This is a genomic window from Actinomyces johnsonii (assembly GCF_006546835.1).
GTDB classification, from domain to species: Bacteria; Actinomycetota; Actinomycetes; order Actinomycetales; family Actinomycetaceae; genus Actinomyces; species Actinomyces johnsonii.
Genome location: NZ_VICB01000003.1, coordinates 403,700 through 515,002, shown reverse-complemented (window position 1 = coordinate 515,002; position 111,303 = coordinate 403,700). Strand labels below are relative to the sequence as shown.

95 protein-coding genes and 3 tRNA genes (1 of these 98 running past the window's edge) are annotated in these 111,303 nt (G+C 67.2%); 33 read left to right on the top strand and 65 right to left on the bottom strand.

Annotated features, from left to right (window positions below; genetic code table 11):
• Positions 1-1,000: C40 family peptidase (locus FK256_RS02835; protein WP_211343509.1), on the top strand; the 1,000-nt coding region annotated here is incomplete at its 5' end.
• 52 nt (positions 1,001-1,052) lie between these two features.
• Here FK256_RS02835 and FK256_RS02830 read toward each other — a convergent pair.
• From FK256_RS02830 to FK256_RS02805, 6 genes are all read right to left on the bottom strand, one after another.
• Entirely contained in the window at positions 1,053-1,628 is a 576-nt protein-coding gene (locus tag FK256_RS02830) for a hypothetical protein (RefSeq protein ID WP_141423607.1), read from the bottom strand.
• Positions 1,629-1,729: 101 nt separating this feature from the next.
• Positions 1,730-3,835 carry a DUF6541 family protein gene (locus tag FK256_RS02825; protein WP_244936108.1) on the bottom strand — a complete coding sequence of 702 codons (2,106 nt, stop codon included), beginning with the start codon at positions 3,833-3,835 and terminating at the stop codon, positions 1,730-1,732.
• 22 nt (positions 3,836-3,857) lie between these two features.
• Positions 3,858-5,162: a nucleotide sugar dehydrogenase gene (locus tag FK256_RS02820; RefSeq protein WP_009233985.1), complete on the bottom strand. Its 1,305-nt coding sequence runs from the start codon at positions 5,160-5,162 to the stop codon at positions 3,858-3,860.
• 104 nt (positions 5,163-5,266) lie between these two features.
• Positions 5,267-7,468, bottom strand: a complete 2,202-nt coding sequence (locus FK256_RS02815; RefSeq protein ID WP_021605766.1) for a DUF6541 family protein — start codon at positions 7,466-7,468, stop codon at positions 5,267-5,269.
• The gene (locus tag FK256_RS02810) at positions 7,465-8,700 is read right to left on the bottom strand and encodes a glycosyltransferase (RefSeq protein ID WP_021605765.1); all 1,236 of its coding nucleotides are present in this window, start codon (positions 8,698-8,700) and stop codon (positions 7,465-7,467) included. The genes FK256_RS02815 and FK256_RS02810 overlap by 4 nt, the downstream gene beginning before the upstream one ends.
• A complete protein-coding gene (locus tag FK256_RS02805) occupies positions 8,697-9,833 on the bottom strand; it encodes a glycosyltransferase family protein (protein WP_141423606.1) in 1,137 nt (378 codons plus the stop codon). Before FK256_RS02805 ends, FK256_RS02810 begins: the two co-directional genes overlap by 4 nt.
• 282 nt (positions 9,834-10,115) lie before the next feature.
• Between FK256_RS02805 and FK256_RS02800 the strand changes: the two genes are divergently transcribed.
• Positions 10,116-11,834, top strand: coding sequence for an asparagine synthase-related protein (locus tag FK256_RS02800; protein WP_141423605.1), 1,719 nt, complete (start codon positions 10,116-10,118; stop codon positions 11,832-11,834).
• A gap of 53 nt (positions 11,835-11,887) precedes the next feature.
• Here the strand turns inward: FK256_RS02800 and FK256_RS02795 are convergent, their stop codons facing one another.
• The gene (locus tag FK256_RS02795; protein ID WP_141423604.1) at positions 11,888-13,021 is read right to left on the bottom strand and encodes a glycosyltransferase family 4 protein; all 1,134 of its coding nucleotides are present in this window, start codon (positions 13,019-13,021) and stop codon (positions 11,888-11,890) included.
• A gap of 119 nt (positions 13,022-13,140) precedes the next feature.
• On the opposite strand from FK256_RS02795, the gene wecB reads away from it, so the two are divergent.
• Positions 13,141-14,223 carry a non-hydrolyzing UDP-N-acetylglucosamine 2-epimerase gene (gene wecB / locus FK256_RS02790; protein ID WP_141423603.1) on the top strand — a complete coding sequence of 361 codons (1,083 nt, stop codon included), beginning with the start codon at positions 13,141-13,143 and terminating at the stop codon, positions 14,221-14,223.
• Positions 14,224-14,502: 279 nt separating this feature from the next.
• Here wecB and FK256_RS02785 read toward each other — a convergent pair whose 3' ends face one another.
• From FK256_RS02785 to FK256_RS02760, 6 genes are all read right to left on the bottom strand, one after another.
• Positions 14,503-15,966 (bottom strand): hypothetical protein, encoded by a 1,464-nt coding sequence (locus FK256_RS02785; protein ID WP_141423602.1) that lies wholly within the window; start codon positions 15,964-15,966, stop codon positions 14,503-14,505.
• Positions 15,967-16,324: 358 nt separating this feature from the next.
• Complete coding sequence (locus FK256_RS02780) at positions 16,325-17,653, bottom strand: glycosyltransferase (protein WP_141423601.1); 1,329 nt, start codon at positions 17,651-17,653, stop codon at positions 16,325-16,327.
• Positions 17,654-17,732: 79 nt separating this feature from the next.
• On the bottom strand, positions 17,733-19,085 hold the full coding sequence (locus FK256_RS02775; RefSeq protein WP_049939756.1) for a lipopolysaccharide biosynthesis protein: 1,353 nt from the start codon (positions 19,083-19,085) through the stop codon (positions 17,733-17,735).
• A 59-nt stretch (positions 19,086-19,144) separates the two neighbouring features.
• Positions 19,145-20,215 (bottom strand): Gfo/Idh/MocA family protein, encoded by a 1,071-nt coding sequence (locus tag FK256_RS02770; protein WP_141423600.1) that lies wholly within the window; start codon positions 20,213-20,215, stop codon positions 19,145-19,147.
• Position 20,216: 1 nt separating this feature from the next.
• On the bottom strand, positions 20,217-21,350 hold the full coding sequence (locus FK256_RS02765) for a DegT/DnrJ/EryC1/StrS family aminotransferase (protein WP_141423599.1): 1,134 nt from the start codon (positions 21,348-21,350) through the stop codon (positions 20,217-20,219).
• A complete protein-coding gene (locus FK256_RS02760) occupies positions 21,350-21,973 on the bottom strand; it encodes an acyltransferase (protein ID WP_141423598.1) in 624 nt (207 codons plus the stop codon). Before FK256_RS02760 ends, FK256_RS02765 begins: the two co-directional genes overlap by 1 nt.
• Before the next feature lie 253 nt (positions 21,974-22,226).
• On the opposite strand from FK256_RS02760, the gene FK256_RS02755 reads away from it, so the two are divergent.
• Complete coding sequence (locus FK256_RS02755; RefSeq protein ID WP_141423597.1) at positions 22,227-22,943, top strand: glycosyltransferase family 2 protein; 717 nt, start codon at positions 22,227-22,229, stop codon at positions 22,941-22,943.
• A 37-nt stretch (positions 22,944-22,980) separates the two neighbouring features.
• Complete coding sequence (locus FK256_RS02750; protein ID WP_141423596.1) at positions 22,981-23,406, top strand: DUF2304 domain-containing protein; 426 nt, start codon at positions 22,981-22,983, stop codon at positions 23,404-23,406.
• A 12-nt stretch (positions 23,407-23,418) separates the two neighbouring features.
• On the opposite strand, the gene FK256_RS02745 is transcribed toward FK256_RS02750, so the two are convergent.
• Positions 23,419-24,324 (bottom strand): glycosyltransferase family 2 protein, encoded by a 906-nt coding sequence (locus FK256_RS02745; RefSeq protein ID WP_244936113.1) that lies wholly within the window; start codon positions 24,322-24,324, stop codon positions 23,419-23,421.
• A 256-nt stretch (positions 24,325-24,580) separates the two neighbouring features.
• On the opposite strand from FK256_RS02745, the gene FK256_RS02740 reads away from it, so the two are divergent.
• On the top strand, positions 24,581-25,846 hold the full coding sequence (locus FK256_RS02740; RefSeq protein ID WP_141423595.1) for an LCP family protein: 1,266 nt from the start codon (positions 24,581-24,583) through the stop codon (positions 25,844-25,846).
• A gap of 408 nt (positions 25,847-26,254) precedes the next feature.
• A complete protein-coding gene (locus FK256_RS02735) occupies positions 26,255-27,388 on the top strand; it encodes an LCP family protein (RefSeq protein WP_244936107.1) in 1,134 nt (377 codons plus the stop codon).
• A gap of 81 nt (positions 27,389-27,469) precedes the next feature.
• Here the strand turns inward: FK256_RS02735 and galE are convergent, their stop codons facing one another.
• The gene (galE, locus tag FK256_RS02730; protein WP_141423594.1) at positions 27,470-28,459 is read right to left on the bottom strand and encodes a UDP-glucose 4-epimerase GalE; all 990 of its coding nucleotides are present in this window, start codon (positions 28,457-28,459) and stop codon (positions 27,470-27,472) included.
• A gap of 197 nt (positions 28,460-28,656) precedes the next feature.
• On the opposite strand from galE, the gene FK256_RS02725 reads away from it, so the two are divergent.
• Positions 28,657-29,661, top strand: coding sequence for an Abi family protein (locus FK256_RS02725; RefSeq protein ID WP_141423593.1), 1,005 nt, complete (start codon positions 28,657-28,659; stop codon positions 29,659-29,661).
• Between the two features lie 43 nt (positions 29,662-29,704).
• On the opposite strand, the gene purE is transcribed toward FK256_RS02725, so the two are convergent.
• Together purE and FK256_RS02715 are read right to left on the bottom strand one after the other, a co-directional pair.
• Positions 29,705-30,247 carry a 5-(carboxyamino)imidazole ribonucleotide mutase gene (gene purE / locus FK256_RS02720; RefSeq protein WP_141423592.1) on the bottom strand — a complete coding sequence of 181 codons (543 nt, stop codon included), beginning with the start codon at positions 30,245-30,247 and terminating at the stop codon, positions 29,705-29,707.
• Positions 30,248-30,320: 73 nt separating this feature from the next.
• Positions 30,321-31,616, bottom strand: a complete 1,296-nt coding sequence (locus FK256_RS02715; RefSeq protein ID WP_141423591.1) for a 5-(carboxyamino)imidazole ribonucleotide synthase — start codon at positions 31,614-31,616, stop codon at positions 30,321-30,323.
• Positions 31,617-31,683: 67 nt separating this feature from the next.
• On the opposite strand from FK256_RS02715, the gene FK256_RS02710 reads away from it, so the two are divergent.
• From FK256_RS02710 to FK256_RS02700, 3 genes are all read left to right on the top strand, one after another.
• The gene (locus FK256_RS02710; RefSeq protein WP_141423590.1) at positions 31,684-32,940 is read left to right on the top strand and encodes a hypothetical protein; all 1,257 of its coding nucleotides are present in this window, start codon (positions 31,684-31,686) and stop codon (positions 32,938-32,940) included.
• A 49-nt stretch (positions 32,941-32,989) separates the two neighbouring features.
• Complete coding sequence (locus tag FK256_RS02705) at positions 32,990-33,559, top strand: GtrA family protein (RefSeq protein ID WP_141423589.1); 570 nt, start codon at positions 32,990-32,992, stop codon at positions 33,557-33,559.
• Between the two features lie 114 nt (positions 33,560-33,673).
• Positions 33,674-34,375, top strand: a complete 702-nt coding sequence (locus FK256_RS02700; RefSeq protein WP_141423588.1) for a VTT domain-containing protein — start codon at positions 33,674-33,676, stop codon at positions 34,373-34,375.
• Positions 34,376-34,485: 110 nt separating this feature from the next.
• Here the strand turns inward: FK256_RS02700 and FK256_RS02695 are convergent, their stop codons facing one another.
• The 4 genes from FK256_RS02695 to FK256_RS02680 form a co-directional block, all read right to left on the bottom strand.
• Complete coding sequence (locus tag FK256_RS02695) at positions 34,486-35,562, bottom strand: sensor histidine kinase (RefSeq protein ID WP_009233958.1); 1,077 nt, start codon at positions 35,560-35,562, stop codon at positions 34,486-34,488.
• Positions 35,563-35,656: 94 nt separating this feature from the next.
• Positions 35,657-36,328 carry a response regulator transcription factor gene (locus tag FK256_RS02690; RefSeq protein WP_021605343.1) on the bottom strand — a complete coding sequence of 224 codons (672 nt, stop codon included), beginning with the start codon at positions 36,326-36,328 and terminating at the stop codon, positions 35,657-35,659.
• A gap of 226 nt (positions 36,329-36,554) precedes the next feature.
• Positions 36,555-37,613 carry an adenylate/guanylate cyclase domain-containing protein gene (locus FK256_RS02685; RefSeq protein ID WP_141423642.1) on the bottom strand — a complete coding sequence of 353 codons (1,059 nt, stop codon included), beginning with the start codon at positions 37,611-37,613 and terminating at the stop codon, positions 36,555-36,557.
• 180 nt (positions 37,614-37,793) lie between these two features.
• Entirely contained in the window at positions 37,794-38,693 is a 900-nt protein-coding gene (locus FK256_RS02680) for a biotin--[acetyl-CoA-carboxylase] ligase (protein ID WP_141423587.1), read from the bottom strand.
• A 39-nt stretch (positions 38,694-38,732) separates the two neighbouring features.
• Between FK256_RS02680 and FK256_RS02675 the strand changes: the two genes are divergently transcribed.
• Entirely contained in the window at positions 38,733-39,386 is a 654-nt protein-coding gene (locus FK256_RS02675) for a Maf family protein (RefSeq protein ID WP_141423586.1), read from the top strand.
• Positions 39,387-39,424: 38 nt separating this feature from the next.
• On the opposite strand, the gene FK256_RS02670 is transcribed toward FK256_RS02675, so the two are convergent.
• From FK256_RS02670 to FK256_RS02645, 6 genes are all read right to left on the bottom strand, one after another.
• Positions 39,425-40,084, bottom strand: coding sequence for a MarR family winged helix-turn-helix transcriptional regulator (locus FK256_RS02670; protein WP_244936105.1), 660 nt, complete (start codon positions 40,082-40,084; stop codon positions 39,425-39,427).
• Between the two features lie 524 nt (positions 40,085-40,608).
• Positions 40,609-41,406, bottom strand: a complete 798-nt coding sequence (locus tag FK256_RS02665; RefSeq protein WP_309314030.1) for a hypothetical protein — start codon at positions 41,404-41,406, stop codon at positions 40,609-40,611.
• A gap of 115 nt (positions 41,407-41,521) precedes the next feature.
• Positions 41,522-41,692, bottom strand: a complete 171-nt coding sequence (rpmG, locus tag FK256_RS02660; RefSeq protein ID WP_009233951.1) for a 50S ribosomal protein L33 — start codon at positions 41,690-41,692, stop codon at positions 41,522-41,524.
• A 61-nt stretch (positions 41,693-41,753) separates the two neighbouring features.
• Positions 41,754-41,827, bottom strand: a tRNA-Met gene (locus FK256_RS02655).
• A gap of 38 nt (positions 41,828-41,865) precedes the next feature.
• Positions 41,866-41,938, bottom strand: a tRNA-Thr gene (locus FK256_RS02650).
• A gap of 112 nt (positions 41,939-42,050) precedes the next feature.
• A tRNA-Tyr gene (locus FK256_RS02645) sits at positions 42,051-42,132 on the bottom strand.
• 159 nt (positions 42,133-42,291) lie between these two features.
• Here FK256_RS02645 and FK256_RS02640 point away from each other — a divergent pair.
• Positions 42,292-42,789, top strand: a complete 498-nt coding sequence (locus tag FK256_RS02640) for a YajQ family cyclic di-GMP-binding protein (RefSeq protein WP_141423583.1) — start codon at positions 42,292-42,294, stop codon at positions 42,787-42,789.
• 30 nt (positions 42,790-42,819) lie between these two features.
• Here FK256_RS02640 and FK256_RS02635 read toward each other — a convergent pair whose 3' ends face one another.
• The 8 genes from FK256_RS02635 to FK256_RS02600 all read right to left on the bottom strand — a co-directional run bounded on the left by FK256_RS02635 (position 42,820) and on the right by FK256_RS02600 (position 50,576).
• Positions 42,820-43,464, bottom strand: coding sequence for a response regulator (locus tag FK256_RS02635; RefSeq protein ID WP_009233950.1), 645 nt, complete (start codon positions 43,462-43,464; stop codon positions 42,820-42,822).
• The gene (locus tag FK256_RS02630) at positions 43,452-44,711 is read right to left on the bottom strand and encodes a sensor histidine kinase (protein WP_141423582.1); all 1,260 of its coding nucleotides are present in this window, start codon (positions 44,709-44,711) and stop codon (positions 43,452-43,454) included. Before FK256_RS02630 ends, FK256_RS02635 begins: the two co-directional genes overlap by 13 nt.
• A gap of 78 nt (positions 44,712-44,789) precedes the next feature.
• Positions 44,790-45,830 (bottom strand): phosphotransferase family protein, encoded by a 1,041-nt coding sequence (locus FK256_RS02625; protein WP_244936104.1) that lies wholly within the window; start codon positions 45,828-45,830, stop codon positions 44,790-44,792.
• Positions 45,831-45,844: 14 nt separating this feature from the next.
• A complete protein-coding gene (locus FK256_RS02620) occupies positions 45,845-46,387 on the bottom strand; it encodes a P-loop nucleotide/nucleoside kinase family protein (RefSeq protein ID WP_141423581.1) in 543 nt (180 codons plus the stop codon).
• Positions 46,388-46,389: 2 nt separating this feature from the next.
• Positions 46,390-47,259: a zinc metalloprotease HtpX gene (gene htpX / locus FK256_RS02615; RefSeq protein ID WP_141423580.1), complete on the bottom strand. Its 870-nt coding sequence runs from the start codon at positions 47,257-47,259 to the stop codon at positions 46,390-46,392.
• A gap of 33 nt (positions 47,260-47,292) precedes the next feature.
• On the bottom strand, positions 47,293-47,877 hold the full coding sequence (locus FK256_RS02610; RefSeq protein WP_141423579.1) for a GNAT family N-acetyltransferase: 585 nt from the start codon (positions 47,875-47,877) through the stop codon (positions 47,293-47,295).
• A 3-nt stretch (positions 47,878-47,880) separates the two neighbouring features.
• Positions 47,881-48,996 carry an alanine dehydrogenase gene (gene ald / locus FK256_RS02605; RefSeq protein WP_141423578.1) on the bottom strand — a complete coding sequence of 372 codons (1,116 nt, stop codon included), beginning with the start codon at positions 48,994-48,996 and terminating at the stop codon, positions 47,881-47,883.
• A gap of 92 nt (positions 48,997-49,088) precedes the next feature.
• The gene (locus tag FK256_RS02600) at positions 49,089-50,576 is read right to left on the bottom strand and encodes an FAD-dependent oxidoreductase (RefSeq protein WP_009234106.1); all 1,488 of its coding nucleotides are present in this window, start codon (positions 50,574-50,576) and stop codon (positions 49,089-49,091) included.
• A gap of 302 nt (positions 50,577-50,878) precedes the next feature.
• Here FK256_RS02600 and FK256_RS02595 point away from each other — a divergent pair, with 302 nt between their 5' ends.
• The 4 genes from FK256_RS02595 (at position 50,879) to FK256_RS02580 (ending at position 56,871) form a co-directional block, all read left to right on the top strand.
• Entirely contained in the window at positions 50,879-52,282 is a 1,404-nt protein-coding gene (locus FK256_RS02595; RefSeq protein ID WP_141423577.1) for a hypothetical protein, read from the top strand.
• Positions 52,283-52,584: 302 nt separating this feature from the next.
• Positions 52,585-53,763, top strand: a complete 1,179-nt coding sequence (locus tag FK256_RS02590; RefSeq protein WP_141423576.1) for a hypothetical protein — start codon at positions 52,585-52,587, stop codon at positions 53,761-53,763.
• Between the two features lie 121 nt (positions 53,764-53,884).
• Positions 53,885-55,330, top strand: coding sequence for a hypothetical protein (locus FK256_RS02585; protein ID WP_141423575.1), 1,446 nt, complete (start codon positions 53,885-53,887; stop codon positions 55,328-55,330).
• Positions 55,331-55,737: 407 nt separating this feature from the next.
• Positions 55,738-56,871, top strand: coding sequence for a hypothetical protein (locus FK256_RS02580; RefSeq protein WP_141423574.1), 1,134 nt, complete (start codon positions 55,738-55,740; stop codon positions 56,869-56,871).
• A 426-nt stretch (positions 56,872-57,297) separates the two neighbouring features.
• On the opposite strand, the gene FK256_RS02570 is transcribed toward FK256_RS02580, so the two are convergent.
• The 16 genes from FK256_RS02570 to FK256_RS02495 form a co-directional block, all read right to left on the bottom strand.
• Entirely contained in the window at positions 57,298-58,404 is a 1,107-nt protein-coding gene (locus tag FK256_RS02570; RefSeq protein WP_141423572.1) for a polyprenyl synthetase family protein, read from the bottom strand.
• Entirely contained in the window at positions 58,401-60,014 is a 1,614-nt protein-coding gene (nuoN, locus tag FK256_RS02565; protein WP_141423571.1) for an NADH-quinone oxidoreductase subunit NuoN, read from the bottom strand. The genes FK256_RS02570 and nuoN overlap by 4 nt, the downstream gene beginning before the upstream one ends.
• On the bottom strand, positions 60,011-61,615 hold the full coding sequence (locus FK256_RS02560; RefSeq protein WP_141423570.1) for an NADH-quinone oxidoreductase subunit M: 1,605 nt from the start codon (positions 61,613-61,615) through the stop codon (positions 60,011-60,013). The genes nuoN and FK256_RS02560 overlap by 4 nt, the downstream gene beginning before the upstream one ends.
• 15 nt (positions 61,616-61,630) lie before the next feature.
• The gene (nuoL, locus tag FK256_RS02555; RefSeq protein ID WP_141423569.1) at positions 61,631-63,625 is read right to left on the bottom strand and encodes an NADH-quinone oxidoreductase subunit L; all 1,995 of its coding nucleotides are present in this window, start codon (positions 63,623-63,625) and stop codon (positions 61,631-61,633) included.
• A 17-nt stretch (positions 63,626-63,642) separates the two neighbouring features.
• Positions 63,643-63,951, bottom strand: a complete 309-nt coding sequence (gene nuoK, locus FK256_RS02550; protein WP_009234115.1) for an NADH-quinone oxidoreductase subunit NuoK — start codon at positions 63,949-63,951, stop codon at positions 63,643-63,645.
• On the bottom strand, positions 63,948-64,976 hold the full coding sequence (locus FK256_RS02545; protein WP_141423568.1) for an NADH-quinone oxidoreductase subunit J: 1,029 nt from the start codon (positions 64,974-64,976) through the stop codon (positions 63,948-63,950). Before FK256_RS02545 ends, nuoK begins: the two co-directional genes overlap by 4 nt.
• Positions 64,973-65,683, bottom strand: a complete 711-nt coding sequence (gene nuoI / locus FK256_RS02540) for an NADH-quinone oxidoreductase subunit NuoI (RefSeq protein ID WP_021606218.1) — start codon at positions 65,681-65,683, stop codon at positions 64,973-64,975. Before nuoI ends, FK256_RS02545 begins: the two co-directional genes overlap by 4 nt.
• A complete protein-coding gene (gene nuoH, locus FK256_RS02535; RefSeq protein ID WP_141423567.1) occupies positions 65,676-67,331 on the bottom strand; it encodes an NADH-quinone oxidoreductase subunit NuoH in 1,656 nt (551 codons plus the stop codon). Before nuoH ends, nuoI begins: the two co-directional genes overlap by 8 nt.
• On the bottom strand, positions 67,328-70,084 hold the full coding sequence (locus FK256_RS02530) for an NADH-quinone oxidoreductase subunit G (RefSeq protein WP_141423566.1): 2,757 nt from the start codon (positions 70,082-70,084) through the stop codon (positions 67,328-67,330). Before FK256_RS02530 ends, nuoH begins: the two co-directional genes overlap by 4 nt.
• Before the next feature lie 3 nt (positions 70,085-70,087).
• Positions 70,088-71,419 (bottom strand): NADH-quinone oxidoreductase subunit NuoF, encoded by a 1,332-nt coding sequence (gene nuoF, locus FK256_RS02525; RefSeq protein WP_021606222.1) that lies wholly within the window; start codon positions 71,417-71,419, stop codon positions 70,088-70,090.
• Complete coding sequence (gene nuoE, locus FK256_RS02520; RefSeq protein WP_141423565.1) at positions 71,416-72,216, bottom strand: NADH-quinone oxidoreductase subunit NuoE; 801 nt, start codon at positions 72,214-72,216, stop codon at positions 71,416-71,418. Before nuoE ends, nuoF begins: the two co-directional genes overlap by 4 nt.
• Positions 72,216-73,604, bottom strand: a complete 1,389-nt coding sequence (locus FK256_RS02515; RefSeq protein ID WP_021606224.1) for an NADH-quinone oxidoreductase subunit D — start codon at positions 73,602-73,604, stop codon at positions 72,216-72,218. Before FK256_RS02515 ends, nuoE begins: the two co-directional genes overlap by 1 nt.
• Complete coding sequence (locus FK256_RS02510) at positions 73,604-74,383, bottom strand: NADH-quinone oxidoreductase subunit C (RefSeq protein ID WP_141423564.1); 780 nt, start codon at positions 74,381-74,383, stop codon at positions 73,604-73,606. The genes FK256_RS02515 and FK256_RS02510 overlap by 1 nt, the downstream gene beginning before the upstream one ends.
• Positions 74,380-74,994, bottom strand: a complete 615-nt coding sequence (locus tag FK256_RS02505; RefSeq protein WP_021606226.1) for an NADH-quinone oxidoreductase subunit B — start codon at positions 74,992-74,994, stop codon at positions 74,380-74,382. Before FK256_RS02505 ends, FK256_RS02510 begins: the two co-directional genes overlap by 4 nt.
• 91 nt (positions 74,995-75,085) lie before the next feature.
• The gene (ndhC, locus tag FK256_RS02500; RefSeq protein ID WP_009234126.1) at positions 75,086-75,445 is read right to left on the bottom strand and encodes an NADH-quinone oxidoreductase subunit A; all 360 of its coding nucleotides are present in this window, start codon (positions 75,443-75,445) and stop codon (positions 75,086-75,088) included.
• Entirely contained in the window at positions 75,442-76,743 is a 1,302-nt protein-coding gene (locus FK256_RS02495) for a geranylgeranyl reductase family protein (RefSeq protein WP_021606227.1), read from the bottom strand. Before FK256_RS02495 ends, ndhC begins: the two co-directional genes overlap by 4 nt.
• Positions 76,744-77,109: 366 nt before the next feature.
• On the opposite strand from FK256_RS02495, the gene FK256_RS02490 reads away from it, so the two are divergent.
• The gene (locus tag FK256_RS02490) at positions 77,110-77,835 is read left to right on the top strand and encodes a demethylmenaquinone methyltransferase (RefSeq protein ID WP_141423563.1); all 726 of its coding nucleotides are present in this window, start codon (positions 77,110-77,112) and stop codon (positions 77,833-77,835) included.
• A 15-nt stretch (positions 77,836-77,850) separates the two neighbouring features.
• A complete protein-coding gene (locus FK256_RS02485; protein ID WP_141423562.1) occupies positions 77,851-79,203 on the top strand; it encodes an isochorismate synthase in 1,353 nt (450 codons plus the stop codon).
• 13 nt (positions 79,204-79,216) lie between these two features.
• On the opposite strand, the gene FK256_RS02480 is transcribed toward FK256_RS02485, so the two are convergent.
• The 3 genes from FK256_RS02480 to FK256_RS02470 all read right to left on the bottom strand — a co-directional run bounded on the left by FK256_RS02480 (position 79,217) and on the right by FK256_RS02470 (position 84,383).
• Positions 79,217-81,145, bottom strand: coding sequence for a S1C family serine protease (locus tag FK256_RS02480; RefSeq protein ID WP_141423561.1), 1,929 nt, complete (start codon positions 81,143-81,145; stop codon positions 79,217-79,219).
• Between the two features lie 208 nt (positions 81,146-81,353).
• Positions 81,354-83,156, bottom strand: coding sequence for a 2-succinyl-5-enolpyruvyl-6-hydroxy-3-cyclohexene-1-carboxylic-acid synthase (gene menD / locus FK256_RS02475; protein WP_141423640.1), 1,803 nt, complete (start codon positions 83,154-83,156; stop codon positions 81,354-81,356).
• 99 nt (positions 83,157-83,255) lie between these two features.
• Positions 83,256-84,383, bottom strand: coding sequence for an o-succinylbenzoate synthase (locus FK256_RS02470; RefSeq protein ID WP_141423560.1), 1,128 nt, complete (start codon positions 84,381-84,383; stop codon positions 83,256-83,258).
• A gap of 251 nt (positions 84,384-84,634) precedes the next feature.
• Here FK256_RS02470 and FK256_RS02465 point away from each other — a divergent pair, with 251 nt between their 5' ends.
• The 3 genes from FK256_RS02465 (at position 84,635) to FK256_RS02450 (ending at position 87,260) form a co-directional block, all read left to right on the top strand.
• Positions 84,635-85,207, top strand: a complete 573-nt coding sequence (locus FK256_RS02465; RefSeq protein WP_141423559.1) for a hypothetical protein — start codon at positions 84,635-84,637, stop codon at positions 85,205-85,207.
• A gap of 666 nt (positions 85,208-85,873) precedes the next feature.
• Positions 85,874-86,479 (top strand): hypothetical protein, encoded by a 606-nt coding sequence (locus tag FK256_RS02455; protein ID WP_141423557.1) that lies wholly within the window; start codon positions 85,874-85,876, stop codon positions 86,477-86,479.
• Positions 86,480-86,744: 265 nt separating this feature from the next.
• Positions 86,745-87,260, top strand: coding sequence for a hypothetical protein (locus FK256_RS02450; protein ID WP_244936103.1), 516 nt, complete (start codon positions 86,745-86,747; stop codon positions 87,258-87,260).
• Here the strand turns inward: FK256_RS02450 and FK256_RS02445 are convergent.
• The 4 genes from FK256_RS02445 to FK256_RS02430 form a co-directional block, all read right to left on the bottom strand.
• Positions 87,224-88,399 (bottom strand): hypothetical protein, encoded by a 1,176-nt coding sequence (locus FK256_RS02445; protein WP_141423556.1) that lies wholly within the window; start codon positions 88,397-88,399, stop codon positions 87,224-87,226. The genes FK256_RS02450 and FK256_RS02445 overlap by 37 nt on opposite strands.
• A gap of 183 nt (positions 88,400-88,582) precedes the next feature.
• Entirely contained in the window at positions 88,583-89,458 is an 876-nt protein-coding gene (locus tag FK256_RS02440; RefSeq protein ID WP_009234139.1) for a glycine betaine ABC transporter substrate-binding protein, read from the bottom strand.
• A 66-nt stretch (positions 89,459-89,524) separates the two neighbouring features.
• Positions 89,525-90,403 (bottom strand): ABC transporter permease, encoded by an 879-nt coding sequence (locus FK256_RS02435; RefSeq protein WP_009234140.1) that lies wholly within the window; start codon positions 90,401-90,403, stop codon positions 89,525-89,527.
• Positions 90,403-91,728: a quaternary amine ABC transporter ATP-binding protein gene (locus FK256_RS02430; RefSeq protein ID WP_141423555.1), complete on the bottom strand. Its 1,326-nt coding sequence runs from the start codon at positions 91,726-91,728 to the stop codon at positions 90,403-90,405. The genes FK256_RS02435 and FK256_RS02430 overlap by 1 nt, the downstream gene beginning before the upstream one ends.
• A 763-nt stretch (positions 91,729-92,491) precedes the next feature.
• Between FK256_RS02430 and FK256_RS02425 the strand changes: the two genes are divergently transcribed.
• From FK256_RS02425 to FK256_RS02410, 4 genes are all read left to right on the top strand, one after another.
• Entirely contained in the window at positions 92,492-92,683 is a 192-nt protein-coding gene (locus FK256_RS02425) for a hypothetical protein (RefSeq protein WP_009234142.1), read from the top strand.
• 607 nt (positions 92,684-93,290) lie between these two features.
• On the top strand, positions 93,291-94,019 hold the full coding sequence (locus FK256_RS14530; protein WP_021607955.1) for a sensor histidine kinase: 729 nt from the start codon (positions 93,291-93,293) through the stop codon (positions 94,017-94,019).
• Positions 94,012-94,683, top strand: coding sequence for a response regulator (locus FK256_RS02415; RefSeq protein WP_009234144.1), 672 nt, complete (start codon positions 94,012-94,014; stop codon positions 94,681-94,683). The genes FK256_RS14530 and FK256_RS02415 overlap by 8 nt, the downstream gene beginning before the upstream one ends.
• A 29-nt stretch (positions 94,684-94,712) precedes the next feature.
• Positions 94,713-95,801, top strand: a complete 1,089-nt coding sequence (locus tag FK256_RS02410) for a 1,4-dihydroxy-2-naphthoyl-CoA synthase (protein WP_141423554.1) — start codon at positions 94,713-94,715, stop codon at positions 95,799-95,801.
• 363 nt (positions 95,802-96,164) lie between these two features.
• On the opposite strand, the gene FK256_RS02405 is transcribed toward FK256_RS02410, so the two are convergent.
• Genes FK256_RS02405 through FK256_RS02395 form a run of 3 tightly spaced genes read right to left on the bottom strand, consistent with a single transcriptional unit; the run spans position 96,165 to position 99,496 of the window.
• Positions 96,165-97,130 (bottom strand): anti-sigma factor, encoded by a 966-nt coding sequence (locus FK256_RS02405; protein ID WP_141423553.1) that lies wholly within the window; start codon positions 97,128-97,130, stop codon positions 96,165-96,167.
• Positions 97,127-97,759, bottom strand: coding sequence for a sigma-70 family RNA polymerase sigma factor (locus tag FK256_RS02400; protein ID WP_141423552.1), 633 nt, complete (start codon positions 97,757-97,759; stop codon positions 97,127-97,129). Before FK256_RS02400 ends, FK256_RS02405 begins: the two co-directional genes overlap by 4 nt.
• A gap of 39 nt (positions 97,760-97,798) precedes the next feature.
• Positions 97,799-99,496 carry a cytochrome c biogenesis protein CcdA gene (locus FK256_RS02395; RefSeq protein WP_211343508.1) on the bottom strand — a complete coding sequence of 566 codons (1,698 nt, stop codon included), beginning with the start codon at positions 99,494-99,496 and terminating at the stop codon, positions 97,799-97,801.
• A gap of 267 nt (positions 99,497-99,763) precedes the next feature.
• Here FK256_RS02395 and FK256_RS02390 point away from each other — a divergent pair, with 267 nt between their 5' ends.
• Positions 99,764-100,210, top strand: a complete 447-nt coding sequence (locus FK256_RS02390) for a hypothetical protein (protein ID WP_141423551.1) — start codon at positions 99,764-99,766, stop codon at positions 100,208-100,210.
• 238 nt (positions 100,211-100,448) lie between these two features.
• On the top strand, positions 100,449-101,030 hold the full coding sequence (locus FK256_RS02385) for a YagU family protein (RefSeq protein ID WP_141423550.1): 582 nt from the start codon (positions 100,449-100,451) through the stop codon (positions 101,028-101,030).
• 886 nt (positions 101,031-101,916) lie between these two features.
• Here the strand turns inward: FK256_RS02385 and FK256_RS02380 are convergent.
• Positions 101,917-102,888 (bottom strand): 1,4-dihydroxy-2-naphthoate polyprenyltransferase, encoded by a 972-nt coding sequence (locus FK256_RS02380; protein ID WP_141423549.1) that lies wholly within the window; start codon positions 102,886-102,888, stop codon positions 101,917-101,919.
• Positions 102,889-102,986: 98 nt separating this feature from the next.
• Here FK256_RS02380 and FK256_RS02375 point away from each other — a divergent pair, with 98 nt between their 5' ends.
• Both FK256_RS02375 and FK256_RS02370 read left to right on the top strand, forming a co-directional pair.
• A complete protein-coding gene (locus FK256_RS02375; RefSeq protein ID WP_425321571.1) occupies positions 102,987-104,096 on the top strand; it encodes an ADP-ribosylglycohydrolase family protein in 1,110 nt (369 codons plus the stop codon).
• The gene (locus tag FK256_RS02370) at positions 104,093-105,025 is read left to right on the top strand and encodes a PfkB family carbohydrate kinase (protein WP_141423548.1); all 933 of its coding nucleotides are present in this window, start codon (positions 104,093-104,095) and stop codon (positions 105,023-105,025) included. The genes FK256_RS02375 and FK256_RS02370 overlap by 4 nt, the downstream gene beginning before the upstream one ends.
• Here FK256_RS02370 and FK256_RS02365 read toward each other — a convergent pair.
• A complete protein-coding gene (locus FK256_RS02365) occupies positions 105,009-106,415 on the bottom strand; it encodes an AMP-binding protein (RefSeq protein WP_141423547.1) in 1,407 nt (468 codons plus the stop codon). The genes FK256_RS02370 and FK256_RS02365 overlap by 17 nt on opposite strands.
• Before the next feature lie 86 nt (positions 106,416-106,501).
• Here FK256_RS02365 and FK256_RS02360 point away from each other — a divergent pair, with 86 nt between their 5' ends.
• Entirely contained in the window at positions 106,502-106,966 is a 465-nt protein-coding gene (locus FK256_RS02360) for a PLD nuclease N-terminal domain-containing protein (protein ID WP_141423546.1), read from the top strand.
• Between the two features lie 46 nt (positions 106,967-107,012).
• Here FK256_RS02360 and FK256_RS02355 read toward each other — a convergent pair whose 3' ends face one another.
• Together FK256_RS02355 and FK256_RS02350 are read right to left on the bottom strand one after the other, a co-directional pair.
• Entirely contained in the window at positions 107,013-107,795 is a 783-nt protein-coding gene (locus FK256_RS02355) for a hypothetical protein (protein ID WP_244936102.1), read from the bottom strand.
• Positions 107,792-108,526, bottom strand: a complete 735-nt coding sequence (locus FK256_RS02350; protein ID WP_141423545.1) for a histidine phosphatase family protein — start codon at positions 108,524-108,526, stop codon at positions 107,792-107,794. The genes FK256_RS02355 and FK256_RS02350 overlap by 4 nt, the downstream gene beginning before the upstream one ends.
• A gap of 61 nt (positions 108,527-108,587) precedes the next feature.
• Here FK256_RS02350 and dapD point away from each other — a divergent pair, with 61 nt between their 5' ends.
• Positions 108,588-109,571, top strand: coding sequence for a 2,3,4,5-tetrahydropyridine-2,6-dicarboxylate N-succinyltransferase (dapD, locus tag FK256_RS02345; RefSeq protein WP_021607396.1), 984 nt, complete (start codon positions 108,588-108,590; stop codon positions 109,569-109,571).
• Between the two features lie 215 nt (positions 109,572-109,786).
• A protein-coding gene (locus FK256_RS02340) for an OmpA family protein (protein WP_141423544.1) crosses the window boundary here: on the top strand, positions 109,787-111,303 show its 5' portion. The gene runs 73 nt beyond the window's last position; the window shows 1,517 of its 1,590 coding nt (coding positions 1-1,517); its start codon is at positions 109,787-109,789; its stop codon lies beyond the right edge, outside the window.

Sequence of the window (111,303 nt, the reverse complement as noted above, 5' to 3'; positions counted from 1 at the left end):
CACCGGCATCATGACCACCGGCTGGCTGTCCACGGGCGGTCACTGGTTCTACCTGCAGAGCTCGGGCGCCATGGCCACCGGCTGGCTCCGGGTGGGCAGCAGCTGGTTCTATCTCGACCCGACCAGCGGGGCGATGGCCACGGACTGGCTCAAGGACGGGGCCACCTGGTACTACCTGGACCCGAGCACCGGGGCTATGGTGACCGGGACGCGCACCATCAACGGCAACTCGCAGTCCTTCACCTCGTCAGGGGCCTGGATCGGTTACCAGGCGCCGTCGGGCTACCTGCAGCCGGTCTCCTCGATCACGCCCCTGGGATGGTCAACCAACACGCTGACCTGGGGAATGAACGGCATCAAAGTGCGCATCGTCCAGCAGCGCCTGGGTCTGTGGCACTCCACGAAGCTGGCCAGCGTCGACTCCTCCTTCGTCTCGGCGGTGCGCAACTTCCAGCGCCGGACGGGTCTGCCCCAGACCGGGGTGGTGGACGAGTCGACCTGGAACGCGCTCAACACGGGCTTCTCCTGGTGGGTGGACCAGCACCAGGAGGTCCCCACGTCCCTGAGCGCCACCCGCGGTGAACGCATCGAGACGATGATCGGCTACGCCTGGAACCAGATCGGCTCCAGCTACACCTGGGGCGGGGCCGGCCCTTACGGCCTGGGCTTCGACTGCTCGGGACTGGTGCTCCAGTCCCTGTACAAGGCGGGGCTCGACCCGCAGCCGATCAACGTGATCAAGCACGGCTGGCCCGACTACCGCACCTCCCAGGAGCTCTACCGCCACCCGCAGATGATGCACGTGCCGTTCAACCAACGACAGCGCGGTGACCTCATCTTCTACACCTCCGGCGGCGTGGTCACGCACGTGGCCATCTATCTGGGAGGCGACCAGGTGATCCACACCGACTGGATGGGGCGGCCGGCGCGAGTCGACCACATCACCGTCTCCTACGGCTGGAACAACATCACCTCCGACGTGGTGCGCCCCTTCCCGTGATCGGCCGGGGTCCCACTCAGGCCGGCGCCCTGGGGCGCCGGCAACGGGGCCGTCAGAAGGTGACGGGCCAGTGGGGCATGCAGGTGCTCAGCTCCACGTGTGCGTTGGTGCGCGCCTCCATGCTCTTCTGGTACTCGGGGTTGGGCTCGGGGGTACGCCCCTCCTTGATGTCCTTCTCTGCCTGGGCCTCGTCTTTGAACTCCGGGATCTGCCCGTCGGCGAATCGGCTGGTCGTGGCGGTGTAGGTGGTCAAAGCGGTCACGGCGCTGGTCGCGGTGGCGTCCCCACCGGCGGCTGTCTGCAACCGGGCGTGGTAGTTGGTCTCCAGGACCTGGGTGAACGCGTTCCACGCGGACTGGGTGTCCTCGCTGCTCGATCCCTCGGGCAGGCCGGTGTAGGCCTGCCCCTCGGGAGTCTGATCCAGGGCTTCGACGAGGATCGCGTCCATGGCTCCGCACTGGGTGTTGGGTGCCGTCGTGGCCGGCGGGCCAACGGGCGCGGTCTGCACGGGGGTGGAGGCCGTGGTCGAAGCCTTCGAGGTCGACGATGCGCAGGCCGCCAGTGAGACGGCCGCGGTTAGGGCGAGGGATGTGACAAGGCAGGCGCGGAAGGCGCGGTGGGGATCCATGTCACAAGATTAGCCGACCGAGCCGACTTCCCCGGCCGAGCCGTCGTCGGCGGTCCAGCACGTCGAGACCTGAGTGCGGGGGCCGGGTTCCGTCAGTCGAATCAGTCGCAGGCGGTGATGCGCCACAGGGTGACAGCGCCGTCAGGGGTCCGGTCGACCGCCTCGAGGTACTGGCGGGGCAGCCGGTCGAGGGCCTGACCCCATAGGGGTTCGCGTCCCCCGCCGGTGGCGCCGTCGGCGACCGTGTCGTCGGTGTAGTAGTAGCGCGCGCCGCGCTGGGCGAGAATGCCGCACACCCGTGGGTTCGTGCCGATCTCGTCGAGGTGGCGTCCCAGCCAGAGGAGGTCTCCCCCGGGTGGTTCGGGCCTCGAGGGGTAGACGACCCGCACCCCGGCGACGCTCCACAGGTAGGCGCTCCCGTTGGAGGGATTGCCCAGGACGACGGCGCCCTCGGGCAGGGTGGAGGGGGCCCGGCGGATGAGCGCGAGCTCGTCGTCGCTGAGCATGGTCCCGTAGGCGATTCTCTCCGGGTCGTGGATCGCCTGGAGAATCTCCGTCTTGAGGCTCCAGCGCCACGCCGGGGCCAGGACGAGGGAGGCGATGAGCAAGCAGGCGGGCACGTTCCGGCTCAGGGCCGCGACCGCGAACCGACGCCGAGGCGATGGGGCGGCAGCCTGGGAACCGGTGGGTTCTTCGGTGCCGCTCCCCCAGCGACGCTGCGCCTCGGCAATGCCCAGGGTCGCCAGGACGAGTAGCCCGATCGTCACCAGCGGCATGATGCGGGCCCGTTGGGTGTACCAAGGGCCGGCCAGGATCCGCGGCGGCCAGTGCGGGCCGGCCGCCAGCAGGATGAGGACGACGGACAGACCGGTCGCCGTGCACCAGCGGCGCAGCCCCGGTGTGCGCCAGGCCGAGACCGCCCCCAGCAGGGCGAGTACGGTCATCATGGCGTTGCCCAGGTACCAGGGTGTGAAGGTGGCCAGCAGAGGATGGTCGGTGAGAACCGCCCAGATCGTCTCGGGCAGGTTGCCGCCGGGACGCGGATAGGACAGGACCGAGGCCAGGGATGAGCGCATCGCCCAGGCTCCCGCGGCGACGAGGAGCAGTCCGACGGCTGTGGCCCCCAGCAGGGCGCCGCGTCGGGCTCCACCGCGGCGCCACAGTCGTTCGAGCCCCGGCGCCATGGTGGCCATCACCACCGGGCCGCCGAGGACCGCGAGGTTGAACAGTCCGGCGCCGTGAGCCGTCACGACGCCGACGCAGGCCAGCGCCGCCGCACCTAGCGCACTCGCCCGTGCCACGGGCCCCGCGCTGCCGGGAGCGCACCCTCTGACTATCAGGGCCAGCGCCGCGGGCAGGACGGCCAGGCTCAGGGCGTAGGGCCAGGTGCTCGTCAGCAACAGGAGCAGACTCACCACGGATCCCGACAGCGCCGTACCCGCGGCGAGGACCGCGCCGTCGGTGGCGGTCGCAGCCGGGCGGATCCGGCCGAGCACCTCCCGCAGCAGTCCAGCCATCCCCAGGGGCCAGATGAGGCCGACCGAGACCAGGACGAGGACATTGGCCCCGACGACGACATCCCCTGGCAGGAGTGCTGCCAGGGCGTGCCAGCCGGTCGGGTAGTAGGTGACGGCTCCGTCGTACATGGAGGCCAATCCACCCATCGGCGAGACGTTGCCCTCCCGACGCACGAAGGCGACGGCGGAGAGGTGGAAGACGGCGTCGGAGGCCTGGGGCGGTGACTGCGGGCCCCGGGTGCCGATGAGGGCGGGCCAGGCCGTCATGACACCGGAGAGCACAACCGCCCCGGCGAGCAGGAGCGCGTTGCGGGTCCCCAAGGCGGGCGGCGCCAGAACGGGGCCAGCGGCGTCCGCCCTGATTCCGTCGGTCGAGCGCCGACGCCACGGGTGGGTGAGGACGAGTCCGAGGGCCGCCGCGGCGGCCCACAGCCACATCCCGGGGCCGACGAGCAGATGCGTCACGTCCCAGCGGATGCCCAGTGCCCCGCCAATCACCGTCGCCGGGCCGACGACGCCCAGGAGGAGCGCAGGGGCCGCCGCCGGGGCGGCGACCCCGCGGACGCCCCATGCGCGCGCCAGCAGCCATCCGGGAAGGAGCACCAGGACGACGGCGACGATCACGGTGGGCCATGCGGTCCACCAGGAGCCGTCGTCGGCCGGGCTCATGGCCGAGATCGAGCCGACCACCGCACTCAGGGTGCCGCCCAGGTCACTTGCCTCCGCCGATGGTCAGACGGGGCACACCGGTCCACTTGCCGGCGTCGGTGGCGCGGCGCCCGTCCAGGAGGAGTCGCAGCCCGGGCAGATCGGCGGGGGCGAGCTCGTGGTACTCGGGGTGGTCGGCCTGGACGATGGCGACGTCGACCCGCTCCCCCAGGTGGTAGGGGGTCCAGCCGAAGCCGGACAGCTCCTCATCGGTGTACATGGGGTCGTGGACGAGGACCTCGGCGCCGGCCTCGCGCAGCGCCTCGACGGTGGGGAAGACGCCGGAGAAGGCGGTCTCCTTGACCTTGCCGCGGTAGGAGGCGCCCAGCACGACGACGCGCAGGCCCTCTAGGGAGCCGAGGAGCTCGGTGGCCCGGCCGACCACGTAGGCGGGCATGGTGGCGTTGAAGGTGCGGGCGGTGCGCACCACCGAGGCGTCGGGGTCGGTGGACAGGTACAGGCGCGGATAGACCGGGATGCAGTGCCCGCCCACCGCGATGCCGGGGCGGTGGATGTGGGAGTAGGGCTGGGAGTTGCAGGCCTCGATGACGCGTTCGATGTCGAAACCGGCCTTGTCGGCGTATACGGCGAACTGGTTGGCCAGGCCGATGTTGACGTCGCGGTAGGTGGTCTCAGCGAGCTTGGCCATCTCGGCGGCCTCGGCGGTGCCCATGTCCCACACGCCGTTGGGGCGGGGTAGGTCGTCGCGCTCGTCGAAGTCGAGGACGGCCTCGTAGAAGGCGATGCCGGCTCGGGTTCCGGCCTCATCCAGGCCGCCCACGAGCTTGGGGTAACGGCGCAGGTCGGCGAAGACGCGGCCGGTGAGGACCCGCTCGGGACTGAAGACGAGGTGGAAGTCAGTTCCCTCCCTCAAGCCACTGATCTCCTCGATCATGGGCTTGAAGCGGCCACGCAGGGTGCCCACGGGCAGGGTGGTCTCGTAGGAGATGAGGGTGCTCGGGGTCAGGTGGGAGGCCAGGGAGCGGGTGGCGTCGTCCATCCAAGCGAAATCCGGCGCCCACGTGGCGTCATCGACGAACAGCGGCACGACGAGCACGATCGCGTCGGCGTCGGGGATGGCCTCGGCGTAGTCGGTGGTGGCGCGCAGGGCGCCGTTGCCGGTGGCGGGGCTGAGCGCCGCGAGCTTGTCGGCCAGGTGGGCCTCCCCGGGGAAGGGCTCGCTACCGGCGTTGACGGCTTCGACGACGGCGGGGTTGACGTCGACTCCGATGACCTCGTGGCCCTTGTCTGCGTACTGGACAGCCAGGGGCAGTCCGATCTTGCCCAGGGCGACGACGGCGATGCGCATGCGGGTTGGTCCTTCCGTGGCTGGTGGCGTAGCGGGTCCACCATACTCGTTCGTTCTTGTTGTCCGTCCGGCCTGAGGCCGGGCACTCGGCCTTATTCGCCCCGCTACTGCCCGCTGGAGAGCCAGCACAGGTCGATGCGGTAGACGGCCGCGGATCCGCCTTGGTCGACGAGGGTGAATCCGCTGGAGACGTCGACGTCGTAGAGGCCCGGACGCAGCTTCTCGTTGGCTACGCCGTTGAAGCGCTGCGGCTGGTCGCTATAGAAGTGGGTGATGCGATGGCGGCGCACGATCTCGCACACCTTCGGGTCGAAGTGGATGTCGCGGAAGTGGGTGCGCAGGTAGAGGCCGTCGGCGTCGCTGTCCGCCTGCCCCGCGAACATCCACACCGGGCTGCCCCCGGCCAGGAAGGGGAGCATGGCGGTACCCGCCACGGGGTCGCCCAGGACGTAGGCGTCCGGGGGGAGCTCTGTGCTCAGGCGCTTGATCATGGCCAGCTCGTCGGGTGAGGCCACCAGGCGGGACTGGCCGTGCTTCGGGGAGAAGGCTCCCCTCACGTCCGCTCTGACGGCGGTCATGCTGCTGGCGACCCCCAGGATGAGGACGAGCGCTCCGACCACGACGGGGCTGCTCATGATGATCCGGGCGACCGACGCCCGTCCCTCCGGATTCTCGGGCCTGCGCAGCGCAGCATCTGCGGCATTCGCACCTTCGCCCTGCTCGGTGCCGGCCCGCCGGCGCCGCCATGCCAGGAACCAGCCGGTCAGCGCATCCAGCCCGAGCGCGACGAGGAGAAGCGCGGGAACCACCGTCATGGCCTTGATCCGGTGCGGGTTGTTGTAGAACACGCCGGTCATGGCCGACAGGACGGGGACCGGGGCCAGCGCCGCCAGGATGAGCAGCATGCAGGCGACCCAGGCCACGACGATGCCCCGGTGGTGCCTGCGCCAGTAGGCCAGAACCGCGCCGAGCACGCTCAGGCAGGCCATGATGATGTAGGCGGCGCGGATCTCCCAGCCGCCCCCGCCGTAGTAGAGCAGGAACGGGATGACCAGCTTGGCAAACAGCGGCTCCCAGCTGCGGTCGGGTCGTCTGCCGAAGTGCGCCTGCTGCGGTCCGGGAGCCATGACGAAGACGGCGACGGCGAGAACGACGGCGACGGCGACGCCCAGCAGGATGATGCCGCGTCGCCGGGCGGCGCGATCGTGCTGGCGCACCCCCCGGATCCCCGCCAGGACGATCCCCATCCAGGCCACTGCCGCCAGAGGCCAGCCGATGATGATCGCGGTTGCCGGATGCGTGACGACCGACCCCATGACCGCGGCAACCGGTGCCGCCACCACGATGAGGGTACGGCGTCGGCGTCCCACGGTGATGAGCCAGGCGGCACGGCGCCAGGCGGCGACCGCCCAGGCGACGGCGGCAGGGCACGCCGCCAAAGCCAGCGCATAGGGCCACACGGCCGTGTCGGTCAACAGCCGGATGGGGAAGATCGGGGTGAGTGCGCCGGCCCCCAGGACGAGGTACACCGAGCCTCGGATCTCCGGGAGGATAACCCGGGCCAGGTAGGCCATGCCGATGAGCCACACGAGGGGCACCACGAGCAGCAGGGTGTTGGTGGCCGGGACCACCTGGTACCAACCGACCGAGGCGAGGGTGACGATCTCGTGCCACACCATCGGGTAGAAGGAGTGATGACCGTCCATCCCGAACATGCCCGCGTTGCCGTCGAGCATCGATGCGTTGCCCGTGTGCTCGATGAGCCAGGCCTGGTTGTAGTGGTAGAGGGAGTCGGCGGACTGAATCGGGATACTGGGTCCCGATCCGGGCAGGATCGGCAGGATCATCACGATCCAGGTGACCGCAATGGCGGACCACATCAGTCGCTGGGAGCCGAGGATGGAGCGGGTGTCGGGCATCTCCGGCTCACCTGGGGCCCCCATCGCGCTGGAGTACGGGGTGGGAGCCGGCAGCCCGTGCGGGGCAAGTTCGGGGGCGAACCAGGTGCGCAGCGTCAGCACCTGCCCCTTGCGCCTGACCCATAGCCAGCGCCCCACCGCGACGGCCGCGGCGCACAGGAGCAGGTAGGTGATGATAGTGGGTAGGTGCCACCACACCCCCAGGAAGCGGAAGAGAACTCCCCCGAGCCCCATGAGCAGAAAGGTCAGCGCCGGGGCGCAGGCGATGCGCGCCAGCCGGAACCGTGCACCGCCCGCGACGAGGAGCAGCCAGCCGGGTGCGAAGGTCGCGACGATCAACGCAACCAGCAACGGCAGGGCCGACATCCAGGCCACGATCCAGGTCATGCGCCGCGCACCACCGTCCGCAGATGTCGCGCCACGGCCTCACCGGTGGCCCGCAGGGAGCGGTGGTTGCGCACCCATGCGTGCAGCCGGTGGGCCCGAAAGGAGTCCTGCGCGGCGGTCTGGTCGGCCTCGTCGAGCGCCCGGGTCATGGCCCGGGCGACGTCGTCCTCGGTGTAGTCGGCCACCCAGCCCAGGTCGTGGGCTGTCAGGTCCTCGACGACGGGTCCCACCCCGGCGTAGACCACCGGGACGCCGCAGGCCAGGGCGGCCAGCACCTTGGTGGGGTAGGCGAAGTCATAGCCCTGCCCCGGGCGGATGGATACGAGGCTGGCGGCGGCGCCCCGCTGCCAGCGGGCGGCGTCGGAGGCGTCCATGAGACCGTGCATGACGACGGCGGGGGCGCCGTCGGGGCCGGGCGGCAGGGCGGAGGCGACCCGGGCGATCTTCTGCCAGTCCGAGCCCTGCCCGATGTAGAGGACCTGAGCGGTGGGGTGGGTGCGCCTCACCTGCTCCAGCGCGGAGGCGAAGATGTCCGCTCCCTGCCACTCCGAGGCTGTGCCGGCGTAGATGAGATAGGGGCCGGTGATGCCCAGCTCGGCGCGCTCCTCGTCGGAGGGGAGCTCACCGGTGGGCTCGAAGACGTCGGTGTCGATGCCGTTGGGAACCACCACCACGTTCCGGGCGCCCAGGGCGCGGGCCCGCTCGGCTACCTCCTCGTTGATGGCGATGACGCACCGCGCCCCGCGCATCGCGTAGGACTCGGCGGCCCGCACCACCCGCACCACCGCATCCGGGGCGCCGGTGGAGGCGGCGGCGTCGGACCACACGTCGGGGGCGTACCAGACGTAGGGCAGGCGGCGCAGGGCGCAGATGGTGCGCGCCACCACGCCGGTGGTGGGCGGTGGCTCGACCAGGACGATATCGGGTCGGGAGGCCAGCCCCAGACGCAGCGCCAGAGGCATGTCGAAGGAGAGATAGGGCAGGTATCCGCGCAGGTATCCGCTGGCATCCCGCAGGGCCGGCCAGCGCGAGACGCGCACGCCCTGCGGGTCGTCGATCTGCGGGGCGGGTTGCCCGTCGCGCCCGGGCACGGTCGTGGTCAATGCCCGCACCGGTACGCCGTGACGGGCCAGGGCGCGTTCGACGCCATCGAGGCGGAAGGAGGCGGCGGCGGCTTCAGGCAGGTGGATGCGGGTGGCCAGTAGCGCCCCGCCTCGTGGGAACCGGGTCATGGCTTCCTCTCTGTTGCGCCCAGCACGTGGGCGACAGTGCGGGCCCGGGCCTGCCAGGTCTGTTCGGGCAGGACCCGACGCATACGGCGGCGCACCGCCTCGATCTCCCCAGGAGCCTGCCGCAGGCGGCGCAGCAGGTCGCTCAGGGCGCCGGCGTCGTAATCCAGGACCCAGCCGATCCCCATCTCCTCGACGAGTCGGCCGGTCTGGGTCCCGCGCACGGCGATGACGGGCAGCTCATGGGCCAGGTACTCGTAGAGCTTGTAGGGGACGGCGAAATCCCAGTAGGGGTTGGGCTCGGTGAACAGGACCCCGAGGTCTGCCCGCCGGTACAGGGGCTCCAGCTCAGCCCCCGAGCGGTGGACGACCTGTGCCCTGCCCGCCGGTAGGAGCGGGCCGTAGTGGTCGCGGCTGGCCTCCCAGGTCTCCTGGCGCACGCACAGGGTGATGCGGGTCCCGGGCGTGGAGGTCACGGCCCGGAGGCAGGCGTCCATCCGGTAGTTGTCCTGCAGGACGCCGACGAAGAGCAGCTCGAGGCCACCGTCATCGTCACCATCATCGTCCTGGCCGCACGCGCCGCGGGGCTCGACATCGGGTGCCCCGGGCGGCAGAGGGCTCATGCGGGCCGGGTCCACGTGGGGGATGTGGCGAGCCATGGCCTGACTGGGCAGGAAGAGGTGGAGGCCCACCCTCTCGAAGGCCATGAGCTCGCTGCGGTAGGCGGCCTGGAGCCCGGCCTCCAGGATCGGATTGATGCCCTCGCGGAAACGGGGGAAGCGCCAGTAGACGTCGCGGTAGAAGACGCCTACGGGCACGCCGGAGCGCTGGCAGTGGTGGAAGAAGGCGGCGTCGAGGAGGGGGTGAACGGGGAGGTGACGTGGCTCGGTCAGCGCGTTGGGAATGGTCGCGTTCTCGCTGTAGACGAACTCGATCCCGGCTCCTGCGGCGATTGCCGCTCGCACCCGGGCCATCGCCCGACGTCGCTGCGCGGCGTAGCCGGTGACATCCATGACCCGGTAGCCGAGGTCCGCGAAGGCCCGCCGCATCGCCAGGGGACGCAGCATGGAGGCGGCCACCCGATCCGGCTGAAGCGGAAAAGGAGCGTGGAAGACCATGAGCTTGTCTGCGCTCATGACGTCACCTCCGTCTTGTGCATGGGTCCCGGCGACCCACAGTGGGTAGGACTTCCGACCCGCAGGATGCTGAGCGATCATCTCACGCCTCACGAGAACCGATGAGGCGCTTCTCTATTGTCGGACAACGCTGAAGCCCAGTGGAATCCGCTGGGCGTCATCCGCGTCACGTGTCACAACTGTGACACACTGAGCGCCGGCAGACGGCGTAGGCACACCGGGCCGCCGAGGCTACTCGGCGCCGCTGACCGATCAGAGGATTTCAAGGGATTGAGGGCAACGGTGAGTGTTATCGACGTCGAGCTTCGGCTGACGAGTCCGCAGTGGCAGCAGACCGCGCCGTCGGGCGACACCACCGAGTCCCTGTGGGTGCGTTGCGACACACCCTGCCCTGATCCGACCGATCCGAAAGTCCTCGTCTCCCACCCCGGGCGTCTGACCGCCATCCGGATCAGCGACGATGAGGTGGTTCTGGCTCAGGACCGGCTGCGCTCCTGGCCCCTGTTCTGGGCCCTTGAGAACAGGGCCGACGGCGGCCGGCGGCTTATCGTCAGCGATGACGCCACCGCGATGCGCGGGGCACTGAGCGCCCCCCGGCTGGATCCGCGAGCTCGCCGGGAGTTTCTGGACGCCGGTTTCGTCTCCGGCACCGACACGCTGCTGGTCGGCGTCCACCAGACCGAGCAGGGCGCGATCGTGCGCATCGACCGCGCCACCGGCCGGGTCCGCGCGGTCGACTACGCCTTAGCGCGGTTCTGCGAGGAGTCCGACATGGTCACCGACCCCGAGGAGTTCTCCGACCTGCTGCTCGCGGCGCTCGACGCCGGCATGGGCCGGGTCCTGGAGGACCTGTCGGACCGGCCGGGCTCGCCGCGACTCGTGCTGCCCCTGTCGGGCGGGCTGGACTCGCGGCTGCTGGTGGCGTGGCTGACGCTTCACGGCGCCCTGGACAGGGCGGTGGCCTTCACCTATGGGCGTCCCGGAACCCGGGAGGTCGAGGTCTCGCGCAAGGTGGCTGAGGCGGTGGGCCTGGAGTGGCACGCCGTCGACTACGTCCCCGCCGAGCTGCGCGAGGCCTGGCAGACACAGGAAGCGGCCGACTTTCTGGAGTACAGCTACACCCTGGGGGCGCTGCCGCACGTGCAGGACTGGTACGCCCTGCGCAACCTCCTGGAGCAAGGCGTGGTACGTCCGGGCGACGTCGTCCTGCCAGGGCACACGATCGTGGGCAACATGCACGACGAGCACCTCCTGGAGGAGCCGCACGTCACCCGCGGTCGGGTGGCCAAGGCGATCCTCATCCACCACCAGGAGCTCCAGGGGGACCAGCGGCGCGCCTACGCCGACCCCTACCGGGCCGCCAAAGTCCGCGCCTTCCTGGCTCTGCGGCCCTTCACCGGCAGCCCGCGAGACGTGCAGAGCATCCTGGAGTCCTACAACGTCCGCGAGCGCCAAACCAAGTACATCAACAACTCCATGCGCGCCTATGAGCACCTGGGGCTGGAGTGGGCACTGCCCATGCTGGATGTGGAGTTCTGGGACGCCTGGCACCGTGGCGCCGTGGAGCTGACGGCCACGCGGGACTTCTACGCGGTCTTCATCGGGCGCCTGTGGGCCCGGGCGACCGCACTAGCCGCCGGGGCCGAGGCGGACGCCGCCGACCGCGCCGACGAGGCGGACCTGCCCTACTTCGCCGCCACCGAGGTCAGCGAGGAGACGCGCTCACGGCTCAAGACCGCACTGTCGCGCTTGCACCTACTGGGCCTGGCCGAGCGGACCTTCTCGGCGTGGGCGACACTGCACTCGACCATGGCCTTCGAGGCGTTTATCACCGACGCCTCCCTGCCGGTGGCCGCCGCCCAGCTCATGGGCGGGCGCAAGCTCCTGGGCTTCTGGACGCGCGCCTTCCTGAACGACACCTGGTGCCGCCGGTGCCGGCTGTTCACCGACCTGCCCCTGGCCACTCCCGCCGAGCTGGAGGCGATGGCCCCGGAGGAGTGAACCGACGTTTTCTTCATAGAGGACGCGGCTACGTGTCCTCCATGAAGAAGACGTCAGTGTGCGCGGAGGTCGCCGGCGACTTCCTCGTGGAGGCGGCGGTAGGCGGCGCCCACCTGAGCCGAGGAGAAGCTGTCCCCAATGGTGGCGGCGATGGAGGCCGCACCGCGGGGGGCGAGACGCTCCACGGTCTCGACGACGGCGTCGGCCCACTGCCGGCTGCCGGCTCCCAGGGGCAGAATCGTGCCGTTGGCGTCGGTGACGTACTCGGTTTGGCCCCCGGCGTCGGAGACGACAACGGGCCGCCCGCTCGTGATGGCCTCGGCCGCTGAGACGAAGAAGTTGTCTCCGCGGGTGGGGCCGATGAAGAGGTCGGCGCGGGCGAGCTCGGTGCGCACGCCCGCGGCGTCGAGGTTGCCGGTCAGGCGGGTGCGCTCGCCCAGGGCGGGGTCGGTGGCCAGGCGCTCCTCGATATCGGCGCGCAGCGGCCCCTCCCCCACGAAGGTCATCGTGGCCGGGACTCCCCGAGCGGTCAGCTCGGCCAGGACGTCGAGGCAGGCCATGGGGTCTTTGCGCTCCACGAGTCCGCCGACGGTGACCATGTTGATGCTGCCGGTGTCCTCGCCGCCGGGTGGCTCGCTCACCGCGTCCTGGGGTTCGACGATGCAGGGGACGACCGCGGTGGGCAGGCCGCGCCTCAGGGTACGGATCGGGGTGGCCAGGTATTCGCAGACGGCGGTCACCAGGTCGGGGCGGGCCAGGCCGTGGCCGACGACGGGGATAGCGGCGCGCAGGGCTGGGCCGAGTGTGTCGGGGTTGGTCAGGCCGGACCAGTGCTCGGTGTGGACCCAGGGCAGGGTCAGGGCCCGGGCGTGGTCCAGGGCGGTCAGCGGCAGGAGGGAGCTCATCGCCATGGAGTGCAGGACGTCGGCGCCCTCGAGCGCGGGACGGAGCCGGTCGGCGGCCCGGGCGACGGACAGCGGGTTGGAGGGTTTCATGGGGATGGACAGGACCCTCATGCCTTCCAGGGTGCGGTGGCGGGCGCCGTCGTCCTGGTGGGGCGGAACCAGGTGGATGATGCGCACGTCCTGTCCGGCGTCGCGGATCGCGGCGCTGTCGCGCAGGACGAAGGAGCCCGAGCTGGGTGCCCGATCGGTGGGGAGCCAGGTGGTGACGACGGTGACGCGCATGTCCCCATGCTAGGGCCTGTCTCGACGCGGGGAGTGCGGCCGTGTGGCATGAGTCCTCCGCTCCTGCACTCTGGTGGCGCGCGGCCGCGCATGGCCGCTCGGGCCCGTAGGATCGGCTCATGCGCGTTGTCTCCGTCGTCGGGGCCCGGCCCCAGTTCGTCAAGCTCGCCCCGGTTGCCCACGCCATGGCTGCGGCCGGGGTGGAGCACGTCATCATCCACACCGGGCAGCACTACGACCCGATGCTCTCCGACGTCTTCTTCACCGACCTGGGTATCCCGGCGCCCGACGTGCACCTGGGCGTGGGCTCGGGCGGGCACGGCGCCCAGACCGGGGCGATGCTCGCTGCACTCGATGAGGCCCTGCCGCCCCTGTCAGCGGACTGGGTCCTGGTCTACGGGGATACGAACTCGACGCTGGCCGCAGCCCTAGCAGCCGTCAAGCTGCACATCCCGGTGGCCCATCTGGAGGCGGGGCTGCGCTCCTTCAACCGGGCCATGCCCGAGGAGATTAACCGGGTCCTGACAGACCATGCGGCCGACCTGCTCCTGACGCCCACCGCGGTGGGGGCAGAGCACCTGGCCGCCGAGGGGCTGGCGGGCAGCACCGTCGTCGTCGGTGATGTCATGACCGATGTGCTCCTCCAGGTGCGCGACCGGGTCTCGGGCTCCCCCAGCCCGGTCATGGAGGAGCTCTCGCTGGCTGAAGGCTCCTACTCCCTGGCCACGATCCACCGGGCTGAGAACACCGACGACGCCGGACGCCTGGAGGCCGTCCTGGACTCCCTGGCCCGGGTGGACCATCCCGTCGTCATCCTGGCCCACCCGCGCCTGGTGGCCAAGTGCGCCGAGCACGGCCTGGCCCTGGAGAGCCGGGGGTCGTTGCTGGTCCACCCGCCGTTGGCCTATCCCGACCTCATCGCCTCGGCGCTTCATGCCCGCGGGGTCATCACCGACTCCGGTGGTTTGCAGAAGGAGGCGTTCCTCCTGCGGGTGCCGTGCACCACAGTGCGTCCTCAGACCGAGTGGGTGGAGACGGTGGAGCTGGGGTGGAACCGGCTGGTCGAGCCCGGTGAGGCGCTGGTGGAGGCGGCCTCGCGGCCGCGGCCGACCGAGCCCCGGGAGGCCGATGCGCACCCCTACGGCGACGGTCACGCCGCCGAGCGCGTCGTTGCAGAACTCACCGCCCACCTGCCCGGCTGACGCCCGGGACCGACGGCGCACAGCGGGAACTCTCTCAGAGCGCACCGGAGCCGAGCGGCCGAGTTTGAGTTTTTGCGTATTCTGCATGCCTCGAGAACTGCGATTTGTTGTGGGGACGTACTTTCATCATTGGTTACTGCTGATCGACATCAGTCACCAACATAAAAAAGTTGCGTTCCCAAGCTTTTCACCAAACATCGTAGAGTCTGAAACACAACACCAGATCATGCAGACAATCACGTTGTCACAAAATTTGCTTCTCGCCTATCCAACCAACCACTAAGGCTGCTTGTTCACAAGACACACTTGCCGTGCGACAATACCGTCCAGAAATTTCTGAAACGAAATCACAGGCAGCATTAATCCGATATTTGAAAATAAATAGAATCTCAGAAAAACATTTCCTCTGATGGATCCCTCCACAACATATCCCTGAGGAATCACTAAATCAGCGACAACTGCGAGCCCATCGGAAACCTGAGCAGCATCATTTCTATATGAGAAAGTCGACTCTTTACTTAGAAGTAACCTCTGGTCAACTTCAGCACTCATCGCATCACGCAAACCAGACACATTCTCAAGACATCCACGAATTTTCGAAATTTTATTTTCGCGCGGTTTTATTGTTAACGATAAATATATTCTTATAATCCACCAGAATAACAACAGAAGACCTATCGTGACCAAAATAGTAGAACGAGAAACCACTACAAAAAAAGCAATCCAAGCCATTATCGAAGCAGCAAACCCTTGCATGCACATAATGACTGCATCAAAATTTATCCTTCCCACAGAAACGAAACTTGCCTTCACGTTAACAGCTACCAGCACTGCAAATTCAACACCCAATGCCACCAACAGCAAACATGCATACACCCCAACAACGACCAGCACGGCTTTATATTTAACTTCGGAAGCTAGGCACCTTTGAATTAATGCTGCAAATAAAACCATCACCGCCACAACAACTCCACCATATCTACCAACAAAACACCTCAATCCCTTAATCTGTTTCGACAGAAATATGCTCGATGCCCCATAGAGGAAATGATATTCTCCACTAAGAACACCCTCACTGCCATTCCTACACCTCCACTCCGCAAGATTAGCCACCCGAATTAGGGTCCGCGCATAGCCACTTATCTTCCCAGCATCACTCTTTAAAAACAATGCAGGCCACACAGAGACAAACAAATACAACACAAGTAGTATAAAAAAATACATCATCGACACCCCCTTCCAATTTTTTGCCGCAACCACGAAACCCCAGCACACCACAATAACCCCGTACATACCGCAAAGCTGTAGCATCAGAAACATCGCAACATCTTCACAAGCAGAATTATCCAATACTTCCTGCAGCCAAGCACGATGCATCTGCACACCACCAGGAAGCTCCCGCATCGGCCAGAACATATTTCGCAGCGAAACAATCAACAAAGCCACTGCCGCTAAGAGAGAAAGCAGGGTCGAGAAGACAAAACCATAGCCACTCTCTCCGATACACTTAAATAAATCTCTATACACCTTGAATATTTTTAACGGATTCGAATTAAAATCAGACTCAAGGCTAGCCCATAACTTCGGCCTCAACATCAGATGCGCGAAAACAGCCACAACGCACCACCACACCGTAGCCAGGAAAGTGGCCAACATACTTCTAAAGACCCCTGGCTTACGGGAAGACTTGAATGAACGAAACGGAGCGCTCTGCTTACCAGACAACACATCTTTTTTCACCATGCGTTATTTGTATCACCAGCACAAAGTCCAATCAACCTTGAAATAGAAATACCCTGAGAGCTCTCAGCAGAACTCTCTCGTCGATTCAACTATTGAAGGAGATTTATTCACAGGATTCGCGGTCGGTTCCACCATCCTCCTGTGACGCACGAGCGACTCGGTGTCCACACAGCGGACATAGCTGAGCCCGCAGCCGACGCGATCGACGAGCATCCTTGAAATTCCGCGATTCTCGCTCGGCTTCCAACGTCCCTGTGACCTTCATGTCCGCAGCATGGACACCGAGCCGCTGACACACCGCAGGAGAACGGGAGATCCGACGACGGACCTCATGAATAGCCCTCGAGGCACTCTGAATTCAGCCCTCGAGGGCGATGAGGCCGTCGACGAATTCGCGGTACTGGCGCTGGGCGTCGGACATCTCGGCCCAGGTGGCGTGCGCGTCCCGGCTCATGGCCTTGTACTCCGCGTCGCCGAGGTCCATGACGGACTCGATGGCGTCAGCGATCTGCTCGGCGGTGGTCTCCACCGGGATGAGTCGGCCATTCTCGCGGTCGTGGACGATTTCGCCGGTCCCCCCGGCGGCCGTGGCCACCACCGGCAGCCCCGCCGCCTGGGCCTCCATGACAGCCACCGGCACGCCCTCGCCGTCGGAGCAGTTGAGGAAGCAGGAGAAGTCCGTCGTCGCATAGAGCTCACGGACCTCGGTGTTGGTCAGGTGCCCGGTAAAGGTGACCGGGGCCGAGTCGATCCTCTCCTCGGCCCGGGCCCGCATGGCGGCCAGGCGCTCGTCGTCGAACTCGCCGATATGGGTCCAGGTGACCTTCCGGCCGCGCTTCTCCAGCTCGGCGACGGCATCCACGATGAGGTGGACCCGTTTGTAGGGCGCCATGTGCGAGCAGGAGACGAGCTGGAAGGGCTCAGTCCGATGCCGCTCGTGGCGCGGTGCGGCCGGCACGCCCAGGCGGCGCACCTCGATGGTGTCGGCCTTGGGGAAGCGGCGACGCAGGAAGCCGGCCGCGTACTGCGAGATCGGGTAGACCCGGTCCACAGCCCGCATGACGAAGCGGCGCGAGGGGACGTAGCCGCGCGGTGCGTCGGCCTCGTCGACGTCGTAGGCGTGCGCCCGGGAGACGACCTTGACCGGCCTCCCCCTCAGCTCACGGCGCCGCAGCATCCCGCCCAGAGCCGCCCCGGTGAAGAACCAGTAGGAGTAGATGGTCAGGTGACTGGCCCGCTCCAGGCCGAGGCCCGGCAGGAGCCGGCGCATCCGGCTGTAGGCGCTCAGGGCGATCGCCGCGAAGCGCACATCCATCCCGAAGCGCCCGAAGCTCTTCCACGGTGGCGTCTCCACCATCCGCTCCCGTCCCAGCAGGATCTGCGGGGCGCGCAGAATCGCGTGGAAGCGCCAGTCGGGCAGCCGGGAGGCCGGCAGCAGGGCACAGCGGGCGTTGGCCGGCAGCGCGCGGGTCTGACGGGCCCCCTCGCTCAGGCGAACCGGGACGACGACGACCTCGTCGTAGGCGGCGCACAGCGTCTCGATCTCCTGCTCGAGGAATTCCTCCCCCACCTCGTAGGGGTAGAAATCGGTGAGTAGCAGCAGACTGCGCGGGCCCTGTCGGCCGCTTCGACCGGTGGACGCACCAGTCGACTCCGTCCCGGATCTGCGGGGCGTGGTGGACGTCATCTCTCGCGTTTCCTTCCGGTTCGGCGGTTCCGGTCACGATCGGGCGCTGCCGCCCGATACCAGTGTGCCCGACGCGTCTTCAGCTCACGTCGCCTTCCGCGCCTCCGGAGGCGGCCGACGACGCGGCATCCTCCTGCCCGTCCTGGCGACTCTTGCGCTCCTCCCGGCTCTTGGACTCCTGGAAGCCGCCCACGCGCTCGCCGGCGTCGAACTGCTTGGCGGCGTGGTCCGCCAGAGCGGTGTTGGCCACCAGCAGTCCAGCCATCATTGCGCCCAGGACGTAGCAGGTGGCCAGCAGGTCCAGCGGGGACCAGTACAGCCAGGCCAGGGGCAGCGCCGTGTAGAAGACGTTGAACCCCAGCATCCAGTCCTGGTGCTCGGTGACGATGAAGAGATTCGAAATCGGCGAGGTGATGAGCATCATGAACAGCCAGGGGGTCAGCGCGCGGGCGAAGCTCCCGGACTCGGCCCACTGCGCTCCGAACAGCAGCGGGAAGAACCACGGCGAAAGTGCGTAGATGAGCGCGAAGGGGAGGATCCCGATGAGCACCGCACGTCTGATGGTGACCCGGACCAGCGGGCGCATCTGCCCGGGCTCGATCGTGGAGAGCTTCTGGAAGAACACCCTGGCCACAGCGCCGTTGATGAGAATGAGCGGGGCATCGAGCACCCCCCACGCCATCTGGAACTGTCCCAGGGAGGCGACCGAGTAGCCCGAGATGAGCAGGGCGATGCCGTTGGTCCGCAGCGCATCGCCCAGGGCGTTAGGTCCGTTGAGCAGCGGCATGCGCCGGTAGCGGCGGGCCGCCCAGCGCAGGGAGGGCGCGTCCTCGGGGAGTCGGCGCCACAGAACTCTGGCCTGGCGTCCCAGGTTGGCGAAGGCAAAGAGCTGGCCCGCCGTGTGCCCGAGCACCAGCCCGGGCATCCCTCCCAGGCCCGCCACGCCGAGGATGAACTGGCCCCCGGTCAGACCGATCTGCTGCTCGGCCTGGTTGACCGCGATCGTGCGGTAGTCGCTGTTGCGGTTGAACCAGTACTTGAACAGCTCCACGCCGGACATGAGGAAGGTGGTCAGCCCCACCAGGGGCATCCACAGGGCCACCTCGTGCCCCCACTGCCGGGCGATGACGCCGTTGAGCGGGAAGGAGGCCGCCGTGGCTAGCAGCGAGACCACGGTCAGGCACACCATGCCCAGGCGGGCCACGCTCAGCGCCTCGGTCTCCCGCTTGGGCAGCATGATCGCCATGTCGTAGCGCAGCGCAGCAACCGCCACCAGGATCGAGGCCACCGAGATATAGGTGCCCAACAGCCCCATGTCATGAGGAGTGTAGACCCGGGCCAGGACGATCTTCATGAGGAAGGTGACGCCCTGGGCCACCGCCGTGCCCGTCACCAGCGTCAGGACGTGGCGCAGGAACGGCGAGGAGTCCATGACCGAGCGGACCCGGGCGAGCAGCCCCGCCACGGGCCCCGCCGGTGCGGCCAAGCGGTTCAGAGCTCGACCGTCCGGTTCTCGCTCGCCGAGGTCAGGACCGCCTCGACGACGTCGAGCGTGGCCACGCCCTCGGCCATGGTGACGTGGCGCTGGGACACGCCGCGCACGGCGTCGCGGAAGCCCTCCTGCTCCAGGGCCAACGGCTCGCGCTTGGGGATCGCGTAGCGGATGACGTCGCCCTCGCTGACCCCCCGGAAGACGGCGACCTGGTCCCAGGTGGAGGCCACGGTGCCGTTGGCGTGGAAGGTGAGATCGCCGGTGAGAGTATCGGCCACGAAGGCGCCCTTCTCCCCGGTGACGATCGTGATGCGCTCCTTGAAGGGGGTGAGCCAGTTGACCTGGTGGCTGACAACGATGCCGCCCTCCAACAGGCCGGTGGCCACCATCATGTCCTCGGTCTGGCGGCCGGAGCGGTGCGTGACCTGCGCGGCCACGGAGGTGTAGCGGGCGCCGGCCACCCAGGCGGTCAGGTCGATGTCGTGGGTGGCCAGGTCCTTGACGACACCGACGTCGCTGATGCGGGCAGGGAAGGGCCCCTGGCGGCGGGTGAGGACCTGGTAGACCTCGCCAAGCTCACCGGCATCGAGGCGCTCGCGAAGCGCCCGCAGGGCGGGGTTGCAGCGCTCCACATAGCCCACGGCGCCCACAAGCCCGCGCTCGGCGAAGGCGGCGGCCACGCGGCGGCCGGCGGCGGCGGCGTGGGCGATGGGCTTCTCCACCATGGTGTGGACACCGGCCTCGGCCAGGGCCAGGGCGACGTCCTCGTGGTAAACGGTGGGCACGGCCACCATGGCGGCATCGAGTCCGGCATCGATGAGGGCGTGGACGTCGGGAAGGACCGGTAGTTCACCCGCCACGCCAAAGCGGTCGCCGCCGGGGTCTGCCACGGCCACGAGCTGCATGCCCTCGGTGGCGCGGATGACCCGGGCGTGGTGGCGCCCCATGGAGCCCAGACCGATGAGCCCCACGCGCAGGGGGTTGTCGGCCGTGCCCTTGTCGGGCAGGTGGTGGGCTTCGGGAAGGCCGGTCGTCGTGGCCAGGCCGTCGAGGGCGACGTTCTCGCACATGTCAGGCACCCGCCTTGACGGTGGCGACCACGGCCTGGCCGATGCGCTCCAGGTCGGCCTCGTCCAGGGAGGGGTGGACCGGCAGGGACAGGCACTCGCGGGCGGCCTGCTCGGTTCCGGGCAGTTCCAGGCCCTCGGCGTAGTGGGCCAGGGAGGCCAGGCGGTGGTTGGGGATCGGGTAGTAGACGCCGCTGCCCACCTGCCACTCCTCTTTCAGGGCGGTCTGGACGGCGTCGCGCTCGGCGGCCGTGGCCCCCTCTAGACGGATCGTGTACTGGTGGTAGACGTGCGTGTAGCCCTCGGGGACATGGGGGGTGACGACGCCGCCCACGCCCGCCAGCTCGGCGTTGAGGCGCGCGGCGTTGGCCTGGCGCGCAGCGGTCCAGCCGGCCAGCTTGGTCAGCTGGACGCGACCGACGGCGGCGGCCACGTCCGTCATGCGGTTGTTGAGGCCCACGAGCTCGTTGGCGTACTGCTGCTCCATGCCCTGGTTGCGGATGAGGCGGCTGCGGCGGGCCAGCTCGGCATCGGCCGTGGTGATCATGCCGCCCTCGAGGCTGGTCATGTTCTTGGTGGGGTAGAAGGAGAAGGAGCCCCACGCGCCGAAGGTGCCCACGGGCTTGCCGTCGATGGCGGCGCCGTGCGCCTGAGCGCAGTCCTCGAAGACGGCCAGGCCGTGTCGCCCGGCGATGGCCAGGATCTCGGGCATGTTGGCGGGCAGACCGTAGAGGTGGACCACCTCGATGGCCGCCGTGCGCTCGGTGATGGATGCCTCGACACTGGCCGGATCCAGGGTGAAGGTGACCGGGTCGATGTCGGCGAAAACCGGCACGGCGCCGCTGATGGCCACCGAGTTGCCGGTGGCGGCGAAGGTGAAGGAGGGGACGATGACCTCCGGGGCGCCCCCGGCGCGCTCTGCCAGCCGGCTGGCCAAGGTGGCCACGTGCTGGGCCGAGGTACCGGAGTTGACGGCCACGCACTCGACGCCGTCGACGACCTGGGCGGAGAACTCCTCCTCGAAGGCCTTGACCTGGGGGCCCTGGACCACCATGCCGGAGGCCAGGACGGCATCGACGGCGTCGCGCTCCTCCTGCCCGATGATCGGCTTGGCTGCTGGGATGAACTCGCGTGACATCAGTGGGTGACCTCTCGGATGGTGGTATCGGACTCAGAGCCTGCTTCTTGGTACAGGGTCCCGGAGACGGGGCAGCGCCAGCGCGGGGCGCCATCGGGGCCGGCCTCGGCCGGGACCATCGGCTCGCCGGCCCGCCCCACCCAGCCGATGCGGCGGGCGGGAACTCCGGCGACCAGGGCGTGGGCGGGCACGTCCTTAGTGACGACGGCGCCGGCAGCCACTGTGGCCCAGGCCCCCACGCGTACCGGGGCCACGCACACGGCGCGGGCCCCGATCGAGGCGCCCTCGTCGATGGTGACCCCCACCGGCTCCCAGTCGGATGCGGACTTGAGGGTCCCGTCGGGATTGACGGCCCGGGGGAAGTGGTCGTTGGTCAGCGTGACGGCCGGGCCGATGAAGACGCCGTCGGCCAGGCGGGCCGGCTCGTAGACGAGGGCGTAGTTCTGCACCTTGCAGTTGTCCCCCATGACCACGCCCTCGCCGATGTAGGCGCCGCGCCCCACGATGCAGTCCCGTCCAAGGACTGCGTGCTCACGGACCTGGGCGAGGTGCCAGATGCTGGTGCCCTCTCCGAGCGCGGCATCCTGGGAGACGTCGGCGGACGGGGCGATTCGGGTAGCCACGGCGACTCCTGTACGGACGGCGTGGGCCGCCCTGACGATCGAGTGAGACCGGTCAACCTGCTGGTTGCCGGGGCCGTGCCACTCCGGTCGCCGAGGCGACGGCGGACACTGCACGACCGGGCCCATCCTAGGGGACGCACCCGCCTCAGACGACGCCCGGAGGTGGCTCAAACGAGACCTGCCCCACCGGCGAGCGGGGCTCCGGTCCCCGCAAGACGGACAGCATCCGGAACTGGCGTGCGAGAATGCAGCGGTGACTACCCCCAACGCGACACGGGCCGACGGCCCCGCCCCGGTGCCCCGGGTCACCGACACCTGGCTCGTCATCCCCCTGTACAACGAGGCGACCGTCGTGCGCGAGGTCATCTCCCAGGCCCGCGAGATCTTCCCCTACGTGGTCGCCGTCGACGACGGCTCCAAGGACGACTCCGCTCGCGAGGCCGCCGCCGCGGGGGCCGTCGTCGTACGTCACCCGGTCAACCTCGGCCAGGGCGCGGCGCTGCAGACGGGCTTCGCCTACGTCCTGGAGAAGACGAACGCCGACTACATCGTCACCTTCGACGCCGATGGGCAGCACTCCGCGACCGACGCCGCCGCCATGGTCGCGGCGGCTCGCGAAGAAGGACTCGCCGTCGTCCTCGGGTCGCGTTTCCTGGAAGGCCCCTCGCCGGTGGGCTGGCTCAAGAGGCTCGTCCTGCGCACCGCGGCAGCGGTCAGCTCGCGCACCTCCGGTATGCGGCTGACCGATGCCCACAACGGCCTGCGAGTCATCCGCCGCGACGTCCTGGCGCGCCTGGATCTCAAACAGAACCGCATGGCGCACGCCAGCGAGATCATCCGCCAGATCGGCGCCTCCGGACTGCCCTGGCGCGAGTTCCCGGTGCACATCGTCTACACGGACTACTCCCGCTCCAAGGGCCAGTCCCTGTGGAACTCGGTCAACATCCTGGTCGACCTGCTCTTCTCCTGAGCGCTCTCGCCTGGCCACAGTACGGAAGGCACAGTCCATGATTCATCAGATCGTCACCCAGATCGCCCCGACCACGAACCGTCAGTTCTTCATTCAGGCCGCCCTCATCCTGGCGGTGACGGCCGTGGGCTGGATGATGCTGCGCACTCCCGGCGGCGCCCGCCACCAGGCCGGCCGCCGGCTGGCGACCCTGGCTTTCGTGGCCTTCGCCATCTTCACGATCGCCTTCCCCTCGGTGATGACCGCGATTGCGCACCGAGTCGGAGTCGGGCGAGGCACGGACCTGCTGCTGTACGCCATGGTCATCGCCTTCCTAGCGCAGATTCTGTCCTCCTTCCGCCGCAACGGGGCACGCGAGCGTCAGATCACGCACCTGGCCCGGCGCATCGCTCTCGACAACGCCCCCGAACCGCCCGACGAGGCCAAGCTCTCCCCCGAGCACGCGGCGCCCCGCCGGAAGTAAGTCCCCGCTCGATCAGTGCCGGGAGGCGAGAACCTCGAGCTCCTCGCGCAGGCGCAGCCCGCCGCAGAGCGCCCAGCGCACAGGCGCCTGCCACGGGGCGTCGTAGACCCCGGACAGGTAGTGGCGGGCAGAGGCGTGGTGGGCGCGGATCATCTTCTCGGGGCGGGCCTTCCAGCTGGCCCCCTGCTCGTGGATGACGACGGAGTCACGGACCTGCACGTTGAGCCATCCGGCCCGTCCGACCCGCTCCCCCAGGTCCACGTCCTCGAAGAACATGAAGTAGCCGTCGTCGAATCCCCCCAGGCGTCTCCAGGCGGCCGCCGGCAGCAGCAGGCAGGCCCCCGAGAGCCAGCCCACCGTCCGGATGCCGCCGGGGCAGCCCTGCTCGGCGGTGTGGTAGGCCGCGGAGAAGGGATTGGTCGGCCAGACCTTGCCCAGGACGGCGTGGCCTGCGCCCTTGACCAGGGAAGGCAGGGCGCGCCCGGAGGGGTAGACGGTGCCGTCGATGTTGAGCAGGAGCGGCCCCAGGCAGCCGGCCGTGGGATTCGCCAGACCCGCGTCGATGAGGACGTCGAGGCTGCCCGGTTCCCAGACGAGGTCGGGGTTGGCCACCACGACCCAGTCCTCCTGAAGATCGGCGGCCGCCAGGTTGGCGCCGGCCCCGTAGCCGAGGTTGGTTCCGTCGCCGACGACGCGGGCCCCGTGGCGCTGGGCGGCGGCGGTGACGACGTCGTGTTCGGTCCCGTTGTCCGCGATGACGACGGTGAGCCTGCGCGCCGTGGCCGCGGCCAGGGAGGCCAGAAAACGATCGAGCTCCTCACCCGGGTTGAAGGCCACTGTGACGACTCGCACGCTCTGCGCGTCGGGAGCCGGGACGCCGGCGGATCCCGGTTCCGCCCGGCCGTCCGATTGGCTGATTTCACCAACCGCGCAGCCAGCCTCCCTCCCCTCGACCCGGGCGTCCGACTGAGGAGCGGAGGGCTCCCCTATCGTATTCGGAGAGCCGAGGGACGCGCTCGAAGCGCTGATGGGCGTGGGTTCCACAACATTGGTCACGGAGAGAGCCTAGCGCCGTGACCCACGTGAGAGGCCTCACTCCTCTCAGGCGAATCTCATGCACCAGGTGTAGGGAGACCCATATGGATCTCCCCAATGATTCCCTATCATCGCTTCCGTGCCTCAGCTCAGTAAGCCGCGCGCGCGGCACTCCTCCAAAGAACTCGGACGCCGCCTGGCCCGCCGGCTAGGGCTCAGCGTCCTGGCGGTGTTGCTCTTCGTCGTCTCCGGCGCGGGCTTCGCATGGCACAACATCCAGTCGCGGATCACCTCTTTCAAGATCGAAGGGCTCCTCACCGAGGAGGAGCGACCCGGCACCAAGCCGCCGGACAGCTATGACGGCCGCGCCGTCAATCTTCTGGTGCTGGGCACCGACTCTCGCTCCGGGGACAACAACGTGGACGGTTCCGAAGGCAGTGACGAGGTCTCCGTGGCACGCTCCGACACGGCGCTGGTCATGCACATATCAGCCGACCGCAAGCGCGTCGACGCCGTCTCCATTCCCCGCGACACGCTGGTGGACATCCCTGAGTGCAAGAACCTTGACGGCGAGACCGCCGGCGCTGAGGAGGACGGCCAGTTCAACTCCGCCTTCGCCAACGGAGCCAGCACCGGTAATGACAAGAAGGCTGTCGCATCCGGAGCCGCCTGCACCCTTAAGACCGTGGAGAAGATGACGGACATCCGCATCGACGACTTCGTCGTCGTCGACTTCAACGGACTGTCCAAGGTGGTCGACTCCTTGGGAGGAGTGCACGTACAGGTTGACGAGGCGATCGATGATCCCGACTACACCGGCATGAAGCTCGACGAGGGCTGCCAGAAGCTCGACGGACAGACCGCCCTGCAGTACGCCCGTGTCCGTCACGGCGTCGGCGACGGCTCGGACATCTCCCGTATCTCCCGTCAGCAGAAGCTCATGAACGCCATGGCGTCCAAGGCTCTGTCCAGCAACCTGCTCACCCAGTCCGGCTTCCTGACCAGCACCCTGGAGACCCTCACTACCTCGGAGCACATCGGCCAGATCGGCAACTTGTCGGGCCTGGCCTACTCCGTCCAGGGCGTGGGCATGGACAAGATCAACTTCATCACCATGCCGAACGAGCAGGCAGCCGACGAGAACCGCGTCGTTCCCAGCGAGAACGCCAAGAAGGTCTGGAAGGCGATCAAGGAGGATAAGCCCATTCCGGCAGAGGCCGCGGCACCGGCGGCGACGGATGCGGGCGCCACCGCGGGCGACCAGGCCGCCTCGGAGGAAGGGCCCACCGAGTCCTCGGAGGCCGACGCGGCTACGACGCAGGCCCCGCAGACACAGGCCCCGCAGACGGGCACCTCCTCTCAGCAGCCCACCGCGAAACCAAGCGCCCAGGCGTGCCCCGCCTGAGGCAGGATCGTAGGCGTGACTCCGACAGACGACTCGCTCCCGCCCTCGATCACCCCCGGATCCGGTCGGGGAAGGCCTCTACGTCGGCAGCGTCCCATCGACGCAGTCAACCAGCGCAGCCGCGAACACAGAGAGGCACCCTCTAGCGAGGCAGGCACCGACCCCGCCGGCGGCTCCCCGCGCCGCCCGTCTCCACCGACGTCCGGGCCGTCATCGGCCCCAGCTCGCCAGCCGCAGCGCCACTCGATTCTGGAGCACCGGGACAGCACCGCGGACGCCTCATCACGGTCTGACCAGAGGTCCGCGTCCCAGTCGGCTCAGGCGGCCTCTCAGCAGCCTCCCTCCGTTCAGCCGCGCCAGGCGGGTGCGCCCCGAAACGGCAGTCACGCTCGGGCCGGGTCGAGCGCGGTGCCCCTGGAACCGGGGGCCGACGGGCGGAGCGCCACGGCCGAGCCCGAGCGCACCCGGGCGATGCCCACTCAACGCGGTGCCTATCCTGTAGGCGTTCAGGACCTTCAGTCCCAGGAGGAGCCGGTTCCGGGCAGGCCAATGTCCGAGCCCGAGCCACCCCGTAAGGCGAAACGCCCCCGGCCGCGCTGGCGCCGGATCCTGCGCTGGACGATCATCGTCATCGTCGTCGTCCTGGCGCTCATCGCCGCCCGGGTCGCCTGGCTGTGGAATGACGTCTCCTCCCAGCTCCACCGCATCGATGCCCTCTCCGGGGCGACGGACACGCCGGGCGAGACCTGGCTCATCGTCGGGTCGGACGCGCGAGGCGGCGTCATCCAGGACGACACCGAAGGAGCCCGCGCCGACTCCGTCATGCTGCTGCACCAGGCAGCCAACGGGCAGACGAGCCTGACCTCCCTGCCGCGCGATACCTTCGTGGACATCCCCGAGTACGGGGAGAACAAGATCAACGCGGCCTACTCCTTCGGCGGCCCCAAGCTGCTGGTCCAGACCGTCGAGAAGCTCTCCGGTCTGACGGTGGACCACTACGTGGAGGTCGGCATGACCGGTGTGTCGCAGATGGTCGACGCCGTCGGCGGGGTCGATGTCTGCCTGGACTACAACGTCGCCGACGAGGACTCGGGACTGGTCTGGGACACCTCCCAGGGCCAGTGTCAGACGGTGGATGGGACGAAGGCGCTGGCCTACTCCCGGATGCGCAAGTCGGACCCGACCGGCGACGTCGGCCGTGGCCTGCGCCAGCGCGCCGTGATTTCCGCGGTGGTGTCCAAGGCGGCCTCGCCGACGACAGCCATCTCCTTCTCCCGCCAGAACGCGCTGGTCGACGCCGGCACGAACGCCCTCACTGTGGATAAGAACGCCGGTACCATGAGCATCGCGAAAATGGTACTGGCCTTCCGCTCGGCCTCCGGTGGCGGTCTAACCGGCGCCCCGCCCATCGAGGACACGGCTTACAGCCCCGACGACGCCGACATCGGCGAGACGGTGCTGCTGCAGGACACGACCGCTCCCGACTTCTTCTCCAAGCTGCGCGACGGAAAGCTGACGGCGGCCGACTTCAACCAGTCCTGACGAATACATCGAATGCAAAGATGTGCGGGCCGGTTCCCTTTCCCGGGGGAACCGGCCCGCACACAGTGGTTTCGGGACCGCTCAGCCGAAGTGGGGCCGGTTGGGGTCCGCCTGCCAGGAGGTGTAGGAGGAGGCGACGATGTCATCCAGGTCGTGCTCGGCCTTCCAGCCCAGAACCTCACCGATGCGGGTGGCGTTGCCGATGAGCTGGGGCGGGTCTCCGGCGCGGCGAGCGAGCTCCTCCGGTTCCAGGTCCAAGCCCGTGGAGGCGATGACCTTAGAGACGACCTCGCGCACCGATGCGCCCTGGCCGGTGCCGACGTTGAAGACGTGCTCGGCCATGTCCTGGCCGCCGGCCAGATAGTCCAAGGCGGCGATGTGGGCCACCGCCAGGTCTTTGACGTGGATGTAGTCGCGCACGCAGGTGCCGTCGGGGGTCGGGTAGTCGGTACCGAAGATCTTGGGGGTCTCGCCCTTGGAGAGGCGGTCGAGGACCATGGGGATGAGGTTGAGGGTGGCCATGTCTCCCAGGTCATCCCAGCCGGCACCGGCAACGTTGAAGTAGCGCAGACCAGCCCAGCGCAGCCCCCAGGCCTTCTCTGCGTCGGCCATCATCCACTCGCCGATGAGCTTGGTCTCGCCGTAGGGGTTGATGGGGCGGCAGTCGATGTCCTCGGGCACGACCTCCACCGGGGGCATGCCATAGACGGCCGCCGAGGAGGAGAAGATCATCTGGTTGACGCCGGCTTTCTCCATGGCCAGCAGCATGTTCGCCAGGCCGCCCACGTTCTGCTGGTAGTACCAGGCGGGGCGCTCGACCGACTCGCCCACCTGCTTGCGCGCCGCGAAGTGGATGATGGCGGTGACGCCGCGCGAGTCCATGACCTCGGCGAGAGTCTCCGGGGCCTGGCCGCTGGCGACGTCGAGCTCGACGAGGGCGGCACCCTTGACTCGCTCCGGCGTCCCGTAAGACAGGTCATCGACGACGACGACCTCCTCCCCGCGCTCAAGGAGAAGTCGGACCACATGCGCGCCGATGTAGCCGGCGCCTCCAGCAACGAGAATGCTCATACCCTCAGTCTACACACACTCGCCCAGAAACGAACAGAAACGAACGTGAGATCAACGTGTCAGTGGGTTCCTCGTCCAGGCTCCCGCATCCCCGTATGCCCATGTACACTGGCACCACAACACCCCCCAGGCCTCTTGCTCACCAGAGTACGCCCAAATCGGGGGGTTTTTACATACCAACACCCTACAATTAAAGGATGATCCCTCCGGCCCAACATTACGATAAACCGGCACTCAACGAGAACGATCTCATTGAGCGCTACATTGAACGTGGCCTCACCATCACGGACCGGAACCGCACCGCCAGATACCTCCGACATATCGGATACTATCGGCTCTCCCCCTACACAATCCCCTTCCAGACCGATCGAACCACCCACTCCTTCAGTCCAGGAACCACCTTCGATGACATTCTCAACGTCTATGTATTTGATCGACAACTGCGCCTCCTGACAATCGACGCCCTTGAGCGCGTCGAGGTCGCTGTGCGCGCCGCACTGTCCAACACAATGTCAACACACGGCGAAGGCGAAGCCTTCTGGTACCGAAACACCTCGAATTACCAGAATTGCAGAGGATACTCCACAACAATTAAACGCATCGAAGACCTCACAGAACGCGAACGGCAGCGCATTCCCTCAGATCGCGGTGAACAGGTGGATCGCCTCCACTATCCCGATGCGCTCGCACACTACCTTGACACCTACTCTTCTCCAGCGACACCACCATCCTGGCTAGTCATCGAACTACTCACCGCTGGCGAGCTTCAACATCTTTACGCCAGCTTGGCCCCCAAGTATCGCAAAACAATTGCGCGAGAGCTCAATCTCCCTGACCAGGTACTGCAATCTTGGCTCAAGACCTACGTGAGGGTGCGCAACATCTGTGCCCATCACGGACGCCTCTGGAACAGATTCCTTGGCGTATATCCAGTAATCCCAAAAAGCAGAACAGTCCGCTGGCTCAACGAACGCAGTGTCTTCGATACCAGCAACCCAAGAGCCTTGGAACGAAAGAGGCTCTACCCTGTTCTCGTCTCTCTTCAGTCGATCTTGTTCACCATCAGCCCGCACTCAACGTGGGCTCTGAGACTGCACAGTCTTTTAGGGAAGTACCAGCGCATCCCACTGAATGCCCTGGGAATGAAAGCCAACTGGGACTCCGACGGGTTCTGGCAAGAAGCTTTCGAGGCCGGCTCGTGACATGGTCAACGACCTTCGCACACTTCGCACGGTCGGTTGATCATCAATCCTGCAGCCGCTCGCGCAGGGCGGCGCCCTTAGCGTGGGCGACCTCGCCCAGGTCCCTCTGGAAGGCCCGCATGGCGGCGCCCAGGCGGTCGGCCTCCTGCCCCTGACCGGACGCAAGGATGCGCACCGCCAGCAGCCCGGCGTTGCGGGCCCCGCCGATGGAGACAGTGGCCACTGGGACCCCGGCCGGCATCTGGACGATGGACAACAGGGAGTCCATGCCGTCGAGGTACTTCAGCGGCACAGGCACCCCGATGACCGGCAGCTCGGTGACGGCCGCCAGCATCCCGGGCAGGTGGGCCGCTCCCCCGGCACCGGCGATGATGACTTTCAGTCCCCGCCCGGCGGCGGCACGGCCGTAGTCGATCATCTCGGTAGGCATGCGGTGGGCGGAGACGACGTCGGCCTCGTAGGCCACACCGAATTCGTCGAGGACCTCGGCGGCCGCCCCCATAACCGGCCAGTCCGAGTCCGAGCCCATGACGATGCCGACCACCGGCCGCCCCCTGCTCGCCTTCGTTCCGCTGACTTCACTCATATGCTGACTCCCTGTCTCTGTGCACTGTTCTCTGTGCGCCGTGTGCTGCGAGCCGTGGCGCGGTGTTCCCAGCTCAGGCGTCCCCGCGCAGAATGGCGACAACGCCGCGCGCCTGCTCGACGACCTCGGCGACATCCTGATCCGGCCCGACTGTCATATTGACGTGCCCGAGCTTGCGCCCCGGGCGCCACTGCTTGCCGTAGAGGTGGATTCGGGCGTCGGGCTGGAGGGCCATGGCCCGGGCCAGGGCGTCGGCCCCCGGCTCGTGCTGGCCGCCGATGAGGTTGACCATGATGGTAGTGGGCGCCGTTGCATCGGTGGCTCCCAGCGGCAGGTCGAGAACCGCGCGAAGATGCTGGGCGAACTGGCTGGTGACGGCCCCGTCCTGGGTCCAGTGACCGGAGTTGTGGGGCCTCATCGCCAGCTCGTTGACGTACAGGCGCGTGGGTTCCCCGAAGGTCTCGACAGCGAAGAGCTCGACGGCGAGCACCCCGGTGACCTCGGCGCTCTCCGCCACCGCCCGACCGATGAGCTCGGCCTCCTCAACGGCGGCCGAGTCGAGACCAGGTGCCGGCGCCAGCACCTCGGCGCACATACCGTTCTCCTGAACCGTCTGGGCCACCGGCCACACGGCCACCTTCCCGCTGGGGCTGCGAGCCAGCAGAACCGCCAGTTCGCGGGTGAAGGGGATCGCCTGCTCCACCACAAGACTGGTCACCGCGACCCCGCCGAGGCTGCCTCCCCCACCAGCCCCCTGGCCGTCGCTCTGACCGGCGCGGGCGAGGGCCACCGAGGCGATCCACTCGGCCGCCTCCCCCTCGCGCAGGGACTCGGCGCTGCGTACCAGCAGGACGCCATGGCCGTCGTAGCCGCCGCGTGGCGTCTTGAGTACCACGGGCCAACCGTGCTCACCGGCGAAGGTCTCCACGGCCTCGGTCATCTGCTCGGCGGTCTCCTGCTGAGGTCCGCCGACCTCGGCCCAAGCGGGCTGCGGAAGCCCGGCCTCGCCCATGGCCCGGCGCATGGCCAGCTTGTCGCGGGCCAACATCAAGGCCTGCGGAGTGGGCTGGACGCTGATGCCCTCGGACTGGAGACGCTCCAGGAGAGCCGAGTCCTGATGCTCGTGCTCGAAGGTGAGGACCGCGGCCGGCTCCCCTCCGAGCCCCTGAGTACCGTCCCCGGCGACAACGGCGCGCACGGCCGCCTCGTCGTCGGCCGCACCGACAGGCGCATCCGGAGTCACCTGGCCGGTGGAACCATCAGCGGCCTCTATCAGTGCCCTCAGGTGAATGCCCAGGGCGCTAGCCTCCTCCTGCATCATGCGGGCCAACTGCCCGCCCCCGATCACGGCAACAATGGGTGCGCTCACACCCCAAGGCTACCCGCCCACGGCGAGACCACACCGCAGGCGGACCGCCAGACCGTAGGGTGGGGCCGTGACGCCACCCGCCGCAGACTCCTCCACCATCCAGCAGGTACCGCAAACCTCGCACGGCCCATTGTCCCGCCTGCCCCGCCCCCTCCAGGTCCTATCCGTTTGGGCGGCGGCGAGCATCCTGACCTTCCTCATCCTGCGCCTGGGCGCCCAAGACACACCGGCCACCCCCTGGGGCGGGGCCGCACCGTCCTGGGAGGAACACATGCGCTTCTGGGACGCCGGCTGGTACAACCGAATCATCGAGGAGGGATACCCCGCCCGGCTGCCCGTCAGTGCCGACGGACGGGTCACGCAAAACACCTGGGCCTTCATGCCACTGCTGAGCGGCCTGGCCTCCCTACTGGCTTGGACCGGATGGTCCTTCTACACGCGCGCCGCGATCGTATCGATCCTGGCCTCGGCGGGCGCGGCGGTCGCGATGGACCACTGGCTCTCACCGGTGACGGGGCGACAGACCTCCTTGTGGGCAGTGGCCCTAGTGTGGTCCTCGCCGTGCGCCGCTGTCCTCCAGGTCCCCTACGCCGAGTCCCTGGGATTGGGGCTGGTGGGGCTGACGCTGTGGCAGGCGAGCCGTGGGCAGGCGCTCGCGGCGATCCCCTTCGCGGTGGCCGCCTGCTTCGCCCGGCCCGTCGGCGTCCCACTGGGGGCGGCACTGGGGCTGTGGTGGGCATGGGAGGTGGCCTGCGCCAGGGGCTGGCTCCCACCGGCCCGGTTCCCCAAACTCCTGCCGGGGCACGCGCCCCAGAACCCGAGCGGGCGCTGGCGCCTCCTGACCCTGGCACTGATCACCTGCGCGGCTGCCCTGGCCTGGCCGGCTATCGCCTGGATGACCACGGGCCGCCAGGACGCCTACACGGCCACCGAGACCTCCTGGCGCGGCAATAACCTGATCCTCTTCACACCATGGCTGACCCGAATGGGCGACTGGGTGGGCCCCCACCTGGGGCCGATCCTGCTCGTCGTCGTCCTGGTGGCCGTGGCTCTGCTGTTGAGCGCCCCCGGCCTCCATGCCCTGGGGCCCGCCGTCTGGTTCTGGTGCCTGGGCTACCTCCTTTACTTGCTGGCCTTCTTCGATCCGACGACGTCGGTGCTGCGCCTGCTACTGCCCCTGGCCCCGGCGGGCTGGGCGCTGGCCGCCGCGGCCGGAACCACCCGACGCCGACTGGCGCTGCTGGCGGTCTGCGTCGTCGGCCAGCTGGTGTGGGTCTCCTGGGTGTGGGACTTCGGCAGCGTCAGCGTTCACTGGGTTCCGTGACCGGTTTCAGCTTGCGTGACGTAACTGAGACCGACATAGGATGCCGATCATGACGCGCTCCCCCAGCATTTCCTTGACGCAGCGGCTCATCGCCCTCATCAAGGAGTTCATGCAGTTCGGCATGGTGGGCGCTGCGGCCTACGTGATCGATGCCAGCCTGTTCAACCTGTTCCAGCACGGACCCACAGGCTTCCTCGCCGGGCATCCGAACTCCGCTCAGCTCCTGGCCTCCTCGACCGCGACCGTCTTCTCCTGGCTGGCAAACCGCTACTGGACCTACCGGGGCCGCACCCGGAAGAACGTCGCCCGTGAGGCCACCCTGTTCGGCCTGGCCAACCTGGGCGGAATCGTCATCTCCCAGTTCTGCCTGCTCTTCACCCACCATGTGCTGGGACTTACCTCACCTTTGGCGGACAATATCGCAGCCTACGTCGTCGGTTTCGGACTGGGGACCGCCTTCCGGTTCGTCTTCTACCACTACATCGTTTTCACCGGTCATAAGGACCGCGACGACGACGCCGACGGCATCGGTCGTCCTGGCGGCAGTACCGGCACCGGCGGTGACGACCCTGCCGGTGACGACATCGAATCCCAACTCCCGGCCGCAGCCCGTCCCTGAAGCACGGGGGCGAGTGGGCGCGCCGAGGCGCATCGGCAGCGGAGTGCCCGATTCCACAGCCCGGAGGGGACCACTCTCACGGCAGGTTGCCGGAACGCCGCTTAGCCTTGCACGGTGACTGCCCTGACCGTCTTGGCCCCGGCACTGAACCTGCCCGCCGCCCACGTCCCGATGCTCGGCCCCGAATGGCTCGACGCCGCGAACCTCATCACAACGATCGTCAAATGGTTCGGCCCCTGGGCCATCGTCGGCGTCATGCTCGTCATCTTCGCCGAAACCGGTCTGCTCATCGGCTTCTTCCTGCCCGGCGACTCCCTGCTCTTCACCCTGGGGATGTTCGTGGGCACCGGAGCCGTCGGCGTCCACATCTGGGTGGCGGCGCCCCTCGTGTTTCTGGCCGCCATCGCCGGCAACCAGACCGGCTACCTCATTGGCCGCAAGGTGGGACCCGCGATCTTCAACAAGCCCGACTCGCGCTTGTTTAAGCAGGAGTATGTGGACCGAACCTCGGCCTTTTTCGAGCGCCACGGCGGCAAGGCCGTCACCCTCGCCCAGTTCGTGCCGATCGTGCGCACCTTCACGCCCGTCATCGCCGGCGTGGGCAAGATGCACTACCGCCACTTCATCACCTTCAACGTCCTGGGCGCCGCCTTCTGGGCCTTCGGCATCACCTGGCTGGGCTACTTCCTGGGTTCCTTCCAGTGGATCCAGGAGAACATCGACGCCATGATCCTGGTGATCGTCTTCATCTCGGTCGCGCCGATGCTCGCTTCCGCCATCTCAAAGTTCATCAGGTCCCGTCGTCAGAAGTCCTGACGCACCCCGCCTCCTCCCATCCCCTCCATCGCGGACGCGCCTTAGGCCGCAGACTGTCCCGCAAGGCCAGTCTTCGAGGACTATGGCGCGTCCGCGCATTGCGCGAGCGGTCAGAACCGACGGCGTCGGCCCACGGAGACCAGCGCCCCTTGCGGCAGGACGTTGTTGGGGTCCAGGGACTTGGGGACGGCGTTGAGCAGGATGGAGAAGACGGCCGGACTGCGCTGGGACAACTCGATGCGGCCGCCGTCGGCCTCGACGAGGTCCTTGGCCAGCGCCAGGCCCACGCCGGTGGAACCGTAGCCGGAGACGTGCCGCTCGAAAACATGCGGGGCGATGTCCTCCGCCACGCCCTCGCCCTCGTCGGCGATATCGATGAAGACGGCGTGACCGCCGTTGGCGCTGCGCACGCTCACCGAGGTCGTCCCGGCCCCGTAACGCAGGGAGTTCTCGACGACGGTGGCCAGCACCTGGGCCAGGGAGCCGGGTGTGGCCAGGACCGGGTGGCTGATCTCGTCGCGGAAGGTGATGGTGCGTCCGGCCTGCTCGAAGGCAGGCTCCCACTCTTCGCGCTGCTGGGCGAAGATGTCCTTAAGGTGAAGGGCCTCGGTCGTTCCGCCACCGGTCCGGCGTGAGACCTTGAGCAGGTCCTCGACGACGCCGGTGAGCCGCTCGACCTGCTCCAGGCAGGCGTGGGCCTCAGCTCTCACCTCATCCTCACTGGCGAGCAGCCCGATCTCCTCCAGACGCAGGGACAGGCTGGTCAATGGCGTGCGCAGCTGGTGCGAGGCATCGGAGGCGAACTGGCGCTCGGCGGCAATCCGCCCGGCCACGCGCTCGGCCGAGCGTACGAGCTCGGCCTGGACCAGGTCGATCTCCTCGATCCCCGAGGAGCGCAGCCGCGGGCGGACCTGACCGCTGCCGAGCTGCTCGGCCTCGGCGGCCAGGTAGATGAGGGGCGCAGAGATACGCCTGGCCGCCCGGGAGGCCACGACGGAGGCCGCCGTGAGCGCGGTTCCGGTGAGCACCAGGACCGTGAGGATGACGGTGCCGATGATGGTGACCCGGTTCTCGCCCCCGGCGGTGCGCAGCGCGCTAGCGATCCAGGCGCCCCCCAGTGGCAGTCCCAGCAGGAGGATGGCCACTGACACCGCTGCCATCGTCATCGTCATGGCGTAGCGGCGCATGGCTGTCCTCCTTCAGACACAATCAGGTATCCGGGGCGGCTCCCTTGTTCGGCGGCATCCGGGATTCCGCCCCGGTCAATGGCTCATCAGCGGCTCAGCCGGCAGCCAGGTGGTAGCCGTCCTCCTGGGCCAGCAGAAGCGCGGGCCGCTCCTCGTCGTCGCCGAGCTTGCGGCGCAGCCAGGTGGCGTGCATCTGAAGGGTCTGGGGGCTCCCGGTGGGATCCTCGCCCCAGACCTCCTTGAGGATGTCCTCCCCGGAGGCGACGTCTCCCCCGGCGCGCACCAGGACGCGCAGCAGCTCGAACTCGCGAGTCGTCAGCTGCAGCTCCCGTGAGCCGACGAAGGCCCTGTGGGCGGCGACGTCGACCCGAATCTCCCCGAAGCTCAACTCGTCCTCCGTGGCCTCACCCGAGGCGCGACGCACCTGCGCCCGCACCCTGGCCAGCAGCTCGGCCAGACGGAACGGCTTGGTGACATAGTCGTCGGCTCCGGCATCCAGACCGACGACGAGGTCGGAGTCCTCGCTGCGTGCGGTGAGCATGAGGATCGGGATAGTCAGGCCCTGAGCGCGCACCTGACGGGCCACGTCCAGACCGTCGATATCTGGCAGGCCGAGGTCCAGGACGATGATGTCGGCGGCCGAAACCTCCTCGAGGGCACCTTTACCAGTGCCGTGAGTGAGAACCTCATAGCCCTCGCGCCCGAAGGCGCGGGCAAGGGGCTCGGAGATGGCAGGGTCGTCTTCGACGAGCAGAACAGTTGTCACATCCGCGATGTTAGGCGACGATGCACCCGCCCGCCATCGTCCCAGGGGCGGAGAAGATACCGGGACGTGACCAGCACCGAGGCGGCGGACCTGCCGCTCCTCGACGAGCAGAACGGGTTTCTCAGGAGATACAGCGGCAAACCGCGATCCGAGCGTGACCCCTCAACAGATGGGCGATCACTGGATAACGAGATGATAACGGAGGCTTCGGGCCACTCGGCTCGTCTCAGGACCGGGTCGGTGAGATCCTTTCCAGGGACCAGGGGATGATCTGCCCGAGCCCTTTGGCCACGACCTCATGGCACTGCCCCACCCGGTACCTGCCGGCCTGCGGCGAATGGAGAATGGCCATAGCGGTCGCCTCATCCAGGCGGATACCGCCGGGCTCGGCCGTGTCCACGAGCCGTGACGCCAGATTGACGGTGGGCCCGAATACGTCCCCGGAGCGGGAGATGACCCGCCCCTCGACGAGGCTGGCCCGGACCCGGATGGCGTCGGGCCCCTTCTGGAGCTCTTCGACCAGGGCGGTAACGACGTCGGCGGCGATCAGCAGGTCGTCGGAGATGTACATGACGGCATCGCCGATCGTCTTGACCACACGCGCACCCCGCGAGGTGATGACGTCGCGGGCCGTGTTCTCGAAGCCCTCGAGCATGTGGGTCAGGGCCGCCTTGCTCATACCCTGGGCCCGCTGGGTGAAGGAGACGATGTCGACGAATCCCAGAGATCGGATGAGCGGATAGAGGTCGGGGCCGGTGTCCTCGCGCCCCCGGGCGGAGACTTCCGCATCGGTACGTCCCAGGATGGAGGCCATATGACGGCGCCATACATAGGTCAGTTGCCGGGACAGGAGGTCCACCAGGCCGTCGATACGATCCAGGGCGACCAGCCGCGCCGAGGTGTCATCCAGGTCGAGACGCTCACCGAGATCGGTGACGAAGGTCTCCAACTCCCACAGGACCAGACGGTCCATCGTGTAGGACTGGGCCCTCAGAAGCTCGAGCACACTGGCCGAGGCCAGTGCGGAGTCGCAGGTCTCACCGAGCAGCGTCGCAGTATCCCGCAGCGCATCAACATCCTGCTGAGTGAAGTGGACCGCATCCGGCTCGACATCGGCGAACCCCATGGCCCGCCAGAACTTCTGCGCCATCTCCAGGCTGGTTCCGGCCCGCTGGGCCACCTCGCTCAGGGTGAGGCTGGGGACCTCCCCCAGCAGCAGGTGCTCATGCCCCGCCAGGGTGTCCCGCCCCTTGGGGTCGGCCCCGACGGCGGCCCTGTCCTTCACACGTCGGGAACCCCCGTGAGCCTCATGCTGGGCGCCTCCCCGAACCTCCTGCGGGTCCGAGATGCGCCCCTTGCTCGCTTGGCTGTCTAATATCACCCAGCCAGAGTAGCGCAGATCACACGAGGATGCTCATCGAGAGATTCATTGCCCGGGACAGCACGTGTCCACGACCCATCGGGGTCATTCCTCGACGCGCACCAGGGTCACGTCACCGGCGCGGACCTCGATATCACCGCCCTGGTCGCGCAGCACCAGGGCTGGGGTGACGTCGACGGCCAGCCCGTCGAGCTCGCCTCCGGGCGCCTGGACGCTGACCCGCTGCCCCAGGGTGGTCAGGGCTGCGCGCAACTCGCCCCCGAGGACTCCCTCCCCGGCGTCGACATCGCCGTCCACCGCCTCCCACTGCTCCAGGCGCCTGACCAGCTGATGGCCGATCACCTCGAGAATGGCCTCTGCGGCATCGGCGTCCGCATCAAACGCACCGAGTGTGCGCAAGGAGCCCGCCCATGCCACCGGCAGGTCATCGGCCTCCTGAGCGATGTTGACGCCGATGCCGAGGACGACTACGGGCGCCTGATCGCGGGAGGCGGGAACCTCCTCGGATGCCGGTCGCCGAGCGGCAGGGGCCTCGGAGGGATCCTGGGTGATGAGCTCACTGAGAACTCCGGCGATCTTGCGGGATCCGGCCCAGCCGGGTATCACGTCAACGGTCGACGGATCCTTGGGCTCGGCAACGACATCGTTGGGCCACTTGGTGCCCAGCCGCCACTCGAGCTCCTCAAGGAAGGGCGCCAGGGCGTCTCGGACCGCCAACCCGGCCAACAGCGGCAGCCAGGCCAGGCGCTCGGCCGGAACGAGGGGACGCAGGACCACGGAGACCAGGAGCGCGCCGTCGTCCGGAGTGATCCAAGAATGGCCGGATCGCCCCCTGCCGGCGGTCTGGCGCAGTGCGCGCAGGGCGGACAGGTGCGGCCAGGAACTCGCTTCGGGCCCCGTCAAGGCATCGCGCAGATCATCCTGGGTGGAACCGGTGACGGGGACGGTGACAAGACGCTCGAAAGGGCTGTTACCTGAACTCATGAAACGAGCCTAATCGCCGAAACCGTATAGGGTGACAACGTGATTCTCCTGGCTTCACGATCCTCCGGCCGCTTGTCCACCCTGAGGGCCGCCGGTGTCGAGCCGCTGGTGCGAGCCTCCTCAGTCGATGAGGAAGCCGTGCTCCACGAGCTGGCTAATCGACGCCGGGCGACGGGTCTGCCCGCTCCGAGCGCCGCCGAGCAGGTGCAGGCCCTGGCCCGGGCGAAGGCACTCGACGTAGCGGCAGACATCGACCCGCAGGAGGCCGAGGTGGTCGTGGGCTGCGACTCCATGCTGGAGATCGACGGCCGGGTCGTCGGCAAGCCCACCGATGCTAAGGACGCCCGCGAGCGCTGGCGAGTGATGAGCGGGAGCACCGGCACCCTATACACGGGGCACTTCCTGGTACGCACCACCGATGAGGCCATCGCCGAGGGGGTCAGCTCGGCCACTGTCCACTTCGGCTCTCCCTCTCGGACCGAGATCGAGGCATACATCGCCAGCGGCGAACCGCTGTGGTGCGCGGGCGCCTTCACCATCGATGGCCTGGGGGGCGCCTTCATCGAGGGGATCGACGGCGATCCGCACGGGGTCGTCGGCATCTCCCTGCCGCTGCTGCGCCGACTCCTGGCCGATCTGGGAGTGCGCTGGACAGACCTGTGGGCGCCGCCGGCCGGTCGAGAAACCGACTGACGACGCCCACCGGATCGCAGGACAGTCAGTGAGGAGCGTCAGGACGCCGAGGAAGTCGACGACGCTGAGGGCGCAGCGGAGTCCGGAGCCTGCGCGATAACCTTCATGAGCTCGGCCATGGCGACTTGCTGTTCGCGGCTGAGACGGTCGATGACGTGGCGGCGCACGCCGTCGAGGTGCACCGGCGCGGCCTCGCGCAGGAAGTCGACCCCGGCCCGGGTCAGCATGCAGTTGACGCCGCGGCGGTCCGAGTCGCAGGACGCGCGCTCGACGTATCCCACGTTCTCCAGGCGTCGAACGGTGTGGGTCAGGCGGGAGCGGGAGTGGGAGACGTGCTCGGCGAGGGTCGACATGCGCAGGGTCTGATCGGGCGCCTCGGACAGGCGCACTAGGATTTCGTACTCGTGCATGGAGATGCCGCAGCCCGCTTCGAGCTCGCGGTTGAGGCGGGCGGTGACGGAGGTGGATGCTGCCAGGAAGGAGCGCCAGGCATCCATCTCGATCTCATCGAGCCGGTGGAAGCCCTCCTTCTGCTCCAAGAACTCTTCCTGACCGCAGGTGCCGGCTGACATCTGGCCGAGCCCGGCCCGGTCTGCCGCCCCGGCAAACTCCTGACTGTAGGTGGCTTCGACAGCCTCCTGGTCGCTCTGAGTCCACTTCATCTCGACGTCCTCGGTGTAGGCCGTCGGCTTCACCATCGTCCGTTCTGCGGTAATCACCTTATCGACTCCTCTCAGCACCGACCCGGACGGGTCGAGAACCCTTTAGCGCTCACTTGCCATCTGCCTTTGGCTTTCACACAAGTGCAACTCCACTTCTTTTTTATCACACCCGGTCAGACCGTCAGCACTTCAGTACAGTCACTCAGATCATCCAACAACCACGAGAACACCATCCACAACACTGATCTTTGCTTGAAACGACGCGGATCGAGCTGAGCTCCGTCCACTTCGGAAAGGAATTCGAACACTGTCTTCATGTCACCCTGACATCCATCAGATTGACATTCGAATTACCTACCTTTGTCACGTCATCATCCCCACTGACCGATGATCGAAGGAGGTTAACAATTCGCCTCCACCTTCTCATCTCGTCGCCACCAAGACAACAGTGAATCGCCGTCAGAATTTCCTCCAGCAGGTAATCATTTTTCCCTCACGGGGCGATAGGGCATCGATCAGCGCCTGCGGCCACTCCGGCATCCAGTGCCGGGAGGGCTCCGTCACCGGCGCTGCAGGACGAGGCGCCCACACCGGGCGATGTCACCGCTACCGGGATCGACAACGAGCGTCGTCCACGCCTCTCCTCCATCCAGACAGTGCGCAGGTACATCGGCAGCACCAATGAATCTCAGGCGAATCTGCTGGTGGGGCGAAGGCCGGGCAACCGCGAGGCTGAGCGCACCAAGCAGGAGGCCGTGCGCCACGACGTCATTGGGACCAGCTTCCAGACCGAGCTCAGCAGCCCTGCCGGGCAGGAGATGGATCGCGTTGCGGTCCCCGGTCGCCTCCGCCCAGGCGACGACGTCGTCATAGGCGAGCCGGTAGATCCCGTCACCGGATGGCGGATCAAATCCGGCCTCAGACTCCGTGAGTTTCCTCGTCGCCGCAGGTTGATCGGCCGGGCCGCGGCGGGCGAGCTCGTGGGTGACCCTCCAGCGCCGTCCGACGCTCTGTACTTCGGCGGTTACCCGGATGAGCTCCCAGCCCGCGCGGACGGTTCGCTGGACCGACATCCCCTCAGGGCACCGGGAGATCCCCGGAGCCCCGTCACCTGCACCGCTCGGACTCATGAGACAGCGACGGTGCAGCAGACCATTCCAGGCGGCGGTCCCGTCCTGGGCCCGCAGACGCCCCTGCAACCGCTGCATGACCAGGACAGGAGGAAGCGACAGTGCGGCGCCCCTCAGCGCAAGACGGCGGAGCTGCGTCTGAGACAGCCCGGATGATCCCGTCTCAAGAACCGCGGCGAGGACCGCTGCGAGCCGCTCGACGTCGTCCCAAGGGCTGAGGCCGTTCACGTCACCGATGCTAGGCGGCATCCGCTTCAGAGACGACGATGCCCCGCCGACAACATGTCAACGGGGCTCGATCCTGAGGCCGCAGGTGACCGCGACCAGGGCCGGAACGCGCTGCTCAGCGTGTCTCGCGGTGCTCGGTGTGCTTACCGCAGCGAGCGCAGAACTTGGAGATGCTGAGACGGTCGGGGGTGTTCCGACGGTTCTTCTTGGTGATGTAGTTGCGCTCCTTGCACTCCGAGCAGGCCAGAGTGATCTTGGGGCGAACGTCGGCGGACTTGCTGGCCACGTTTGTCTCCTCGTGTCGATCCTCGAGCATGCGACGGGTGCGCTGTACTCGAAAACTTGCGTAGCGGGGGAGGGACTCGAACCCTCGACCTCACGATTATGAGTCGTGCGCTCTAACCAGCTGAGCTACCTCGCCATATGACCACAATGGGGGCCAATGGCCCCCGCTGCGAGAGCCCCGAAAGGGAATCGAACCCTTGACCTTCTCCTTACCATGGAGACGCTCTGCCGACTGAGCTATCGGGGCAACGAGCCGAATCCTAGGCAGATCCGAACTGCTCTGGCAATTCGGCCCGCCGTGGCTTCGCTCACTGCGGCCCTCACCGCAAGGGTGAGGTGCGATCAACGAGTGATCGGCGTGGCGGGTGAGGGATTCGAACCCCCGTAGCATTACGCGGCTGATTTACAGTCAGCTCCCATTGGCCGCTCGGGCAACCCGCCTTTGGCTCCGCACTCAGGCCTCCCGGCCATCGCTTGGCGCCGTGGAAGAATAGCAAGGCAGCGGCGCACAGCGCCAATCGCCCCCGTAGGACCCTCCTCACAGAACAACCCGCCTAGACTCGGGTCGACTGAAGTCCCACCCCGGAAAGGACTGCCGCCATGGCCAACGACTCCTCCTTCGACGTCGTCTCCCGCCTCGACCGCCAGGAGGTGGACAACGCCGTCAACCAGTGCGCCAAGGAGATCTCCCAGCGCTACGACTTCCGCGGCGTCGACGCCTCCGTGAGTCTGTCCGGTGACACCATCACCCTGGAGGCCAACACGGCCGAACGGGTCCTGGCGATCCTGGACGTCCTGGAGTCCAAGCTCTTCCGCCGCGGCGTCTCCCTCAAGGCCCTGGACCTGGGGGACAAGGAGCCGCGTCCCTCGGGCAAGATCTATCGTCTGGCCTGTCCCCTGCGCGAGGGACTCGCCCAGGAGGTCGCCAAGAAGATCACCAAGGCGATCCGCGACGAGGGTCCCAAGAGCGTCAAGGCCACGATCCAGGGCGATGAGGTGCGTGTGACCTCCAAGTCCCGTGACGACCTCCAGACGGTCATCGCCCTGCTGAAGAACCTCGACGTCGACGCCGCCCTCCAGTTCGTCAACTACCGATAGAACCGATAGAACTGCGGTCGAAGCACCGCGCTAGGCTGACAGAAGTGCCAGGACGGCCTTGACGCGGCGGTGGACGGCAGCGTCGGGCAGCAGGCCGAGCTTGGCGAAGATCCGCTGGGTGTGCTTCTCCACGGCGCCCTCGGTGACCACCATGATCTCGGCGATGCCGGCGTTGGTGCGGCCCTCGGCCATAAGCGCCAGCACCTCGCGCTCACGGGGCGTGAGCTCGGCGAGCGGGTCGTCGCGCCGTCCGCGCTGGAGAACCTGGGAGACGACGTCGGGATCCAGGACGAGCTCACCGCGCGCCACCCGCTCGACCGCGCTGAGGAAGGCGTCGATGTCGCCGACCCGGTCCTTGAGGAGGTAGCCCAGGGCGCCTCCGCCGTCAGCCAGGAGATCAGGCAGGTAGCCTGCGACGACGTACTGGCTCAGCAGCAGGATGGGGGCGCCCGGCCACTGGTCGCGGATGCGGGTCGTGGCGCGCAGGCCCTCGTCGGTGTGGGACGGAGGCATGCGGATGTCGGCGACGACGACGTCGGGCCGCAGCCGCAGCGCCTCGCTCACGAGAGCCTCGCCGTCCCCCACTCCCCCGACGACCTCGTGCCCGCCGTCGGTCAGGATGAGTGCCAGTCCCTCGCGCAGGAGGACGGAGTCATCAGCGATCAGAACGCGCACGGGATCATCGCCTCCACTGTGGTCGGCCCGCCGGTCGGGGATGTGAGCGTGAGCCTACCGTCGACGCCGCTTAGGCGCTCGACCAGGCCGGCCAGGCCGTGGCCCTTGGCGGTCGATGCCCCACCGATGCCGTTGTCGCTGATCCTCACCTGCAGGGCGCCGTCGACGACGCGGGCCTCGACGCCGGCGGCCGTGGCCCCGGAGTGCTTGTTGAGGTTGGCCAGGGACTCGCTGACAACGAAGTAGGCGGCTTGGGAGACGTGGTCGGGAAGGTCCTGGGACAGCTCGGTGCTCACAGTGACCGGGACGGAGGAGCGGGTGGCGGCCTCGGTGATGGCGGCGGCCAGGCCGCGGTCGACGAGGACGGGCGGGGCGATGCCGCGGGAGAGCTGGCGCAGCTCATCGAGGGTCTGCTGGGTCTGGTCCATGGCGCCCTGGATGATCGCGGAGGCTGCCACCGGGTCCTTCTCGGCCTGACGCTGGGCCCGGGCCAGGTCCATGCGCAGGCGTACGAGGCGCTGTTGGGGGCCGTCGTGGATGTCGCGCTCCAGGCGGCGGCGGGTGTCGGCCTCGGCCCGTTGGACAGCGGCCCGGGAGGTTTGCAGGCGGCTGACCTCGCTGCGCCAGGAGAGCATGCCGCGGATGAATCCCGTCTGCATGGCGGCCAGGCCCCGTAGGATGAAGGGGGCGGTCAGGGAGAAGATGATGCCGCAGGCGAGATCGATGACGACGTCCCAGAGCAGGGGCGGATACAGGCCCAGAAGATCGGATAGCCCCTGGCGTTGGTCTCCAAGGATTGATTCGGTAATGACATCGGCGATAGGGGCGAGGAAGCCACCCACGGCCAGGGCCAGCCACACGACGGTGAGGATCCAGGTGATGAGGGACACCGGGAAGTAGACGATGACCCACAGCAGGTCCACCCAGCGCTGGGGGTCGCGCAGGCGTCGCAAGAGCCGACGGCGCGCGGAGGCCTCCGGAACAGGAGGCAGATAGCCGCCCGGCCTGGGCTCACGCTCGTCCAGGCGCGCCACGCCGAGGCGGGCCAGGTTGGCGAAGCCCCCGGCGATGCTCAGGGCCAGGACCAGGAGGAGGAGACCGACCCCGATGATGACGGTACCGGTGCCGGCAACCGTCAGCGGAAGCACGAGGCAGAAGGCGAGCAGGCTCAGTGGCCAGCTCAGGAGGAGGAAGGCGGCGTCCCTGCCGAGTCGACGGTAGCGCGCGGCCCATGTTGATCGGTTCATGCCCCATATCCTCCTCAGGCCTGGAATCATGCCCAATCCTGTCACCTGGCGAGGCTTTGGTGGGGCTAGCCCGACATGTCAGTCTGCGAGTCGGGTGACCAGGCTGTGGGCGATCTCGTCGGCCCATCTCCCATAGCGAGCCTCGCCGGGGCGGCTCAGGCAGTACAGGAGGTTGCCCAGGCGATCGAGGAGCTCGTAGGCGTCTCGACGGGCCAGCAGCTGCCGCGGGTCGATGGCATCGGTGTCCTGCGAGAGCCGCGAGCGCAACAGGTGGCGCAAGTACCGAGAGTACTCAGTGACGAAGGCGGCGACGTCGTCGGGCGTCATAGGCAGGTACCAGGGCCCGCCGGTCACCCAGCCGCCGATGAGGGCCAGATCCTTGGCAGTATCGCCGGGGCCTGACCACTCGAAGTCGATGAACCGCGGAACACCGTCGGAACCGAGGATGACGTTCGGAGCGACGACGTCGCCGTGGATAAGCGGGTGGGTGGGGACGGTCTCGAAGGCGGGGTCGAGTCGGGCGAGCTCATGGCGCCAGGCGGGCAGAAGCGCGGTGACGCGAGGGTCGGTGAGAGTGACCGGGTGGCGATCACCCCACCAGGCGAGCATCTCCTCCCCCTGCTCGCCAGCGCCCGGCACCCGGGCGGCCAACGGCGCAGGGCTGGCCTCGCCGGCCGCATCGGTCGGGGTAGCCGGGACCGCAAGCGCCTCGTGCAGGCGGGCGATCTGGTGGGCGAGGGCGGTCGCGAGCTGCCGGTTCCAGTCGGTGGCGCGCAGAGCCCGGCCGGGAACGTGGGTGGTCACCATGTAGGGGGTGCCGAGCGGGTTGTCGACTCCGGTCTCCAAAGCGATGGCACTGGTTCCGAGCTCGGACGGGACACGTCTGAGGGTCTCGAACTCGGCCGTCATCGAGCGGGGCATCTCATGGGGCGAGCGCCGGGGAACACGCAGGACCCGTGCCTGGTCACCGGAGCCGATTCGCCAGGCAACGTAGCTCTCTCCGGCTCCTAGCCGCTCAACCGGTCCGGACGTCGCGCCGCGCAGCTCACCGCCGCCGACGGCCCCCTGGATACGTCGGGCGAGATCATCGTCGGTTTCGGTTGGGGGTGGGCTGCCCACTCCCCTATCCATCATCACCTGGCTCTGCCCGCGAGGCCGAGATCGACAATGGCCCGGGCCGCCTCGACGGCAGTGAGCCGGGCGGTATCCAGGCGGAGGTCGGCCTCGGGCCAGGGGGCGTAGTCACGGCGGGTGATCTCCTTCCAGTCCGGCAGCTTGAGGCCCTCGATATCGCCGACCCGCTGCCGGGCACGGCGGCGGTGCTCGGCCGCATCGGAGCAGGTGAGCTCGACGGCGAGGAACCAGCATCCCTGGGCCGAGGCGGTTTCCTCCCACAGACGGCGGGTGATGGGCAGCGGGTTGACGCATTCGACCAGGACCTCACCGCCCGCGGCCAGGACGTCCCGGGCGACGGCGGCAGCCACGTAGTAGCCAGCCCCTCCGGGCATGCCGGGAAGCATCTCGCCACTGTCCCGCAGAGCCTGCTCGATGGAGTCGATGCGCAGCCAGGTCGGCGGTTGGCTCTGCGCCTGTCCCTCGGCACGCAGGCGCAGGACCTCCCGGCACACGGCGGTCTTGCCGACTGCCGGCAGTCCGCCGACGACGGTCAGGGTCACCGTCAGTACCCGGCCATCTGCTCGAGGCGGGCGATGCGCTTGTCCATGGGAGGGTGGGTGGAGAAGAGGTTGCGCAGGCTCCCGAACGGGTTGGCGATCATCATCGAGGAGACCGGCTCGAGGCGCGGGTCCTGTCCCATGGGCACGCGCGAGATGCCCGACTCGAGCTTGCTGAGCGCGCTGGCCAAGGCGAGCGGGTCCTGAGTGAGCTCGGCGCCGTCATGGTCGGCGTCGTACTCGCGGGTCCGGGAGATGGCGAACTGGGTGATGGTGGCGGCCAGTGGCGCCAGGAGGGAGAGCAGCAGAACGGCGATGATGTTGCCGCCGTCCCGGTCACGCCGGTTGCCGCCGCCGAACCACAGGGCCATGGTGGCCACTGAGGAGATGATGCCGGCGATGCCCGCAGCCACCGAGGAGGTGAGGATGTCGCGGTTGTAGACGTGGGAGAGCTCATGGCCCAGGACGCCGCGCAGCTCGCGCTCATTGAGGAGCTGAAGGATGCCCTGGGTGCAGCACACAGCGGCGTGCGAGGGGTTGCGGCCAGTGGCGAAGGCGTTGGGGCTCATCGTGGGGGCCACGTAGAGGCGCGGCATGGGCTGGCCGGCAGCGGCGGAGAGCTCGCGCACAATGGCGTACATCTGGGGATGCTGGTCCTCGGTGACCTCGATGGCGCCCATGGAGCGCACCGCGATCTTGTCGGAGTTCCAGAAGGCGAAGGCGGTCTGGGCGACGCCGATGATCGGCACGATGAACAGCCAAATGGATGAGCCCGTGCCCCGGGTCAGTGCGTAGCCGAGAAGGAGAAGCAGGCTCCACATGCCGCCCAGGAGGACGGCGGTCTTGAGACCGTTGTAGTGGTGAGTCCTTGTCATGGGTGGAGACTATGGGATGAACCTGTGTCCCACCTATGTCTGCTGGCGCGGGACCACTCGCGCGGTGATGAGGCCGCAATCCAGGCAGCGCAGGGCATCGCGGAAGTCGTCGGGGTCGAAGGTGGTTCCCGGCGCCTCGCGCACGAGGGTCCAGTATTTCTCCGTCGAGTCGAGGACCGCGTACCCAGTGTCGCGGAAGCCGGCGCGCTCGTAGAAGGCGAGCCGGCGACGTCGCTGCTCGGCGTTGTCGGCCTCGGCGATGACGGGCTCGATGTCCAGGACGATGCTGCAGCCGGGGTGACGGCGCTCGACCTCGGCCAGGAGGCGGGTGCCCACACCGCGGCCGCGGGCGACGTCGTCGACGGCGAGGTAGAAGAGGTAGAGCAGCCGGGAGCCGGGGCGGCGCACGGTCCAGGTCAGGGCGACGGGATCCGGCGAGGCCGCACGGGTCGGTCCGGCGGGCCGGTCCCACCAGGCGACGAGGTCGATGCCGCGCCGCAGGCTGAGCAGGTGGATGAGTGCCCAGGGCAGGCGCTCATCCTCGGGGAAGGCGCGCAGGTAGAGGTCGTGCGCCCAGCGGTCCGTGCCGCTGGCGACGCGGATGCGACGGGTTCTCACCGCTCAGCTCAGCAGATCGACGACGTCGGCCGTGGGGATGTCCAGAGCCTCGCCGACCCCGGCGGTGTAGAGCGTCCCGGCGTGCGTGCTCAGGCCGCGCGCGAGATCGGGGCGCGCAGCGATGGCGTCGCGCCAGCCCTCATCGGCCAGGGCGAGGGCGTAGGGCAGGGTGGCGTTGGTCAGCGCGTAGGTGGAGGTGTGCGGGACGGCGCCAGGCATGTTGGCCACGCAGTAGAAGATCTTGCCGTCCACCTCGAAGGTGGGCTCCGAGTGCGTGGTGGGGCGAGAGTCCTCAAAGCAGCCGCCCTGATCGATGGCGATATCGACCAGCACGCTGCCGGGTCGCATGGTTTCCACCGTGGCGCGCGTGACGAGGCTGGGGGTGCGGGCCCCGGGCACGAGGACGGCGCCGATGACCAGGTCCGCCCCGGCGCAGGCGCGGGCCACGTCGAGCTCGGTGGAGAAGCGGGTGCGGATGGCACCGCCGTCGATCTCCTCAATGTGGCGCATGCGCAGGGGGTCGACGTCGAAGACGGTGACGTCCGCGCCCATGCCGGCGGCGAGACGCGCGGCGCTCAGGCCGGCGGTGCCGCCGCCCAGGACGACGACGTTCCCGCGCCGCACCCCGGCGGCACCGCCCAGCAGGACGCCCGCCCCGCCGTGGGGGCGCAGCAGGGCGTCCGCGCCGACCTGGGCGGCCAGGCGGCCGGCGATCTCCGACATAGGCGCCAGGAGGGGCAGGGCGCCGGCGTCGGTCTCGACGGTCTCGTAGGCGATGGCGGTGACCTGCTTGGCGAGCAGCTCCTCGGTCAGGGCCCGGTCCGCGGCCAGGTGGAGGTAGGTGAACAGCAGCAGGTCCGGGCGCAGGTACTGGTACTCCCGGGCAACCGGCTCCTTGACCTTGAGGACGAGCTCGGAGTCGGCCCACAGGGCCGGGACGTCGTCGGTCAGGGCGGCGCCGGCGGCGGTGTACTCCGCATCGGGGATCGAGGCCCCCTGGCCGGCGCCCGTCTGAACAGTCACGGTGTGCCCGCGCCGGGTGAGTGCGTGAACACCGGCCGGCGTAATGGCGACGCGGAACTCGTTGTCCTTGATCTCGGTGGGAACGCCGATTCGCATGGTTCTACCTTCGAAATGGTCGTCGTGAGGGAACGGGTTGACGTGTGCCGACCGGGACCGGCGGCGGAACCGCCGGTCCCGGCTCAGTCAGTTCAGTCAGCCAAGCGGTGGGCGACCCGCTCGGGGACGCGGTCCGCCTCGGGCTGGCCGATGAGGTCCTCGGGAACCTCGGTGGAACGGGAGATCGCGGTCATGGCATCGCGCGAGACGACCTTGACGCGCTCGCGCGGCTTAGCGTCGCCTCCGGTGACGACAACCTCACCGTAGTCCTCGCCGAGCTCGCGCTCGTAGGCGTCCAGCAGCTCCCAGCCCTCCCAGTTGGTGAAGGGGATGCCGCGGGACTCCAGCAGGGCGATGAGGGCGTCGTGGCCGACCTGGGTCTCGTCGTCGGTCTCGGCGTGCAGGAGACCGGCATTCGCGTCGGCCACGAGGTTCGTGATGGTCTCCTGCGCGTCGGACTTGGTGGAGCCGATGAGGCCTACGGGGCCGCGGCGGATCCATCCGGTGGCGTACAGGCCGGTCAGCGGCTTGCCGTCCTCGCCGAGGACGCGGCCGCCCTCGTTGGGGACGACGTGCCGCTCGGCGTCGAAGGGCAGGCCCTCGATGGCGCTGGAGGCGTATCCGACGGCTCGGTAGATCGCCTGGACGGGCCAGTCGCGGTACTCGCCGGTACCGGTGACGTTGCCGTCGCCGGTCAAGCGGGTGCGCTCGGTGCGCAGGCCCACGACGTGGCCGTCGTCGTCGGTGAGGACCTCGTGGGGAGCGGAGAAGAGGTGGATGTGGATGCGGTGGGAGGCGGTGAGGTCCTCCGGTTCCTGCATCGCGTAGCCCTCGAGGGCCTTGACCACCTGGCGCTGCTGGTTGGAGGAGGCCAGGGCCGCCTGCGAGCCCTCGTCGTACTCGAAGTCCTCCTCGTCGACGATGACGTCCACGTCGGCTTGCTTGCCGAGCTCGCGCAGCTCCAGCGGGGTGAACTTCACCTGGGCGGGGCCGCGGCGCCCGAAGACGTGCACGTCGGTGACCGGGGACTGCTGGAGGGTGGCGGCGACGTTGGCCGGGATCTCAGTGGTCATGAGGTCGTCGGCGTGCTTGGCCAGGACGCGGGCGATGTCCAGGGCCACGTTGCCGACGCCGATGACGGCGACCTCCTTGGCACTCAGGTCCCAGGTGCGCGGGTGATCGGGGTGGCCGTCGTACCAGGAGACGAAGTCGGCGCCGCCGTGGCACTCGGGGGCGTCGACGCCGGGGATGTCCAGGGGGGCGTCAGTGTCAGCGCCGGTGGAGAAGACGATGGCGTCGTAGTGCTCGTGGAGCTCGGCCACCGAGATGTCACGGCCGACCTCAACGTTGCCGATGAGCCGGATGTCCCCGCGCTGGAGGATCTTGTAGAGGGCCACGATGATCTGTTTAATGCGCGGGTGGTCGGGGGCGACGCCGTAGCGCACCAAGCCGTAGGGCGCAGGAAGCCGCTCGAACAGGTCGATACAGACCTCCATGCCCGACTTCGAGAGGATGTCCGAGGCGTAGATGCCTGCGGGGCCTGCTCCGATGACGGCGACATTGAGAGGACGTGCGTTCACTGTTCTTAGTTCCTGATTCAGGGGACGTGGACGTGGTGCCGCGCGCTCGCAGCCATCACGGCCGGTTGGTCCGGTCTTGGGACGACGACGGGGCACCGCGGCACAGTCTATGGACGACAGGGAGGACTCACCCAGGGCGCGGGCAACATCAGCGCTTTGAGCCGCGTCACGTCCCGGCGCATCAGTAGCGGTGCAGGTGGTGTAGACGCCCCATCCGGAACAACTCCCCATTGTCGGCGCATGGTGCGCAGCCCACCATCGAAAGCAGCCGGTTCCCGTTCCAGCGCAGCACAGGAGCACCTATGCGCCGTCGCACATTCCTCACCACCCTTGGCGCCGCCGCAGGCGCGGGGCTCTACGGCTGTTCAGCCAAACATCCGAAGAGCACCGTCTCCAATAGCACGAGCCCGAGTGCCGCTGCTCCCGCTTCTCCCACTCCACCGACCCCCACAGCCACCCCCATCGTCTTCGGGGCGGAACCGCTGTGGCCCCCACCGGGAGTCATCAGCGACCAGGATCAAACCTTGGGCGAAGGATGTCAGATCCTACATGTCCACGGTCGTTATCTCATCGGTGCGATCGGAGCCCACTATCTACCGGGCCAAACTGACGTGACCGGTATGTGCCCGGTCATCGTCGACCTCACCGGTCCCACAACCTACGCAATACTGCCCGACGGCGTCTCCGGGGGATATCACGCAGCCGAAGTGAAGCCTACGGCACCGGCTAACAACGCCACAGAAACGAGCAAAGTAGGAGCAGTCGCCCACCTGGCCACCGGACCTTCTACTCTTGACGACAATCATGCCTACATCGTCGTCGGCAAAACAGATGGGGTAACCGGTTCGAGCAATATGTCAGACGAAAACATGCCGTTGTCTCTTCTCAAGATCCAACTGTCCGATTACAAGGCGACTGCCAGCGTACAACTGTCAAGCAGCTTCCCCACGAGTGCATTCGCTCTGCAGGACAGCCCAAGTGGACGGCTCCTTTTTACCGCGGACGGGACGGCTCTTATGTTGACGACCGGCAGCGACCCTTATCTGGCTTTGCGGTTGTCCGCAACAGATCTGTCCATTCAGTTCGACGCTCATTCCGTACTCACGTATGCCTATCTCAACGACTTAGGAGGGGAAGCCGTATGCACCAGCAAATACAGCAGCTCAACAGAACCGGGAACGGTTGTCACCCTGACTGACGGAGCCTCACACACGGTCTCTGACTCGCCCAAATACGTATGCAGAAAATGGCTCTATGCAAGAAGATATACGACCGCCGGAAGCACAGTTGTCATGATCAATGTTGACACCGGGGAGGAGTTCACTCTCACCGGATTCCCTTATGAACTCAGTGACATGCAACATACAGCAACCAGCGGAGACTACATCATCACCTGCACGAATAATCAGATCGATGTGCGCACACCGGGGTCGACCTCTCCGACACTCACTTGGAACTCGGCGGAGCGAGCGGTTCCAAACTCGGGCCAGGTGTACGGAGACGTCCTCTATGCATGCTACATGTCCGGGAGGATCACTCTCGTCGACCTACACACCGGGGAAGAGCTCGATAACCGTCAGTTCACCCCCTTCCAACAAGCATGCGTCAGTTTCGTAACACCGTACGGAATCAGCACCGGTCGTTTCTTCTATCCAACGACCGAGTGGATGACAGATTCTAAGTCCGCCGCACCAACGAGCTCGTGAACAGTCGGCACACATTAAGACGAGGCCGCGCCATGCAACGTCGTTCTTTCTTAATCACTACAGCAACCATCGGCATGACGGGCGTAATCAGCGCCTGCTCAGATAAACCAAAACCTGGACCAAGTCCTTCGATTGCACCGATGCCGACTCCAGGATCAATACCAAGACCATCACCCCCAAACGATTCTACTGCACCTTCTTCATTCTCAGAGCTTTCACTATGGCCCGGAGTCAATGGTCTACGTACGAGGATTACCGCACTACGCAAACAGCACTTATGTGGCAGTGTCAGAATGCCAAAAATGCAGGCTACCGTCGTCAGCGGCACATGCCCGGTCATCGTTGATCTACATGGTCCAACAACATGGGCCCTTATCCCTGACGATCAACGACATTGGAATATTGTGGCCGTTGATCTTTCAGCAAGTTCAACACCGGAGCCAAAAGCCAGCAACACCTCAACGGCTACCACCGCACCTCCCAGCTCGGATCTCGATGTTCTTGTTGGTCCTGCGATTCTTGACGAGTCCTACGCCTATTTTGTCGTCGGTGTTTACCACAACAGTCACCCTTCAGCGGACTCTATATCAGGCTCCGCTATTTTCACTGTCGACGTCATCAAGGTCTCACTCTCTGACCATGCCATTGTCACATCAGCGCGCATCACCGACAACTACGTGACCGGCAGCCTGTTCTTCGAAAGCATTTCCTTCTCCTTCAATGACGAGCATAACGCTTTGCTTGTCGCAGGAAGCAAGAATCCTCGAGATTCCAGCGCAAAGGGTTTCGGGCTTCGCCTAAGCTCAGACGATCTCTCTACTCAGTTCGACGCGAACACGATTCTTACCGAAGCCTACCAGAGCGTTGACGCAAAAGGAGAAGCATTGGTCGCAGAAAAGGATGACGGGAGCGTGACCATCGTCTATCTCAGGAACGGTACAGTCGAAACTCGGCAAGATATTGAGGTCGAGCTAGTTGAAGACAATTGGGTGTACTACAACGAAAAGACTCACCCCTACAAGAATCCACAAGCTACCAAGTTAGGAACTTTTCATGTTCTGAATGCGACCACCGGGGACAGCATTCTCCTTAATGAGCACCCTCAAGAGATTCTCCCTGCATACGTTTTTTATCCACTCTACACCGGCCAGCATGAAATAATTTACTACGGCATGTCAGAGCAGCCCGCCTTTACTGTCAGTCAACCGGGATCAGCCACTCCTATTCTGTCTTGGACTTCTAACGAGCACACAATTCCCGGCGCCGCATGCACCTTCAGCAACTTCATCTACATGGCGCCACCGAACACGCCGGATGGTAAAAGTGTCGGCAACCTTCAAGTTTCTTCTCTTTCGTCTGGCCAAGATGTGGCCAACATTCCTATCACTACGTGGGGCAGCGCTATGGGGGTCTCATCCTGGGGAATTGCTATCGACGGTTTCTTCTTCCCGGCGGACGCATGGTTCGGCCACCCCTCGTAGTCAACGCTCAGCCCCAGGCCTGAAGACTCCCTTGAGGAGCATTACCCATTGCCATTCCCATTATCGGGCGACATCCATAGACAGCAGCCGGTTCCCGTTCCAGCGCAGCAGAGGAGCAGCCATGCGCCGCCGCACTTTCATAGCCGCCACAGCAACAGTCACCTTGCTACCCACCGCAGTAGCTTGCCAACACAGCCGCCCCAACACGTCCGCTACCCCCACACCCACGCCGCCCCCAACGCCTGACGCCATTCCAACTGCCTTCACAGATACGCCCACCTGGCCAACAATAAACGCCAGAACAACGATCACGGCCGTTCATGATCACTACCTGTGCGCCGAAGCGGAGATCAAAGAAGCGCTCACCCTCTTCACCAACGGCAGGTGTCCCGTTGTCGTTGACGTCAGCAATCTCACCACCTACGCAGTTCTTCTGGACCAGAAAGGTGTATGGATCACCCGAAAAGTGGAAATGGTTGCCCGCGACGATACGGACGACGACCCGAAGGTTGCGTTGACTACTATATTCGTCGGTCCAGCTCTTCTCGATAGTGAATACGCCTATCTCACGCTCGGAGCCTTAACGCTATCGTCGCCCAGCACACAGGACACTATTAACAACAGTTATTCTGACAGTACCGCTTGTCCAATCGTCATCCTCAAAATTCGCCTGTCGGACGGGTCGATTCAAAATTCTCAAACGGTTAGCGAACACTATCAGGTGAATAGCATGTCGGACCTGAAACTCTCTTTCACCAACAATCAGGCCTCCATCATCCTTACAGGCGACAGCAGCGCAACTTATAATTCTACAAATTCCGCAGCCGATTACATAGCACTTCGTCTGAGCACTGAAGACCTGTCGATCCAGTTCGACGCACATTCGATTCTCGACAAACAGAACATTTCCGTCGTCATTCCCTGCGGCCAGGCCTTGACCTTCCCCTTGCCTTTGGAGACAAACAATGCCATCATATTCTTGACCAACAACAAGTACGAGCGTACGGATGATATCCAGCCAATCATAGTGAGGGACGACTGGTACTATTACAAGAACTCCTCGGAATCTTTAGTCGGAACAGCTAGACATGTCATCTCAGGGCAGGAGATTTCCTTAGAGGGAGATTGGGAGAACGAAGTCAAAGGTTGGCCCAGGATCTTCTCAGGACAACAGACGAATATCACATGGCAAGATCAGCATGACTCACCTGTTATTGCGGTACGCACGCCTGGAACTGCGAGCGCTGCATTGAGATGGGATGGAACTAATCATGAAGTTCCCAAAGGTGCGTGTACCTTTGGAGATGTTCTTTACTCCTTTTACGGAGCAAACGCTTCTAGTAGCACGTCGAGTCGTGGGTTCGATATCACTTCCATCAGTTCCGGGAAAACAATCTTTGATGCTCGGCAAGGTACGGCATATTCTGGCGATAACGGGGCAATCACACCATGGGGGCTCGTTGTCGCTGACTATTTTTATTCCGCTACCAGCTGGCTTGAAGATGCCTCGTCCGCTCCTACTTCGACAGCCCCTTCAAACCCGAGCAGCCCGACACCCACCTCCTAAGCGGTAACTCCTATAGAATGGACTTCAGCATGCATCGTCGCACTTTTCTTGTTAGTTCTGCGGCCGTCACCTTAGGGGGGTTTATCTGTTCCTGCGAGAAGAAGCCGAAACCCGGACCGACACCGTCGATCGCACGGATGCCAACTCCAGGACCGATTCCTAGGCCATTGCCTCCGAACGACACTGCCGCTCCTTCCTCCTTCTCCGATATAGCATTGTGGCCCAACACGGGTAATGCTCGAGTGACAATTACCGCGCTACATAAATGGCATCTGTGTGGGGGTCTCGAAGTCTCCGAGTTGGTGGACACGGTCGCAGATGGATGGTGCCCCGTCGTCGTCGATCTCAACGGTCCGTCGACTTGGGCGCTCACACCCGATAGCAAGGGGAACTGGAATATCAGTTCAGTGGCTTCCTCGCCAGCTCCTTCGACGACTCCTAAAGCGGACAGCAGTTCCTCCACAACCGCGGCAGCGACTGTTCCAGAACTCAGCATTATTGTTGGCCCTGCAGTTCTCGACGAGTCTTACGCGTATTTGACGGCCGGCGTTTACCATGACCGAAAGTCGGGGGAAGAGCGGAGAGATTCGCAGGACTTCTCTCCCAATGTTTGCGCTATCGACGTCATCAAGGTTTCGCTTTCCGATCATACAATTGTCGCCTCGACAAGAGTTAACAATGATTATCTCGCTGGCATTTCATTTCGGGTCACTCTCACATTCAACGCCGACCACAGCTCTCTACTCATTGCCGGCAACAAGAACAGCGATTTCGCAGACGCAAGAGGATTCGGATTCCGTCTGAGCGCCGCAGATCTTTCCATTCAGTTCGATGCGAGCACGGCACTCACCGGCGGATACCAAACTATGACCACAATAGGGGAGGCACTGACCACAGAAGATGCAGATGAGAACAGGGCTATAGTATACCTCGCAACCGGGACAACAGAGTCTCATAATGATCAACTCGCTGCACTAGTTAAGGACAACTGGCTCTATTATCACGACATATCTTACTCCCATAGGAATACTCAGGATTCCGAGCAGAGTGTTTTTCATGCAAAGAATATCGTCACCGGCGAGGATGTCATCATCAGCAGCGGTTCGCAGAGAACTGAAAACTATGGAATGTCGGATCTCATTTATGTTGATCAGCATGATATAATTCTATATGGCGACTACAAAGAGCCTGTATTCTCTGTACGTCCTCCCGGTTCACCTGTTGCATTTTTATCCTGGAGCTCCGACGAACGATCGATCCCGGGCGCATCCTGCACTTTTGGGGACGTCGTTTATATGGCGACATCACTACTGCAAGGAGGTAAAGGCGACAAGATTCCTGATACTCTTCAGTTGTCCTCCCTTTCATCTGGTCAGGATATAGGCAGCTACTCACTTGCAACTATATGCCGTTCTATAGCCGTATCATCCTGGGGAATCGCACTTGATCACCTTTTTTATCCTGCGGATGCATGGATCGGATACCCTTCTCAGTCGGCTTCGCCCTCCGATACACCTACAGCAACCGCTACAGGATCATGAGCTTGGAACCATATGAGCGGAGCTCCTTGGCCCTGTCTTTCTCTTCAGCCGATATTCTCCGGCCAGACGCCCATGCGGGTGGGCACGTTGGAGACTGCGGCGGAATCGGCGAGTACGGCGATCAGAGGAGACGGAGCCACCCTTCTTCAGCACACCACAACTCGCCAGGACCACCCCTGCACCGGTCAGTGCAGGCAGGGCCAGCACACTGCGACGGGTCAGTCGGGCACAGGCATTAGTCGACAGCGGCGTAGAGGACGGCATGTCGGGGACCTTTCGGCGCATCGGGAACACGTGCCTGGCGCGCTATGCACTGCGGTCCACCGCTCACGCAGGGGAGCTATCCGTCTCTCCCCAACGGCTCCTCGTCGTTCCGTGGGGAGCCGTGGGTAGTTGCGAGACCTCTTCAGTCCTCAGACCGGCCCTTCAGGCGGCCCGGTCCACGAGGATGCGGGCGAAGTCCTCCATGGCGGCACGCACCTGCACCACCCGCTCGCCCGCGTCGGCCAGCGCCGCAGCGGCGGCCTCACCCTCGATCCCGGCCTCGGCCAGGCGGTGCCGGGTGCCGTCAAGGACAGCCTCCTCCAGGTCCCCCAGGCCCTCAATCGCTTCAGCGGCCCACGCCATGGCCATCTCGCGGGTGCGGGCCAGGACGGGATGCTCTCGTAGGCGGGTGACGACGTCGGCCAGGAAGGCGTCATCGGACAGGTCGCCGCTGGACAGGCGCGAGAGAATGGCCTGGCCGGCGGCGTCGAGCTCCCCGGCCGCTAGGGCCTTGCGCAGGAGCAGGACCGGCATGGTGTCCACGCCCTCGCGCAGATCGGTTCCTGGGGTTTTACCGGTGGTGGCGGAGTCGCTCATGAGGTCAATGACGTCGTCGGCGAGCTGGAAGGCTACGCCGATCTTCTCTCCGAACTCCTCCACGATCTGTTCTGTTCGTGCCCCGGCATTGGTGAGCATCGCCCCGTAGCGGGCGGACACCGCGATGAGGGAGCCAGTCTTGTCGGCCAGGACCTGGATGTAGTGGTCCACCGGGTCGGTGCCCGCCGGGCGTGGCAGGGTCTCGTGGAGCTGGCCCATGCACAGGCGCTCGAAGGTCTTGGCGTGGGCCATGACGGCCTCGGGTCCCAGGGCCGCTACGAGTTGGGAGGCGCGGGCGACTAGGACGTCTCCGGTGAGAATGGCGGCGGAGTTGCCCCACACGGTCTGGGCACTCGGGGCGCCTCGGCGCAGCGGGGCCTCGTCCATGACGTCGTCGTGGTAGAGCGTGGCGATGTGGGTCAGCTCCACGGCCACGCCCGCGTCGCGGATCTGATCCCCCGTCGCCAGGGACGGTTCTCCGAGCTGGGCGGTCAGCAGGGCCAGGACCGGGCGCAGGCGCTTGCCCCCGGCCTCGGCCAAGTGCGAAGTCGGCGGGTTGATGGTCTCGTCGGCACTGGTAACCACCTCCATGAGGCGGTCCTCGATGGCCTGGAGGGCGGGGACGATGCGCGTCTCCAGCTGGGGGGCGCTCAGCGGCAGTGATCCGATCACGGAAGGAGCATAGCCGTACGGTCGAACAGGTCGAAGGCAGCCTGCGGCAGAATCCCCAGGCCGATTGTGGCCATGACCGCAACGCCGACCGCCAGGGCGATCGGCCCGTTGCTGGCCACGACCACCGAGCGCTCGCCGTCGGGCTCATGGAAGAACATGAGGACGATGAGCCGCATGTAGAAGAAGGCGGTCACGGCCGAGCAGACGACCGCCAGGATCACGAAGGGCACCCCGTTGCCGCTCAGTCCGGTGGCGAAAAGCCGGAACTTGGCCATGAAGCCGGCCGTCAGGGGCACGCCCGCAAAGGACAGCAGGAAGACGGTCATAGCACCGGCGGCCCAGGGGCTGCGTCGCCCCAGGCCCTTGAAGGCATCCAGGTCGCCATCCTCCCCGCCCACGGAGCCGCCCCGGTTAGAACGCACCAGAGCGATGATGCCGAAGGCGCCCACGGTGGCAACCCCGTAGGTCAGGGCGTAGAAGCTAAGCGCGGAGATCGCCTCCTTGGAGTAGGCCAGGATCCCGATGAGCATGAAGCCGGCGTGGGCGATGGCGGAGTAGGCGAGCATGCGCTTGACATCGCGCTGCACCACGCCGACGACGGTGCCCACGAGCATGGTCAGAGCCGCCACCGCCCACAGGGCCGGTGCCAGGTCCCAGCCCAAGGCCCCGGCGATGACGTAGTAGAAGCGCACGAGGGCCAGGAAGGCCGCGGCCTTGACCCCGGCGGCCATGAAGCCGGTGACCGGGGTGGGGGCGCCCTGGTAGACGTCCGGGCTCCAGGCGTGGAAGGGCACGGCCGCGACCTTGAACAGCAGGCCGACGATCACCAGTATGAGGCCGGCAAGAATGAGCCAGTCCTGGCCCTGTACGGTGCGCACGGCAGTGCCGATGCTCCGGTAGTCAACGGCACCGGCCACCCCGTAGAGCAGGGCCGATCCCATGAGGAGGAAAGCGGAGGCGAAGGCGCCCAGTACGAAGTACTTCAGTGCCGCCTCCTGGCTGAGCAGCCGGCGGTGGCGGGCGGTGGCCGCCAGAATGTACAACGGCAGCGAGATCATCTCCAGGACGACGAACAGCGTGATGAGATCACTGCTGGCTCCGAAGAGCATCATGCCCCCCAGGGAGAACATGGTCAGGGGGAAGACCTCGGTGGTGGTCCACCCCGCCAGGAGGGACTCGGTCTCCTCGGCGCTGCCGGGCCGATCGGCGGCCTGGGCCGCGAAGGCGCCATCGTTGACCGCGGTGCGGTCGGCCATGACCAGGACGGCCAGCAGGCCGATGACCAGGAGGATGCCCTGGGCGGCAATGGAGAAGGGGTCCTCGGTCAAGCCCGCCGACATGCGAGCGCCCGGGAGGAAACCCTCGGGCAGCTGGAACTGGGGCTCGGCCGCGGCAGCGGCCCCGGCGGCCTTGACCTCGCCCCAGCGCAGGAAGAGCGAGACCCCTGAGGCCAGGATGGCCAGGAAACTCAGCCCGGTCTGGATGACCAGGCGGGCGGGGCGGGCGATGAAGGCCTCCACGAGGACGCCCAGGACGCCGGCGCCCAGGATGAAGAGCACCGGTGTCAGGGCGTCCCAGTTGACGATCGGGGCAGTGGCTGAGGGGCTCACTTGGTGTTCCCTTCCGTAGCGGTGGAGACGGCGGGCGCTTCGGTTGCGCTATCGGCACCTGAGTCGCCGCTGGAGACGACTCCGGAGGCCGCGGCCTCCGGTTCCTGACTCACCGTGAGCGTGACCTGCCTGGCGACATCGTCGAGCGCGTGGGTGAGGATGGCCGGGGCCAGCCCGAGCGCGAGCATCGCGGCGATGATGGGGGCGACGACGAGCCGCTCGCGCCCGTCGAGATCGGGGCTGCCCACGCGTTCGGGCGCCGGCGCCCCGGTGAAGACCCGCTGGTAGGGCAGCAGCATGTAAACGGCGGCGATAACGACGCCGGCGACGGCGGCGCCGCCCAGGGCCAGCGAGACCGAGAAGGTGCCGGTGAGCACCATCCACTCGGGCACGAATCCGCTCAAGCCCGGCAGGGCGATGGAGGCCAGACCGCATACGAGGAACGTACCGGCCACCAGCGGCATGACCCGGGCGATACCGCCGAGCTCGCTGATGACGACCGTCCCGGTGCGCCGGGCCATGAAACCGGTGACCAGGTAGAGGCCGGCGATGGACAACCCGTGGGCCACCATGTAGACCATGGCGCCGTTGGCGGCGACCTGATTACCGATGAAGATCCCCAGGACCATGAAACCGAAGTGGCTCACGGAGGTGTAGGAGATGAGCCGGTAGAGGTTGTCCTGAGCGATGGCGACCAGGCCCCCATAGATGATGGAGACGACCGCCAGAACCAGGACCACCGGGGCGGCCCAGCGCGAGGCCTCGGGGAAGAGCGGAATGACCAGGGTGATCATCCCGAAAGTGCCGATCTTGTCCAGGATGCCGATGAGCAGCACCGAGGTGCCGGGCGTGGCCTGCTCGGCGGTGTCGGGCAGCCAGGTGTGGACCGGCACCAGGGGCGCCTTGATGGCGAAGGCGGTGAAGAAGGTCAGGAAGATCCAGTGCCCGGCGGAAGTGGACACGTGCAGGTTGGCGGCCACCGAGTCGATGAGGAAGCTGGGGGCGCCGTCCTTGGCGGAGTGCAGGTAGACCGCGATGACGCCGATGAGCATGATGAGCCCGCCGGCCAGCGAGTACAGGAGGAACTTCAGAGCCGCGCGCTGGCGCCCCTGACCTCCGAAGCAGCCGATGAGGAAGTACACCGGAATGAGCATCGCCTCGAAGCAAAGGTAGAACAGCAGCAGGTCGCGGGCCGAAAAGATGACGACGACGAAGAACTCCAGGGCCAGGACGAGCCCGGTGAACAGGCCCTGACGGTCGGCGGGCACCTCGCCCCAGGAGGCGAGCAGAACCAGCGGAGTGATGAAGGCCGCAAGGAGCACCATGGCCAGTCCCAGCCCGTTGACGCCCAGGGCCCAGGAGGCGCCGATGGCGGGGATCCAGGGGTGGGTGTGGACTAGTTGGACGGTACCGGCGCTGCCGGGGTCGAAGGCGCTCAGGGCCGACAGGCCCAGGGCGAGGACTGCCAGGGAGAACACCAGACCCACGGCGCGGGCGTGGAGCCGGCGCAGCGGCGGGACCAGCCACAGCAGGAGCGCCCCGGCCAGTGGCACGATCGCCATGACGGTCAGGACGGGCAGCGATGCGGGAAGAGTCGGCATGTGTCTCGTGTCCTCTCAGAACCTGGCGGCCAGGACGGCGATGAGTACGAGGACCGTTCCGGCCAGCATGTAGCCGGCGTAGGAGCGCACGTACCCGGACTCGGTGCGGCGGGTCAGGCGCCCCACGGCGCCCGTTCCGGCAGCGGCTCCCTCGACGGCGCCATCGACGACGTAGCGCTCGACGGCGTCGGTGGCCAGGACCAGTCCCTGGCCGGTGCGCATGGCCAGGGCCTCGTTGACGGCGTCCTGGTACATGTCCTTGCGGGCGGCCTCCACCAGGGGATTGGCCGGCTGCAGGACAACAGGCACCGGGCGGCTGACGTACATCCACCAGGCCACGGCGACCCCGATGATGACCAGGGAGAGGGTGGCACTCATGATGACGGCGGCGGGCAGGACCGGCTCGCCGTGCTCGACGTGGCCGGTGACCGGCTCCAGCCAGGTGACGAACAGGTTGTTGTAGGTCAGCAGACCGCCCAGGCCCGCGGAGAACACGGACAGGATGATCAGGGGAAGCGTCATGAGCCAGCCGGACTCGTGGGGGTGGACCTCGCCCACCAGGTCCTTATCCGTGGTCCAGCGCCGCTGGCCGTGGAAGATCATGAAGAACAGGCGGGACATGTAGAAGGCGGTCAGGCCCGCGCCCAGCAGGGCGATGGTTCCCAGGATCCAGGGCTTGACGCCCTCGCCGACGAAGGCGGCCTCGATGAGCCGGTCCTTGGACCAGAATCCGGAGAAGGGGGGCACCCCCAGGATGGCGAGCCAGCCGATGCCCATGGTGGCCCAGGTGATCGTCATGGCGCTGCGCAGACCGCCGAAGCGGCGCATATCGACCTGGTCGCCCATGGCGTGCATGACTGAGCCGGCTCCTAGGAAGAGCTGAGCCTTGAAGAAGCCGTGGGTGAGCAGGTGGAAGATGGCGAAGGCGTAGCCGATCGGGCCGAGCCCGGCACCCAGCATCATGTAGCCGATCTGGCTCATGGTGGAGGCGGCCAGGACCTTCTTCATGTCGTCCTTAGCGCTTCCGATGACGGCCCCCAGCAGAAGGGTGATGGCGCCGACGACGGCGACGGCCATCTGGGCATCCGGGGCACCCTCGAAGACGGCGGCGGAGCGGACCATAAGGTAGACGCCAGCAGTCACCATGGTGGCGGCGTGGATGAGGGCGGAAACCGGCGTGGGGCCGGCCATGGCGTCGCCCAGCCAGGCCTGGAGCGGGAACTGGGCGGACTTGCCGCAGGCCGCCAGGAGTAGGAAGAAGCCGGTGGCGGTGAGCCAGCCGGTGGCCACCGAGCCGTCGAGGGCGGCAGCGGAGACGGCGTCGAAGGAGACCGAGCCGACCTGGCCGACCATCGTCATCATGGCCAGCAGCAGACCGACGTCGCCCACACGGTTCATGACGAAGGCCTTTTTGGCCGCAGCGGCGTTCTCGCGGCTGGTGACCTGCTCGCCCTGGGGGGCATCGGCGTCGGCCGTGTTCCAGAAGCCGATGAGCAGGTAGGAGGCCAGGCCCACGCCCTCCCACCCGACGAAGAGCACGATGTAGGAGTCGCCCAGCACCAGGGTGAGCATCGCAGCGATGAAGAGGTTGAGGTAGGCGAAGAATCGGCGCCGGTCGCGGTCATGGGCCATGTAGGCCACCGAGTACAGGTGGATGAGGAAGCCGACGCAGGTCACCAGGGTCACGAAGGTCAGCGACAGCGGGTCCAGGCGCAGTCCGACGTCGATACTCAAATTGCCGGCGCTGAACCAGTGGTAGAGAGGCAGGCCGATGACGCGTTCCTCGACGGGCAGGCCCAGGACCTGGAGCAGGACGCCCACGCCCAGGCAGGCGGCCGCGAAGGATGCGGCCAGGCCCAGCCAGTGGCCCCAGGCGTTGGAACGGCGCCCGGCCAGTAGCAGGAGGGCGGCCGAGGCGGCGGGCACGGCGATGAGCAGCCACGCCCAGGAGGCCGGGCCGGTGGCCTCGGTCAGGGGCGTCACGACGGCAGTGACAGGAGCGGGAAGCATGTCGGTGGTCTCTCCCCTCAGTTCTTGAGCAGGTTCTCGTCGTCGACCGACGTGGACCTGCGGGTGCGGAAGATGGATACGACGATGCTCAGCCCCACCACGACCTCGGCGGCGGCCACCACCATGACGAAGAAGGCGAAGACCTGGCCGGTGAGGTTGCCGTGGATCCGGGAGAAAGTCACCAGAACGAGGTTGACGGCGTTGAGCATGAGCTCAACCCCCATGAGTTCGATGATGGCGTTGCGGCGCAGCAGCACCGTGAGCGCCCCCAGGGTGAACAGGACCCCGGCCAGGATGATGTAGACAGCGATGACGGGGAGGCTCATTTCTCCTCCTTCTGCTCAGGGGCGGCCGCGTCCACCGAGTCCACCGAGTCTGCTGAGCCCGTTGGGTGGGAGTCATCGTCGCCGAGGACGGGCTGCTTGACGGTGGGGGCTGCGGCGCCGGGCATGGCCGGCATCCCGGAACGTCCGGTACCGCCCACGGCGTCGGCTCCGCCCTGCCGGGAGACGATCTTCCCGGAACGCTGGGCCAGGCCCATCTCCGGTGAGACGTCGGACAGCTCCAGGCCCTGGCCGCGAGCCCGCAGGACCCGGGGCACAGAGCCCTCGACCACCTCGCCGTCGGCGCCCAGGGCCGGGGCGGCGGCGGAGTTGGTGGAGGCGTAGACGCCGGGCATCGGCTTCTGTCCGGGGTGGACGCCCTTGGAGGCGTAGGCCTGCATCTTGTTCGCCGCCATGTGGCGCTGGTCGAGCCGGGCCCGGATGCGCTGGCGGTGGGTAAGTGTCAAGGCGCCGACGGCGGCGACGATGAGCAGGATGGCGGTCAGCTCCATGGTGACGACGTGGTCGTTGTAGAGCGTGACGGCCAGGAGATCGGGGGCGGCCTTGGCGCTGTCCTTGAGACCGGCCGGCGTCGGGAAGACAGTGCGCCACACGACGGCGGTCAGGACGCCGGCCAGGCCGAGGCCCAGGAGGATGAGGAGCGGACGTCTCATGACCGAGCCGGCGGCACCCACCGGCTCATCGCCGCCGACGCCCACGAGCATGATGACGAACAGGACGAGGGTCATGACGGCGCCGGTGTAGACCACGACCTGGGTGATCCCCATGAAGGGCGACTCGTTGACGATATAGAGGACGGCCAGCGAGATCATGATGCCGATCATGTTGATGGCGGCGGTCACTGCCCGCTTGGCGATCAGGATGCCGATGCCGCAGGCCACGGTGACCAGGGCGACGACCATGAACACGATCGCCTCGCCCAGCCCCAGATGGCCGTCCTGGGTCAGGTCGGTGGGAAGCGCGGGGGCGAAGGCGGAAACGGCGCCGGGTAGCAGGAGGGGTCTCATCGCACGGCTCCCTTCACGGTCTGCCCGGAGCCCCAGCCAGAAGCGGTGGGGACCGCCTTGGCGCGGGCATCGGCCAGGCTGGGGTCGTCGGGCCGGTGGGCGCGCACCCAGTCGATCTGGGCCTGGGTGGAGCCGGTGACCTGGCCGCGGTAGTAGTCGCCGTCCTCGGTGCCCTCGACCATGGGGTGGGGGGCGGCCACGGCGCCGTCGGGCACAGGGGCCAGAAGGTCCTCCTTCTCGTAGATGAGGCCCTCACGGCCGGGGCCAACGAGCTCGTCGAAGTCGGTGGACATGGTCAGCGCCCGGGTGGGGCAGGCCTCGATGCACATGCCACAGAAGATGCAGCGCAGGTAGTTGATCTGGTAAACGCGCCCGTAGCGCTCACCGGGCGAGTACTGGGCGCCGGGCTCGTTGGAGGCAGCCTCGACGTAGATCGCGTCGGCGGGACAGGCCCAGGCGCACAGCTCGCAGCCGATGCACTTCTCCAGACCGTCATCGTAGCGGTTGAGCCGGTGGCGGCCATGGTAGCGGGGCATTACCCGGGCGGGCTCGAAGGGGTACTGCTCGGTGACCACCGGGCGGAACATCGAGGAGATGGTGACCCCGTAGCCGGCCACGGGCGCGAAGGCCCGGGCCAGGGCGGAGGGAGCGTCGCGCAGCCAGTCGTCGTGCCGGGAGCCCCGAGAGCGGTTGGGGCGATCAGTCATCTTTTCCCTCCTGGGGTGCCTCAGTGGCTTTGTCTACGGCCTTGTCACTGGCCGTGTCGGCCTTGAGGTCAAGGGTGAACGTGGGCAGGGCGGTGGCTGCGTCGGTGCCGGAGCGGAGCGGAACAGACGCCTCGTCAGGGTCGGCCGTGTCCGCCGAGTCTGCAGAGTCGGCCGTGTCTGCCGTGTCGGCCGAGTCGACGAAGCCGGCCGTCTCGTCGTCGTCCTCGAGCTCGACGTCGTCCAGGAGGCCGACGGCGGTCGCAACGCCGCCCTCGGCGTCCTCCAGATCGACGGCTAGGGCGGCTCGGCGGGCGCGCGGCGAGGGCGGCAGGGACTGGCCCGGCAACGGCGGAACGGGGAAGCCTTCGAAGAAGGAGACGTGGTCGTCGTCGTTCATGATCTCGACGTCATCCTCAGTGTCGTCCCCGTCGTACTCGTCGTACTCGGCGTAGAGCTCCTCCTCGTCCCCCTTGTCGGGGATGAGGAAGAGAACGAGCATGATAAGGCAGAAGACGACGGCCATCGGCAGCAGCAGGGCCTGCACAGAGGCGCCGGAGAAGGTACGGAAGGCGCGCACCACCGCGACCAGCACAAGCCAAACCAGGGAGACGGGGATGAGAACCTTCCAGCCCAGCTTCATGAAATGGTCGTAGCGGATGCGCACCAGGGTGCCCCGAGTCCAGATCATGAAGAACATGACGGCCCAGACCTTGCCGATGAACCACAGCATCGGCCACCAGCCGGAGTTGGCCCCCTCCCAGAACAGGCTGAGGATGGTGGAGCGCCAGCCTCCCAGGAACAGGGTGACGCACACGGCCGAGACGTTGAACATGTTGATGTACTCGGCCAGGAAGTACCAAGCGAACTTCATCGAGGAGTACTCGACCATGTGGCCGGCGACGAGCTCGCCCTCGGCCTCGGGCAAGTCGAAGGGGAGGCGGTTGACCTCGCCGACCATGGAGATGACGTAGATGATGAAGCTGGGCAGCATCGCCACCGCCCACCAGATCCGCTGCTGGGCGCCGACGATCCCGGAGGTGGACATGGTCCCCGAGGCCAGGAACACCGTGAGGATGGACAGACTCATGCTCAGCTCGTAGGAGATGACCTGTGCGGCGCTGCGCACGGCACCGAAGAGCGGGTAAGTGGAGTGGGTGGACCAGCCGCCCAGGATGATGCCGTAGACGCCGAAGGCGGTAATGGCCAGGATGTAGAGGACCGCCACCGGGAAGTCGGTCAGCTGCAGGGGCGTGGAGTGGCCGAAGATGCTCACCTGCGGCCCGAAGGGGATGACCGCGTAGACCATGAAGGCACTGAAGGCGGCGATAAGCGGGGCCAGGAGGTAGATGACCTTCTCGGCGCCTTTGAGCCAGAAGTCCTCCTTCATGATGAGCTTGCCGGCGTCGGCGACCGCCTGGAGCAGTCCGAGCGGACCGTTGACGTTGGGGCCCAGGCGGGTCTGCATGCGGGCCAGGCCGCGCCGCTCCACCCACAGGGCCATGATGACGCTGACGATGAGGAAGGCGACGATGAAGACGGCCTTGATGAGGGTCAGCCACCAGGTCTCGGCGGAGAAGTCGGCGACCACACCCCCGTTGGAGACGGCGTCGTCGGTGGCAGCGGCCTGAGCCGCGTAGATCGGATTCACCTCAGTACCTCCGCTGCATGAGTCAGGGTGACCTGAGAGCCGTGACCTGCCCCCAGGGTCTGGTGGACGGTGGATCCGGCCGAGCACTCGGGCAGCCACACGGTCCCGTCGCTGACGCCGCCGATGACGGCCGGCAGGGTGATCGATCCGGTGGCGGTCGACACGGTCACCTCCTCACCGCCGCGCAGTGACAGGCGACGGGCGAGATCGGCACCCACTCGGGCAACGGGACGCAGGGCGGTAGCGGCCAGGAACGGCTCGCCGTCCTGGAGCCGTCCGGCGTCGAGCATGGGCTTATGGGTGGTCAGGCGCGCCTCCACCCCGCCAACGACGATCGCCGTCTCGGCGCCGGCCATCGGGGCGCGGCCGAAGGCCACCGGCATGCGCTGTCCGCGCCACAGGCCCAGGGCGGCGAGCTGCTCGTGCAGCGTCACCAGGTCGTCGACCTGCAGGTCGACGCCCATCTCGTCGGCGAGCATCCCCAGGACCTGGCGGTCGGTGCGGGCGCGAGAGACGTGGGCCTGGCCGAAGGGGCGCACGCGCCCCTCCCAGTTGACGAAGGTGCCGTTCTTCTCCACAGCCGGAGCCACGGGCAGGACGACATCGGCGTGCTCGCTGACCTCGCTGCGGCGCACCTCGAGCTGGACGGTGAAGCTGCTGGCGGTCAGGGCCGCGCGGGCCAGGCCCGGGTCGGGGAAGTCGCGCAGGTCGATGCCGCCGACGACGGCGCCGCCCAGGGTGCCGTCCAGGAGGGCCGAGAGGATCCCGGTGGTGTCGCGCCCCAGGGCGGTGGGTAGGGAGCGCTCGGCACCCATGTTCCAGGCCCGCTCGACTTGGGCACGGGCTTCGGGGTCGGCCACGGGGCGCCCGCCAGGCAGCAGACCGGGCAGCAGGCCTGCCTCGATGCCGCCGCGCTCGCCGCTGCGGCGCGGGACCCAGGCCAGCAGGGCGCCGGTGGCTGTGGCCAGGGCGTCGGCGACGCTGAGCAGGCCGGGAACGCGGGCGGCGCGCTCACCAACGAGGATGGTGGCGCCGTCGGCCCGCAGGGCATCGATGAGGGCGGGGTGGGTCTGGCTGAGGTGGGCGACGACGCGGGCCTCCTCGCCGGGCGGGGTGAGGATGGCCTGGGCGGAGAGCTTGCGGCTGGCGGCAGTCAGGCAGGTGGTCACGGTGGCCACATTGACGCCGCCGGCGCGCACACCCTTGCGCAGGCGCAGGAACAGGGAGCCGCATTCATCCTCGGGCTCCAGGCCCAGGAGCAGGACCTGGCCGGCCTTCTCCAGGTGGCGGTAGGTGACGGCGCCCAGGCCGGTGCCGGCCACCCGGGCGGCCAGGAAGGTGTCCTCCTCCAAGCTGTGGGAGCGCACGCGTTGGTCGATGTCGTTAGTGCCCAGGACAGTGCGGGCGAAGCGGGACCAGGCCCAGGCGTCCTCCAGGGTGAGGCGGCCGCCGGGTAGGAGACCCACTCCCCCGTCGGAGGCGGCGCGGGAAAGCCCCCGTGCGGCCACGTCCAGAGCGTCGGACCAGGAGGTGGTGACGAGCTCGCCGGTCTCCTCGTCGCGCACGAGCGGCACAGTGAGGCGGTCGGGCTGCGCGGACCAGGTGAAGGCGAAGCGGTCCTTGTCGGTGATCCATTCCTCGTTGACCTCGGGGTCGTTGCCGGCCAGATGGCGCAGAACGACGCCGCGGCGCATATCGATGCGGATGGCCGAACCGGAGGCGTCCTGCTCGGTGACGGAGTCGGTGGAGACCAGGTCCATGGGGCGGGCCCGGAAGCGGTACCTCGCGGAGGTCAGGGCGCCCACGGGGCAGATCTGGATGATGTTGCCGGAGAAGTAGGAGGCGAAGGGCCGCCCTGAGGCGTCCAGGTCTTCGCGGCCCGTGCCCAGGTCGGGGCCGTAGTCGGTGCCATCGGAGACGCCGGGCTCGCCGCCGGGGCCGGTCAGGTCGCCCAGGGCGCTTAGGGACGGCACGCCGCGGATCGTCTGGAGGTCGGCGTCTATGGACCGCTCGGCCTGCTCGGCCGAGCCGGTGGAGAAGTCCAGGACACGGGCGTCGAAGCGTCCGATCTGCTCGGAGTAGAGGCCTCCTGTGTGCTCGGGGTTTCCGTCCATGTCGCAGGAGGGGTGGCCGCCGCCGCGTCCCTGGAGGGCGATGAAGGGGTCACCGGGAATCTGGTCGGCGAAGCGCACGCAACGCTGGCACAGGATGCAGCGGTCGCGGTCCAGCAGGATGTTGCTGGTCAGGCGCAGCGGCTTGGGGAAGGTGCGTTTGACGTCGGTGAAGCGGGTGGCGGACTGGGCGCCGGAGGCCATGAGCTCCAGGGCCTGGTTCTGCAGGGGGCACTCGCCACCCTTGTCGCACACGGGGCAGTCCAGCGGGTGGTTGATGAGGAGGAACTCCATGGTGCCGGCCTGGGCCTTGGCGGCGACCTCGCTGGTGGCCTGGGTGGAGATCTCCATGCCCTCCATGGCAGTCATGGCGCAGGAGGGCTGGGGCTTGGGCATGGGCCGCACGACGCCGTCGCGCCCGGGCATGGCCACCTCCACCAGGCACTGGCGGCAGTTGGCCGACGGTGCGAGCAGCGGATGGTCGCAGAAGCGCGGGATGCGTACGCCGACCTGCTCGGCGGCGCGGATGAGGAGGGTGCCCTTGGGCACCTCGACGGGAAACCCGTCGATAGTCATGCGGACCATCTCGGGAGCTGGCGGCGCAGCCGGTGCGGAGCTCTTGGCGGTCGTCTCAGCAGTCATGGCTCACCGTGCGCTTTCGAAGACGGAGGAGGCGGCGTAGGGGAAGAGCTCGCCGGCGGCGGTGGTGTAGCCGGCCTCGAACTCTTCGCGGAACCGCTTAATGCCGGTCAGGACCGGGGTGGCGGAGGCGTCGCCCAGGGCGCAGAAGGAGCGCCCGGCGATGTTGGAGGCGATGGACTCGAGTTTCTCGACGTCGCCGGGCAGTCCGCGCCCGGCCTCCAGACGCAGCATGATCTGGCGCATCCAGTAGGTGCCCTCGCGGCAGGGGGTGCACTTGCCGCAGGACTCGTGCTGGTAGAACTCGGTCCAGCGGGTGACCACGCGTACCACCGAGACGGTCTCATCGAAGACCTGTAGGGCGCGGGTTCCCAGCATGGAGCCGGCCTCGGCCACGGATTCGTAGTCGAGGGGGACGTCGAGCTCGTCGGGGCCGAAGATCGGCGTCGAAGACCCTCCCGGGACCCAGAACTTCAGCTCATGGCCGGGGCGGATGCCGCCGGAGAGCTCGATGAGCTCTCGCATCGTAATGCCGAAGGGGGCCTCGTACTGGCCGGGGCGGGCCACGTGCCCGGACACGGAGAAGATGCCATGGCCCTTGGACTTCTCGGTGCCCATGGAGGAGTACCACTGGGCGCCGCGGGCCAGGATCGCCGGGACCGAGGCGATGGTCTCGACATTGTTGACCACCGTGGGCCGGGCGTAGAGACCGGCGACAGCGGGGAAGGGCGGCTTGAGGCGGGGGTGGCCGCGTCGGCCCTCCAGGGAGTCCAGCAGGGCGGTCTCCTCACCGCAGATGTAGGCGCCGGCCCCCGCGTGGGCGGTGATGCGCAGGCGCTGCCGGCCGTCCAGGCCGAAGCCGGTGTCCAGCAGGCCGGACTCGGTGGCCTCGCGGACGGCACCGAGCAGGCGGCGGTAGGCGTGGGGGACCTCGCCGCGCAGGTAGACGAAGGCATGGTCTCCGCCGATGGCCCGCGAGGTGATGGCGATGCCCTCGATGAGCGCCTGGGGGTTGGACAGGATCGTGGGGATGTCCTTGCAGGTGCCGGGCTCGGACTCGTCGGCATTGACCACGAGGTAGCGCGGGCCGCCGTCGACCGGGGGCAGGAAGGACCACTTCAGGCCGGTGGGGAACCCGGCGCCACCGCGTCCGCGCAGGCCGGAGTCCTTGATGAGGGTGATGAGCTCCTCGCAGCTGAGGGTCTTGGCGCGCTTGAGACCCCGGTAGCCGCCGTGGTCGAGGTAGGTCCGCAGGGTCCAGGAGCGCTCCTGGTCCCACAGGTCGCTCAGGACCGGGGTGAGGGTGCCCGGCGCGGTGTAGGTGGCGGTGGCACTCACTTGGACTCCTCCTTCGGCGCGGTCCAACCCTGCTCGCGGGCGATGCGCAGGCCCCGCAGGGTCGGCTCGCCGGGGCCGCGGCCTTCATCGGAACGGCCGTCCTCGAATCCGGCGAGCAGGCGCTCGTTCTCGCGGAAGGTGGGCACGGTCTCGGGGCCGCGGGTGGGGGCCACGTCCTCGCCGCGCTCGAGGGCCTCGATCATGGCGACGGCGGAGTCAGGGGTCTGGTTGTCGAAGAACTCCCAGTTGACCATGACGACGGGGGCGTAGTCGCAGGCGGCGTTGCACTCGATGCGCTCGAGGCTGATGGTGCCGTCCTCGCTGGTCTCCTCGGCGCCCAGACCCGTGTGCTCGGTGACGGCCGACCAGATCTCGTCGCCGCCCATGACGGCGCACAGGGCGTTGGTGCACACGCCCACGTGATAGGTGCCGATCGGGTGGCGGCGGAACTGGCTGTAGAAGGTGGCCACGGCGCTGACCTCGGCGCGGTCCAGGCCCAGCCGGGCAGCGCACAGGGCGATGCCGGCCGGTGAGACATATCCGTCCACGGACTGGATGAGGTGGAGCATCGGGATGAGGGCGCTGCGCTCCTTGCCCGCCGGGTAGCGGGCGATGATCCGCTCGATGTCGACTTGGAGGCCCTGGGCGACCTCGGGGCTGTAGCCGGCGGCGACGGCGGCGGCCGCGACGGTGCCCGCCGGGCCCACCGCGCTGACGGTGGCGATGGTCTCCACGGCGGGGTTGATGGGCGGGGCGGCCGAGCCGGCCGGATTGACTGCGTTCTCGGTGGTGCTCATCAGCGGTCCACGCCTCCCAGGACGGGGTCGATGGAGGCCAGGGTGGGCACGAGGTCGGCGATCATGCCGCCCTCGCCCATCAGGGCCAGCGACTGCAGATTGGAGAATGAGGGGTCGCGGAAGTGGACCCGGTAGGGACGGGTGCCGCCGTCGGAGACGGCATGGATACCCAGGACCCCCTTGGCGTGCTCGACGGTCTGGTAGACCTGGCCGGCTGGGACCCGGAAGCCCTGAGTCACCAGCTTGAAGTGGTGGATGAGGGACTCCATGGATGAGCCCATGATCTCACGCACGTGCTCCAGGGACTGGCCCTGGCCGTCGGTGGCGATGGCCATGCGGGCGGGCCAGGCGATGGTCGGGTCGGCCACCATCGTGGTATTGGAGGGGTCGTCGCCGCGGGCGCTGATCTCGTCGAGGCGGTCCAGGCACTGGGAGACGATCTTGAGCGACTCATAGCACTCGTCCATCCGGAGCCGCAGCCGGTTGTAGCAATCGGATACCTTGTAGGTAGGCACTCGGAAGTCGTAGGTCTCGTAGCCGCAGTAGGGCTTGGTACGCCGGATGTCCAAGGGGTAGCCGGCCGCGCGCAGGCAGGGTCCAGTTAGTCCCAGGGCAAGAGCGCCGGCCAGGCTGATCTCGCCCACGCCGATGAAACGAGATTTGAGGATCGGGTTCTCCATGAGGAGGAGCTCGAGCTCGTGGACGTCGTGCTTGATGTCGGGCATGACCGAGCGCACGAAGTCAGTGAAGCCCTCGGGGAGGTCCTGGGCCAGGCCGCCGGGGCGGACGTAGGCGTGGTTCATGCGCAGCCCGGAGACCATCTCGAAGGCCTTGAGGATGTTCTCCCGGCAGCGGAAGGCGATGGTCATGAGCGTGGTGCCGCCCATCTCGTTACCGCCACTGCCCACAGCCACGGCGTGAGAGGCGATGCGGTTGAGCTCCATGAGCAGCACCCGGGTGACGGTGGCCTTCTCGGGGACGTCGTCAGTGATGCCCAGGAGCTTCTCGACGGCGAGCGCGTAGCCGACCTCCTGGAAGAAGGGGGCCACGTAGTCCATGCGGGTCACGAAGGTCTCGCCCTGGACCCAGGTGCGGTACTCCATGTTCTTCTCGATACCGGTGTGCAGGTAGCCGGTGCCGACGCGGACCTCGGTGACGACCTCGCCGTCGGCCTCCAGGACCAGGCGCAGCACGCCGTGGGTGGAGGGGTGGACCGGGCCCATGTTGAGGACGATCCGGTCGTTGCGCAGGCGGTCGGCCTCGTCGCGTTCGGCGATCTGGGCGACGACGTCGTCCCAGTCCCCGCCGCTGACGGTGAACTGCTCGGCGCCGGCGGACAGGTCGTCCGTGGCGGGGCCGGAGGCGCGGAAGGTGCTCGTGGTGCTCATCAGCGGTAGGACCTCCGGGTGTCGGCGGGCGGGGTCTGGGCACCCTTGTACTCGACGGGGATGCCGCCCAGCGGGTAGTCCTTGCGCTGGGGGTGGCCCACCCAGTCGTCGGGCATGGCGGTGCGGGTCAGGTGGGGGTGGCCGTCGAAGACGATGCCCATGAGGTCCCAGGTCTCCCGCTCGTGCCAGTCGTTACCGGGGTAGACCGAGATGATGGAGGGCACATGCGGGTCGGAGTCGGGGCAGGCGACCTGGAGCCGCAGCTGGCGTCCGCCGTGGGTCAGGCTCATGAGCTCGATGCAGGCGTGCAGCTCGCGGCCGGTCAGCTGGGGGTAGTGGACGCCACTGACGCCCAAGCACAGCTCGAAGCGCAAGTCTTGGTCGTCGCGCAGGGGGCGCACGACGTCGAGCAGGTGCTCGCGGGCGATGAACAGGGTGAGCTCGTCGTGTTCGATGACGACCTTCTCGATGGCGGCGGCCGGGTCGACGCCGGCGTCCTGGAGGTCCTCGATGAGGGCGTCGACGACGCCGTCGAACCAGCCGCCGTAGGGGCGCACGGCGGCGGGGGCGAGGGTGACAGCGCTGCGGTGCTCGCCGTAACCGGTGGTATCGCCGGCGTCGGAGGCGCCGAACTGGCCGGTGGGGACGGCGATGACCTCCAGACGCAGCTCGGGACGCACGGGGGTGCCGGCGACCTCGGGGACAGCGGGCACCGCCGAGACCTCGGGGATCTCGGGCGAGACGTCGGAGCCGTTCACCGGGGCGTTCTTCTCACTCATGCCAGCAGGCCCTTCATCTCATGGGTGGGGGTGGCGGACAGGGCGGCGGCCTCGACGGCGCGGGCGATCTCCTCGCGGTGCTTGAACAGCGGCTTCTTCTCGATCTGGCGGGTGAGCTCGAGCATGGCGCCCAGGAGCATCTCGGGGCGGGGCGGGCAGCCCGGCAGGTAGATGTCCACCGGGACGATGTGGTCGCAACCCTGGACGACGGCGTAGTTGTTGAAGATGCCGCCCGAGGAGGCGCAGGCCCCCATGGAGATGACCCACTTGGGCTCGGGCATGGAGTCGTAGACGTTGCGCACGATCGGAGCCATCTTGTGGGAGACGCGGCCCGAGACGATCATGACGTCGGCGTGGCGCGGGGAGGCGCGGAAGACCTCCCAGCCGAAGCGGGCCATGTCGAAGCGGGGGGTGCCGGCGGCCATCATCTCGATGGCGCAGCAGGCCAGCCCCATGGTGACCGGCCACATGGAGCGGGCCTGGGCCAGGCCTGCGAGCTTCTCGACGGTGGTCAGCAGGAAGCCGGGGCTGTCCACCTCGGCGGCAGCGGCCGCGTAGGGGTCGTTGCGCTTGGAGGGGATGGACGCCATGAAGGCGTTGTGCTTTTTCATGCTCTTCACTGCTGTGTACTCCTTGAGGTCGTCAGGGCCGTGTGGCGCCCGCGGGTCCTGTCGTCGGTGCCTCGCACTCGATCCGCCTGTCTCAGTCCCAGTCCAGTCCGCCGCGGCGCCACTCCAGGATGTAGGGCACGGTGATCAGGCCGATGAACAGGACGGCGGCGCCCAGCCCGAAGAACCCCAGGCGCCCGAAAGCGGTGGCCCAGGGGTAGAGGAAGACCACCTCGACGTCGAAGATGATGAAGGTCATGCCCACCAGGTAGAAGGAGACCGGGAAACGCCCGTGCTCGGTATTGGCGGGGGTGGGGTCGATACCGCACTCGTAGTTGGCGACCTTGACCCGGTTGCGCCGAGCGGGGCTGACGATGGCGCTCAGGGCCAGTCCGCCGATCGCGACCACGAGGGCCACGGCGGCCATGATGAGCAGGGAGGCGTAGGGGTTCATGCTTCCGGCACCATCCTTGTCAGGAGCTGGATGAAGTGGTCGATTCCGTCGCCGCCGCGCCGCTCCCACCCGTCGGACAGGAGCTTGGTGACGAGCTTCATGAGGCGCTTGCGCGGCAGCCCGTAGCGGGTACACAGACGCATGACCTCGGGGTGCTCGATGAGGGCGACGAAGACGCGCCCGAGCGTGTAGTAGCCGCCCATCTCGGCCCTGAGGGCCTTGGGGTACTGGGCCAGGACCTGCTCGCGGCCCGACGTCGTGGAACGAGCGGCGGCCTGCGCGGCGGCCTGGGCGGCCAGGCGGCCGGACAGGAGGGCCTGGGCGATGCCCTCGCCGTTGAAGGGCGAGACCATGCCGCCGGCGTCACCGAGCAGCATGAGGCCGTCGGCGTAGTGGGGCTTGCGGTTGAAAGCCATGGGCAGGGCGGCACTGACCAGGCCGCCGACCTGGTTCTCCTTGGTGAAGCCCCAGGAGGCCGGAACGTTGTCCATCCAGCGGTTGAACACGGCGCGATAGTCGATGGCGGTGGCCGAGGCTCGCGAGGAGACCGAGCCGAGACCGACGTTGACCAGTCCCTCCCCCACCGACCAGATCCACCCGTAACCGGGCAGGAGATCGGACTTGCCGGGCTTGCCGTCCCACAGCTCGAGGCGCGACTCCATCCAGGCGTCCTTGGCGCGCGGGGAACGGAAGTAGGCGCGCACGGCCACGCCCATGGGGCGGCGCTCGTTCTTCGTGCGCCCGACGGCGGTAGCCAGACGAGCCGAAACCCCTCCGGCGTCGACGACCAGCGGGGCGGTGAAGGTGGTGGGGCCCTCGATGCCGGGGTAGGCAACCCGGTTGGTGGGGCGGGCCTCGACGCCGGTGACGCGACCGGTGGGCGAGGTAACGGGGCCGGTGACGGTCACGCCAGTCAGTAGCCGGGCGCCGGCCGCCGCGGCATGCTCCGCCAGGTCCCGATCGAGCAGGGCGCGCGGGCGGGCCATCCCGTAGGAGGGGAAGGAGGCCTGCTCAGGCCAGGGGAAGTGGAGCAGGTGGCCGCCGCCGATGACGCGCAGGCCGCGGTTGCGCTGCCAGCCGGAGGTGTCCACACCCATGGAGACGAGCTCGCGCACGGCCGAGGGGGTCAGGCCGTCGCCACAGACCTTGTCTCGGCCGAGCTCCTGCTTCTCCAGGAGAATGACGTCGAGACCGAGGGTAGCCATGTGGAAGGCCGCCGAGGAGCCCGCCGGGCCGGCGCCGACGACGATGACGTCGGCTGTGGCGGAGGCGCTGGACTGGGCAGCTGCCTGAGTCACTCGGGCTCCCCTCCTCGGTGCATCTGGTACGGCAGGTGTTGTCGTAGGCATCACAGTTGGCACGGTAATGCAGGCCCCGCGCTGGTCGGAGCCTGTGCCGACTGTACTCAGGGGGCGGACGCCTCTTGGACGAGGCTACCGGTGGAGGCGACAACCAGGGGTTTTCGTTGCTGTGACGGCATTACTGGAGCGGAGTTACGCGGATACCGGCGGCTGCGCGATTCCAGAATTACGCTGCAAGTGAGTGACGAATTTCAACGTCGTTGGATGGGGCCTAGGTCCTAGGCCGTCACTAAGGGCTCCCGAGACCCCGCCCGCTGCGCTGTCGGCACGGTGCCGCGGCCGGGATTTGCGATGATGCTCCCCATGAGCCGATCGCCTTTTCGAGCCACCCTCGCCAAGGACCCGCGAGAGGTCGCCGGGATGTTCGACGCCGTCGCGCGCCGCTACGACCTGTCCAATGACGTGATGAGCCTGTTCCAGGTCCACATGTGGCGGTCGGTAACACGCGCGGCCGTAGCCGCCGGTCCGGGGATGCGGGTGCTGGATCTGGCTGCCGGAACCGGCACCTCCTCGGTGGAGTACGCCGCCGACGGCGCCGAGGTCGTGGCCTGCGACTTCTCCACCGGCATGGTCGCCGAGGGCAAGCGCCGCCACCCCGAGATCGCCTTCGTGGCCGGGGACGCCACAGCTCTTCCCTTCGCCGACGAGACCTTCGACGTCGTCACTATCTCCTACGGGCTGCGCAACGTCCAGGACACGGCGCGGGCGCTGGCAGAGATGCACCGCGTGACAGTCCCGGGCGGGCGAATCGTCATCGCGGAGTTTTCCACCCCGGTCTCGCCCCTGTTCCGTCGCCTCTACCGCTTCTATCTGGGCAGTGCCCTGCCGGCAGCGGCGCGCCTGGTCTCATCGAACACGCAGGCTTACGACTATCTGGGCGAGTCGATCCTGGCCTGGCCGGACCAGAGGGGGCTGGCCGACCTCATGCACGAGGCCGGCTGGCGGGGCGTGGGCTACAAGAACCTCTCCGGCGGGATCGTCGCCGTCCACCGGGCCACGCGTACCGCGCGCCCCGCGGTCGAGCGCTGAGAGGCGAGCCGAGTCGTGAGGGCCGATCACTGCCTGGCTGCACCGCCGCGTCTGTCCTTCCGCACTCACGAGCTGCCCGAGGGGTCGTTGGAGGGGGTCGCGCTCATTGACCTGCTGGCGGGCCGCGAGGAAGTCGTCTCGTGGGTCCACGAGGGACGCGGGCTCATCGGTCTGAGGCGCGCCCTGACGATCGAAGCCCACGGCGACGAACGCATCGAGGCGCTGCGGGCGGCATGGCGGTCCGTTATCGGCACGGCCTGGTGGCGCGACGCGCTGGTGCGCCCCGGAACCGGACCGGTGGCCCTGGGGGCGATCACCTTCTCCCCCGCCTCCGAGCAGTCCTCGGTGCTGATGGTCCCCGAGGTCCTCATCGGGCTCGACGACGACGGGGCCTGGTTGACCACCGCGGTTTCCGCGGCCACGGGCGGGGTGGAGCCGGAACACCCGGACCCCGAGGCGCTGATCAAGGCGCTCGTCACCGAGGCCCGTACAGCGATCGGCCGGGAACATGAGGACGGGGATGCGGGCGCCACCGCCGTCGAGGCCGGGGCGCTCAGTGAGGAGCAGTGGTGCCGGACGGTGGCCCGCACGCAGGAGCGGATGCGCTCGGGGCAGGCCCGCAAAGTAGTCCTGGCACGCGATGTCCTGGCTCGCCCGACGGCGCCACTGGCCACCGGCACAGTGCTGCGACGGCTGGCCTCCGACTACCCGTCCACCTGGACCTTCGCCGTCGACCAGATGGTGGGGGCCAGCCCCGAGCTGTTGCTGCGCCTGCGCGATCGGCGCCTTACCAGCCGGGTCCTGGCCGGCACGGCCCGCCGACGCGCCGGTGAGGATGCGCCGGCCACCGCCCGCCTGGCGGCCTGGCTGGAGGGCTCGGAGAAGAACAACCGGGAGCACGAACTGGCCAGGGCTTCGGCGATCACGGCGCTGGAGCCGTTGTGCTCGGTGGTCAATGCCCCGGCGCGCTTCGTCCTGAGCCTACCGAACGTGCTGCACCTGGCCAGCGACGTGACCGGAGTCGTTGCCGGGGACACCGGCGCCCTGGCACTCGTGGACGCCCTGCACCCGACGGCGGCCGTGTGCGGGACGCCGACCCCGGCGGCTGCCCGTCTCATCGAGGAGGCCGAGTCCATGGACCGGGGTCGTTACGCCGGCCCCGTGGGCTGGGTGGACTGGCACGGCGAGGGCGAGTGGTGCATTGCACTGCGCAGCGCCCAGCTGCCGGCCGGCGGACCCGGCCCGCACTCCCCCGCGCGGGTCTTCGGGGGCGGCGGCATCATGCCGGACTCCGAGCCGGCCGACGAGTTAGCGGAGACAACCGCCAAGATGCGTCCCGTGCTGGGCGCGCTGGGCGTGAGTCCCTGATCCGGGCTCTCCTTCAGGAATCCTTGCGCTCGGCCAAGGTCACCTCGATGTCCTTCTTCTTGGAGTCGCGGATGACGGTGAGCTTGACTTTGTCGTTGGCGGAGTACTGGCGCACATAGCCGGTCAGTGCCGAGCCTTGAGAGGTGGTTTTGCCGTCGATGGCGATGACGACGTCGTCCTTCTTCAAGCCGGCCTTGTCGGCGGGCGAGTCACCCTCGACCGAGGCGATCTTGGCGCCGGCGCGCTTGGCGCCGTCGGACTCGGCGGACCCGGTCTCCAGAGTGACGCCCAGGTAGGCGTGGGTGGCCGTTCCCGACTCGATGAGCTGCTTGGCGACCTTCTCTGCCAGCTTGACGGGAATGGCGAACCCGATGCCGATACTGCCCGAGCCCCCTTCACCGGAGCTGGAGCGCCCCATCGTGGCGATCGAGCTGGTGATGCCGATGACCCGTCCCTTCTCATCGAACAGGGGGCCGCCGGAGTTTCCGGGGTTGATGGCGGCATCAATCTGGATGGCGTTGGTGTAGACCGTCGAGGACGACGAACCGCTGTCCGAGCCTCCCTCCCCGTCTTCTCCCTGGGCGTTGACGACGGGGCGGTCCAGGGCCGAGATGATGCCGGTGGTGACGGTGGAGGACAGTCCCAGCGGGTTGCCGATGGCCATGACGTCCTGGCCCGTGGTCAGCTTGTCGGAGTCGCCGAGCTGGGCGACGGTGAGGTTGTCGGGGGCGTCCTTGAGCTGGATGACCGCCAGATCCGTAGCGGGGTCGGTACCGGTGGTATCGGCGTCGTAGACGCGGCCGTCGGCCAGGGTCACCTGGATCTTCGCGGCTCCCGCCACCACGTGGTTGTTGGTGATGATGTGCCCATCCTTGTCGTAGATGACCCCGGAACCCAGGGCGGTCCCCCTTTCCGTTGCGATGGCGATGGACACGACCGCATTGGACACTGCGGCCGACACGGCCTCCCAGTCGGGGGCCTGGCCGGAGCTGTTGACAGTCTTGGTCGTGTCGCCGGTGGCGATCGCGGTGGGAGCGGCCGAGGAGCGCGATGACAGCGTCCCGTCGCGGACGTCCAGATACTTGACCACTCCGACAGCGCCGCCGGCTCCCAGCAATGAGGCGACCACAACGGAGGCGACCAGGGCGACCCAGCCCGGCCCCCGGCGCCGCTTCTTCCCGCTCTCACCACTGGAGGCGTTCGAGGCGGCGTAGAAGGACTCCCCCGCGGCGCCGACGGGCGCGTAGCTGCTGGGACCGGCCTGCGAGCCTCCGACGGGCCCGCCACCGCCGTGGTCCTCGGTCCGGGGGAAGTCGTAGCCACCGGACGTCGTCGGAACGCTCGTATAGGGCGAGCCGAGGTGCGCCTGGTAGGGCTGCTGGGCAGCAGAGGACTGGCTGTACGAAGTGGCGGGCTGTCCCTGGGAGATGGCGGGGTACTGGTCCGGTTGGCCCTGTTGGTAGGACTGCTGATAGGACTGCTGGTAGAGCTGCTGCTGGGGCTGGTACTGCCCCTGTGCCGGCTGGTACTGCCCTTGCTGTTCCTCGTAAGACGGGGAGGAGCCCTGCGCGGACTGCGCGTAGAGCGAGGTGGGCTGGTCCGCGGGCATCTGCGAGGTGGGCTGGTCCGCGGGCATTTGCGAGGTGGGCTGGTCCGCGGGCAACGGCCGGGTGTACTCCGCATTCTCCGCGTCTGCGGCCTGGGCGGTCCCGGGCAGGACGGGTTCGGACTGGGAGGCGTCTGCTCCGTAGGCCTGCGAAAGGTCCTCGTCACCGGCCCGGCTCGGGGACTCGCTCGGAGGTTCACTGCCCGAGGCCGCCGCGCCCGGCGTCCCCTGGCTGGCAGCGGACTGGGAGCCGACACCGGGGTAACTGCCGTCTGCCGCCCTGCTGGGCTCAGTGGGCCGGTAGGTCTCCGGGTTCGTCTCGTCGTAGCCGCTCATATGTGTTCCTCCTCGGGCTTTGCGCCCTGTCCAGGTCAGCAGGTAGCCAATATCAGGGCTCTGTGCCGTTTCCGACTATTGCCTGAGGCTCTGCTGTGGATCGTATAACCGTTGTGTCGCAGCGCGCTGAAAGGGAGGCTGGTTGGTCCGGGCCGGGGCCTCTCCTCCGAGTCTCATCTCGTGCGGTGCCGTCTATCTCTATCGTCGTTCATGTTGTCCGGGCGTTAGGCATGTGCCCCTCGACCGTCCAGATGACGACGCTGAGGCCGCCGACCGGTTCGGCCAGGAGTGTCTGGAGGGCCGGGACGTCTTCGGGGATGCGGACGCGAGCCCCCAGGGCGGCGGCCAGTTCGGAAATATTCGCACACTGTGGGGTGGTGAAGAGCCTTTCGAACCGTTGAGATTCTGCGGTGTGGGCATACTCAAGGCGGGAGAAGATCGCTCCTCCGCCATCGTCGACGACGATAACCTGAAAGTCCGCCTCCGCCTCACGGAGTCCTCTCCCCATTGACATGGCGTCGTGGAGGAAGGCGAGGTCTCCCATAATGGCGCGCACCGGCTCGCCCGATGCCATCCACAACCCGATTCCAGTGGCGATAGTGCCGTCGATTCCTGCCAGACCACGGTTCGCCACGGCCTGCGGGGCCGCACTGCCGGGGCGGGCGAGGCGGTCGAGGCGGCGCACCGTCATGGAGGAGCCGACCAGCAGAGTGGGGGCTCCGGGGAGGAGACTCGCCTCCCACACGGCCTTCACCGCGGCATCGGCTGCAGCATCGGCGCTTCCGGGACGATCCGGTTCGGGCAGATCCTCCACGGCCCGGCGCCAGGAGTCGACCCAGGCGGCATCGGCCCGCCCCAGCCCGAGGGTGGTAGCCAGGCGGACCGCCCGGGAGGAGGCCTGGACGGCTGACGAGGGGCCGGGGACATCGACGGGGATGACGCGGTGGGCCCTTCCGGAGACGTCGGTCCACCGGGCACGCTCGCTCAGAACGGTGGTCTCCAGTTCGCCGCTCCCCAGAAGGGCGGTGACGGATCGGCTGAGGCTGGGGTGGCCGACGACGATGAGGTGGTCGGCGCGCCCGGCGAGCTCACGGCCCGGTCCGGTGGCCAGGAGCTCGGCGTAGCGGGGCAGGGCCTGGGGGCCGCTGCGGGCATGCGAGGTGGGCTCCGCCAGGAGCGGCCAGTGGAGGTGCTCGGCAAGGCACCTGGCCAGCGCGCCGACGGCGGGGTGGGCGGTGTCGCCCGCGACGACGATTCCGCGGTTCTCCCCCTCGGGAGGTTGACGACCGTCATGTTCGACGCCTTCGGCCTGGGGGGCCGGCACCGGTGCGCCTGCCCCTGCCGCGCGAACCTCCGGCGCCCCGGGTGCCGGTGGAGTGGCCGGCGCCGCCCCCTCCACCGCCAGGGGAGGGCGGAAGCGGGCATTGATCTGAGCCGGCCCCGGGTCGCGACTCAGGGTCCCCGTGGCCGCGGCGACGGCGCGGCGCACCTGCCCGGCGATGGCGGCGCGGGCAGCAGCACTGCCGAGGTCGGCGGACAGGTCGGCGGGCAGATCGATGGCCAGGCGCAGGGCCGGTGAGAGGAGGGCTGTCTGCTCGGTGGTCTGGCTGGCCCCGGTGCCCACCAATTCGTGGGGCCGGTCGGCGCTGATGACGAGCAGGGGGATCCCGGCGGCGTCGGCCTCGCTGACGGCGGGGTGGAGGTTGGAGACGGCCGTCCCCGAGGTGGTCACTACGGCGGCGCACCGGCTGGCACCGGTCAGAGCGTGAGCACGAGCGGCACCCAGCGCGATGAAGCCCGCGCTGCGCTCGTCCAGGACGACCCGCAGGCTCAGGGCGTTCGCCTCGGCGGCGTCGGCGAGGGCGTCCGCCAGCGGAGCGCTGCGCGATCCCGGGCACAGGACTGCCTCACGGACGCCTTCGTCCAGGAGGGCCGCTACGAGGCTTCGAGCATCGGCCAGAGCGGGCGGGATCTGCGGGCGGTCCACAGGATCACCTGCATGCGCGGCCATGGGATCGATGACGGAATCGGTCACAGGGGCGAGGATACGAGAGCGCACGGCCCGCCCTCCGCTGCTCTTCATCACAGTTCGGGCGGGCTCCCACGCGCCTCACAGGGGCAGCCCGGCCACGGCCCGGCTCGGGTCGCGGGCCTCACGCTGGCGACGGGCGTGCAGGGCGCCGGCCAGGTGCAGCAGGCGCGTCTCCCAGTGCTTGGTGAGGTAGGGGCCCGCCTTCACCTCGCCCAGGAGGCGCTCGGAGACGGGGGCACCGGCATCGAGGCGCAGGGTCCCGTTGTGGGGGACAACGCTGGGCTCGGCGACGTCCTGGGTCAGCAGGCGTACGGTCCCCAGACCGCAGGCGTGGCTCAGGGACGGCAGGCTGAAGGCGAGGGTGGTACCGGCCATGATGCCCACGGAGGTGTCCAGGGCCGAGGAGACGACGGCAGGCAGCCCGAGGCGCTCGGCCATGTCCAGGGCCCGGTTCACGCCGCCCAGCGGCGCAACCTTGAGGATGGCGACGTCGGCTGCGCGCCGGTGCACGACCTCCAACGGGTTGGCCGACAGCCGGATCGACTCATCCGCGGCGATGGGCACGTCGACGGCGCGGCGCAGGTCGGCCAGGTCGTAGACGGCGGCGCAGGGCTGCTCGACGTACTCCAGGCCCCCGGCGGCACGGTCCATGCGCGGCAGGTTCTCGCGGGCAGTGTCCACGTCCCAGGCGCCGTTGACGTCGATGCGCACCTTTCCCGCCCGCCCCACGGCCGAGCGGACCGCTTCGAGCCGTTCGAGATCGGCGGCGCGCTGCTCGGGCCTGCCGGAGACCTTGACCTTGGCAGTTCTGGCTCCGGAGGAACGCACCATCTCGGCCGCGTCCTCGGCGCCGACCTCGGGGACAGTCACGTTGACGGCAATGCTCTCGCGGTAGCGGGGCAGGAAGGCGCGACCCAGGGCCTGGGATAGTCCTGCGGCGAGCCAGGGCGCGCTGGCTTCCGACCCGTAGTCCCAGAAGGGCGCCACCTCTCCCCAGCCGCCCGGGCCGTGGAGAAGGACGCCGTCGCGGCGGGTAATGCCGCGAAACGGTGTCGTCAGGGGGATGTCCCAGACCACGGCGCGGTCGATCTGATCCAGCAGCCCGGTGGAGTCCTGAGCATGGAGGGAGGCGATGTCGATCTCGCCGTTGGCATGCTGATGGTCCGGACTCACGGTCACAGAATACGCATGATCTTCAACCATCATGATGAAACCGGGACAAGGGTGGCGGGCCCCACCTCGACGAACGCCCGACGAATGCCGTCCGGCTCCATGAGCGCGTCATTGACGAGCAGCGAGCGCGGCCATAGGGCCCTTTCAATGCGGCGAGCTGGCCCGATGGTAGGGCACGGTCCACTAAGGCGCCGACCGCGGCGCCGGCAGGAGATGTCTTCCGCAGGCTTAGTAGAATGGCTCAAACGGTTGAATTCGCGATCAGACCGGACAGAAGGGGAGCTATGAGCGAGGGTGGTACGGGACGGAGCGGCGCAGGACACAGCCATTGGAGACCTGTCGCCCCGGTCTCGGCGATGGTGGTGGGGCGTCTGATCCTCGGGGTGCCCGGGGTCATCGGGATGACGGTGATCGTGTGCGTGTGGTCCGCGCTGACCGGGACCGGCCTGGGGTTCGGACGGGCAGCATTGTTCTCCCTGGTGGCGGTGACGGTGCGCGAGGCCATTGACGCTTCCGCCCACCGGCTCATCATGCGCCTGTGGCGCTCCCGGGACGCTCACGGCCTGCTGCTGACTCTTGTCGCCGTACTCTGCCCCGCCGTCGCCGGGTTCCTGGCCGCCTGGCTCGTTGCTCCGGCGTCGACGACGGCGCTGACGGTGCTCACGTGGCTGCCGTTCATGGCCTTCGTCGCTGTTATTGAGAAGCCGTGGGACACCTCGCTCGGCTACGACGCCCTTCAGGAGCACATCCATCAGTCCCATCCGATCCCGCCGGAGTACGTCACCGCCGACTTCCGCGACGGCCGCCGGTACGTCCCCGAGCTCAGCCGGGCGGCACTGACCCGCACAACGCCGTAGGCGCCGAACCACCGGTGCGGATCGCATCAGCGATCGGCAGATCGACGTCGCCCCGATTCCACAATCCCCCTCATTTTGCGCGCAACATCGGGATCAATACTGCCTTCGAGAAGTTGCCCGACTGGCCGAGGATGGAGTGGTCTGTTCCGATCAATCAGACGCGAGTGATGAATATCGCTCAGGGATCGATTATGGAGATGCAGCTTCGATTCATAGGTGAAGGCCCGTTCCACCCCACCATCCAGGGTTTTCCACCGTCTCGATCTCCGTCTTGAAGAGCACGAATTTCTCATACTGAAATCGAGCACCAAAATCTCTGACAGCCGCCTCAAGAATCACAAATCCTGCATACCCAAATGCGGCACGGGCATGAAACTTTGGGTACCCAGCCCCAACATAGGCGCCCGACTCTCCGGTTTCATCGATATACGCAAGAAACACTGCATCCTCTTATTCACGAAGAAGCCCCACATAAAAGCGGGGCTCTAAGAATCGGCGCTCGGGGAACTATTCCATCCCTAGTTACCAACACTAAAGGTACCCAGGCATCCACTAGACGTCACGATGGCAGCACCCACCCCGACAATCATCAAGTGCGACTGAGGTCACATCGTGGGTAGTGTGAAGGGGTGATGCCTGTAGCTGCGAGACGCGGTAGGAGGACACATGAGCACGCGCAGCATCGCTCACACGCCGAACCACCAGCGCTGGAAGCCTGCCGTCCCCCTGCGGGGAGTGGTGTACGGACGGATCGGTCTCGGCATTCTTGAAGCAGTCGCGCTAGGGGTGGTCGTGGCCGCCTGGTCCACCCTCACCCACGCCGGACTCGGCTCCGACCAGGTCACGGGATTCGCCATTCTGGCGACCGCGGTGCGCGAGGTCCTCGACGCCTCCTCGATGCGCCTGACCATGCGCATTCTGCGCACCAACGACATGAACGCAATACAACGAACCGTGGCCGCTATCATCTGCCCCGCCATCGGCGGAGCGCTGGCGGCCATGGTCTTCGCACCGCACTCCCTCACTCAGTTGACCCTGGTCACGTGGGCACTGTTCATGCTCATCGCATGCACGCTGGAACAGCCGTGGAAGACTTCGATGTCCTATGAGGAGATGAAGGAACGCGGCCGCCAGACCCGACTGATGACCCGGGAGCACTTCGCCGAGGAGATCGCCGACGGCCGGATGACCTTCCGCCCGATCGATGACGAGGGCTACTTGCTCGACGAGGACGGCAACCGCATCGAGACAGACCGATCAACCAACCAGTGACAACCAGCTGGCAAGCAATGCGAAATTCTCTAGAATCATGGACATGTCTTAGAGACCGCAGACCGCCCCGACGAATTAAGCGAAGCGACCGACGCACACCCCCTGCAAACACACTTGGCGATCCACATTAAACATACCTGCATACACGCACCCATCCGCTGACTCTGCGAACAAACCCCACAGCATTAACATGAAAGCGAACATAGTTAATAGCGAAGCACGTAAAGAACCTTGGGAGTCCCCAATCCCTCTTCAGACAACAATAATGGGGCAAGTCATTGTGGGAATCCCTGAGGCAATCATACTCGGAGCACTGGTCGCAGTATGGTCGACACTTACCCAATCAGGCTTGGATTTCAATCAGGTGACAGGGATCGCTATCCTGACAGTTCTTGTCCGCAAGACGGTCGACACCGCCATGATACGCCTCATCATGCGAGCCAGACGATCGCCAGACTATAAGGGAGCAGCAGCAGCGGTCATCTCTTTCGTGTTCGCGCCCGTTGCAGCCGCTGCATCAGTCTTCTTCATCCCGACGTTGCCCACAGCCCTGTACATGACAGGTTTCGTATGTCTGTTCTTCATCATCGTTATTTGCTCGATTGAAAAACCGTGGGACACATCAGTGAGTTATGAGGAGCTCAAGGAACGAGGACGCAAAGTTCGCATGATGACCCGGGAGCACTTCGCCGAGGAGATCGCCGATGGCCGGATGACCTTCCGCCCGATCGATGACGAGGGCTACTACCTCGACGAGGACGGCAACCGCATCGAGGAGTAGATCTCCTCGTCCGCCGATGGGCCAGCCGGATCGTAGGAGGAAATGAGGGCGATGCGCTCGTGCGCCATGCGCCTGGCCGTGCGCTCATCCGGGGCAAGCAACGAGGCCCCCGTCAGAACGACATCGCGCCCGTCGTCGGCGCGGCACACGACCTGCGCCTCCCAGCCCGCGGGAACCTTGACGACCTGCGATTCCAGACGACCGCGCACCTGATCCCAGGTCAGCGCGTACTGCCCCTTCCAGCGGCCCTGACGCCCATGGACCGTCAGCCCTGAGGCGTCAGCGATGACGTAGGTCGGCGCATGCAGCCAGGAGGACAGCACCACCAGGTACACCAGCGCGCACAGGTCCACCAGGCCAACAGCCCTCGGAATGACGAGGAGGGGAAGGGTGTATCCCGAACCGCCCCAGATGAGGGCGGCGAGCTCGGCGGCCAGGGCAAGAGGCGGAATGAGGGCGAAGCAGCGCACAGTGAGCGACGTCGCGCCTCCGTTGGCGCTGAACTGTTCCATAAGAAGGGACGCGGGGCGCTTCAGTCCCGATTCCGCAGGCAGGACCGAGACCTCTGGATGCGGGTCCCGGGCCAGGAGGTCGACGGCGTGCTCCCGCACCCGCTGCTGCGCCTGGCGCTCGTCAGCCCCCGTGACATCGAGCCAGGGAAGCTCGATCCGATCGCCTCCGAGGACCACAACGGTGCGGATGAAGGCCGACGCCCTGCTCAACTGAGACGAGCAGGTGGTCACGACGACGTCGATATGACCGCGCACGCTGTCCCAGTCCAACGTCCTGTCCCCTCTCTCCGAGCTCAGATGGATCCCACCCGCGTCCACGCGCATTCCAGCTCTGCTGCGCAAGGAGCCAAGGGCCATCAGCATCGAGTACATGACCAGCGGAAGGGGCGCCAGGAGAAGGCCGGCGAGTAGTGCCAGCACCCAGCCGACACCATCACGCACCGCGACTGCATTCGCAGCGACCACCTGCATGAGTATGAAGGAGCCGACCAGGACGACGAGAGCGCTGACACCAAGTCCCCATGAGATCCACTGCTTCCTTCGAGCCGCGCTGTTGGGGAATACCAAGGGGCGCAGCTCGGATGAACCGCTCCCCTGATCGTCGTAGGACCTGCCGCCTGAGCCCATGGGAACCTCCTTTCTCTTCGGCACCGACGCTACGCGGGTGGAGCACGCTCCCGCGATAGGCTCTGCTCCCCATTGGCGGTCGCATTTCCCACGAGCGATCCCGCCGTCGAGCACGCCGACGACGGGATCACGGCGCTTCGAGCGCCACCCTGCACTAGGAGGGGACGGAAGGTCCGTATGGCATCAGGATTTCTTGAAGTCGTACTGCGGATACTTCTGGGACCAGGCGATGGCGGCCTCATCCTCCTTGCCCTCGCCATAGGTGTTGACGACCAAGTCCTCGAGGCTGCCATAGGTGGCCTCATCCATCTTGATGGAGCCGAGCCAGCTGGCGACCTCGGGATACTCCTGCGCGAATCCCTCGCGCCCCAGGAAATGGAGTCCTTCGCCCTTGCCGAAGGCCCCCTTGGGATCCTCCAGGTCGCGCATGTTGAAGGTGGTGTTCGCCCAGAAGGGGTGCCACAGGGTGACGACGATCTCCTGCTTGGCGTCAACGGCTTTCTTGAGCTCGGTGAGCATGCTCGCAGTGGAGGAAGTCAGGAACTTCATGTCCTGCAGCCCGTATGCCGGGATCACCTTCTCCTCGGAGACCTTGACCAGACCGGACCCTGGCTCGATACCGACGATCCGGTTGTCGATCTGCGAGGCGTGGGGCTTGATGTCCTCGATCGAGGCCATCGAGGAGTAGTCGGGGACCGACCAACACAGCTTGGCCGAGTCGTAGTAGGCCCCCAGGTCCTCGATGTACTTGCGGTACTTGTCCATATAGTCCTTGTGGGTGATGTCGGGCCATGCCGAGGGGTAGAGATCCACCGCCCCCTGGCTGAGTCCCGCGTAGAGCGGCCCGGCCTCGCTCAGGTCGGTCAGCTTGATCTGGTACCCGGCCTTCTCGAGCTGAGTCTTGAGCAGATGGGTCATGGACAGGCCATCGCTCCAGGACGGGACGAAGCCCAGCCGGAGCCGTTTGCTCCCGCCAGAGCTCCTGCCGCAAGCGGCCAGGGATCCCGCGGCCGCCAGCGAGGCAAGGGCGGTAGTGAACGTGCGGCGGGAGGTTCGCATGGCATTCCTTCGGTGGGCGCCCGGCGTCGGCGAGGGCGGAGCGGAAGAGCATTGTCGAGTCATGAGTCACCGCTTCTTGATGAGCGAGAGCAGCGAGCCCTCCTCCCGCGGCGCACCGAGAGCCGCGGTCACCCGGTCCAGGAAGATCGCCAGGAACACGATGGACAGTCCCGCCTCGGTCCCCTTGGCAATGTCGATAGTGGACAGGGCGTTGACGACTTCCTTGCCCAGGCCGTCGGCGCCGACCATGCCCGCGATGACGGCCATGGACAGGGCCAACATGATGACCTGATTGACGCCGGCCATGATGGTGGGGATGGCCAGGGGCAGCTGGATGCCCCGAAGGATCTGCCAGTCGGTCGCACCGAAGGAGCGACCCGCCTCAACGGTCTCCTTGTCCACCTGCTTGATGCCCAACTCGGTCATCCGCACCCCGGGGGGCATGGAGAAGATGAGCGTGGCGAACATGCCGGGAACCACTCCGATGGAGAAGAACAGGACTGAGGGGATGAGGTAGACGAAGGCGGGCATCGTCTGCATCAGATCGAGGACCGGGCGAATGACCGCGCTGACGTACTTGTTCCGGGCGGCCCAGATCCCCAAGGGGATCGCGAAGATGAGAGCGGTCAGGGTGGCGATGGTGACCAGGACCAATGTCTCCATTGCGTTGTCCCACTGCCCCAGGGAGATGACGAGCAGGAAGGTGACGGCGGTTCCCACCGCCAGCCTCCATGACTTCGCCACCCAGGCGATGAGCGCGAAGACGATCACCATGAGCAACGGCGGCACGGCCAAGAGCAGGTCCACGAGCGTGTCGTTGACCGAGGTCCCGGCATGGGAGACCACGGTGAGGAGGCCGTGAAGATGGTTCTGGATCCAGTCAATGAGGCCTTCGACCAGCTTGCCCAGAGGAATCTTGGGAATGAAGGTCTGTACGGGAATCATCAGGCGTCGGCTCCTTCGGCCTCGGTGGTCTCACTGGCCTCTCCGGCCTGCTCGTCGGTCTGCTCCGCCACGGCGTTCCGCGCGGCGTCATCGGCCTGTGCAGGCTCGGAGCTCTCGGCGTCCTCAGCGCTGCCGGCGCTCACACCCTGGTTCTGATCACTGATGGCCGCCAGCAGGGTGACACGTGGAATGACCCCGGAGATCCGCCCGTCGTCGTCGACGACGACGATGGGGGCAGCGTGCTGCGCGGCGTAGGAGAACAGCTCGTTGACGGGGGTCGTGTGCGACACGACCGGCATCTCGTGGACCGTGGATAGCGGCAGGATGTCGGAGCCCTCCTTGACCGCGCGGGCGACGTCGTCCTCCCAAACGTATCCGAAGGGCGTGCGGTCGCGGTTCTGCACCAGCAGCCATGAGGGCTGGTTCTCCCTCAGGAGCTTGTGGGCGGCGCGCGGGCTGCGGTCCGAGCCCAGGATCGCGTAGGGCGGTTCCGCAATGGAACCGGCCGTCAGCACCCGGGTGCGGTCGACGTCGGCCACGAACCGCGAGACGTAGTCGGAGGCGGGGTCTCGGAGGATCTCCTCGGCGGTACCGACCTGTTCGATGCGCCCGTCGCGCATCATCGCGATCCGGTCCCCCAGCCGCATGGCCTCGTTGAGGTCGTGGGTGATGAACAGGATCGTCTTACCGAGTTTGCCCTGAAGGTCGATGAGCTGGTCCTGCATCTCGCGGCGGATCAGCGGATCGAGCGCGGAGAAGGCCTCGTCCATGAGCAGGATGTCGGTCTCGGCGGCTAGCGCGCGGGCGAGTCCCACACGCTGGCGCATCCCTCCGGAGAGCTCGCCCGGCTTATAGCCGCCCCAGCCCTCCAGCCCGACCAGTGACAGGGCCTTCTCGGCCCGACGCTCGCGCTCAGAACGGCCGACCCCCTGGATCTCCAGGCCGTAGGCGGCGTTCTCCCCCACTGTCCGGTGCGGTAGGAGTGCGAAGTTCTGGAAGACCATGGAGACCCGCCTGCGGCGCAGCTCGCGCAGCTTCGACTTGGAGATGTGGGCCAGGTCCTCCCCGTAGAGGGTCATGCTGCCCGCGGTGATGGGAAGCAGGCCATTGACCATGCGGATGAGCGTGGACTTGCCCGAGCCCGACAGGCCCATGACGACGAAGATCTCACCCTTGTCAACGTCGAAGGAAGTGTCGATGACGGCGGCGGTCTGCCCCGACTTCCTCAGGTCGTCCCGCGTCTTGCCAGCCTTGAGCTTCTTGACTCCGTCAGACGATCGGCGACCGAAGACCTTGTAGACATGGTTGGCCTCTATTACTTTCACAGCACTCCTCGCGATCTAGACTCCTGGACCTGCACCGCAAGGAGGATACAGAGGCGGATTGTGAAGCCCGCTTCCAGGACCCTCGTGACGGCCACAAGCCCATTTCATGGTGCTGCGGAGCATTCGGGTGGTCAATTTGAAAGCACCCCAGGACCCTCGGATTCGCGGGCCGTTGGGCCTTGACACGCCTGCGGGCGTGGTTGGGGACACGCCCGACGAGCGGGACGAGGATCGCCTCACGAGTAGAGTCGGTCTCACCGATCCTCAGCGCCGGAAATGATTGAAACGCTCACGGATAACGAGGACTCCCATGAGCCATGCGCACCGACGAACACAGACAGGCCACATATCCAATGATTCGCACATCCGCAACTGGAGGATCTCAAACACCCTATAAGTGAGTATATTCACATTTTGTGTCGACGTTCGGCGCGGGGTGGACCTTCCGAAGATCTGACGTCGGATCAGATCGCGTCTCGGATCACAATGACGGGCCACGCAGTACACACCCCCCGCCGTCGACTACGGGAGAGAAGGGGCGGTTGGCGGTCTCATCACCCCACATCATGGCCGCAGGGCAGCGGGAAGCAACCGCACCTTGCCTCCCATCCGGGCGGGCCCCAGAACGGGCACCGCCCTCCATTTCAACAATTTTGTTGAGAAGCGAATCAACCGAAGCCACCCAAAGAACGCAGTTGTCCCAAACTACAAGAATGGTAGGATAAATCGCGCATTGACACCCCTCTTAGATAGGAGTTCCCCGATGAAAACCGTCGCCCGCATCTCTCTTGTCGCCCTCCTTCTGGCGGGCTTCGCCGCGCCGGCCAGCGCCGCGCCGACCACCGCCCCCGCGAAGCAGGACAACTCACCGACATTCATGGGCAGGGCATACAACGACTGGTGCCTCCTCTTCCCGCCCGCTCCGGCATGCAGCCGCTCAAAGTTCTGGTCATAAAATCACTGGCTCTTGAGGTGTTTACTCCTGCAACAAAACTCTGCAGGAGTAAACACCCTTGAGTTCATTCAAGGCAATCCCACCACCAACCATTACAGAACCAAAAACCGATAGTTAATTTATTCCCAGAATGCAGAGAACAAGTCTACTCTCCTTCTTTTGGGTGCGGTACAACAGATTTATGCCGCACTTGCGGAGAGTTACGCTGCTACTCACCGCCTCACTCATCACACTCCTCGACCTTCAAACTCTCCTCACCTCACCCGACCGAGTTTCAGTAACCTACGAAGTACTGCAGATCTTCACATTCATAATTTATATCTACATCAAAAAACTCCCTGTCGGCATGGCAGGATTTACAACAGTACTTGTACTGTCTTTCATAACGCCAAACATACACCCCTCATGGGGATGGATCCTCGTCTACGCCATCATAGTCGACCTCATTGCAACAGACAGGATTCGCTTAGCAATCCTTGAATTTTCGATTCTATTTTTGGCGCAAATTAGCGGCGAATACGCATTAACTAATATTCTGGCCCCAACCATCTTATGGGGCCTTATGTGCTCAAGTATTGGAATTATACTGCGACGAGCCAAGGAACGCTTGGAGCAGATACAACAGGAGGCGGAGCGTTCCAAGGAGATCGCTGCCGAGCTCATTCAACAGCTGCGCCGTGACATTGCTGACAGTCTCCACGACGACCTGGCCGCCGACCTCACCCGTATGCTCATCATCTCCCGCTCCATCAAGATTCCGAACGGTGACGACCGCGACCGCATTCTCGATCTGCAGGACCGTACCCAGCAGGCCCTGTCCCATTTGCGCCTGCTCATTCACAACCTCGCCGTCTCCCAGGGGCTGCCCAAGGAAGAGCCCACCCTTCAGGAGATCATCGATTCCAGCGCCGCCACGCTGTCCCAGCGCGAGATCGTCCTGGATGCGGACCTCGACGGCATCGAGAAGATCCCATCATTGCACCGCTCCGAACCCGGCCGGCTCCTGGTAGCCTTCATTCGCGAGAACACCCTCAATGCCCTCAAATACAATTCCCCGCACGACCTCGTCTCCCTCTTCGTGGAACACGAGCAGGACACCCTCTTCATCAGTTGCAGCTCTCCTTGGCGGGCGCAGGAGGTCCCCGAGGAGATGCGCGGAGGGTACGGTTTACTGGCGCTCCAGGATCGGTTCGAGAGCGCCGGGGGTTCACTGAGCTCCAACCGGATCGGAACCTCCTGGACCGTTCTCGCCAGTCTCCCCTGGAACGAGATCGCCATACCGACCACTAATGCGAGATCCCTCATGTCACCGCCGGAAGGAGCCGCTTATGCCTAGCCACACCTTGCGTTCCCTGCGAGTCCTCATCGTCGATGACGATCCCGTCATCCGTACCACTTTTGCCGAGCAACTCGATGCGCAACGGGCCATCACCGTCGTGGCCGCAGCTTCCGGGGGAAGACAGGCCATCAGCCTGCTCATGACCGGGCAGCAGCCGATCGACGTCGTCCTGCTGGACAGCGACATGCCGGATATGGATGGGGCCCAGACCGCGAAAGCGATCTACCAGCGCTTCCCCAAAATGCCTATTGTCATGTTCACCGTTTTCAGCCGCGACGAAATGCTCGCCGATGCCCTGGCAGAAGGCGTCAACGGATTCATCACCAAGGATGAGAGCACGGAGAACGTCGCCGCTGCACTTCTCCGCGCCAGCCGAGGCGAACCGGTCATGTCCTCGCGCCCCACGGAGATGCTCGTCAACGCCTACCAGTCCGAGCAGCGCCGTCGAACCGCTGAGGCCCGCACCCAGCAGTTGGTCGCCGAGCTCCCGCCTCGGCTTCAGGAGGTCTACGCCTGTCTCCTGGAGGGTCTGACCAACCGCCGCATCGCCAGGAGGCTCGACATCTCCGAGAACACCGTGCGCATCTACGTCTCCGAGGTCCTCCACCGCCTCGGTCACACCTCGCGCACCGAGCTCATCGCCGCTGCCCTGGGAAACTGAGCGAGTTCGACCGGCCCTACGCTGGGGCCATGAACGCCAGCCCTGCCCCATTCCGCCCGCTGCCGCACCGCGTCTCGGAGATCTTCGATCCCTCCCATTGGCGCGAGGTGCCCGGCTTCCTCCACACCAAGGCCGGTGGCCCACTGTCGCAGGAGGCCCTCACGGACGTCACCTACCACCGGGGATGCGTGCGGGACGGGGACGGCACCTGGCTGCGGGATCTGCCGGTGGTCCGGGTAGCTTTCAACCGCCCCGAGGTGCGCAACGCCTTCCGCCCCCACACCGTCGACGAGCTCTACCGGGTCCTGGATCATGCGCGCATGAGTGGCGACGTCGGCGCCGTCATACTCACCGGTAACGGTCCCTCCCCGCGCGACGGCGGTTGGGCCTTCTCTTCCGGGGGCGACCAGCGCATCCGCGGCCGGGACGGCTACCGCTACGAGCGCGACCAGGCGTCCGCTGCTCCCGAGACGACGACTGGGGCCACCGGCGATGCGGACGATGGCGCCTACAGTCACGAGGCTGACGTCGCCGCCGCCCAGGCCCGCCTCGACACCGCGCGGGCCGGCCGCCTCCACATCCTGGAGGTCCAACGCCTCATCCGCACCATGCCCAAGGCCGTCATCGCCGCTGTGCCGGGCTGGGCGGCCGGCGGCGGGCACAGCCTCAACGTCGTATGCGACCTGTCCCTGGCATCCATCGAGCACGCGCGTTTCAAACAGGCCGACGCGGATGTCGGCAGCTTCGACGCCGGCTACGGCTCCGCGCTCCTGGCCCGCCAGGTCGGGGACAAGCGCGCTCGCGAGATCTTCTTCCTGGCCCGCACCTACGACGCCGTCACCGCCGAACGCTGGGGGGTCATCAACGAAGCGGTCCCCCACGCCGAGCTCGAGGAGCGGGCCCTGGAGTACGCGGCCACCGTGGCAGGAAAGTCCCCGCAGGCCATCCGCATGCTCAAACTCGCCTTCAACCTGGCCGACGACGGCCTGGCCGGCCAGCAGGTCTTCGCCGGCGAGGCCACGCGCCTGGCCTACATGACCGACGAGGCCGTCGAAGGGCGCGACGCATTCCTCCAGCGCCGCACGCCCGACTGGTCTCCCTTCCCGTACTATTTCTGACCCTGAGCCGCCGTCGAGACCGCATCTCAAGGCTTACGGTCGATATATCGACGACATTCCGATTCATAGCGAGTACCGGAATGGGGAGAATATTCTGAAAGGGAATTCACGCTCTCAGAATTCTCCGCAGACTCCTGCCGGAGACGGTAAAAGAAGTACTCATCATCTTCTGCTCATCGCGACGGCCACCGCCCTCTCCGGCCGCCCCTCCAGCCGGACCTCAGGAAACCGCGGAATGCCGGGAAATTACCCCAGGCGCACTGACGTCCATCAGTATCGAGGCCGAGATTCTCAGAGTGATTTCACTGTTAACTGCATCACGATTTGGGTGCTCGTTTCACCATGCCGCTCCTCGGCCAGCCGCTAGGCGGAGTCCCCGGCAGGACTGGCCGAGGGCCCGGGGGACGGTGAACCGGTCGCGGTGCCGGCCCGGTCGGAGTCCTCGCTCACCCGCAAGGTAACCAGAGGCGGCGTCGTCGGCTGGACCGATCCGCCGGTCGGCTCCATGGTGATGACGATCTGCTGGCCGGGCTTGGGCATGATGTCGAGGAAGGAGAAACCGGCACCGTCGCGGGGGTCGTAGACGCCCAGCGAGGTGGTCGCCTCCCCCTCTTTGAGCCAGACCTGGAGACTGCGCTCACCGGCCGACTCCTTCATGGCAGCCGGTAGGGTCAACGCGGTCATGCTCATATCCCGAGACCAGGTGAGGGTCGCGACGTGGCCGTCCGGCATCGTGTCGGTCACCCGCTGGACGTCCTGGGCCTGATTGAGGTGGGCGTAGTGCTGGGTGGGGGCCATGGAGTCCATCGCCTCGTCGACCGCGCCCCGTGCGCTCCAGCGCCCCACGCCGACCCCGACGCCGAGCAGGACCACGGCCGCGGCCGCCCGTATCAGGCCGGTGCGCCAGGAGGAGCGGCGCCCGCGGCGTGCATCGAGAGAGACAACGGATGAGTTCACCGAGCCGGCCGAGCCGGCTCCATGTCCATCGGTTCCATGCTCAGCGACAGGCTCCGCGGAAGAGTTCACCACGGAGTCGCCGTCGGCGTCACCGCCGGTCTCATTGGCGCCCTCATCAGCAGTGCCGACGGCCTCGTCAACTTGATCCGTCTGCGGCTCGCGCGCGATGGCCTCCAACAGGGAAGAGCGGATCTCGGCCGGCGGGGCCACGGGCCTGAGCGAGGCCCCGAGCAGGGCGCCTGTCTCCGAGTCGAGCTCATCGTCGAAGACCTCGACGTCGTCGATGGCCCTGACGCCATCGAGCCCCCCGGCGCCCGGCGCATCGGCACCGCCGTTGATGGCGCCCTCGTGAGTCTTGTCGCGGTCGCTCATGACTGCACCCCCAGCTCTCGTCGTAACCGTGCCATTCCGTCCCTGATGCGGGTTTTGACCGTTCCCAACGGCGTATCCGTGCGGCGGGCGATCTCGCGGTGGGTCAGGCCGGTGAAGTAGGCCAGCTCGATGGTGGAGCGGTAGGGCTCCCCCACTGCCTCGAGCGCCCGGTGCACCTGCTCGCCCACGAGTCTGTCCTCGACCTGTTGGATTGTCAGGTCGACGTCGGGCATGTAGTCATGCCACCGGCTCTCCCGGTCCCGGGAGGATTGGGAGGAACGGACCCGGTCGATGGCCCGGCGCCTGGCCATGGTCACTAGCCAGGCACGGGCGCTGCCCCGGGTCGGGGAGAAGGAGCCGGCCGTGCGCCACACCTCGAGGAAGACTTCCTGGAGGACCTCCTCGCTCTGGGCGTGGTCGACGACGATCTGCAGGATCAGCGCGAAAAGGCGAGAGGACCAGGCGTCGTAGAGGCGGGCGAAGGCGTCGGCATCGCCGTCGGCCACCTGTGCGATCCACTCCCCCTCGGAGCTGCTGGAACTGCTGCTTGTCACAGGGGAATGGTAGGTGAGCCCGCGGGCGGGGACGGTGCGCGTCCCGGTCCGCGGTTCCAGCGTCACCAGGCTCATCGCATCGTCTCCTCGGTCGTCCCTGCCGTCACTGTCGGATCACCCGAAGGTGAAGGAGTACAGCTGCAGCCCGGGCGATGCCTCCAGCTCGAGCTCGCCTGATCCCGCCTCGTCGGTGTGGACCAGTTCCATCCCGTTGGGAACGCCGGAGACGTGGGTGGTGCGGGTTTGTCCGTTGACCGTCCAGGTCAGGTCTCCCTCCCCGGAGACGACGAGGTTGACCTGCTTGCCGCGGTAGGACAGGCGCAGGCGGCCCTTACCCTCAACCGGGGCGATGGACTGCGGCTCAACCTTCCATGTGCCGTCCAGGGCGAAGGTGTCGGCCTGAAGATGGGAGGGGAAGGAGAAGGAGTGCTGTCCCTTGTGCAGGGCGCCCTGTGCGAAGCCGGAGGCCCGGTCCGAGCCCAGGTAGGTCTCGGGGGTGCGGGGGCTGTTCGTGCCCGCGTCGTCGTTAGCCTCGGAGAAAACGGGTGCGGGCAGGGACGCGTTCGGATCGGCCTGCTTGAGCAGTTCGCGGATGTGCTTCTCCGTGGTGGCCTCCCCGCCTTCGCCGACGTGGGTCTGGCGGACGTTGCCCTTAGCGTCGGCCAGGTAGTGGGCGGGCCAGTAGTGGTTGTCGAAGTTGGTCCACGTGGTCAGGTTGGAGTCGACGGCCACCGGGTAGGTGATGCCCAGGCGCTCGACGCCACCGCGCACATTGTCGACCTCCTTCTCGAAGGCGTACTCAGGGGAGTGGACGCCGATCACCTGCAGGCCGTACTTGGCGTAGGTCTGGTGCAGCTTCTCGATGCCGGGTACGGAACGCTGGCAGTTGATGCAGGAGTAGGCGAAGAAGTCCACCAGGGTGACCTTGCCGGCACGGTCCTTCTGGGTCAGGGGCTGGTCGCCGGGCGTGTTGAGCCAGGCCACCGCACCCTCGATGGCGGGTAGCGGCCCGCAGTCGCCGAGCTTGGCGGCTCCAGGCCTGCAGGGTCCAGAGGAGGAATCACCGTGCAAAAGGGAATCAGTGCGGGATTGGAGGGAGGCCGTGTAGTCGGGCAGACGGCGCTGGAGAGCAGCCGGGGCGTCCAGGACCAGTGCCACGGACAGGCCGAGCATGACGACGCCAGCGGTAACGCGGATGGCGCGCTGACGGGTGCGGAAGGCCCGGATCCGCTCCGTGATGCCGCGCCCGGCCAAGGCGAAGGCCAGCAGCGGGATCGCCGTGCCGATGGCGAAGGACAGGGCCAGTGCGACGGTGTCGACGCCGATCCTCCCCGTAGCACCCGCCACGGCGACGGCCGCCAGAACCGGGCCGGCGCAGGGCACATAGGCGGCCCCCAGCACCAGGCCGAGGAGGAACCCGTTCGAGGGGTTCTTCGAACCGCCGAAGCGCTGGAAGCGCGCGAAGGGGCGCTCCAGGATCTCCATGACCCTCGGCAGCATCATGCCCAGGCCGATGAGGGCGAGCATGACGATGCCGATCCACCGGATGAGGTCCTGCGGCAGGTGGAGAAGGCTCAGCAGGGTCGACCCCAGAAGCGTGAACGCCGTGAAACTGACCACAAGGCCGGTCACCACGAGGTAGGGATGAAAACGGGAGACGGGGCCGCCGCCGGACTCCTCTCCGTCCCCACGTGCGCCCTGCGCTCCCGCGGAGAGGAGGATGACGGGGAGCACGGGCAGGACGCACGGCGAGATGCCCGTGATAAGCCCTCCGAGCAGTCCGATGACCACCAGACTAGAGATGGTTGTCACGATGATTCACCCTTTCGGTCCGTTTGTTGTTGCTAGTCTCGAAAGTGGTTCGGAGCCATCGGCAACGGGGATTGTCGAACAACCACATAGCCGTCTATGACGATCGTCACTTACGACGGGCGCCGTCGGACTCCCACGTGAAACGTCTGCAAACAGCACGGACGACGGCGACTCCGGATCCGCAAGAGCGGGTCGCCTCTCAGTGACTCACAGTGATTCACGCCGACCCGCACTGACACCGCACCAGCAACCGCATAAGGAGAACTCATGCGATCCACCGCTACTCGTGCCAAGGCCTTCGCCGCCTCACTCCTCATCGTCACCGCCGGACTCGGTCTGGCCGCCTGCTCCGGCTCCGGCTCGAGCAATTCGACCACTCCCGCCACCGACCAGACCGCCGGCAAGAGCAGCGACGGCGGCGCCGCGACCCCCAGCGCCGACAGCAAGATGTCCGGCGGTGCCGACAACAAGGGCGGCGTCGAAGGTTCCGCGAAGCCCGAGGGCGGCGACCAGCAGGGCGGCTCCGAGGGCGGCGACCAGCAGGGCGGCTCCGAGGGCGGCGACCACCAGGGCGGCTCAGACAGCACCGCCACCAGCCAGCAGGGCGGCTCCGTTCAGGGCGACAACCACCAGGGCAACGGGGGTAGTGGCAGCAACCAGCAGGGCGGCTCCGCGAAGCCCGACAGCGGCAACGAGCAGGGCGGCGGCAACTGAGCCCACCATCCATTTGACGGGGTCCTCCTCATGTTCTACCCTTTCAATCCCCTCTCCAGCACACGTGGGACACGGCCAGCTGTAGATCACGACAGCGTTGCGGTCGGACCACTTCTCATGCCAGGCTTCCGGAGGCCGGGTCGGTGGACAACGGACGACCAAGACACCGTTCGAACTGCAAGCCGTCCACCGACCCGGTCACTGCCCTGTCCGCTCCCCCGATCCCCCGGAGGCGCCCATGATGTCCACCCTGTTGGAAAAGACCGACCCCACGCGGCGACGGATCGGAACCGCAATCGTCGTCGGCATCATCGGAGGGCTCTTCTCCGCCATCGTTAAGTTCGGATGGGAGGTCCCTTTCCCGCCCCGCACCCCGGAGCGCAACGCCACGAACCCACCTCAGAGGCTCCTGGAGCAACTGGGGATGACCTCGGAGCAGTCCCACACCGGCGTCACCTTCAACGGCAACGAGGGCCTGCCGATCTACTCCTTCATCATCCACTTCAGCTTCGCGATCGTCTTCGCCCTCTTCTACTGCGTCATGGCGGAGTACTACAAGTCGATCACGCTGTGGCAGGGGGCCGCCTTCGGTCTGCTCGTGTGGGTGGGGGCGCACCTGGTGCTTATGCCGCTGACGGGCACGGTTCCCTCGCCCTTCCCATGGGTCGCCGGCGGGCAGACCTGGGCGGAGCATTTCTCCGAGGCGCTGGGGCACGTCATCTGGCTGTGGTCCATCGAGCTGGTGCGCCGCGACCTGCGCAACCGCATCACCCACCAGCCCGATCCCTGGATTCCACTCGATGCCGAACCGGCCCGCTGAGCCACAGCGGCTTCCCGCCACCCCCACAATGTGGGCTGCACCGTTATTTCGGTGCAGCCCACGTCATTTGGCAACGTCGTTAAGCGACTCCAGGACGGGTGTCGCCTTGCCGTAGATATCCCTTGTACTCCGCCCAGTCCACAATCTGGCGCCAAGCCAGTGCCACACGCCTTGCACCTGCGAGCCCAGACACGCCAACACCTCGCAAACCTGGAATCTGAGACCCCCTAGCAGTCATGATCGGAGGGTAGTAGGTATTCAAGAATTCTTCACCCTCACCTTCCTCCGGCTCCCATGATCTCCAGTCAGAAGACACGCACAGAGTTGCTGTGACTGCACCATTCGATGCAGTACGCTTCAAAAAGCTACCCCACCTGAAATCAACCCAAGAGACGTCTCGGGACCACCACCAGAAAACTATAAACCTGTGCAAGTGCAGCCCTTCAGAATCCACTACCAAATAACTGAAAAGCAGGAAGAAAGACATGAAGAAGATAAGAAGGATAACCGCCACAAGCAGGACATGAAACCATCCATCAGATGTCGACAGATCAAATAAGGGCAGTCCTTCCTCTAACATACTAGAAAAGGAGGTGTACCCCACTCCACCAAACATCAAGATGAGAAACAACGCGCTCCCCATCATTCCCGGAGAACGCAGAATCGTCAGAACCAGACGATCCCGAGAGCACCAACTACGAGGAATGCGCGTCTGCGGCTCATCGCTTTGCACACCATCGAGAGACATTATGACCCCCTTCCGATCACGGACGCCGATCATCAAACATATTCACGTGGCTCAGATCACAACATCTTAACGTGTGCTTCACTTCGACACGCCGGTCTCACATGGGATCACGACAGGTTGGCGGAGTCGGAGAAAACCTCACAGAGTGATGATGACGGTAGCGGCTGCGAAGGCGATGCCGTAAGCCAGCTCCAGAAGTCCTGCGTCACGCAGGGAGCCGATGAGGTCGCGGCCCCTGGCATCAGCGCGAACAGGGGCGGTGGCTCGACGGACCAGTGGCAAGAGCAGGAGCGGCACACCCACTGAGATCAGCAGGCTCAGCAACGGGCTGACCCGCCCCCCACCGTCGGCGGGACTGGCCGATCCGGCATCACGCGCCCATAGGAGCCCGACCGCTCCCAGGAGGAGAGGCAGGTAGAGCATGGCAGAGAAGGCGCGCCGCGCCCCCTGCTCCCCCAGGCGGACGGCCAGGGTCATCTTGCCGTGGCGGGGGTCGGTGTCGATGTCGCGCAGGTTGTTGACCATGAGCAGGGAGCAGGCGAGCAGGCCGATCCCGCAGGCCGAGGGCCACAGCCAGCCCGGGACCGTGCCGGCCTGGACGTAGGTGGTTCCCACGGTAGCGACCAGGCCGAAGAAGACGAACACGAACACTTCCCCCAGGCCAGCGTAGCCGTAGGGGCGGGGGCCTCCGGTGTAGAACCAGGCGGCCGCGATCGCCGCAGCGCCGATGATCAGCAGCCACCAGTGTCCGCTCAGGACCACCAGGGCCAGGCCCAGGAGGGCTCCCAGTCCGAAGCAGCCGAAGGCGGCGAGCTTGACCGTGCCGGGGGCGACCTGCCCGGAGGCGGTCAGGCGGGGCGGCCCGGAGCGATCGTCGTCGGTGCCGCGCACGCCGTCGGAGTAGTCATTGGCCAGGTTGCAGCCGACTTGCAGCGCCAGGGCCACGCCCGCGGCCAGGAGGACACGCACTACCGAGAGGTTCCCCATCGCGGCTGCGGCCCCGGCGCCCAGGATGACGGGGGCGACGGCGGCAGGCAGGGTGCGCAGGCGCACTACCTCCGCCCAGCTGGTGGCGCGAGGTCCGCCGTCCTGTGCGCTCTCGACGCTCACGACTCTCTCCAATCCTCTAGGGTAGGCGGCAGCGACCCTACCAGCGCCACCACCGGTGCCGGCACTCTCACCAGCACTGTCATCATCAGGAAGACCCCGTGACAGCCGCAGCTTCCCGTCCCCGCGCCCCTTCGGGCGATCCCGCACCCGGGCGCCCGGCGGATGTCCCCTCGATGCGCGAGCGTGCCCTGGGGGCGCTGACCGGTCTGGCCCTCGGCGACGCGCTGGGCATGCCCACCCAGTCCATGAGCCCGGAGCAGATCCGCCAGCACTACGGCACCATCACCGGCCTGCGCAGCGCCGTAGCCGAGCAGCCCATCGCCCCCTCGATGCCGGCGGGCAGCGTCACGGATGACACCGAGCAGGCCCTCATCCTGGCCGGCCTCCTCATCGACGGCGGCGGTCACATCGACCCCCACCGGTTCGCCGATACCCTCCTGACCTGGGAGGACAACGTGCGCGCCCGCGGCTCCTTGGACCTGCTGGGTCCCTCCACGAAGCTCGCTCTGGAGCGGGTGCGCGCCGGTGCTGACCCGCGCCGCACCGGTCGGGAGGGCACTACCAACGGCGCCTCCATGCGAGTAGCCCCGGTGGGCATCGCCTTCTCCCTGAGTACCGCGGACGACGCTCTGGCCCGGGCCATTCACGACTCCTGCCTGGTCACCCATGACACCCGCCAGGGCTTCGAGGCTGCCGGGCTCATCGCCGCCGCGGTCAGCGCGGCCATCGACGGAGCCGACGCCGAGGCCGCCCTGGAGGCGGCGCTGGACTTCGTGGCCGCCCATCCCGGGAGGGGCCACTGGACGGAGAAGGCCTCCGTGGTGGCCCGCGCCCGCTTGGCCCTGGAGACGAGCAGGAACCTGCATGATGACGCCCTGGCCAACTATTTGCGCGAGTATGTCGGAACCTCGGTGGAGTCGGCGGAATCGGTCCCCTGTGCCCTGGTCGTGGTGCGCGAGTTCGCGCAGCGCCCCCTGACCGGCCTGTGCTTCATCGCCGAGCTCGGGGGCGACACCGACACCATCGCCGCGATGGCCGGGGCGATCCTAGGAGCAAGCGCACCTCGTCTTCTTCCCGCCGAGCCGGTCGGCCAGGTGCTGGAACGCTCGGGCCTAGAACTCGGCCCGCTCTGCGAGGCCCTGCTCGCTATCCGCTCCGGGGGCGGCGGGAGGTCCCAGGAGGTCATCTCAGACGGGAGGCGGTCATGACCGGGCGGGTCATTCACACCGGTCAGGTCGTTATCGACCTGGTCCTACGGGTCGAGGCGCTTCCCGAGCCAGGCGCCGATGTGTTCGCCGACGAGGCCGCCATGGCCGTCGGCGGTGGCTTCAACGTGCTGGCGGCTGCCCGCGGGCTCGGCGTCGAGACCCTGTATGCCGGGCCGCTGGGCGAGGGACCCTTCGCCGAGGCGGCTCGGCAGGCCCTGGAGGCGATCGGGGTGGACCACGTCGGGCCGCTCGTACCGGGCGACCAGGGCTACTGCGTGGCCATGACCGATGCGCGAGCCGAGCGCACCTTCGTCTCCACGCGCGGCGCCGAGACCCGGGGGCCGCTCGACGCCTTCAACCACCTCGAGGTGCGCGGCGACGACGTCGTCTACATCTCCGGCTACTCCCTGGCCGATGAGGCCTCCAGGGTCGCGCTGGAGCGGCTGGTGGGACGGCTGGCACAGGACCGGGTGGGTTGCCGGGCGCTGTTCGACGTTTCCCCCATGGTCGGCTCAGTTCCGCTGCCCGCGCTGGAGCGCATCGGCGAGCTGGAGCCCATCTGGTCTCTCAACGAGCGGGAGTCGGGTCTGCTCGCCGCCCGTCTGGGGTCGGCGGTGGAGGTCGGCGACCACGCCAGCACCTGCGAGGCGCTGTCGGGCCTGCTCGGGACGGTACTGGTACGGGCCGGGGAGCGGGGCTCCTGGTTCGCCGACGGCGGTTCGGCGACCCGAACCCCGAGCATCCCGGTGACGCCCGTGGACACGAACGGCGCTGGGGACGCGCACTCGGGGGTCCTGGCCGCCGCGCTGGCCCGCGGCACGGACCTGGCGACGGCCCTGCGCTGGGCGAACATCGCCGGCGCCCTGACGACGACGCATTTCGGCCCGGCGACCTGCCCGAGTGAGGCGGAGATCAGGGCCCTGGCCTAAGAAGCTCGCTGGGCTCGACGGGCTCTGCGGCTGCGGCGAGGAGCCGGGCGACCGCGCGCCGGTCGACCTTGCCGCTGGGGCGCAGCGGCAGGGCCTCCAGAACGACGATCCGCTTGGGGGCATGTGCGCCGTCCAGCCGGGTGCGGACCGCCTCGCGCAGGGCCTCGCCGTCGGGGCCGCCTCGGTTGCCGGGCGTCTCCTGCCCGGCTGCGGGTTCGAGTACGACGGCGGCGACGACCACGCTGCCCCACTGCGTATCCGGCAGGCCGACGGCGCAGGCCTCGGCCACCGTATCCAGGCCGGTGAGGGCCTCCTCCACGGTGCGGGGCTCGACCTTGACGCCGCCGGTGATGATGACATCGTCCAGGCGGCCCAGGACCTCCAGGCGCCCATCGGAGCGCAGCCGGCCCCGGTCCGAGGTGGCCAGGACGCGTTTACCAGCGCTTTTGAGAAAGCTCCCGCCGGCGTCGTCGGCCGCGCGGTCGGCGGGTTGCAGGTAGCCCTCGGCCAGGACCGGACCGGAGATGAGGATGCGGCCTGCGCCTTCGGCGTCGGGGTTCTGGATGGAGAGCTCGACGCCGTCCAGGGGGCGGCCGTTGTAGACGCAGCCCCCGCCGGTCTCGCTCATGCCGTAGGTGGTGACCACGCGGATGCCTGCCTGCCGGGCTCGGGCCAGCAGCGCCGGGTCCACGGCGGCGCCCCCCAGGAGAACGGCGTCGACCTCGGTCAGGGCGCGGCTCGCCGCCGGCTCGCGCAGGACGCGCACCAGTTGGGTGGGGACCAGGGAGACGTAGAGGCGAGTCGCAGCAGAACCGGCAGCGGGGTCGGCAGTCGGAGCGGCGGAGGGCCGGGCCGAGCGCAGGGCCTCCGCGAGCGCCGCCGGGCTGAATCCCGTGCTCGTGTCCACTATGACGGGAGCGGTTGCGGCTATGAGGGAGCGGATGAGGATCTGCAGGCCGGCGACATGGTGGGCTGGCAGTGGCAGGAGCCAGGTTCCCGGGCCGCCCAGGCGATCGTGGGTGGCGCGGGCGGAGGCCACTAGGGCGGCGGCGCTGACGGCGATGAGCTGTCCGGTGCCGGTGGTGGAGCCGGAGGTGCGCAGGACGAGGTCGGTGCGCGGGGGGACTCGGGTGATGCGGCGCACCAGGTCGGCCCGGGCGCGGTCCCCATCCTCGCCCGGGCCGATGGGCACGAGCAGTGGGAGGGGCGGTGCGGTTCTCCCCCTTTCTTCGTCCCCGCCTCGATCCGCGGTACCGGCGGCCGGCCAGCCGCCTTGGGCCGTCAGCAGGCCTCGCCGAGCGAGGCGCTCGGCGAGGACGGCGCGCAGGGCGTCGACATCGTTGGGGGCGGTTCCACCGGTCATGAGGCGGAAGGCGGGCGGGGCGGGCACGGGACGATCGTGCCACGCCTTCGGAGGGAGGGATATGCGCAGATGCAGGGGCCTGCAGGACCGTGCGGCTCGGTTAGGGTTGGCGCATGCGTATCGTCCTCCCCACCGTCCTGGCGTTCGCCCTGACGCTGTACGCCCTGCTGGACTGCGCGCGCACGCCGGAGGAGAGCCTGCCGGCGCGGATGCCGAAGTTCCTGTGGATCATGCTCATCGTCGTGTTCCCAGCCGTCGGGCCGATCGCCTGGATCATCGTCTCGCGGGTCAAGGCCGCCGAGGAGCGCGGCGGCTATGTGGAGCCCACCGTGTGGTCCTCCAGGGAGGGCACGACCTTCCGTCGCCCGGAGCGGGCCCGGCCCATGGCTCCCGACGACGACCCCGAGTTCCTGCGGGACCTGGAGCAGGACATCCGTCGTCGTAAGCACCACCCGGAGAAGTCCGTCGACGGCGGCGATGGCGATACGGGGATCGGGGACGATACCGGGAAGGATACTGGGCAGTCCGATGCCGGAGATGCTGGCGGCACCAACCGGCCCGACACCGATCAGCGCTGAGAAACCGGGGGAAGACCGGGACTAGGACGTCGGGTCTCAGACGATCTCAAGGAAGGGCCTTCTGCGCTTTGGGCCAGGGACCCGTGTCGACGTCGTAGCCGTGGGCGGCGGCGTGGATGAGCCAGTCGTCCGGCATCCAGGCACGCCCCACGATCTGAGGGTGCTCGGGCATGTAGCGCACCGACCACAGGATGAGGACGAGCTCGGCCCACTGGGCCCGGATCTTCAGGCGCACCGAGCCGGAGGCGTTGGCGGCGGCGATGACGATCTCCCCGGTGGCGGTGAGCCGGACCTCCTGGATGTCGGCGTAGGAGATGGGCATGACGCCCTCCCCCGTACCCAGGTAGATGCCGTGGGTGGAGACGGTCAGGCGGGCGGCGGCCAGGTGGCGCCACTTCTCAACGGCATCGGCCTCGGCGGCGCGGCGGCGCCGGTGGTTGAGGTAGGCCTGTCCGCCGAAGAAGGCGGCTGTCAGGGCCAGGCCGACGGGGCCGCCGGCAAGGAAGAAGCCGCGGGAGGGGTTGTAGGCGGCGTCCCCGCGCCGCCACATGAGCAGCTCGGCGTCGCAGGTGGCCAGCATGACCTCACCGGATCCCAGGGCCGGGCGCACGGGGTCGATGGCCGGTGAGACCGGGTTGGGTTGCCGGCCCTGTCGGGTGGCGGTCAGGACGGCGGCGGTGTGCCACCACACGAAGTCCTGCCCGGTCCAGGGGCGCCTCGGGGAGGGCCGCCGGGCCCCGGTGCGCGTCACCTCGCCGGATGCGGCAGACCGGTTGCCGGTGCGCACGACCTGGCCGCCGACAGGGCGCGAGGGCGGCTGCTGGGTCACCGCGCCGCCTCGGTGCTGTTGGCACTGTTGTCGCTGTTGTCGCTGTCGGTGTGGAGGGGCCGGCCGGTGGCGGCCCGGGCGGCGGAGGTGCCGGGCACCATATCGCGGGCCTGGCGCAGCAGGTCTCCGGCCGGCTCCCAGTAGGCCAGCCCCACCAGGGTGCGGTCCTCGAAGGTCAGCGAGGTCAGGGAGGCCAGGGCGCACTGGCGCCGGCGCGGGTCATGGGCCAGAGAGCGTCCTTCCAGGAAGAGGCGCAGCGACCAGACGGGCAGCTGATGGGAGACGAGAAGAGCCTCGTGGCCCTCGGCGATGCCCAGCGCGGAGACGACGGCGCCGCGCATGCGTTCGACGATCTCGCGGTAGGGCTCGCCCCAGGAGGGGCGCAGCGGGTTGACGTAGTTGCTCCAGTTGGCGGGGTGGGCCAGGATCCAGCGGTTGCGGTTGACGGCCACGCCCTCGAAGCGGTTGCCCGCCTCGATGAGCCGGGCGTCCGTCGTCGGCGTCAGGCCGAAGGCCGCGGCCGTGGGCGCTCCGGACTCGCGGGCCCGCTCCAGGGGCGAGGTGATGACCCGGGTGATGTCGTGCCCGGAGGCGGACAGGACATCGGCGACCTGCTGGGCCATCTGGTGGCCCAGGGTCGACAGGTGGTAGCCGGGCAGGCGGCCGTAGAGGAGGCCCTCGGGGTTGTGCACCTCGCCGTGCCGCATGAGGTGGATCGTCGTGCGCGCCATGCGGTGATTCTCGCACGCCCGTCCACCTCGGTCAGCCACCGGGTCCCGTAGGGTGTTCCCCATGACGACTCGCAGTGCCTGGGGTCTCGGTCTGGCGACCGTAACCGACGACGGCAACACCCTTGACGTGTGGTACCCCCGCCCGGTTCTCGGCGATGAGCCCGAGGACGGCCATGCCGACCTCCTGTCGACCCTGAGCGCCATGGAGCGCCGCGATGAGGCCCGCGGCGTACACACCACCGTGGTGCGCACCTGGGCCGATCTCGACGACGCCCCCCAGACGGTGGCCGGCGCCTACCTGCGCCTGCACGCTCTGTCCCACCGCCTGACCAAGCCCAACACCGTCAACCTGGATGGGATCTTTTCCCGCCTGCCCAACGTGGTGTGGACCTCCGCCGGCCCCTGCCGCGCCGAGGACTTCGAGACCACCCGCACCCGCCTGCGCGCCGCTCTGGGGCGCCCGGTACAGGTCCACTCGGTGGACAAGTTCCCCCGCATGACCGACTACGTCCTACCCTCGGGCGTGCGCATCGGCAATGCCTCGAACGTGCGCCTGGGCGCCTACCTGTCCGAGGGCACCACGGTCATGCACGCCGGCTTCGTCAACTACAACGCCGGGACGCTGGGCCGCTCCATGGTCGAGGGCCGCATCTCCCAGGGCGTCATCATCGGTGACGGCTCCGACGTCGGCGGCGGCGCCTCCACCATGGGCATGCTCTCGGGCGGCGGCCGCCAGCGCGTAGCCCTGGGCGAGCGCTGCCTGCTGGGCGCGAACTCGGGGCTGGGGATCCCGCTGGGTGACGACTGCGTCGTCGAGGCTGGGCTGTACCTGACGGCCGGGACGAAAGTCTCCCTCATGCCGCAGGGCGGCGTGGTGCCCGGCAGCCACGGCCTGTTCAAGGAGCCGCGCGTGGTCTCGGCCCGCGAATTGGCCGGTGCCTCCAACGTCCTGTTCCGCCGCAACTCCCAGTCCGGTGCCGTCGAGGCGCTGGCCCGCGGCGGCAAGGGCATCGAGCTGACCTCGCCACTGCAAGCCAACCAGTGAGCCGCTGAGCCGGAGCCTCCCCGTCTGCACGTCTGACACCACTGAGAGCCTCTTCCGAAGGCACGAGCCCCTGGTCCAGTCGATACTCAGGGGATCGGTAATACTCCCATGGCGCTATATGAAATCGTGATTAAATGAGATGATCATCTTGTTCGACTGTGTTTCTGTGGCTGGGTAGGGCCTGGGGATGCTGTGTGGCGCGCGGAGAGGGAGTGATGGTGTTGGGGCGTGTGTCTCGGCGTGCGCTGCTGGTGGGTGGCTGGTCGATCCTGGGGGTGCCGGTCCTGGCCGCCTGCCTGGACAGGAGGAAGAAAGGCGGCTCATCGGACGGCTCGAACTCGAGCTCTGCTGGTGCCTCAGGTGGTTCGGGTCAGGGGGTAACTCGGACGGTGACGACTGTGGGGGCGACCTTGAAGGTCACGGTGGGGCCGGCTGCGGTCTCCGACGACGTCATGGTGGTGCCCATGGCCGTGCACCTGGACAAGATGGGCTCCGGCGGTCTGTCGTCTGACGGCAAGAAGTTCGACGTGCACCTGGCCTGGAGCGGTACGGGAAACTTCACTGGTGCCGATGGCGTGCGGTTGGTGGACTTCGACGCCGGTACGGTACAGGAGACTTTCAAGGCCTCCTCCGAGAGCACTGAGCTGACGAAGGAGGAGCCCGATGCTACGTTGCACGCCCTGTTCAAGCCGGTCGACGCCACGACCGTCAATGTCCTGGTGCCCGAGTCCGGCCTGTTCGAAGGCGTGCCTGTGGTGCGCGACGGCAAGCTGTCCGAGGAGGCCAAGAAGGCGCTGGAGGACGTCTACGACACCGAGAGCAGCCCTGATCCGGTGGCGTTGGAGACCTTCACCGCCTCGGTGGACGGGGCCTCGGACACGCGGGTGACGGGCAAGTCGGTGGTCATCAATCTGGCCTCCGACGTCCTGTTCGACTCGGACTCGGCCGACCTGAGCGCCCAGGCGGACGCCACGTTGAAGAAGGCGGCGGACCAGCTGTCCACCTACCCCGGTGGCGAGGTCTCGATCGTGGGGCACACCGATGACGTCGCCGATGACGCCCACAACCTGGACCTGTCGAAGCGTCGGGCGACGTCCGTCTCCGACAGGCTGGGGCAGCTGACCAACATGTCGGCCTTCTCGGTGTCCACTGACGGTAAGGGCGAGAGCACACCGCGGGTTCCCAACGACTCCGACGGCAACCGCCAGCTCAACCGCCGTGTGGAGATCACCCTGGTCCCCACCCAGGCCTCCTCCTCCACGTCGAGCCCCGACGCGAGCAAAGGCACGGGGCATGGCAGTGGCGACCTGCCTAAGGCCGAGGGACCGGTCGCCAAGGGCAGCGAGGGGGTCACGGTCAAACGGGATGGGAGACAGGACGAGTTGACCTTCGTGCTCACCGAGGTCACCCGCCGCGGAAAGTACCTCGTCGGCGAGGTCAAGGCCACCGGAGGCCCCGGAGGCACTCAAACCGGCCCAGCGGACTGGCTTCAACCAACCCAGATACTCGGAAGCGCCCGCGGCGAGGATGACAACAGGCTGACGAGCGCGGTGACGGGGCTGAGCCTGCTGACCGCTCAGACGCGCTACTACCCGGCCGACTACACCGCTGCAGAGGGAACCCACCACCCGCTCAGCGAGATCACCGCCGACAACCAACTAGGTGCCGGTGACACCACGACCCTGACAGTGGTGTGGCCCGACACCGGACAGGACACCGTCACCCTCGACCT

Excerpts from the sequence above, each read along its gene's own strand:
- FK256_RS02830 (WP_141423607.1), bottom strand. The coding sequence starts at position 1,628 with ATGGATCCCCACCGCGCCTTCCGCGCCTGCCTTGTCACATCCCTCGCC.
- FK256_RS02820 (WP_009233985.1), bottom strand. The coding sequence starts at position 5,162 with ATGCGCATCGCCGTCGTCGCCCTGGGCAAGATCGGACTGCCCCTGGCT.
- FK256_RS02815 (WP_021605766.1), bottom strand. The coding sequence starts at position 7,468 with ATGACCTGGATCGTGGCCTGGATGTCGGCCCTGCCGTTGCTGGTTGCG.
- FK256_RS02810 (WP_021605765.1), bottom strand. The coding sequence starts at position 8,700 with ATGACCCGGTTCCCACGAGGCGGGGCGCTACTGGCCACCCGCATCCAC.
- FK256_RS02805 (WP_141423606.1), bottom strand. The coding sequence starts at position 9,833 with ATGAGCGCAGACAAGCTCATGGTCTTCCACGCTCCTTTTCCGCTTCAG.
- FK256_RS02795 (WP_141423604.1), bottom strand. The coding sequence starts at position 13,021 with ATGCGCGTCACCGTCGTCACCACCTGGCTCCCCACCGATCGGGCACCC.
- wecB (WP_141423603.1), top strand. The coding sequence starts at position 13,141 with ATGCGCGTTGTCTCCGTCGTCGGGGCCCGGCCCCAGTTCGTCAAGCTC.
- FK256_RS02785 (WP_141423602.1), bottom strand. The coding sequence starts at position 15,966 with ATGGTGAAAAAAGATGTGTTGTCTGGTAAGCAGAGCGCTCCGTTTCGT.
- FK256_RS02780 (WP_141423601.1), bottom strand. The coding sequence starts at position 17,653 with ATGACGTCCACCACGCCCCGCAGATCCGGGACGGAGTCGACTGGTGCG.
- FK256_RS02775 (WP_049939756.1), bottom strand. The coding sequence starts at position 19,085 with ATGGACTCCTCGCCGTTCCTGCGCCACGTCCTGACGCTGGTGACGGGC.
- FK256_RS02770 (WP_141423600.1), bottom strand. The coding sequence starts at position 20,215 with ATGTGCGAGAACGTCGCCCTCGACGGCCTGGCCACGACGACCGGCCTT.
- FK256_RS02765 (WP_141423599.1), bottom strand. The coding sequence starts at position 21,350 with ATGTCACGCGAGTTCATCCCAGCAGCCAAGCCGATCATCGGGCAGGAG.
- FK256_RS02750 (WP_141423596.1), top strand. The coding sequence starts at position 22,981 with ATGATTCATCAGATCGTCACCCAGATCGCCCCGACCACGAACCGTCAG.
- galE (WP_141423594.1), bottom strand. The coding sequence starts at position 28,459 with ATGAGCATTCTCGTTGCTGGAGGCGCCGGCTACATCGGCGCGCATGTG.
- FK256_RS02725 (WP_141423593.1), top strand. The coding sequence starts at position 28,657 with ATGATCCCTCCGGCCCAACATTACGATAAACCGGCACTCAACGAGAAC.
- purE (WP_141423592.1), bottom strand. The coding sequence starts at position 30,247 with ATGAGTGAAGTCAGCGGAACGAAGGCGAGCAGGGGGCGGCCGGTGGTC.
- FK256_RS02705 (WP_141423589.1), top strand. The coding sequence starts at position 32,990 with ATGACGCGCTCCCCCAGCATTTCCTTGACGCAGCGGCTCATCGCCCTC.
- FK256_RS02695 (WP_009233958.1), bottom strand. The coding sequence starts at position 35,562 with ATGCGCCGCTACGCCATGACGATGACGATGGCAGCGGTGTCAGTGGCC.
- FK256_RS02680 (WP_141423587.1), bottom strand. The coding sequence starts at position 38,693 with ATGAGTTCAGGTAACAGCCCTTTCGAGCGTCTTGTCACCGTCCCCGTC.
- FK256_RS02670 (WP_244936105.1), bottom strand. The coding sequence starts at position 40,084 with ATGGTGAAGCCGACGGCCTACACCGAGGACGTCGAGATGAAGTGGACT.
- FK256_RS02640 (WP_141423583.1), top strand. The coding sequence starts at position 42,292 with ATGGCCAACGACTCCTCCTTCGACGTCGTCTCCCGCCTCGACCGCCAG.
- FK256_RS02630 (WP_141423582.1), bottom strand. The coding sequence starts at position 44,711 with ATGAACCGATCAACATGGGCCGCGCGCTACCGTCGACTCGGCAGGGAC.
- htpX (WP_141423580.1), bottom strand. The coding sequence starts at position 47,259 with ATGACAAGGACTCACCACTACAACGGTCTCAAGACCGCCGTCCTCCTG.
- ald (WP_141423578.1), bottom strand. The coding sequence starts at position 48,996 with ATGCGAATCGGCGTTCCCACCGAGATCAAGGACAACGAGTTCCGCGTC.
- FK256_RS02595 (WP_141423577.1), top strand. The coding sequence starts at position 50,879 with ATGCGCCGTCGCACATTCCTCACCACCCTTGGCGCCGCCGCAGGCGCG.
- FK256_RS02590 (WP_141423576.1), top strand. The coding sequence starts at position 52,585 with ATGCAGGCTACCGTCGTCAGCGGCACATGCCCGGTCATCGTTGATCTA.
- FK256_RS02585 (WP_141423575.1), top strand. The coding sequence starts at position 53,885 with ATGCGCCGCCGCACTTTCATAGCCGCCACAGCAACAGTCACCTTGCTA.
- FK256_RS02560 (WP_141423570.1), bottom strand. The coding sequence starts at position 61,615 with ATGCCGACTCTTCCCGCATCGCTGCCCGTCCTGACCGTCATGGCGATC.
- nuoL (WP_141423569.1), bottom strand. The coding sequence starts at position 63,625 with ATGCTTCCCGCTCCTGTCACTGCCGTCGTGACGCCCCTGACCGAGGCC.
- nuoK (WP_009234115.1), bottom strand. The coding sequence starts at position 63,951 with ATGAGCCTCCCCGTCATCGCTGTCTACATCATCCTGGCCGGGGTCCTG.
- FK256_RS02545 (WP_141423568.1), bottom strand. The coding sequence starts at position 64,976 with ATGAGACCCCTCCTGCTACCCGGCGCCGTTTCCGCCTTCGCCCCCGCG.
- nuoI (WP_021606218.1), bottom strand. The coding sequence starts at position 65,683 with ATGACTGATCGCCCCAACCGCTCTCGGGGCTCCCGGCACGACGACTGG.
- FK256_RS02530 (WP_141423566.1), bottom strand. The coding sequence starts at position 70,084 with ATGACTGCTGAGACGACCGCCAAGAGCTCCGCACCGGCTGCGCCGCCA.
- nuoE (WP_141423565.1), bottom strand. The coding sequence starts at position 72,216 with ATGAGCACCACCGAGAACGCAGTCAATCCGGCCGGCTCGGCCGCCCCG.
- FK256_RS02515 (WP_021606224.1), bottom strand. The coding sequence starts at position 73,604 with ATGAGCACCACGAGCACCTTCCGCGCCTCCGGCCCCGCCACGGACGAC.
- FK256_RS02510 (WP_141423564.1), bottom strand. The coding sequence starts at position 74,383 with ATGAGTGAGAAGAACGCCCCGGTGAACGGCTCCGACGTCTCGCCCGAG.
- FK256_RS02505 (WP_021606226.1), bottom strand. The coding sequence starts at position 74,994 with ATGAAAAAGCACAACGCCTTCATGGCGTCCATCCCCTCCAAGCGCAAC.
- ndhC (WP_009234126.1), bottom strand. The coding sequence starts at position 75,445 with ATGAACCCCTACGCCTCCCTGCTCATCATGGCCGCCGTGGCCCTCGTG.
- FK256_RS02490 (WP_141423563.1), top strand. The coding sequence starts at position 77,110 with ATGAGCCGATCGCCTTTTCGAGCCACCCTCGCCAAGGACCCGCGAGAG.
- FK256_RS02480 (WP_141423561.1), bottom strand. The coding sequence starts at position 81,145 with ATGAGCGGCTACGACGAGACGAACCCGGAGACCTACCGGCCCACTGAG.
- menD (WP_141423640.1), bottom strand. The coding sequence starts at position 83,156 with ATGGCCGCGCATGCAGGTGATCCTGTGGACCGCCCGCAGATCCCGCCC.
- FK256_RS02470 (WP_141423560.1), bottom strand. The coding sequence starts at position 84,383 with ATGATGGTTGAAGATCATGCGTATTCTGTGACCGTGAGTCCGGACCAT.
- FK256_RS02465 (WP_141423559.1), top strand. The coding sequence starts at position 84,635 with ATGAGCGAGGGTGGTACGGGACGGAGCGGCGCAGGACACAGCCATTGG.
- FK256_RS02455 (WP_141423557.1), top strand. The coding sequence starts at position 85,874 with ATGAGCACGCGCAGCATCGCTCACACGCCGAACCACCAGCGCTGGAAG.
- FK256_RS02450 (WP_244936103.1), top strand. The coding sequence starts at position 86,745 with ATGGGGCAAGTCATTGTGGGAATCCCTGAGGCAATCATACTCGGAGCA.
- FK256_RS02445 (WP_141423556.1), bottom strand. The coding sequence starts at position 88,399 with ATGGGCTCAGGCGGCAGGTCCTACGACGATCAGGGGAGCGGTTCATCC.
- FK256_RS02440 (WP_009234139.1), bottom strand. The coding sequence starts at position 89,458 with ATGCGAACCTCCCGCCGCACGTTCACTACCGCCCTTGCCTCGCTGGCG.
- FK256_RS02435 (WP_009234140.1), bottom strand. The coding sequence starts at position 90,403 with ATGATTCCCGTACAGACCTTCATTCCCAAGATTCCTCTGGGCAAGCTG.
- FK256_RS02425 (WP_009234142.1), top strand. The coding sequence starts at position 92,492 with ATGAAAACCGTCGCCCGCATCTCTCTTGTCGCCCTCCTTCTGGCGGGC.
- FK256_RS02415 (WP_009234144.1), top strand. The coding sequence starts at position 94,012 with ATGCCTAGCCACACCTTGCGTTCCCTGCGAGTCCTCATCGTCGATGAC.
- FK256_RS02410 (WP_141423554.1), top strand. The coding sequence starts at position 94,713 with ATGAACGCCAGCCCTGCCCCATTCCGCCCGCTGCCGCACCGCGTCTCG.
- FK256_RS02405 (WP_141423553.1), bottom strand. The coding sequence starts at position 97,130 with ATGAGCGACCGCGACAAGACTCACGAGGGCGCCATCAACGGCGGTGCC.
- FK256_RS02400 (WP_141423552.1), bottom strand. The coding sequence starts at position 97,759 with ATGAGCCTGGTGACGCTGGAACCGCGGACCGGGACGCGCACCGTCCCC.
- FK256_RS02390 (WP_141423551.1), top strand. The coding sequence starts at position 99,764 with ATGCGATCCACCGCTACTCGTGCCAAGGCCTTCGCCGCCTCACTCCTC.
- FK256_RS02385 (WP_141423550.1), top strand. The coding sequence starts at position 100,449 with ATGATGTCCACCCTGTTGGAAAAGACCGACCCCACGCGGCGACGGATC.
- FK256_RS02370 (WP_141423548.1), top strand. The coding sequence starts at position 104,093 with ATGACCGGGCGGGTCATTCACACCGGTCAGGTCGTTATCGACCTGGTC.
- FK256_RS02360 (WP_141423546.1), top strand. The coding sequence starts at position 106,502 with ATGCGTATCGTCCTCCCCACCGTCCTGGCGTTCGCCCTGACGCTGTAC.
- FK256_RS02350 (WP_141423545.1), bottom strand. The coding sequence starts at position 108,526 with ATGGCGCGCACGACGATCCACCTCATGCGGCACGGCGAGGTGCACAAC.
- dapD (WP_021607396.1), top strand. The coding sequence starts at position 108,588 with ATGACGACTCGCAGTGCCTGGGGTCTCGGTCTGGCGACCGTAACCGAC.